104 protein-coding genes, 3 pseudogenes and 1 riboswitch are annotated in these 114,952 nt (G+C 70.8%); of the genes and pseudogenes, 40 read left to right on the top strand and 67 right to left on the bottom strand.

What is annotated here, in order from left to right:
* Positions 1 to 78 precede the first annotated feature (78 nt).
* A complete protein-coding gene (locus ACQVFL_RS02115; protein WP_431728470.1) occupies positions 79 to 750 on the top strand; it encodes a DUF6308 family protein in 672 nt (223 codons plus the stop codon).
* Positions 751 to 1,268: 518 nt separating this feature from the next.
* Here the strand turns inward: ACQVFL_RS02115 and ACQVFL_RS02110 are convergent.
* The 7 genes and pseudogenes from ACQVFL_RS02110 to ACQVFL_RS02080 all read right to left on the bottom strand — a co-directional run bounded on the left by ACQVFL_RS02110 (position 1,269) and on the right by ACQVFL_RS02080 (position 10,383).
* Positions 1,269 to 2,759, bottom strand: coding sequence for a 5-methylcytosine restriction system specificity protein McrC (locus ACQVFL_RS02110; protein WP_431728469.1), 1,491 nt, complete (start codon positions 2,757 to 2,759; stop codon positions 1,269 to 1,271).
* Positions 2,737 to 4,407: an McrB family protein gene (locus tag ACQVFL_RS02105; protein ID WP_431728468.1), complete on the bottom strand. Its 1,671-nt coding sequence runs from the start codon at positions 4,405 to 4,407 to the stop codon at positions 2,737 to 2,739. Before ACQVFL_RS02105 ends, ACQVFL_RS02110 begins: the two co-directional genes overlap by 23 nt.
* A 61-nt stretch (positions 4,408 to 4,468) precedes the next feature.
* Positions 4,469 to 6,364 (bottom strand): N-6 DNA methylase, encoded by a 1,896-nt coding sequence (locus tag ACQVFL_RS02100; RefSeq protein ID WP_431728467.1) that lies wholly within the window; start codon positions 6,362 to 6,364, stop codon positions 4,469 to 4,471.
* A complete protein-coding gene (locus ACQVFL_RS02095; protein ID WP_431728466.1) occupies positions 6,361 to 8,148 on the bottom strand; it encodes a DNA methyltransferase in 1,788 nt (595 codons plus the stop codon). Before ACQVFL_RS02095 ends, ACQVFL_RS02100 begins: the two co-directional genes overlap by 4 nt.
* On the bottom strand, positions 8,145 to 8,348 hold the full coding sequence (locus tag ACQVFL_RS02090; RefSeq protein WP_431728465.1) for a hypothetical protein: 204 nt from the start codon (positions 8,346 to 8,348) through the stop codon (positions 8,145 to 8,147). The genes ACQVFL_RS02095 and ACQVFL_RS02090 overlap by 4 nt, the downstream gene beginning before the upstream one ends.
* Positions 8,349 to 8,876: 528 nt before the next feature.
* A pseudogene (locus ACQVFL_RS02085) lies at positions 8,877 to 9,325 on the bottom strand (IS5 family transposase); the annotation flags it as partial.
* Positions 9,326 to 9,471: 146 nt separating this feature from the next.
* Positions 9,472 to 10,383: an NYN domain-containing protein gene (locus tag ACQVFL_RS02080; protein WP_431728464.1), complete on the bottom strand. Its 912-nt coding sequence runs from the start codon at positions 10,381 to 10,383 to the stop codon at positions 9,472 to 9,474.
* Positions 10,384 to 10,929: 546 nt separating this feature from the next.
* Between ACQVFL_RS02080 and ACQVFL_RS02075 the strand changes: the two genes are divergently transcribed.
* From ACQVFL_RS02075 to ACQVFL_RS02050, 6 genes are all read left to right on the top strand, one after another.
* Positions 10,930 to 11,181, top strand: a complete 252-nt coding sequence (locus ACQVFL_RS02075) for a hypothetical protein (protein WP_431728463.1) — start codon at positions 10,930 to 10,932, stop codon at positions 11,179 to 11,181.
* Between the two features lie 794 nt (positions 11,182 to 11,975).
* On the top strand, positions 11,976 to 13,445 hold the full coding sequence (locus ACQVFL_RS02070; RefSeq protein WP_431728462.1) for a PD-(D/E)XK nuclease family protein: 1,470 nt from the start codon (positions 11,976 to 11,978) through the stop codon (positions 13,443 to 13,445).
* The gene (locus ACQVFL_RS02065) at positions 13,417 to 14,574 is read left to right on the top strand and encodes a hypothetical protein (protein WP_431728461.1); all 1,158 of its coding nucleotides are present in this window, start codon (positions 13,417 to 13,419) and stop codon (positions 14,572 to 14,574) included. The genes ACQVFL_RS02070 and ACQVFL_RS02065 overlap by 29 nt, the downstream gene beginning before the upstream one ends.
* On the top strand, positions 14,567 to 18,082 hold the full coding sequence (locus ACQVFL_RS02060) for a signal recognition particle (protein ID WP_431728460.1): 3,516 nt from the start codon (positions 14,567 to 14,569) through the stop codon (positions 18,080 to 18,082). Before ACQVFL_RS02065 ends, ACQVFL_RS02060 begins: the two co-directional genes overlap by 8 nt.
* Before the next feature lie 35 nt (positions 18,083 to 18,117).
* Entirely contained in the window at positions 18,118 to 21,000 is a 2,883-nt protein-coding gene (locus ACQVFL_RS02055) for a pPIWI_RE module domain-containing protein (RefSeq protein WP_431728459.1), read from the top strand.
* Between the two features lie 230 nt (positions 21,001 to 21,230).
* Positions 21,231 to 22,283 (top strand): IS630 family transposase, encoded by a 1,053-nt coding sequence (locus ACQVFL_RS02050; RefSeq protein ID WP_431729762.1) that lies wholly within the window; start codon positions 21,231 to 21,233, stop codon positions 22,281 to 22,283.
* 61 nt (positions 22,284 to 22,344) lie between these two features.
* Here the strand turns inward: ACQVFL_RS02050 and ACQVFL_RS02045 are convergent, their stop codons facing one another.
* Both ACQVFL_RS02045 and ACQVFL_RS02040 read right to left on the bottom strand, forming a co-directional pair.
* A complete protein-coding gene (locus tag ACQVFL_RS02045; RefSeq protein ID WP_431729761.1) occupies positions 22,345 to 22,980 on the bottom strand; it encodes an HNH endonuclease signature motif containing protein in 636 nt (211 codons plus the stop codon).
* Positions 22,981 to 23,462: 482 nt separating this feature from the next.
* Positions 23,463 to 24,079 (bottom strand): annotated as a pseudogene (locus tag ACQVFL_RS02040) (transposase); the annotation flags it as partial.
* A 223-nt stretch (positions 24,080 to 24,302) separates the two neighbouring features.
* On the opposite strand from ACQVFL_RS02040, the gene ACQVFL_RS02035 reads away from it, so the two are divergent.
* Complete coding sequence (locus tag ACQVFL_RS02035; RefSeq protein ID WP_431729760.1) at positions 24,303 to 25,565, top strand: ATP-binding protein; 1,263 nt, start codon at positions 24,303 to 24,305, stop codon at positions 25,563 to 25,565.
* 285 nt (positions 25,566 to 25,850) lie between these two features.
* Here the strand turns inward: ACQVFL_RS02035 and ACQVFL_RS02030 are convergent, their stop codons facing one another.
* The 4 genes from ACQVFL_RS02030 to ACQVFL_RS02015 all read right to left on the bottom strand — a co-directional run bounded on the left by ACQVFL_RS02030 (position 25,851) and on the right by ACQVFL_RS02015 (position 29,168).
* Positions 25,851 to 26,387 carry a hypothetical protein gene (locus tag ACQVFL_RS02030; protein WP_431728458.1) on the bottom strand — a complete coding sequence of 179 codons (537 nt, stop codon included), beginning with the start codon at positions 26,385 to 26,387 and terminating at the stop codon, positions 25,851 to 25,853.
* Between the two features lie 104 nt (positions 26,388 to 26,491).
* Positions 26,492 to 27,070 (bottom strand): hypothetical protein, encoded by a 579-nt coding sequence (locus ACQVFL_RS02025; protein WP_396692257.1) that lies wholly within the window; start codon positions 27,068 to 27,070, stop codon positions 26,492 to 26,494.
* Positions 27,067 to 28,404: a hypothetical protein gene (locus ACQVFL_RS02020; RefSeq protein WP_431728457.1), complete on the bottom strand. Its 1,338-nt coding sequence runs from the start codon at positions 28,402 to 28,404 to the stop codon at positions 27,067 to 27,069. The genes ACQVFL_RS02025 and ACQVFL_RS02020 overlap by 4 nt, the downstream gene beginning before the upstream one ends.
* The gene (locus ACQVFL_RS02015) at positions 28,401 to 29,168 is read right to left on the bottom strand and encodes an ATP-binding cassette domain-containing protein (protein ID WP_396692255.1); all 768 of its coding nucleotides are present in this window, start codon (positions 29,166 to 29,168) and stop codon (positions 28,401 to 28,403) included. The genes ACQVFL_RS02020 and ACQVFL_RS02015 overlap by 4 nt, the downstream gene beginning before the upstream one ends.
* Before the next feature lie 146 nt (positions 29,169 to 29,314).
* On the opposite strand from ACQVFL_RS02015, the gene ACQVFL_RS02010 reads away from it, so the two are divergent.
* Together ACQVFL_RS02010 and ACQVFL_RS02005 are read left to right on the top strand one after the other, a co-directional pair.
* Complete coding sequence (locus tag ACQVFL_RS02010) at positions 29,315 to 30,565, top strand: sensor histidine kinase (protein ID WP_431728456.1); 1,251 nt, start codon at positions 29,315 to 29,317, stop codon at positions 30,563 to 30,565.
* Positions 30,562 to 31,230 (top strand): response regulator, encoded by a 669-nt coding sequence (locus tag ACQVFL_RS02005; protein WP_396692253.1) that lies wholly within the window; start codon positions 30,562 to 30,564, stop codon positions 31,228 to 31,230. The genes ACQVFL_RS02010 and ACQVFL_RS02005 overlap by 4 nt, the downstream gene beginning before the upstream one ends.
* A 67-nt stretch (positions 31,231 to 31,297) precedes the next feature.
* Here the strand turns inward: ACQVFL_RS02005 and ACQVFL_RS02000 are convergent, their stop codons facing one another.
* From ACQVFL_RS02000 to ACQVFL_RS01950, 11 genes are all read right to left on the bottom strand, one after another.
* On the bottom strand, positions 31,298 to 32,380 hold the full coding sequence (locus ACQVFL_RS02000; protein ID WP_431728455.1) for an alcohol dehydrogenase catalytic domain-containing protein: 1,083 nt from the start codon (positions 32,378 to 32,380) through the stop codon (positions 31,298 to 31,300).
* Positions 32,367 to 33,077, bottom strand: coding sequence for a GntR family transcriptional regulator (locus ACQVFL_RS01995; RefSeq protein ID WP_431728454.1), 711 nt, complete (start codon positions 33,075 to 33,077; stop codon positions 32,367 to 32,369). The genes ACQVFL_RS02000 and ACQVFL_RS01995 overlap by 14 nt, the downstream gene beginning before the upstream one ends.
* Complete coding sequence (locus tag ACQVFL_RS01990; protein WP_431728453.1) at positions 33,074 to 33,994, bottom strand: 2-deoxy-5-keto-D-gluconate 6-phosphate aldolase domain-containing protein; 921 nt, start codon at positions 33,992 to 33,994, stop codon at positions 33,074 to 33,076. Before ACQVFL_RS01990 ends, ACQVFL_RS01995 begins: the two co-directional genes overlap by 4 nt.
* Entirely contained in the window at positions 33,991 to 34,998 is a 1,008-nt protein-coding gene (locus ACQVFL_RS01985; RefSeq protein ID WP_431728452.1) for an alcohol dehydrogenase catalytic domain-containing protein, read from the bottom strand. Before ACQVFL_RS01985 ends, ACQVFL_RS01990 begins: the two co-directional genes overlap by 4 nt.
* Positions 34,995 to 35,846 (bottom strand): carbohydrate ABC transporter permease, encoded by an 852-nt coding sequence (locus ACQVFL_RS01980; protein ID WP_396692248.1) that lies wholly within the window; start codon positions 35,844 to 35,846, stop codon positions 34,995 to 34,997. The genes ACQVFL_RS01985 and ACQVFL_RS01980 overlap by 4 nt, the downstream gene beginning before the upstream one ends.
* Positions 35,843 to 36,799: a carbohydrate ABC transporter permease gene (locus ACQVFL_RS01975; protein ID WP_396692247.1), complete on the bottom strand. Its 957-nt coding sequence runs from the start codon at positions 36,797 to 36,799 to the stop codon at positions 35,843 to 35,845. The genes ACQVFL_RS01980 and ACQVFL_RS01975 overlap by 4 nt, the downstream gene beginning before the upstream one ends.
* 4 nt (positions 36,800 to 36,803) lie before the next feature.
* Positions 36,804 to 38,099 carry an ABC transporter substrate-binding protein gene (locus tag ACQVFL_RS01970; protein WP_396692246.1) on the bottom strand — a complete coding sequence of 432 codons (1,296 nt, stop codon included), beginning with the start codon at positions 38,097 to 38,099 and terminating at the stop codon, positions 36,804 to 36,806.
* A 24-nt stretch (positions 38,100 to 38,123) separates the two neighbouring features.
* Positions 38,124 to 39,230, bottom strand: a complete 1,107-nt coding sequence (locus tag ACQVFL_RS01965) for a 6-phosphofructokinase (protein ID WP_431728451.1) — start codon at positions 39,228 to 39,230, stop codon at positions 38,124 to 38,126.
* 2 nt (positions 39,231 to 39,232) lie between these two features.
* On the bottom strand, positions 39,233 to 40,690 hold the full coding sequence (locus tag ACQVFL_RS01960) for an aldehyde dehydrogenase family protein (protein WP_431728450.1): 1,458 nt from the start codon (positions 40,688 to 40,690) through the stop codon (positions 39,233 to 39,235).
* Entirely contained in the window at positions 40,687 to 41,889 is a 1,203-nt protein-coding gene (locus ACQVFL_RS01955) for a mandelate racemase/muconate lactonizing enzyme family protein (protein WP_396692243.1), read from the bottom strand. Before ACQVFL_RS01955 ends, ACQVFL_RS01960 begins: the two co-directional genes overlap by 4 nt.
* Before the next feature lie 372 nt (positions 41,890 to 42,261).
* The gene (locus ACQVFL_RS01950; RefSeq protein ID WP_396692242.1) at positions 42,262 to 43,044 is read right to left on the bottom strand and encodes a DeoR/GlpR family DNA-binding transcription regulator; all 783 of its coding nucleotides are present in this window, start codon (positions 43,042 to 43,044) and stop codon (positions 42,262 to 42,264) included.
* A 116-nt stretch (positions 43,045 to 43,160) separates the two neighbouring features.
* Here ACQVFL_RS01950 and ACQVFL_RS01945 point away from each other — a divergent pair, with 116 nt between their 5' ends.
* Genes ACQVFL_RS01945 through ACQVFL_RS01930 form a run of 4 tightly spaced genes read left to right on the top strand, consistent with a single transcriptional unit; the run spans position 43,161 to position 45,516 of the window.
* Positions 43,161 to 44,030 carry a hypothetical protein gene (locus tag ACQVFL_RS01945; protein WP_431728449.1) on the top strand — a complete coding sequence of 290 codons (870 nt, stop codon included), beginning with the start codon at positions 43,161 to 43,163 and terminating at the stop codon, positions 44,028 to 44,030.
* A 3-nt stretch (positions 44,031 to 44,033) separates the two neighbouring features.
* Entirely contained in the window at positions 44,034 to 44,756 is a 723-nt protein-coding gene (locus ACQVFL_RS01940; protein WP_431728448.1) for a TSUP family transporter, read from the top strand.
* Positions 44,753 to 45,178, top strand: coding sequence for a YidH family protein (locus tag ACQVFL_RS01935; RefSeq protein ID WP_396692239.1), 426 nt, complete (start codon positions 44,753 to 44,755; stop codon positions 45,176 to 45,178). The genes ACQVFL_RS01940 and ACQVFL_RS01935 overlap by 4 nt, the downstream gene beginning before the upstream one ends.
* Positions 45,175 to 45,516 carry a DUF202 domain-containing protein gene (locus ACQVFL_RS01930; RefSeq protein WP_431728447.1) on the top strand — a complete coding sequence of 114 codons (342 nt, stop codon included), beginning with the start codon at positions 45,175 to 45,177 and terminating at the stop codon, positions 45,514 to 45,516. Before ACQVFL_RS01935 ends, ACQVFL_RS01930 begins: the two co-directional genes overlap by 4 nt.
* Positions 45,517 to 45,605: 89 nt before the next feature.
* Here ACQVFL_RS01930 and ACQVFL_RS01925 read toward each other — a convergent pair whose 3' ends face one another.
* Positions 45,606 to 46,205: a TetR/AcrR family transcriptional regulator gene (locus ACQVFL_RS01925; protein WP_396692237.1), complete on the bottom strand. Its 600-nt coding sequence runs from the start codon at positions 46,203 to 46,205 to the stop codon at positions 45,606 to 45,608.
* Positions 46,206 to 46,293: 88 nt separating this feature from the next.
* On the opposite strand from ACQVFL_RS01925, the gene ACQVFL_RS01920 reads away from it, so the two are divergent.
* The gene (locus ACQVFL_RS01920; protein ID WP_396692236.1) at positions 46,294 to 47,316 is read left to right on the top strand and encodes an aldo/keto reductase; all 1,023 of its coding nucleotides are present in this window, start codon (positions 46,294 to 46,296) and stop codon (positions 47,314 to 47,316) included.
* Between the two features lie 25 nt (positions 47,317 to 47,341).
* On the opposite strand, the gene ACQVFL_RS01915 is transcribed toward ACQVFL_RS01920, so the two are convergent.
* The gene (locus tag ACQVFL_RS01915) at positions 47,342 to 47,992 is read right to left on the bottom strand and encodes a TetR/AcrR family transcriptional regulator (RefSeq protein WP_396692235.1); all 651 of its coding nucleotides are present in this window, start codon (positions 47,990 to 47,992) and stop codon (positions 47,342 to 47,344) included.
* 147 nt (positions 47,993 to 48,139) lie between these two features.
* Here ACQVFL_RS01915 and ACQVFL_RS01910 point away from each other — a divergent pair, with 147 nt between their 5' ends.
* From ACQVFL_RS01910 to ACQVFL_RS01895, 4 genes are all read left to right on the top strand, one after another.
* Entirely contained in the window at positions 48,140 to 48,841 is a 702-nt protein-coding gene (locus tag ACQVFL_RS01910) for a hypothetical protein (RefSeq protein ID WP_396692234.1), read from the top strand.
* Positions 48,842 to 49,028: 187 nt separating this feature from the next.
* Positions 49,029 to 49,151: a 50S ribosomal protein L36 gene (locus ACQVFL_RS01905; RefSeq protein ID WP_396692233.1), complete on the top strand. Its 123-nt coding sequence runs from the start codon at positions 49,029 to 49,031 to the stop codon at positions 49,149 to 49,151.
* Between the two features lie 54 nt (positions 49,152 to 49,205).
* On the top strand, positions 49,206 to 49,442 hold the full coding sequence (locus ACQVFL_RS01900; RefSeq protein WP_396692232.1) for a preprotein translocase YidC: 237 nt from the start codon (positions 49,206 to 49,208) through the stop codon (positions 49,440 to 49,442).
* Between the two features lie 2 nt (positions 49,443 to 49,444).
* Complete coding sequence (locus tag ACQVFL_RS01895) at positions 49,445 to 51,556, top strand: heavy metal translocating P-type ATPase (protein WP_431728446.1); 2,112 nt, start codon at positions 49,445 to 49,447, stop codon at positions 51,554 to 51,556.
* Here ACQVFL_RS01895 and ACQVFL_RS01890 read toward each other — a convergent pair.
* From ACQVFL_RS01890 to ACQVFL_RS01875, 4 genes are read right to left on the bottom strand one after another with little or no spacing between them, the layout of a single operon-like run.
* Positions 51,535 to 52,626 carry an ABC transporter ATP-binding protein gene (locus tag ACQVFL_RS01890; protein WP_396692230.1) on the bottom strand — a complete coding sequence of 364 codons (1,092 nt, stop codon included), beginning with the start codon at positions 52,624 to 52,626 and terminating at the stop codon, positions 51,535 to 51,537. The two genes, ACQVFL_RS01895 and ACQVFL_RS01890, sit on opposite strands and share 22 nt — an antisense overlap.
* Entirely contained in the window at positions 52,623 to 53,432 is an 810-nt protein-coding gene (locus ACQVFL_RS01885; RefSeq protein WP_396692229.1) for an ABC transporter permease, read from the bottom strand. Before ACQVFL_RS01885 ends, ACQVFL_RS01890 begins: the two co-directional genes overlap by 4 nt.
* Before the next feature lie 3 nt (positions 53,433 to 53,435).
* Positions 53,436 to 54,209 (bottom strand): molybdate ABC transporter substrate-binding protein, encoded by a 774-nt coding sequence (gene modA / locus ACQVFL_RS01880; RefSeq protein ID WP_396692228.1) that lies wholly within the window; start codon positions 54,207 to 54,209, stop codon positions 53,436 to 53,438.
* The gene (locus tag ACQVFL_RS01875; RefSeq protein WP_396692227.1) at positions 54,206 to 54,631 is read right to left on the bottom strand and encodes a molybdopterin-binding protein; all 426 of its coding nucleotides are present in this window, start codon (positions 54,629 to 54,631) and stop codon (positions 54,206 to 54,208) included. The genes modA and ACQVFL_RS01875 overlap by 4 nt, the downstream gene beginning before the upstream one ends.
* Positions 54,632 to 54,823: 192 nt before the next feature.
* On the opposite strand from ACQVFL_RS01875, the gene ACQVFL_RS01870 reads away from it, so the two are divergent.
* From ACQVFL_RS01870 to ACQVFL_RS01860, 3 genes are read left to right on the top strand one after another with little or no spacing between them, the layout of a single operon-like run.
* Positions 54,824 to 55,414: a copper chaperone PCu(A)C gene (locus ACQVFL_RS01870; RefSeq protein ID WP_431728445.1), complete on the top strand. Its 591-nt coding sequence runs from the start codon at positions 54,824 to 54,826 to the stop codon at positions 55,412 to 55,414.
* Positions 55,411 to 56,628 carry a Dyp-type peroxidase gene (locus ACQVFL_RS01865; protein ID WP_431728444.1) on the top strand — a complete coding sequence of 406 codons (1,218 nt, stop codon included), beginning with the start codon at positions 55,411 to 55,413 and terminating at the stop codon, positions 56,626 to 56,628. The genes ACQVFL_RS01870 and ACQVFL_RS01865 overlap by 4 nt, the downstream gene beginning before the upstream one ends.
* A 17-nt stretch (positions 56,629 to 56,645) precedes the next feature.
* On the top strand, positions 56,646 to 57,257 hold the full coding sequence (locus ACQVFL_RS01860; RefSeq protein WP_431728443.1) for a copper resistance CopC family protein: 612 nt from the start codon (positions 56,646 to 56,648) through the stop codon (positions 57,255 to 57,257).
* A gap of 11 nt (positions 57,258 to 57,268) precedes the next feature.
* On the opposite strand, the gene ACQVFL_RS01855 is transcribed toward ACQVFL_RS01860, so the two are convergent.
* The gene (locus ACQVFL_RS01855; protein ID WP_431728442.1) at positions 57,269 to 58,369 is read right to left on the bottom strand and encodes an L-dopachrome tautomerase-related protein; all 1,101 of its coding nucleotides are present in this window, start codon (positions 58,367 to 58,369) and stop codon (positions 57,269 to 57,271) included.
* Between the two features lie 183 nt (positions 58,370 to 58,552).
* Here ACQVFL_RS01855 and ACQVFL_RS01850 point away from each other — a divergent pair, with 183 nt between their 5' ends.
* From ACQVFL_RS01850 to ACQVFL_RS01840, 3 genes are all read left to right on the top strand, one after another.
* Complete coding sequence (locus tag ACQVFL_RS01850; protein WP_396692222.1) at positions 58,553 to 59,092, top strand: hypothetical protein; 540 nt, start codon at positions 58,553 to 58,555, stop codon at positions 59,090 to 59,092.
* Positions 59,093 to 59,108: 16 nt separating this feature from the next.
* Complete coding sequence (locus ACQVFL_RS01845; protein WP_396692221.1) at positions 59,109 to 60,140, top strand: hypothetical protein; 1,032 nt, start codon at positions 59,109 to 59,111, stop codon at positions 60,138 to 60,140.
* A 469-nt stretch (positions 60,141 to 60,609) separates the two neighbouring features.
* Positions 60,610 to 60,993 carry a hypothetical protein gene (locus tag ACQVFL_RS01840; RefSeq protein WP_431728441.1) on the top strand — a complete coding sequence of 128 codons (384 nt, stop codon included), beginning with the start codon at positions 60,610 to 60,612 and terminating at the stop codon, positions 60,991 to 60,993.
* Here ACQVFL_RS01840 and ACQVFL_RS01835 read toward each other — a convergent pair.
* The 6 genes from ACQVFL_RS01835 to ACQVFL_RS01810 form a co-directional block, all read right to left on the bottom strand.
* Complete coding sequence (locus ACQVFL_RS01835) at positions 60,986 to 63,988, bottom strand: fibronectin type III domain-containing protein (RefSeq protein WP_431728440.1); 3,003 nt, start codon at positions 63,986 to 63,988, stop codon at positions 60,986 to 60,988. The genes ACQVFL_RS01840 and ACQVFL_RS01835 overlap by 8 nt on opposite strands.
* 90 nt (positions 63,989 to 64,078) lie before the next feature.
* Positions 64,079 to 66,058: an ABC transporter ATP-binding protein gene (locus ACQVFL_RS01830; protein ID WP_396692218.1), complete on the bottom strand. Its 1,980-nt coding sequence runs from the start codon at positions 66,056 to 66,058 to the stop codon at positions 64,079 to 64,081.
* Positions 66,059 to 66,264: 206 nt separating this feature from the next.
* On the bottom strand, positions 66,265 to 67,269 hold the full coding sequence (locus ACQVFL_RS01825; RefSeq protein WP_431728439.1) for a glycosyltransferase: 1,005 nt from the start codon (positions 67,267 to 67,269) through the stop codon (positions 66,265 to 66,267).
* A gap of 16 nt (positions 67,270 to 67,285) precedes the next feature.
* Entirely contained in the window at positions 67,286 to 67,621 is a 336-nt protein-coding gene (locus ACQVFL_RS01820) for a YnfA family protein (RefSeq protein WP_350696092.1), read from the bottom strand.
* Positions 67,622 to 67,705: 84 nt separating this feature from the next.
* On the bottom strand, positions 67,706 to 68,083 hold the full coding sequence (locus tag ACQVFL_RS01815) for a sensory rhodopsin transducer (protein WP_396692216.1): 378 nt from the start codon (positions 68,081 to 68,083) through the stop codon (positions 67,706 to 67,708).
* Positions 68,083 to 69,300 (bottom strand): D-arabinono-1,4-lactone oxidase, encoded by a 1,218-nt coding sequence (locus tag ACQVFL_RS01810; RefSeq protein WP_431728438.1) that lies wholly within the window; start codon positions 69,298 to 69,300, stop codon positions 68,083 to 68,085. The genes ACQVFL_RS01815 and ACQVFL_RS01810 overlap by 1 nt, the downstream gene beginning before the upstream one ends.
* A gap of 115 nt (positions 69,301 to 69,415) precedes the next feature.
* Here ACQVFL_RS01810 and ACQVFL_RS01805 point away from each other — a divergent pair, with 115 nt between their 5' ends.
* The gene (locus tag ACQVFL_RS01805) at positions 69,416 to 71,215 is read left to right on the top strand and encodes a glycoside hydrolase family 15 protein (RefSeq protein WP_431728437.1); all 1,800 of its coding nucleotides are present in this window, start codon (positions 69,416 to 69,418) and stop codon (positions 71,213 to 71,215) included.
* Between the two features lie 153 nt (positions 71,216 to 71,368).
* The gene (locus tag ACQVFL_RS01800) at positions 71,369 to 72,166 is read left to right on the top strand and encodes a zf-HC2 domain-containing protein (protein ID WP_396692213.1); all 798 of its coding nucleotides are present in this window, start codon (positions 71,369 to 71,371) and stop codon (positions 72,164 to 72,166) included.
* Positions 72,167 to 72,202: 36 nt separating this feature from the next.
* Here ACQVFL_RS01800 and ACQVFL_RS01795 read toward each other — a convergent pair whose 3' ends face one another.
* The 5 genes from ACQVFL_RS01795 to ACQVFL_RS01775 all read right to left on the bottom strand — a co-directional run bounded on the left by ACQVFL_RS01795 (position 72,203) and on the right by ACQVFL_RS01775 (position 76,620).
* Entirely contained in the window at positions 72,203 to 72,784 is a 582-nt protein-coding gene (locus ACQVFL_RS01795) for a sigma-70 family RNA polymerase sigma factor (protein ID WP_431728436.1), read from the bottom strand.
* A 118-nt stretch (positions 72,785 to 72,902) separates the two neighbouring features.
* Positions 72,903 to 73,076 (bottom strand): CsbD family protein, encoded by a 174-nt coding sequence (locus ACQVFL_RS01790; RefSeq protein WP_396692211.1) that lies wholly within the window; start codon positions 73,074 to 73,076, stop codon positions 72,903 to 72,905.
* Between the two features lie 41 nt (positions 73,077 to 73,117).
* Positions 73,118 to 75,403, bottom strand: coding sequence for a heavy metal translocating P-type ATPase (locus ACQVFL_RS01785; protein ID WP_431728435.1), 2,286 nt, complete (start codon positions 75,401 to 75,403; stop codon positions 73,118 to 73,120).
* 10 nt (positions 75,404 to 75,413) lie between these two features.
* The gene (locus tag ACQVFL_RS01780) at positions 75,414 to 76,385 is read right to left on the bottom strand and encodes a hypothetical protein (protein ID WP_431728434.1); all 972 of its coding nucleotides are present in this window, start codon (positions 76,383 to 76,385) and stop codon (positions 75,414 to 75,416) included.
* Positions 76,386 to 76,410: 25 nt separating this feature from the next.
* Positions 76,411 to 76,620 carry a heavy-metal-associated domain-containing protein gene (locus ACQVFL_RS01775; protein ID WP_396692208.1) on the bottom strand — a complete coding sequence of 70 codons (210 nt, stop codon included), beginning with the start codon at positions 76,618 to 76,620 and terminating at the stop codon, positions 76,411 to 76,413.
* Between the two features lie 117 nt (positions 76,621 to 76,737).
* On the opposite strand from ACQVFL_RS01775, the gene ACQVFL_RS01770 reads away from it, so the two are divergent.
* From ACQVFL_RS01770 to ACQVFL_RS01760, 3 genes are all read left to right on the top strand, one after another.
* Complete coding sequence (locus tag ACQVFL_RS01770) at positions 76,738 to 77,034, top strand: metal-sensitive transcriptional regulator (RefSeq protein WP_431728433.1); 297 nt, start codon at positions 76,738 to 76,740, stop codon at positions 77,032 to 77,034.
* 253 nt (positions 77,035 to 77,287) lie between these two features.
* Positions 77,288 to 78,658, top strand: coding sequence for a YibE/F family protein (locus ACQVFL_RS01765; RefSeq protein WP_396692207.1), 1,371 nt, complete (start codon positions 77,288 to 77,290; stop codon positions 78,656 to 78,658).
* A 166-nt stretch (positions 78,659 to 78,824) separates the two neighbouring features.
* A riboswitch (cyclic di-AMP (ydaO/yuaA leader) is annotated at positions 78,825 to 78,956 on the top strand.
* A 3-nt stretch (positions 78,957 to 78,959) separates the two neighbouring features.
* A complete protein-coding gene (locus ACQVFL_RS01760) occupies positions 78,960 to 79,976 on the top strand; it encodes a coiled-coil domain-containing protein (RefSeq protein WP_396692206.1) in 1,017 nt (338 codons plus the stop codon).
* An 84-nt stretch (positions 79,977 to 80,060) separates the two neighbouring features.
* On the opposite strand, the gene ACQVFL_RS01755 is transcribed toward ACQVFL_RS01760, so the two are convergent.
* A complete protein-coding gene (locus ACQVFL_RS01755; protein ID WP_431728432.1) occupies positions 80,061 to 80,759 on the bottom strand; it encodes a carbonic anhydrase in 699 nt (232 codons plus the stop codon).
* 197 nt (positions 80,760 to 80,956) lie between these two features.
* Here ACQVFL_RS01755 and ACQVFL_RS01750 point away from each other — a divergent pair, with 197 nt between their 5' ends.
* The 4 genes from ACQVFL_RS01750 to ACQVFL_RS01735 all read left to right on the top strand — a co-directional run bounded on the left by ACQVFL_RS01750 (position 80,957) and on the right by ACQVFL_RS01735 (position 84,074).
* Positions 80,957 to 81,265 carry a helix-turn-helix transcriptional regulator gene (locus tag ACQVFL_RS01750; RefSeq protein WP_350696112.1) on the top strand — a complete coding sequence of 103 codons (309 nt, stop codon included), beginning with the start codon at positions 80,957 to 80,959 and terminating at the stop codon, positions 81,263 to 81,265.
* A gap of 98 nt (positions 81,266 to 81,363) precedes the next feature.
* On the top strand, positions 81,364 to 81,786 hold the full coding sequence (locus ACQVFL_RS01745; RefSeq protein ID WP_431728431.1) for a hypothetical protein: 423 nt from the start codon (positions 81,364 to 81,366) through the stop codon (positions 81,784 to 81,786).
* A 193-nt stretch (positions 81,787 to 81,979) separates the two neighbouring features.
* A complete protein-coding gene (locus tag ACQVFL_RS01740; protein ID WP_431728430.1) occupies positions 81,980 to 82,786 on the top strand; it encodes a hypothetical protein in 807 nt (268 codons plus the stop codon).
* Positions 82,787 to 82,895: 109 nt separating this feature from the next.
* The gene (locus ACQVFL_RS01735) at positions 82,896 to 84,074 is read left to right on the top strand and encodes an AI-2E family transporter (RefSeq protein WP_431728429.1); all 1,179 of its coding nucleotides are present in this window, start codon (positions 82,896 to 82,898) and stop codon (positions 84,072 to 84,074) included.
* A 2-nt stretch (positions 84,075 to 84,076) separates the two neighbouring features.
* Here ACQVFL_RS01735 and ACQVFL_RS01730 read toward each other — a convergent pair whose 3' ends face one another.
* The gene (locus tag ACQVFL_RS01730) at positions 84,077 to 84,748 is read right to left on the bottom strand and encodes a dienelactone hydrolase family protein (protein WP_431728428.1); all 672 of its coding nucleotides are present in this window, start codon (positions 84,746 to 84,748) and stop codon (positions 84,077 to 84,079) included.
* A 135-nt stretch (positions 84,749 to 84,883) separates the two neighbouring features.
* On the opposite strand from ACQVFL_RS01730, the gene ACQVFL_RS01725 reads away from it, so the two are divergent.
* Complete coding sequence (locus ACQVFL_RS01725) at positions 84,884 to 85,060, top strand: hypothetical protein (RefSeq protein WP_396692200.1); 177 nt, start codon at positions 84,884 to 84,886, stop codon at positions 85,058 to 85,060.
* A gap of 165 nt (positions 85,061 to 85,225) precedes the next feature.
* Here the strand turns inward: ACQVFL_RS01725 and ACQVFL_RS01720 are convergent, their stop codons facing one another.
* From ACQVFL_RS01720 to ACQVFL_RS01670, 11 genes and pseudogenes are all read right to left on the bottom strand, one after another.
* Entirely contained in the window at positions 85,226 to 87,601 is a 2,376-nt protein-coding gene (locus ACQVFL_RS01720) for a glycoside hydrolase family 65 protein (protein ID WP_396692199.1), read from the bottom strand.
* Entirely contained in the window at positions 87,598 to 88,347 is a 750-nt protein-coding gene (locus ACQVFL_RS01715) for a beta-phosphoglucomutase family hydrolase (RefSeq protein WP_431728427.1), read from the bottom strand. Before ACQVFL_RS01715 ends, ACQVFL_RS01720 begins: the two co-directional genes overlap by 4 nt.
* 138 nt (positions 88,348 to 88,485) lie before the next feature.
* Positions 88,486 to 88,950, bottom strand: a complete 465-nt coding sequence (locus tag ACQVFL_RS01710; protein WP_431728426.1) for a DUF4442 domain-containing protein — start codon at positions 88,948 to 88,950, stop codon at positions 88,486 to 88,488.
* A 55-nt stretch (positions 88,951 to 89,005) separates the two neighbouring features.
* A complete protein-coding gene (locus tag ACQVFL_RS01705; protein ID WP_431728425.1) occupies positions 89,006 to 89,194 on the bottom strand; it encodes a DUF397 domain-containing protein in 189 nt (62 codons plus the stop codon).
* Positions 89,185 to 89,649, bottom strand: a pseudogene (locus ACQVFL_RS01700) (DUF5753 domain-containing protein); the annotation flags it as partial. The gene ACQVFL_RS01705 and the pseudogene ACQVFL_RS01700, both read right to left, overlap by 10 nt.
* A gap of 163 nt (positions 89,650 to 89,812) precedes the next feature.
* On the bottom strand, positions 89,813 to 91,120 hold the full coding sequence (locus ACQVFL_RS01695) for an ABC transporter ATP-binding protein (protein WP_431728424.1): 1,308 nt from the start codon (positions 91,118 to 91,120) through the stop codon (positions 89,813 to 89,815).
* A 145-nt stretch (positions 91,121 to 91,265) separates the two neighbouring features.
* Positions 91,266 to 93,455, bottom strand: coding sequence for a bifunctional glycosyltransferase/CDP-glycerol:glycerophosphate glycerophosphotransferase (locus ACQVFL_RS01690; RefSeq protein WP_431728423.1), 2,190 nt, complete (start codon positions 93,453 to 93,455; stop codon positions 91,266 to 91,268).
* 15 nt (positions 93,456 to 93,470) lie between these two features.
* Positions 93,471 to 95,459, bottom strand: coding sequence for a DUF5941 domain-containing protein (locus ACQVFL_RS01685; RefSeq protein ID WP_431728422.1), 1,989 nt, complete (start codon positions 95,457 to 95,459; stop codon positions 93,471 to 93,473).
* Positions 95,456 to 96,202 (bottom strand): ABC transporter ATP-binding protein, encoded by a 747-nt coding sequence (locus ACQVFL_RS01680; RefSeq protein WP_396692192.1) that lies wholly within the window; start codon positions 96,200 to 96,202, stop codon positions 95,456 to 95,458. Before ACQVFL_RS01680 ends, ACQVFL_RS01685 begins: the two co-directional genes overlap by 4 nt.
* On the bottom strand, positions 96,202 to 97,029 hold the full coding sequence (locus ACQVFL_RS01675; RefSeq protein ID WP_396692191.1) for an ABC transporter permease: 828 nt from the start codon (positions 97,027 to 97,029) through the stop codon (positions 96,202 to 96,204). Before ACQVFL_RS01675 ends, ACQVFL_RS01680 begins: the two co-directional genes overlap by 1 nt.
* A 57-nt stretch (positions 97,030 to 97,086) precedes the next feature.
* Complete coding sequence (locus ACQVFL_RS01670) at positions 97,087 to 98,463, bottom strand: L-serine ammonia-lyase (RefSeq protein WP_431728421.1); 1,377 nt, start codon at positions 98,461 to 98,463, stop codon at positions 97,087 to 97,089.
* A 506-nt stretch (positions 98,464 to 98,969) separates the two neighbouring features.
* Here ACQVFL_RS01670 and ACQVFL_RS01665 point away from each other — a divergent pair.
* Positions 98,970 to 99,176: a PspC domain-containing protein gene (locus ACQVFL_RS01665; protein WP_396692189.1), complete on the top strand. Its 207-nt coding sequence runs from the start codon at positions 98,970 to 98,972 to the stop codon at positions 99,174 to 99,176.
* Positions 99,177 to 99,312: 136 nt separating this feature from the next.
* Here ACQVFL_RS01665 and ACQVFL_RS01660 read toward each other — a convergent pair whose 3' ends face one another.
* The 7 genes from ACQVFL_RS01660 to pdxH form a co-directional block, all read right to left on the bottom strand.
* Positions 99,313 to 100,068 carry a DUF4230 domain-containing protein gene (locus ACQVFL_RS01660; protein WP_396692188.1) on the bottom strand — a complete coding sequence of 252 codons (756 nt, stop codon included), beginning with the start codon at positions 100,066 to 100,068 and terminating at the stop codon, positions 99,313 to 99,315.
* A 115-nt stretch (positions 100,069 to 100,183) separates the two neighbouring features.
* On the bottom strand, positions 100,184 to 101,335 hold the full coding sequence (locus ACQVFL_RS01655; RefSeq protein ID WP_431728420.1) for an acyl-CoA dehydrogenase family protein: 1,152 nt from the start codon (positions 101,333 to 101,335) through the stop codon (positions 100,184 to 100,186).
* A gap of 38 nt (positions 101,336 to 101,373) precedes the next feature.
* Positions 101,374 to 101,679, bottom strand: coding sequence for a type II toxin-antitoxin system VapB family antitoxin (locus ACQVFL_RS01650; RefSeq protein WP_131055140.1), 306 nt, complete (start codon positions 101,677 to 101,679; stop codon positions 101,374 to 101,376).
* Positions 101,680 to 101,870: 191 nt separating this feature from the next.
* Positions 101,871 to 102,473: a nitroreductase family protein gene (locus tag ACQVFL_RS01645; protein ID WP_396692186.1), complete on the bottom strand. Its 603-nt coding sequence runs from the start codon at positions 102,471 to 102,473 to the stop codon at positions 101,871 to 101,873.
* Between the two features lie 19 nt (positions 102,474 to 102,492).
* Complete coding sequence (locus ACQVFL_RS01640; protein ID WP_431728419.1) at positions 102,493 to 103,422, bottom strand: aldose 1-epimerase family protein; 930 nt, start codon at positions 103,420 to 103,422, stop codon at positions 102,493 to 102,495.
* A gap of 11 nt (positions 103,423 to 103,433) precedes the next feature.
* On the bottom strand, positions 103,434 to 104,774 hold the full coding sequence (locus tag ACQVFL_RS01635) for an MFS transporter (protein ID WP_396692184.1): 1,341 nt from the start codon (positions 104,772 to 104,774) through the stop codon (positions 103,434 to 103,436).
* Positions 104,771 to 105,397 (bottom strand): pyridoxamine 5'-phosphate oxidase, encoded by a 627-nt coding sequence (gene pdxH / locus ACQVFL_RS01630; protein ID WP_431729931.1) that lies wholly within the window; start codon positions 105,395 to 105,397, stop codon positions 104,771 to 104,773. Before pdxH ends, ACQVFL_RS01635 begins: the two co-directional genes overlap by 4 nt.
* Positions 105,398 to 105,680: 283 nt before the next feature.
* Between pdxH and ACQVFL_RS01625 the strand changes: the two genes are divergently transcribed.
* The 3 genes from ACQVFL_RS01625 (at position 105,681) to sepH (ending at position 109,572) form a co-directional block, all read left to right on the top strand.
* Positions 105,681 to 106,787: a citrate synthase 2 gene (locus ACQVFL_RS01625; RefSeq protein ID WP_131052555.1), complete on the top strand. Its 1,107-nt coding sequence runs from the start codon at positions 105,681 to 105,683 to the stop codon at positions 106,785 to 106,787.
* A 317-nt stretch (positions 106,788 to 107,104) separates the two neighbouring features.
* Complete coding sequence (gene serC / locus ACQVFL_RS01620; RefSeq protein ID WP_396692182.1) at positions 107,105 to 108,232, top strand: phosphoserine transaminase; 1,128 nt, start codon at positions 107,105 to 107,107, stop codon at positions 108,230 to 108,232.
* 260 nt (positions 108,233 to 108,492) lie between these two features.
* Entirely contained in the window at positions 108,493 to 109,572 is a 1,080-nt protein-coding gene (gene sepH / locus ACQVFL_RS01615; RefSeq protein WP_431728418.1) for a septation protein SepH, read from the top strand.
* Positions 109,573 to 109,686: 114 nt separating this feature from the next.
* Here sepH and ACQVFL_RS01610 read toward each other — a convergent pair whose 3' ends face one another.
* The 4 genes from ACQVFL_RS01610 to ACQVFL_RS01595 form a co-directional block, all read right to left on the bottom strand.
* Complete coding sequence (locus ACQVFL_RS01610; protein ID WP_431728417.1) at positions 109,687 to 110,190, bottom strand: hypothetical protein; 504 nt, start codon at positions 110,188 to 110,190, stop codon at positions 109,687 to 109,689.
* Positions 110,191 to 110,286: 96 nt separating this feature from the next.
* Positions 110,287 to 111,564, bottom strand: coding sequence for an MFS transporter (locus ACQVFL_RS01605; protein ID WP_431728416.1), 1,278 nt, complete (start codon positions 111,562 to 111,564; stop codon positions 110,287 to 110,289).
* A 76-nt stretch (positions 111,565 to 111,640) separates the two neighbouring features.
* Positions 111,641 to 112,090, bottom strand: a complete 450-nt coding sequence (locus tag ACQVFL_RS01600; RefSeq protein WP_350700359.1) for a MarR family winged helix-turn-helix transcriptional regulator — start codon at positions 112,088 to 112,090, stop codon at positions 111,641 to 111,643.
* Positions 112,091 to 112,220: 130 nt separating this feature from the next.
* Positions 112,221 to 113,696: an NCS2 family permease gene (locus ACQVFL_RS01595; RefSeq protein ID WP_396692178.1), complete on the bottom strand. Its 1,476-nt coding sequence runs from the start codon at positions 113,694 to 113,696 to the stop codon at positions 112,221 to 112,223.
* Between the two features lie 128 nt (positions 113,697 to 113,824).
* Here ACQVFL_RS01595 and ACQVFL_RS01590 point away from each other — a divergent pair, with 128 nt between their 5' ends.
* The gene (locus ACQVFL_RS01590) at positions 113,825 to 114,025 is read left to right on the top strand and encodes a DUF2530 domain-containing protein (RefSeq protein WP_396692729.1); all 201 of its coding nucleotides are present in this window, start codon (positions 113,825 to 113,827) and stop codon (positions 114,023 to 114,025) included.
* A 28-nt stretch (positions 114,026 to 114,053) separates the two neighbouring features.
* Here ACQVFL_RS01590 and ACQVFL_RS01585 read toward each other — a convergent pair whose 3' ends face one another.
* Positions 114,054 to 114,890, bottom strand: coding sequence for a DUF3027 domain-containing protein (locus ACQVFL_RS01585; RefSeq protein ID WP_431728415.1), 837 nt, complete (start codon positions 114,888 to 114,890; stop codon positions 114,054 to 114,056).
* Between the last annotated feature and the right edge of the window lie 62 nt (positions 114,891 to 114,952).

Below are 114,952 nucleotides of genomic sequence, written 5' to 3'. Positions count from 1 at the left end.
CTCCCGACGAGGATCGGCCGGAGCAGGCCGAAACCGGGCCCAGGCACCCAACCGCCCACGACCAATACGATGCTCCACATGGCGGCAGACGTGCTCGACCTCATTCGCGCCAAGGCCGCGATCGACAACTTGCGCACCTACTTCGACGAAACCCTGCCACGTCCGTACAGCGGCCGCAGGTTCGAGGCCCTCGCCGGTGGCGTTGACCGCCCCACCACCCGCAACAAGATCACCGCCGACGACCTCGTGGCGGTACGGATGCTGTCAGTGACCGTACCGGCCGAGGCCGCCATCGGCCTGCTCGAGGGAGAACTCGGCGAACAGATCAGCGGCCTGCTCGCCCAGATCCCCACCGACATCGAGCTGGGCACCGACCGCGCAAAGGACCTGGTGGCCGACGGGCAAGCCGCCGACCAGGCATGGCACCTGCTGGACGACCAAACGGGAATCGACTACGTGATCGCCGGCAAGATCATGGCCCGCAAGCGCCCCCACCTCATCCCCGTCTACGACCAGGTCATCGGCTGCCTATACGGCAAGCCCGACAAGGTCTGGCTACGACTGCACCAGCGGCTCGCGGCGGACCGCGGCGAACTGCGCGACGAACTGGCTCTGCTACGCGCCCGCACGGGCATCCCTACCACCATCAGCCTGCTGCGGGTCCTGGACGTCGTGCTGTGGATGCACCACCAGCAGCCTCATCTACGGACCGGCTCCTGCCCCAGCTTCGGCAGCGTCGCCCTGGACTGATCACAGCAGCGGGGTGTCGCCTGTACCCCCAGGGGACGCGCAGGCTGCACCAGAATGACCATTATTGGTACACGACGGCCGTCGCCTAGCACCTCAGGTGGCCCGCGCCGCGGAGCGGCCGGGGCGCATGATCTGGTTGGCCCGCCGCAGCTCCCGAACCTCCCGCTCCGCTTGGCGATCCTGGCCGCGTCCGACGATGTCTTCCCCGGCCGAAGGTAATCATCGGTCTCGGCCTGCTTCACCCACATACGCTACGTCTACGGATGCACACCGAGCTGCCCCGCGATCCGCCTGATCGCCCCAACGCTTGTGGCCGGGTCCCGCCTCGCCCTGGCCGCCAACCGCGTGGTCCGCTCACGCAACTCGTCCGGGTACTAACGGTGTGCCGCCATGACAGTGAACCCTCCGGGTGTTCAATGTTTTCAAAACCCGGGGCGGAACAGGAATCCGCAGCGCCAAGCCGCTCCGCTACACGTTCGACTAGCGACCGCACCACCCTCGGAAGCCGATGCATGGTGCTACGTGGCCGAAGCGTCGCCGTCTCGCTCTACCCACTCAGTAGAGAAGTAGCGGATTGTCTGCGCGAGCTGTGCCAGAAAGGCGCTCCAACTCCCCTTCCTCTGGAGGTCGCCACGCGTTGGAAACGGCAACCGCACCAGCCAGAGTGGGTAGTCCCGATCGCGCAGACGCTCGAGTTTCAATTGCTGAGGATTCCCTCCGCCTCGGGTCGGGTAGAGCACCAGGGCGAGGTCGGAGGCCTGGCCACCTAAGGACGCGAGGTGGCTGTATGCAAAGAGCTGGTAGCCGTCGTCCGAGCTCAGCAAACCCCCTGCTTGCAGCTTGTACTTGGCGTCGGCCACGATCACGCGCCGGGATGATCTGAACATGAAGTCCGGGAAGGCGCCGGCCCCAAGCTCCGGCAGCGGGCTTGCGGCGGTTGCCCGAGGTGCCCATGGTGCAGGCACGCTCACGCCCTCGCCCGGCTGGGCATTGCGGCTGACCGCCAGGCTTGGAAACACACTCGCGAGAGCGAGCTCCAGGCACTGCTCCCAGAACTTCTCCGTCGAGATGTGGACTAGGAGTGACTCAGTGTCGTCCGACCCGTCCTCAGGAATCACGGCGTGATCGCGAAGCACCGGCATCGCCGCTTCCATGGCCGGTTCCCAGATCCGGTCAAGCGGGTTGAGCCAGAGGCGCTCCGCCGTGAGGAGGGCTCGCTCACGGCTAACCAAACTAACGCCGGACAGATAGCGCAGCAGGTGGACGGCGCGGGCCTGGAGGCCCGGACGGAGAGCGGCGATCTTTCGCGGCAGACGTTCGCTAGCGACGACCCGAAGAGCCGAGGCGACCACCTGCAGCAGCGGCGTATCCATCGTGAGTTCGTCGAAAGAAGACTCGACGCGGGGCGTGCCGGTCGCGATCGAGAACAGCAGACTGCGTTCACTCAGCCGACCGCGCGGCAGCTCCAGCGTCTCGGTCCGTTCGGCGTACCGGGGACGGGCACGGAAGATGAGGCTCCCGACCACCTGCAGTAGGCGTTCGTGGGTGATGAGCCGCAGCAGAGACGGCGCGAACGCACCCTCGAACTCGAGCGGGCTGGTCGTGAGCCGGCCGCGTTCGACCAGCAGCATCAGGTCGATGAGTTTGAGGAACGGATCATCCGAGGCAGCGGTCGCCAGAACCGGATCCTTCGGTGGAAATCCGAGTCCAAGCAGATCTGCCTGGCTGCGTCCGATGTCAGCCAGGCTCGTGGCCAGGGCACCCATCGCCGAAGCCGTGGTACTCAGCGCGGCAAACTCTGTCTCGTACATCACGACGTGCGTCGTTGACCCCGGGATGTGGTCACACTCGCGCACCGCCGCCGCCCGTGTCGACCAAGGCTTCGGTAGGACAGTGACGGTCACCCGTCCCCCGCTACCATCCGGGAGAACCGCGAAGCCTGAACGCTTGCCGCGCGGGCTGGCCTTGATCCAGAAGCGAGGCTTGCTACTGCTCGGCGTCGTCGTCACTGTCATCCTCGACGTCGTCTGGCTCATCCGGCGTCTCGGATGTGACGTACTCGGCCCCAGCGCCGACCGGGATGTCGACGACCGTCAGGCCCCGGGTGAGCCCGTAGCCCTCTTCGGTAATCGCGAGCGAGAGGCTGGCCAGGAACTGGTCGAATGTGGCCCAGCGGTCGGTCACGTCGCTGACGTTGGCAGCTTCGAGCCAAGCGTTCCTAGTCTCTGGCGCGAGCAGCTCGGTAGCACCGACCTGAGTAGCCGTGTCGATGAGCTGCGGCAGGATGGCGTAGCGCCAGATCATCCATTCGGCGTCTTCGTCGACGTCGTGCGAGGCGCCGGCGGTGCTGCCAAGTGCTCCCGGGTCGACGACTCCGTATGACCTGCCTTTGGCACCTGCCGTGCGCTCGTGCCATCCGGTCGGCGCAACGCTGACCGCTCGAAGCGCGGCCACCACGGCGTCAGTTCGATCGAGCAGCGTGAGTCCGAGCGTGTTGTCGGTCAGGCGAAGCCAGACATGGATCTTGTGGTCCAGGAGCTGCTTAGCCGCGACCGCGCTGAAGCGCTCGTCCTCTGCGGTCCGCCCCTGGTAGTAGAGCTTGTAGTTGGGCCCGCCCTCGTTGAAGCGAACGACGTTGTCGAGGTAGCGCTTGCCCTGGAAGTGGATTTCGACCCTGTCGTGGATACCTCGCGGCGAGCGCTGATGAGTTACGACCCCGTTGGAGGACATCGGGAAGAAGACGTCCACGATCCCGTGGCGCCCATTTGGATCGTCGACATCGGGCAGGTTGAGCTGGTTGTGGCTGCCACCGTCGAGGACACGAGCCTCGAGCCAGAAGACATCGGTCACGTTGCCCCGGGCCACAACCTCACGGATGGGCGCCAGCGGGTCGTTGGGATCGGCGACGGTGCCTTCGGTGGCGTGGACCCCGAAGAGGTAGCTGTGACCGAGCATGGCGTTCGGGCCGAGGCAGCGACGAAGCGCCTCGTTCAGGTTGGTTAGCTGGTCGATCGAACGCGCGACGCGCTCGGCGGCTTCGTCGCCGTCGGCCTTGATGATCTGGCTACGCAGCTCATCGCCGACGAGGGGCTCGACTCGGATGAAGCCGAAGCGGCGCCGCAGCGCCGAGTCCAGCGGAGCGATTGAGCGGTCTGAGGTGTTCATCGTGCCGAGCAGGTAGACGTTGCTCGGCACGGAGAACAGGGAGCCGGAGTACGGCAGCGTCACCTGCATGCCGCCGCTCCAGCCGGTACCGTCCCAGGTGGCGCGCTTGCTCGACTCCATGGTGAGCAGGAGGTCGCCGAAGACCTTCGGCACATTGGCGCGGTTGAGCTCGTCGATCAGGACGAGGTAGTCGGCCTCGGGGTGCTTCTCGGCTTCCTCGATGATCAGACGCAGGAAACCGTCACGACGGACGAACGAAGCACTCTCGTCGTCGTAGCGCAGACCCTCGACGAACTCTTCGTAGGTCGTGTTTGGGTGCAGGGTGATGGCGAACTTGCCCCGACCGTTGCCAGCGAGCGGGCGGCCTGTCTCGGCCTGCCACGCCGCAGCCATCGCCGCGATGACGTGGCTCTTCCCCGTTCCTGGGGGTCCTTCGAGCACCGCGTTCTTGAAGCGACGCAGCACCCGGATCGCCTCTATCGCCAGTTCCATTCAGCCCACCTCTCGATCCCTACACTTGACTCTATGGGAGGGCACTGACAGAGGCGGGTTGCTAGCGACGAGAACGGCGCTCCATCGCCTGCTCAGCGAACGCACGTAGCGTCGCCGACTGGCCGGTGCTGCTGACTGCAAGTGCGACAGCGTCATCAATCGCGAGCACGACCTCGCTGCGCCGATTTGTCAGCAGTTGACGCCCCAGCACTTGAAGCCGCTTGATATCTGCCGCGGCGAGATCCGGTAGAGCGAGTCGCCGGAGGTCAGTCGCCTCGACCTTGAGCGCACCGCCGCCGAGCACGGTGCAGGTCGCTTCGAGGTTGGCCCAGACCCAGCTAGAGTGCAGGAGGGCTAGCAGGGCGTCGGCCGGCAGAGCGCCCGACGCGGTCGGCCACAGTGTCGAGAAGTTCGCGTCGATGACCGCTCCCGCACTGTTGGCGTAGGTCGTTGGCTGTCCACCGCACACCCGGCCCAGGAACAGCTTTGGGCGGTGCCGCGGTGCCAGCTCCGGCAGCTGGTACCAGAAGGCGGTCGGGCGACCCGATTGGTCGGCCTTGCTGTTCGGTGCTACTGCTGCTAGATCCGGGAAGAGCTTGGTCGGATCCTTGTCGGAGAACGGAGTCTGACTAACTTCGGTGATCCACTGCGAGACGGCTGCGGGCAGGGCTCGAATGCCGCCCCCCGCAGCACCCATTCGGCGCTTGTCCTGTGCCGTAGCCCAATCGCGGAGGTAGAGGATGCGTGACGGCAGCGACTCACCTGTCGCGATGTCGAGGTCGTCGCCAAGATCGCTCTGTCGGCGAACGGCCGGTAGCAGGCACTCCGATGGGATCGGCAGGGACGTGGTACTCCAGCGGCTAGCGGGGCGCGCCAAGCCGCCGACGATGGTTACGTAGAAGAAGTCGTTGGCGCCGGTACGGAGCCCCTGCCCTACCCGCCATCCGTACGACTCAAGAGTTCGAGTCGCGATGTCCACCGTGCTGACGCCGAGCGCGGCCGCAACCGGCATCGGGACATTACCCGCCTGGCCCGCGGCAGCTACCAACAGGTCATGCTCGATGTGGGCAGTGAGACCTTGAGTGACATCGACCGAGTGGGTCGCGGTGACCCGACGAAGAGCCTCTGCAACTGCCGCCTCGGAGCGCAGAGAGCCCCGCAAATCGCCCTGGGTGTCGAGCTGCGCTGTGGCTCGAGCAAGGACGACCGAACTGGTGCCCGAGCGAGGACCGATCGCTCGCCGTCGCGCCACCACCAGGTGCGTTCGTACCTGGGCATCTGCGAACCAGGACGCATCACCGTCCTCGACGATGAACTCGACATCGAAGACGTCGTCCAAGAGCTCACGGACAGCCTGGGCGTAGTTGCGGCTCAGCCAGGCCTGCGGCGCGACAACCGCCAGTACACCGTCCTCCCGAACCAACGAAGCGCACAGAATCCAGGCCGGTACCGCGATATCCGCCGTGCCCGGGTAGGCGCGTGCGGCCTGAAGCAGCCGAGCCTGTATGTCCCCCGGAAGATCTCGCCTCGACCGGATCGCTCGCACCAGTCCGTCGCGGACGGCGATGCCCGACGGAATCCGGATGCCCTCGACCTCGCCCTTCGACTGGTAGCGGATGTAGGGCGGATTGGTGATGACGAGGTCGAACTGCTCCGGCGGGAGCGCCGCCGAGAACGCGTCACCTAGAACCAGTTCGGCGCTAGGGACATCCCCCAGGGCCGCCTTGGCTTCGACCAGCGCCAGAGGATCGAGTTCCAGACCGAACAGCCGCTTAGGAGTAGCGCTGACCTGAATGCACGAGACCAGCAGGTCTGCCGACCCGACCATGGGATCGATGATCGTGTTCGCCGAGTCGGCATCGGCGAGTGCGGCGAGCAGGCGCCCCACTCGTCGACCAGTGAAGTACTGACCCAGTTGCTTTTTGCGGGCCGCGTCCTGCAGTTCCAAGACGGTCAAGCCAACCCCTGGATCTGGTAGACGGCCCGAGCATCCATGGTGATGGGGACGCCATCGACGAGCGCCCTGCCGATGAGTTCCGAGTAGTTGTGATGCTGCTGCCGAGTCGTCGCCGGCGCCGCCGATGAGTGGCTACTGCGAGCCACCCGGACCAGCTCGTCCATGGTGGCCGCCGGCGGCGGAAGCTTCGCGGACGGCAGCCGCTTGGAGACTCGCAGCAGCGGGTCGCCACTCACCGCGACATGGCCGTTCACCTGCTTAAAGCTGGCCTGCGTCTTGTCTAGGATGCTGGCCGCCGTGACTGCCAAACCGGCGTCAGACAGACTGGCTTCGAGTGCCCGCCACACCGCCGCCTGCGACGAGTGAAACACCAGCGTGGCGTCAGCGGTCGGCTTCATGACGCGGGAGACTTCGTAGAACACCGAGGTCAGCAGAGCTTGGTACTCGCTAACCCCCTTGCCCTGTGCAGGCGAGACAATCGCCTCGTCCTCGGTCTGCGTCGTCTGACCAAGCCAGAGCTCGTTGAGCTGGTTGATCTCCGAATACGGGATGTAAGCACCGAAAGGCGGATCCGTAAAGACATAGTCCACCGATTCATCTGCCAGGTGCAGATTGGCGCTGCTCCCGGTCACGATCTCCGCTTGGCCCGACAGCCCGTGCAGGAGTTCGAAGGCTGCGGCGAAAGTGGTGATCTTGCGGCGTACGCCGACGAAGACATTCTTCTCGACCGGCAGCCCACTGACATACATGACACCGGACTGCGCGCCGGTGACGACGAAGTCCGACGAGTTCTTCTTGAGCACAACCCGCGTCATGAGCGTCGAGTGAGCGGCGTTGTACGACAGCACCAACAGGCGCAGTGCTTCACGCAGCTCTTCGGGCTCGTCCTCGATCAGCTGCCATAACGTCGCGAGTGCGCGGAAGTTGCGTGCTGTGTAAAGGTGATGCAGGTGCGTCATGCCTTGGTGGTAGCCGCTGCGATGCAGATCGCCCCACTTCAGCTCTCTGATCGGGGCGCAGCCGGGCAACGGACGTTCCAGCGATCCAGCCTCTGCCGCGCTGTCGACGGCTTCTGCTTCTCGGCTCCAGTTGCCCGTCGAGGACTTGCCGTAGACCTTCCAAGGCACCCGGCGGCGCCGTTTCGTCGTCTTGCCGGTCCACGGATCGCGCACCGATTCCAGCACGCGCACCCAGTCGTCCGGCGAACCCGTATGCCCGCAAACGCAGGTGAAGCGGTCATCGAAACGCAGTGGCTTGTAGCGAACGCGCGTAACGGCATAGGTCGTCTCGGCGCCGCACCTTGGGCAGGCGACGACATCGCTCCAAATGATCTGGCGCACCGTCCCCGCATCACCGCTCGGGCTCACGGCAGAGTACAGCGACGGCTCGAGCTTCTCCGCAGCATCCACCAGCCGCTTGGCAGCAGCCCTAAACGCCGCAGGCTCGGGGGCATGCGTCATGACCCGCGCCAGCAGGGTCCCAATCTCCGACAGCTCGTAAACGGTGGCGTTGCGCGCACCCCAGACAGGCTCGAGTCCGCGCTTAGCAGCGAGCTGCACCATCCGCTCCGTCGGCCGCTCGCAGAGCAGCGCCGCGATACCGGTTGTGCCGGAGCCGCCGAACACATCGAGGACGTGGTCGCCAGGGTTGGTGTGGCAGGCAACGAAGAGAGCCACGCTCTCGGCCGAGATCTTCGTTGGGTACGAGAAAGCGTTGTAGAGCGCACCGGTCCGGTCTGCTGGTAGCGGCTCCGCGTAGAGCGCTTCGAGTCGGTCAGCGCTCATGAGGCCTTCTTCTGCTCACGGTCCGCTCGGGAGCGCCCGGTCGGACGAATGCGAATCTCTGTGCGGTCGGCGGCAAGGGCGAACTGGAGCTCGCTACCCGCGTCAAGCTCCAGCGCGCGTAGCAACTCAACGGGGATGCAGACCTGGCGCACCTTCGTCAGGATGCGCGGCCCATACCAGACCACCTCGTCCGCAGCCATGCGGCACACCCTATCACAACTAATAGTTCCAATACTTCTATTAGTCTCCAGCGTCGCCTCGCCTGTCTCCACTGGCAGTGGGATCTTCGCGCTTCGGGCTTGAGACGTTGTTCGCCAGAGCGACCGGTCGATGCAATATGGCGACCGGACCTGGCCGAGCAATAGCCGCCATGGACCTGTCGCGGTGGCGATGGCCAGGTTGAGTGCGCCCCGCGGTGTCGGCGCCGCTGGGGGAAGCATGCTTCGGTGGCTGCGCGTTCCCGCCGGCGGGCGACCTCGTGTCCACCGTCGCAGCCGCCTCATCGGCTCACGCGCGCCAGGCGATCTGTAGGCCACAAAGTCGCAGGTCCAGCTGGATCTTGACGGTCCAAGCGACCGGCCCTCCGGCGGTACGGGACGGTCGGAGAAACCGATTGGGTGATCTCGTCATCACCCGATTGACTGGGCCGGTTTGACGCGGATGAAGAGGGTTGACGTGATCGGGGAGAACAGCACCAAGATCGTGTACGGGAGCACTGGCGGGCGGAGCTTCGTGGTCAGCTCACCCCGCGACCGGCCGAGCGCGTGGTCGGTCGGTTCGACCGTGACCCCGCCCGGCGGCTCGGCCTGCAGATCCCCCTTTTAGGCCCCGGCGGCGTGCTGATGAGCCCGGGCAACCGTCGAGTCCACCGACACGTCCCAGACGATGCGTCCCGCCACATCAGCCAGGGGCTGCAACGCGGTCAGAATCTTCGCCCAGGTCCCAACACGCTGCCAACGCCGGAATAACCCGTAAGCCGCAGCCCAGGATCCTTAGCACTCCGGGATGTCCCGCCACGGGGCACCGACCCGTGTCCGCCACCGGATCCCATCAATGAGCTGTCGTTCGTCCATGTCGACGGCCGACCTGCCCTACGCCCCGCAGGCAGCAACGGCTCCAGCGCCACCCACTGTGCGTCGGTCAGGTCGCGCCGCCTCGCCACCGCTAGGGTGTCCACGAGGTCTCCGGTGTTCGGGTTCTGCGTGGTCGCGGAACCAGATACCGGAGGCCTCGCTACATCTCGAACACCAACACGCGAAGATCCCCACCCAACAGCTCAAGCCGCTGGCAGCGACTTCGACACAGGCCCTAACTGAACATGCGTCACGTCGCCTCCTCGTACTTCTTCCAGAAGTGCGCCCGAAGCTTGTGCCGCGCCTGCTCACTCAGGTCGAGTTCGCCACGGCGGTCGGATAGGTCGGTCAGTAGTGCTTTGTCGATGTCGCGTGGGATCGATGGCTTGTTGTCATTGAGTTCCGCTAGCGCCTCCGCGGTGGCGGACTTGCGAAACGCCGTCAGGACGTTGCCGACCACCAAGTCGATCTGTTCGGCAAGCTCGGCGGGGTCCCGATACTCCGTGGTGACCTGTGGCGGGCGTCCGGTGGTCACGCTGTAGCCGGGTACAGGCGACGAGGGTCGGAGCGCACCTGGGCGTCCCAGTCCGACGAGGTCCTTGGGCGTAGCCGTGACCTGCGGATGCCCGGCTGGCGGCCCGACCATCACTGGCTGTGGTAGTGGCGTCGGCTGCGGCATCTCGAACTTTTCCACTGCCTCATCAACGACTTCCGGAGGCAGGACCTCAAGCCCGTCGGCCGCCCGGGTCAGGTGCAGGCTGATGCCGTGGGGCTTGTTCTCGGTGTTGGGGACGGCAAGCAGAATGACCTGCACTCCGTGAACTTGAGCCTCCTCGACAGCCTCGGTCAGATCGTCGTCGCCTGAGACGAGGATGAAGACATCCGCAGCTCCGTTGCGCGCGTGCGTCACGAGGTCGAGCCCGATACGCAGGTCGACACCCTTCTGCTGGCGGTCCATGCCGAACCGGCCGAGTCGCAACTTGACCTTGGGTAACTCGCCGATGCGCTGCTGCTGTGAATCGGGCACACCGTCCTTGGCCGAGTCGTACCAGTGCACCCGCAGCACTGACAACTCCGATATCCTCTCGGCCTGCCGGATAAGCGCCCCAATCAGCGGCGCGTAATCGACGTGAACACCGCTCCGCAGCGACGTACCGGTCACCCGGACAGCTGCGGAACTGAGCAGGTAACCAGCATCCACATAGATGGAGCACATAGACCTCACGGCTCCAGGATGCCACTAAGCCTGATCGGCCTGGGGCCTGCTCCAGCATTCACTTTGTTGATCATGAGTCGCCGCAGAACCCACCGGTGCCTTCTGCCTGCGCGGGTGCCCAACCGCACAGTCGGCGGGGTACGCCAAGGTCGCGAATGCGAAGGCCCGGACCGGCTGCCCGCGACCTACACGCGCACGCACGAAATCCGCTACGGCCACCTCGCGATATGGCCGGTCGCCAACCTGGGCAAGCGAAGGCCGGAACCCGGTCGACCTGGCGAGGCTGCGGACCGAGTTCCCGCAGGTGCTGCGCAGCCGGCTGCCGCCCCACCAGGCGCAGCGAGCCTGGTAGCCGCCCGGACTGGCCGGTGGTTGGGGCAGGGCCTCCAGCCGTCCATGTTCACCCAGCTTGGCGGGCCTGCTCGTCACCGCCGAGCCCCACGCGTGGGCCACCTCGCGCATACTTCAATCATGTCCTATTCGGAGCATGACGTGACCAGCTGGTCCGAGGCCGTAGCAAACCTGCACGCCAACACCGCACACGATCCAGGTGACATGCGGCGGGCATACGAGGCGATGGCCAACGTGTGGTCGGCTTACGGCTACCAGGACGCGCCAATCGAGGTCCTGAGAATGCTCGTCAACGCCACCGAGGTCGGTTACATGGCCGCCCTGAACGACCTACGCAGGGGCAACCTCGATGACGAGATCACGACGTGGCGACCGGACCTGGCCGACCAATAGTCCCACCGACAACCCTGCGGCGAGGGGCTACGGCGGTGATGGTCAGATTTCATGGGCGGTGGAGTACGCAGACGACTTCACCGAGGATCGCCGTCGGTCGCCAGGGATCATGAGGGACCGGGACTCGGCCACCCGGATCGCAGGGCTCCCACGTCTATTGCTGATCAAGCACGGCCCGGAACTGCCCGATGCTCCCGCCGCGCCGGACGATACAGAGCCGGTACGGCTGGAAGTGCGAGCGGCACACCGAATCAGGCGCACGTCGGCGCGTGAAGGCCTTGACGAGGAATTGCGCCCTCCGACCGGCTGCAACTCCACCGGTAGCTGAGTTGCGTGACGCGCTCGTAAGCCCAGCCGCGTCCTCGGCTTCCGGACATGCCGAGTTGTGCACCTGATCATGCCGATACGGACGCACTACGTCGGCGTTGCCGCGCAGTTAACCTGGTCTGCTAGCGTTCCAACGCGTCGTTATCAATAAGTCACGATTTGCGATCAAGCTTCAAGGTGCTGAGCTGTTCGGACACCCTCGTCCTGGGAGCGCGATGTCAGACAGGAAGCCGTTGCCCCTGGAACAACGCGGCACCCTTCCCCTCGTTCCCGGTCAGAGAACACCCGAGGACGCACCGCCTGCAGGAACCTGGACCGCGCCGCCTGAACTCGTCGGCAGCGCGTCGCCCATCCGTGTGGCATTGAGCGTCTTGGCTGGGGGAGACCATAGGTGCGCGATGCACCTTGCGGTGAAGTCGAGGCCAGGGCTTAAGCCCGCCGCTTGGCCGCGTCGAGACAAGCCGCCGGTGCCGGTGCGGCTGGTCATGGACGTGTTGGACGCTGTGGAGTTCGACCGCCGACCGGTTGACGAGGCGCTGAACTCGGTGCTGGCGAAGCAGCCGCTTCACGAAGGTCTCGCAGCCTTCATCAAGCATGCCGTGCGCAGCTACCTGTCGATCTGTGAGGCGGAAGCATCGATGTTGCCGGTCGCCCGCTGGTGGGTGGTCCAGCATGTCGATCAAGGTGTACGCGAGCTTTGGGCTTGGGGTCGGCGCTACCGCTCGGCCGATGGTGCGGTGCGTGAACTACGGCTGATTCGCCTCGCGAACATGCTAGAGCGACAGCGCAGCGAGGCCGAGGTGGCGGTCGCGGCCTACACGGCCGCATACGGCCGTCCCGCGCCGTGGCCGGATGACTGGGAGAAGAAGTTCTTTGTCCGGGCACGTGAAGAGGTGTCTCGCGTGGTGGTCGCCGACATCGACCTCACCGAAGGCTTGAGAAGAGTCCTGTTCGACGGAACCATCGAGGATGCCGCCGCTCTTTACGAGAAGCATGGACGCCGCGCTGCGGTTCAGGTCCTTCATGGCCAGACGCGCCGCCCAGGCGGCGATTGTCTCAAATGCCGTCTCGTGCTGGCCTGTGACGAGGTGATGCGAGCCCCGGGACTGCTGGGACTGCGGTCGGACCGGCGAGCGAAGCTGCGCCAGGTGTCGGTCACCGACTTACGCTATTACGACAATTGCCCGGCCCAGCATTACCTGCAGACGTTGCGTCTGCCGAAGGTCAACGAGTACACCACTCCGGCCCGGATCGGTCAGGCAGTTCATCGCTATTTGGAGACGCTGCACGCGAAAGCAAGCGGACCGTGCCAGCACGCGGACATGCCAGGTGACATCAGCTGGCCCGACCCGCGCTGGGAGCTCGACGCTGATGCAGCCGAGGCCGGCATGCGGATGCTCGCGCATCACCCGTCCGTGTGCCCTCTTGATGAGAGCACCTCAGACCTCAGGATCGAAGAGACCTTCGTCTTTCATGACACAGCTGCCCAGACGCTGGTGATCGCCAAGCCCGACCTCGTCTACCGCGACGACGGCGCCTGGGTGTGGCGCGAGACCAAGACCACCCGGCGCCGCCAGCGTGGTGGCGAGGATGTCGTCACAGAGTTCCCGCAGGTCGCACTCGCGACGGCCATCCTCGGGCGAGGCCTGCTCGGCGGACCCGTCGACGGTTCCCGAGTGGAGCTGGAGATTCTCCGGCCGGCCGGAGCGGATCTCATCATGGTCGACCCGTCAGATCCGCAGGAGCTCGATAAGGCGTACGCAGCCCTGCGGAAGATGGCGCAGCCGTGGCGCGAGGACAACACCTTCGCCGCGGCGCCAGGAGATAACTGTCGTACCTGTCCGGTAAGTAGGTGGTGTCCCAGCGCGGCGGAAACGGACCCGCCGCCGTTCTCTCAGGAGACCGCTCGTGGTGCTGACCGTGAACAGCCCGCCTGATCTGTCCACCTTTACCGGGGTGACGCTGCTGCGCATGGTCGCGACCGCTTTGGTCGACCTGTCGCGTCACGACAGGTCCCCGGACCCGATCTACTCGGACAAGGTGCAGAAGGCCTACAACCACCTGGTCCTGCAATGCCTGCTGCGCGAGATGGAGCCGCCGGCCAGCGTCGCAGGCATGGCGCGCTGGGCGGCGACCAGGCCGATCGGGCAATGGCCGTTTGACCTGCCGGCGGAAGCCGAGAACCTGGACGAGTTCCTGGTCGACGCGCAGACCGGGGTCCCCACCCAGCGATGCTACGAGTGGGAGGTCTCAGGTCCCGATGCCGCAGCCGAGCTCTTCGAAAACGAGATCATCCGTACGGTCTTCGCACAGTGCGAGACGGCACGATCGCCACAGTCCTACACCGCGTTCCGGCGTCTTTTGATCGACAAGCCGGTCCTGACCGGTATCGACAAGGCGACGCTGATCGGTGAGCATCCCGAGCTGGGCACCGTTTTGGAGACGGTGAACCGGTGCTACGAGCCGGCCCCGGCCGCCTACCGAGGCACCGACGGACGCTTCGCTACGTGCGCACGCTGCCACTGCCTGCTCAAACCCGATGGGCGGTCCTGGCGGTGCGAGCTGGACCGCTGCCGCCGCGAAGCCCACGCCACCCCGAAAGAGTTCATCGACGATCGCTCGACCGGCGGGTTGTATTTACTGCGAGCGCCGCTGCGTATGTTCATCACCGGCCCGGGGCTGGCCGAGGTCGAGCTGGAACAGAAGCTCATCGGCAAGGGCCTCGTCCCGGAGATGTGGCCGGGCTGCGACGCCTACGACCTGAGGATCACGCTACCGAACCGGCAGGTTTGGGCCATCGACGTGAAAGACCGCGCCAACCCGGCCCTGCTCGGGCACAGCGCCACCCGGTTCCGGCCGGAGCCGCCGTACAACCGGGCTTTCCTGGTGGTGCCGCAGTACCGGTTCGACGACCGCGAGGACTACAAGATCGTCTTCGAGCATTTCTGCCCGCCGGAGGTCAAGGAGCAGGTGACCCTGCTCAGCGACAAGGCGTTTCTCCGCATGTTGACAACCACCTTGACCCGGCTGCGTAAGAACGGCTCTGCGGGAGGCGACGATGCGTGATCGCAGTAGCTGGCACGGCGACCTCGCCGGCGAATTCCGTGGCGCGTGGAAGGCACCTGCCGGGTTCGGCATCGGTGACCTGCTCGACGTCGAGCTGGCAATCTACCTCGGCACGCGGGTCATGCCGACCCGGCCGGTGCGCGACATTTGGACCCTGCTCAGCGGCTACCCCTATGAGGAAGTGTTCGGCGACGTACGCACCAGCGAAGCGCGGCTGATGATCCGGCGGGCCCGGCATTTCCTGTGGGACCGCAGCCGCCGCTACACCTGGCACAACTCGCTGCACATGTATCTCGACGTCGACATCACGCTGCGCGGCTACACGTTCGCGACCATCGACGATCTACCCAAGGCGCTCGATCCCACGCGCGCGCACGACCGCAGGGAGATCTATGAACGGTTGCTGACCCAGCCGCCTCCTCTGGAGCGGCGCGAGCTGCCCATCGCCGGCGCCGGAGACCAGCTGTTCTACGTCCGCGACCAGCGCCACTCCGTGAACATCCCCGTCGAGCTGATCGGCCTCAAGCCCTGGAGCGGGCATGACATCGGGGCGGCGCCGGCAGGCAAAGGCGAGCCGATCACCGTCACCATGACCGAACTGGAAGCCGCAGCTGATGCTATGGACGGCCTGGAGGTCGCCGCCAACGCCGCGGATCTGGCGGAGAACCGCACGCCGCACAAGCCCAACGATTGGAAGAAGCGTCTACGGCGGGTCGAGTTGCTGCTGCGCGACGAAGCCGCCGGGGCGTTCCAGACCCATCCCCGGCTGCGCATCGACAGGCTGATGAACCTGGTTGGCATGGTCGGCGCCGGCAAGTCCACGATTCGCGACATTCTGGCCTTCCAGCTCGCCACCCGCGAGCGCCCGGCCGACCGACGCCGGACCACGATCGTCGTCGGTGACGTCGCCGAAGTGCTGACCATCACCGAGCAGTTTCGCCGCCTCGGTGTGCCCGCCGCGCCGATCCTGGGAAAGTCCACCCTCGAACGCAACATTCAGCGGTTGCACCGGCGCAGCGAGTCTGCCACACAAAGCATGCTGAATCATGACAACCCGGGTTTCGCGCACCTGTCGAGCGCCTGCCCGCTCGACGCCTTACGGGGGTTCGAGGCACGCCGGGCGCTGGCGATCACCGCTGCGCCATGCACCGGTTTGTACAACGCTGACGATGTCGAGAAGGCCGAAATCGAGCACGACGATCCCGACTCCGCCAGCACGGGGTTCCGGCGTCGCCGTAAGCCAGCCAGGCCGAAACGTCACGGATGCCCGTTGTGGACTGCGTGCCCGCGGCACAGCGCGGCCCGCGACCTGGTCGACGCGCAGATCTGGGTCGCCACGCCGGCATCGCTGGTGCACAGCCGTGTGCCCGACCATCTCAACGACGAGAATATGCGCTACCTGGAGCTGGCCTGCCGCCGCAGCGATCTGATCATCGTCGACGAGGCCGACCGGGTACAGATGCAGCTCGACACCGCGTTCGCGCCGGCGGCGACGCTGGTGGCCCGTGGTGCGGAGTCGTGGCTCGACGAGGTTGGCAAGCACAAGCTCACCGAGCTGGCCGCGCAGGGCCGGCTGCAGTTGTCGAGTGACGAGATCGACGATTGGAACAACGCGCTCAACACGGTCATCACGGCCACCGACCGGATCTACTCGATGCTGATCAACGACGAGCCGCTGCGGCGATGGATCACGCAGGACTACTTCAGCGCGATGACCTTGCACCAGTGGCTGATCAATGAGTGGTTTCCCGAGCTGCGCAGGCGCAACCGCGACGATGACGAGAATGCCGTGGCCCCCGACGAGGACAAACTTGCTTCCCAGCGGGCCGAGCTCCAGCGTGTCGACACCGTTCTCGGCAGTTTCCGCGACTCGCCGCTGACCCCGTTGCGCGGGCGTGGCCCCGAGGATACGACCACGGACCTGGTCAACGCGCTCGTGGCGATGGCGACGGAGTTGCTGCACGCCCCCCGTGGGGTATTCGTTCGCGAGTTCAGCCGTGAGCGGCTGAAGAAGTTGCTGCGCCAGTTGGTCCCGAACAACGCCTCCGTCGCCGGTGACCTTGACGCCAACCTGCACCGCTTCGAATTCACCCTCGTGCTGGCGGTCCTGCACGATCGTCTTGACCGCATGACCATTCTGTGGCCTCGCGTCGAAGCTGCGCTCAACCTGGACTCGACCTCCAACGTGCTGTCGCGCCGGCCGCCCAAGGACTACATGCCGGTGGTTCCCGAATCCCCCATGGGTAACGTGCTGGGCTTTCAGTTCCAGGCCGGCGACCGCAACGAGGACGGCGATCAGAGCGGTGAGCTGCGGTTCTTTCGCTGCAACGGTGTCGGCCGCGAGCTGCTGCTGGAGCTGGCCGACATCCCTGCCGTGGACAACCGGCCCGGCCCGCATGTGCTGTTGATGTCGGCCACCAGCTGGGCCGGCACCTCCAGCCGCTACCACCTGCACGCCCAGGTCGACGCCGTGCTGCGGCCCCACGAACACGAGGTCGTCGCCATCAAGAAGAGCACCTTTCGCAAGCTCTTCCTCTACCCACCCGGCGTCACCACCGCCCTGCGGCTGTCCGGCACTGACCCTCGGCAGCGTCCCGCTCAGCTCGAGCAGATGCTGCACCAACTGGCCGTACCTGACCGCAGCCTGACCGGCGCGACCTCGCTGCTGCAGCAGGAACTGGACGACATCGACGACCCACAACGCCGCCGGATTCTGTTGCTGGTCGGCAGCTACGCCGAGGCACACCGTGCCGGGCACTACCTCAACAACCTGCCGGAGTGGACCGGCAACGTCACGGTCCTGGTATCCGACGACACCGACCTCGACCACTCCTGGAGCAACCTGCCCGCCGACACCCGCCAGCTGCACCTTCGCCGCGGCGAGCTGGCCAAGTTCCCCGACATCGGCGGGCAGTTGCTGATCGCGCCGCTGCTGGCCGTCGAGCGCGGGCACAACATCGTGGTTCCCGGCGGTAAAGCTGCCATCGGCAGCGTGTACTTCCTCGCCCGCCCGCATCATCGCCCTGACGACATCTCCCTGGCCACCCAGGCGATCAACGACTGGGCGGTCCGCCAAGTCCGCGGCCCAGGCCGTCGCTTCACCCAGACCGCTCTGGCCGCCGGCAGCCCGGACGACGCCGGATTGCGCTTTCGGGCCGAAGCCGCCCGCAAATGGCACCGCTTCCTCACCCGCCGCCTGTCCTGGACCAGCCTGCCCCCCGATGAAAAGTCGGCCTTCACCTGGGACCAGCTCGTGGTCATCTGGCAGGTCATTGGACGACTCGTGCGCGGAGGTGTCGCCGCCCGCGTCTACTTCGTCGACGGAGCCTTCTCACCCCGCGAGGCCGGCTTCACCGGAGACGACACCCCAGCGACCAGCCTGCTCGCCAGCATGCTGCACGAACTCGCTCCCTATTTCGACCCCGAGTCCGCGCAGACGGCGATCGACCGATCGCTGGTTCAAGCCCTCTACGACCCGCTCTACCGCGCCCTGCGCGACATGAACTGACCGCCCACGCTCGGACCGGTTCAGAAAGGCCCTCGATGCGCTACGACCGCACCCAGACCGCAGCCTTCGTGGCAGCAGGCGATCTCAAAATCCCGCTGCACACGCTTACCTTCCCCGTCTCCTGGCGCCGCCCCATCCTCGACCTGTACACCGCCGGTTGGCGCGAGGAATCACGCGCGCGTGCCCAGCAGGTGCCGATCGGGCGCCTCAACGCGCTGATGCGCACCGTCGCCCCCGATCTGGTATCCACCGCGACCCGGGCCAACCTCGACGAGGGGAACCCCTGGTTATTCGCGGCGAAGCCGTTCCCGCCGGCGATCATGCGGACCTTCATCAACGCCTGGCTTTATGACCTGCCCACCACCGACGACGGCAAAGCGCTCGTCCTTCCGACAATCACGAAACTCGGCTCCGGCACCTTGCAATGGACGCAGAAGATCGTCGACCTGCTCGCCCACGAGCTCTCCGATGGCAACACCGCCGTGCCGCAGCCTCACCTGTTCAGCCTGCTGCCTGACTACGCCGCAGCTAAAATCGCCGGCCAGTCCTACCAGCACGGCAGCAAATCCATACGGTTCCGGCAGGTCGCGGCCAATCCTGCCAACGGCTACGCCGAACTCGTCTCCTGGCCGCCGCTGGAACACCACACCGGCAAAGGCAGCAACATCCGGACCTGGTACTACAGCGCCACGATCAAGATCGCGCTGCGTACAAAGGCGTTCGACCCCACCCTGCGACTACACGTCGACACCGGCATCCGCCGCTGGACCAGCGGCGAGCTACACACCAAGGGCCGCTGGGGAGCTTCTACCCTCCTACAGTCGACCAGCCCCTTCGTAGCCGACGCACCGACATCGCAGAAATTCGCGGTCGCCCACCTGATCTGGGACCGAGACACCCGGGAAATGGGCTGGCGCAACGGCGGCACCGAACAGATCCTCAACCGGATCGGCGCCGTGGAAAATCTCCCGGCTGCCGAGCAGCTCGCCGGTAAGTCAGACGCCTGGATCTTCGGCCGAGATGGCGTCACCGCCGCCGTCACCTACCACACCACCATGCGCGGCCCCGACCACCAGGTCGGCACCGGCATCATGCCAGCCGAACGCAGCCGCCTCATCCGCTGGATCGGCCAGTGCCTGCAGCCCGACTTCGACCTCGACCAGCCCCTGACCCGCGTCCTCATCGGCGGCAAGGCGAGCCGACGCCTCAGCAAGCTCGAAAGCGTCCCCAAGGGCAAGAAGGACCAGACCGACGCCGAGCGCACCCAGCTCGTCGAAAGGCAGGAAGCCGCCCACGCCGCAAACGCTGAAATCTCGAAGGCGAACGCGCTCATCCGGCGCCAGCAACTGGCCGCCGCGGTCGACGGCCGGCTCTCCGTGGTCTTGCTCTACCAGGGCGACGGCAAGGGAATGCGGGACCGCCTGCTCGCTACCGTCGAACGACTACTTGATCTGCCCCATCAGCAACCCGTCAGCAACGACACCTGGACATGGGACGTCGGAAACCTCACCCTCACGATCTACGCCCGCCCCCTCGGCAGGCTCGGCGCAGCGCTCGGGCAGGGTTCCGTTCCCAGGCGCGGCCGGAAGCACGACGAAGCCGTCGCCACACGCCGAAAGCTGGTCGCTTCCGCCATGGAAGATCTGGCCGAAGAAGTCGGTGACACCCTGCAACTCGCCCTCATCGAGCTCGACGGTGCGAAAGCCTTCAACGCACGCACCACCGACCCGAAATTTGCGATCCGCATGGGCTGCGCCGACGCTGGCATGGTCAGCCAGTTCATCCGCCCCGACGAGTTCCCCGGCAAGGACCTCGACAAGGAAGAGGCCAGCAACCAGCACCGGGCCGAAGCCGCCTGGGACGACTGCCTACGTCAGCTCGGCGTCCGTTTCGTCCCGCAACATCGCCTCAAGAGTGCCATCCCCGACGACCTCGAGCAGCTCGCATTCTGGGTCGTCAAAAGGCGCAACGACGACACCAACACTCACCAGATCTTCATCCCGATCGCCATCCTGATCCGGCCCGGCCAAAAGCACATCATGGGCAAAGCCGAAGGCATGGCCGACTGGGTACCCTACCCGACCCTGCTCAAGACCCTGGCCGGCACGAACTACCACGCCAGCCCCGCCAAGGAAGACGAACAGAAGGAGCGGCTCGCCGCCTTTATCCGAAGCACCCTAACCCGGTTCCGAAACACGCAGACCCTCCTCGTGACTGAAGCCCACAACATCCGGTATCGGCTCACCACGGTGCAGAACGCTCATATGCTGCCCGACCACCTCCAGCTCGGCGAATTGCGACCCCAGAAAATCAGCCTCTTCGGCAAGAAGATGAGGCTGGTACGGATCTGCGGCAACGAACGCCTCGAAACCCCCGAGTCATGGGCTTTCGAGGGCGACAGCATCGGCATCTCCGACGGGCTGTGGCGACACGACGACGGGACCGGAAACACCGAGAAGACGCGCGTCTACTACAGCACGGTCGACAAGCCGGCTACCCACAGCTCCATCGTCATCGACTTGGCTAAACTTACGCCTCATTACAAGAAGAACCCGGCAAAGGCCGATGCTGCCGATCCCTCAGAGGGCCGTTCCCCCGACGACGGAAAGCTAGAAGGCGCGAGGAACTATCTTGACCCTTCTAAGAACGCCTGGAACGCTGAACTACTCGAGTTCGTCGTCGGCGCTCACCCCGAGGGTGAAGACCCTGCAACCTGGGCCGGGTTTCTGCACCAGCAACGCCACTGCTTTGACGACTACCGGGCAGCCCTCAGCAGGCCCCTGATCATGCACGTCGCACGACTCACCAACCAATACGCACTACCCGCCGACGGCACCCTCGAAGACGACGGCGACAACATCGATGATCAACCCGAACCCGAAGGCGATATTCAACTAGCCTTCGACTTCGAGTTCTAAAGCCCTCGGGAACGAACGGGGACACGGGCTGGGCACCTCACTCCGCACGAGGTGCCCAGCCGGGCCCAGGTACCGACGGCAATGCCCGGGAACTAGTGCCTCGTCTTTGAACGTTGATCGTGTAATCCGCTGGTTCTGAGGATCTGTCGGGCAGGCTGTCTCCCAGCACTCGTGGTGGGAGGTGATGGCCGGTGGGTAGACGGCCGGAGGTGTTTGTCCGGCAGGTGTCGATGGCCGAGGGCCAGCGGTTGCAGAAGATCACTCGGACGGCGAAGGATCCGGTGAAGCTGCGCAGGGCGATCGTGGTGCTGATGTCCGCCCAGGGGCAGCCGGCTCCCGATATCGCTCACCTGCTCAAGGCCAGCGAGGACTACGTGCGGGACGTGATCCACGCGTTCAACGAGCGGGGGTTCGACGCCTTGTCCCCAAAATGGAGCGGGGGCGCACCGAGACGGATCGATGAACAGAGCAGAGACTGGATCTGCGTCATCGCCCGGTGCGACCCCCGCTTCCTCGGCCAGCCGTTCTCCTGCTGGTCCCTTGCAAAGCTGCGCGACTACCTCATTGCCGCTGGTCACGTCACGACGATCAGCGTCGAGACCGTCCGACGGATTCTGCACGAACGCGGGATTTCGTGGCAGGCCACCAAGACGTGGAAGGCCAGCACCGACCCCGACTTCACCACGAAGATGCGCCGCATCCTGGACCTCTACGACCACCCACCAACTGATGGGCGGGTGCTGTGCGTCGATGAGTTCGGACCGCTGAACCTGCAACCCCGCCCCGGCCGCGCCTGGCGACCCCAGGGTCAGCCGGTGCGACTACGGGCCACCTACAACCGCGACCAGGGCGTACGCCACATGATCGCCGCCCTGGACCTGACCACCGGCCGGCTGCACTACCGCATCCGCGACCGCAAACGCTGGCGAGAGTTCCTGGCCTTCCTCAAGGCCCTGCGCCGCCGCTGGCCCGACCAGCGTCTCTACCTGATCCTGGACAACTTCTCCCCGCACAAGCACCCCGAGGTCCGCACCTGGTGCGCCGACAACCGCGTCGACCTGGTGTTCCTGCCGACGTATGCGTCGTGGCTGAACTGGATAGAAGCCGAGTTCGCCGCCGTCAGGTACTTCGCCCTCAACGGCACCGACCACCGCACCCACGCCGAACAAGACACCGCGATCGGCGACTACATCCGCTGGCGCAACCAACGAGCCAGACCGAAAACCGCATTCGCCACCGGCTCCAAGATCCGCCACCCGGATTACCCGTTCAAGGCTGCATGACGAGGCACTAGCACTAATGAATTATCGAATGAGGCGCTTTTGGGCTGCCGCACGTCGCGGATCAGTAACGCTTCCCGGTGCCACCCAGCCTGATGCCGTATCCGTTTGCCAGGCCATCCAATTCGTCGGCCATCATTCCGATATCGTCGGCCAGGACAAGAAGGAGTTCCTCATCGGCTTCCGGCAGGTCCTCGGCGTGGCGATCAGCTCCTGGGTGCGTGCTTGGCCACAGGCCATCAACAACATCGTTCGCCCACACCAAGGCGGTGCCGTAAACCAACTCCGCTTTTCGCGCGGTTTCGCGTTTACATGTGACGACGAAACAAATGAGTGCCCGCTTTGCTTCGGCAGCTTCGGCCGTACATTCTTGTACGAGCGCCCGTCTCGTCTGCTCGTCACGCTCGCCGGCGACGTCGAAGAGTTCGACTCTGGTGATAAAACCGCACCAAGAGCTCAACTGCCGCCTAAAATCAAGATAGGCTGCGAGCCGATTTGCACCCAACAGAGTCGCTACATTCTCATCCCACTTCAACGACGCCTTATAGATCAGCATCGCCTTGCGGTCGATGTCTTCCCCGTCAAAGCGCCGGTGACAAGTCGGGCACAGGGCAATCAAGTTCTCGAAACGGTGTTCCCGAACGATGCTCCACGGGACGATATGCGCTAAGTCGACTGGCACGGAGCGGCATGTCGGAATTGCGCATTCGGTGGCCGGCTTCGACCAAGACGCTACGTTCGAGATCGTTCGGTATTGCAGGCCGGCCGTCGGGCATCGACCTACACTATCGCAGCGAGCTCACCTAGCCCGCTAACCGTGTCGCAGGTGTGACGGGATGGGCCGTGTGGCCAGCATGGCCCGCGCATACTTCTGGCGCGTGTTGCCGCCGGACGACCGTTAATCTGCCGCGAACCCCTCGCTACGGAGCGACGGTCCCCGCCTTACTGATCTTCAACAAGGGACCACAGCAGCATTCCCCTGCGACCGGCACGCAAGAGATTGAATAAAGAAATCGCAGGTGAGCACCCTGGAGGCACCAGGGGAGCAGGGTGTTAGGAAACCGATGCTCTATCCCCTGAGCTACGAGGGCCGGACGATCAACGCCGCTCGGCGGCGGCTGTCAGCGTACCGCAGGAAGCTCCCGGGGTGATCAGCGCTGGCACCGCCACCAGCGGGAGTCCCTACGCGAGTTCGCACGGCGCCACCTCTGCTGATCTTGACTGTTGGGCTGGTAGGGGTTCTCGTCGCGGATGCAGGCCCAGAGGATGTTGAGGCGTCGTCTGGACAGGGCTGCGGTGGCTTGACGGTGGGTTTTCCCTTCGGCTCGTTTCTTGTCGTAGTAGGCGCGTGATCGTGGGCAGTGGGTCAAGGCGGTGAAGCTGGACATGCGGAACACCCGGCGTAGACCTCGGTGGTATCGGTGCGGCCGGATCTGATGACCTTGCCGGCGTCCGGAGTCGCGGGAGATCGGGGCGAGCCCGGCGTGGGCGGCGAGCGCTGCGGCGCTGGGGTAGGTGGTGAGGGTGCCGGCGTGGGCGAGGAACTCGGCGGCGAGGGTGGTGCCGATGCCGGGCAGGCTGGTGACGATCTCTCCCAGTTCGTGCTCGGCGACCACCGCGGTGATGGTTTTCTCGATGGCGACGATGCTGTCGTTGACCGCTTCCAGATCGGTCGCCATCTGCGCCACGATCCCGGCCGCAGTGGCCTCCCCCGCGACGGCGACGGTCTGCGTCCGCGCGGCAGTGAGCACTTTGACGGTCAGCGCCTTGGCGGCCCGCACGCCGTGCTGGCGCAGGTACCTCTGGCTGCCGCCCCAGCCCGCCAGCGCTGGGAGGACGCCTTCCCCCGAACTCGCCGCCACCCGCAGCAACGCGGCATAGCGGTGGACCCCTTCCACGAACCGGCTCGCCCGCGTGGCCCGCAGATCGAACACCAAATGACCGCGTACCGAACACACATTGTGCCGCAGATCGAAAGCCAAGGTCCCCGCAGATCAAAAATGCGGGCGTTACGATGACGCCGTGCCCACACCGCACCTAATCCCCCGCCGCGCCGCCGCGCAGGTCAATGCTGCTCTGGCGGACACCCGCGTTGTCCTGATCAGCGGAGCACGCCAAGCAGGCAAGAGCACCCTGGTTCGCCTCGTTGCCGGCGATCGTCTAGCCGAGCGCCGCGATCTTGATCGGGCTCAGGACCGGGCGGCGGCGATCGCCGATCCGGTCGGGTTCGTGGACTCCTCCGAACTCCTGGTCGTCGACGAGATCCAGCGCGCTCCGGAACTACTACTGGCCATCAAGGCAGCAGTCGACGAGGACCCTCGTCCGGGCCGGTATCTGCTCACCGGATCGTCACGGTTGTTCGGCATGGTGGCCGCCCCGGACGCGTTGCCCGGCCGGATGGAGACCGTGGAACTCTGGCCGTTCTCCCAAGGAGAACTCGACGCTGAGCCGGACGGATTCATCGACGCCGTCTTCACCCTCGGTCCTGACCTGCGACACGAGTCGGAGGTGACCCGCGCCGACTATGCGGCCAGGATAGTGCGCGGCGGCCTACCCGAGGCCACCACCCGTACCGACCCGCGCCGCCGCCAACGGTTCCTCGACGCCTACGTCCAGGCGCTCATCGACCGCGATGTCCGACAGTTGTCCGACATCCAGCACAAGGGCGAGCTACGCAAACTGGTACGCCTGCTTGCGGCCAGGTCCGCGACCATCATCGCCGCCAATTCCCTCGAATCCTCCCTCGGGCTCAGTCGACCGACGATCGCCCGCTACCTCCAGGCCCTGGAAGAGATCTTCCTGATCAAGCGGATCCCGGGCTGGTCCCGCAATCTGGGCACCCGGACCACCGCCGCATCGAAACTGATCTTCGTCGACTCGGGCATCGCCGCCAACGAGATCGCGACTGACGCCCGGGCACTGCTCCGGCCGGGCGCACCGTTCGGCCCGTTGCTCGAATCATTTGTCCTGTCCGAGTTGTCCCGGCAGCTCACCTGGTCCGAGCAGTTCGTCGATCTGTCCCACTACCGGGACCAGAGCAGGTACGAAGTCGACGCGGTGCTCGAGAACCGAGCTGGTCAGGTGGTCGGGATCGAAGTCAAAGCAGCCACCACCGTCGGCCCCGACGACTTCCGCGGGCTACGCCGGCTCGCCGAGCGCCTCGGCAATGACTTCGTCGCCGGCATCGTCCTCTACACCGGAACCTCCACGCTGCCGTTCGGCGACAGACTCCGCGCCATGCCGGTCAGTGCCCTGTGGCAGGCTCCCGCCCCGACAGCAGACTGAACTCGCCCGCAGGTCGCTCCTCAGCCGGCCAGGGTCACAGAGGACCGAAAGGGCGTGGTCTGCTGATCTTCAGCAAGCGATCGCAACTGGACCGCGCAGCGACCGGCACACGAGGCCAAGAACCGCAGGTCATCGACCTACGGACAGCGGCGGAGCGTCGGGGTTAGGAAAACCGATGCTCTATCCCCTGAGCTACGAGGGCCGGACGATCGACGCCGCTCGGCGGCCGGTTGGCGTCGGGAAGTCGAGACGGGCCGACGGGGACCACCGCCGCAGGGTGCGTCCTCAATCAGTGCTGCCTCGATGGTGATGATGCGCGGTCGCCAGCCGCTGCCGGCTGCGGCGCAGGTCCTGGACGAGCCGTGGCGACCGTCCCCGAGTCACCTGTGAGAACCAGGTGCGCGGTGGGTAGCTCAGCCTCACCACGAAGTAGTTCACATACTCGAGCACGCCGAACAGCCAGATTCCGACCACCAGGGCGCTTGTGGCGAGGGAGTCCGGGAACCAGACGAGCACCCCGACCAGACCGCCCGCGAGGACGGCAACGTCGACCACGCGAAACACGTGGTACGACGCCGCCAGTCCGCGCGGCATGTGGCCCGTCCCGATCCAGCGACGCGCGAGCAGCCAGTACGCCCCGCCTTGCGTCAGGATCAGCAGGAGCGGAACGAGCGCGGACCACAGAGCGCGTACATCCGTCGGGTCTGCTAATCGTGGTGTGAACCGCCATGCCACCACGGCGAAGACCACGACGGAGAGGAGCTCACCGCTGCCGAGACTCACATACCGCTGCCGCATCTTCTGGTGGTGCTGGGAGGACACCCGCCGAGTATGCGCTGCATCGCGAGCCCCCCGGCGAACAGCCCATCGATCGGCGGACGACGGGCGACGAGGCGACGGGCGACGAGGCGACGGGCGGAACAGGATCAGCTGACCGGGCTGATCCGGCGGGGGCCACGGATCACGTAGCCGGCCGCACCGGTGACCGCGAGGACCCCGGCGGTCGTCAGGGCGGCCACGCTGTCCGCCGGCTGGCCCGCCCAGGTGAGCAGGTGCAGCGCCATCGGCTCCGGTACGGCGGGGATGCCCGCCGAGACGCAGCCCGCCACGACCGGCAGCGTCCAGGCCAGCCGCCGACCGAACACCACCGCCGCCAGCGCGGCGAGCCCGACGAAACCGGCCGCGTCCCTGAGCACGATGCCGACCGGCGCCGTCGTCACGGCCGTCACCACAGCGGATCCGACCACGAGGATCGCCGCCAGGTGCACCGCGCGGCGCGGTACCCACCGGATCGCCGCGGTCGCGTCCAGGGTGCCGTCCGGCCCGCCCAGGCCGTACCCGAGGACACCCACGCCCAGCGCCAGGGCCAGCGCGGCGGTCGTCACGGCATGTCGTCCGTCGGCCTGTGCGGCGCCGATCCAGGCCAGCAGGCCCATGGCCGGCACCGCGCACAGCAATCCTCCCGGCACCTCACGGGAACGGAGGAACAGCAGCGCCGAGGTCACCGGCCGCCTCCGATGCCGAGGGCGGCAGCCTGGTCACCGCAGGTCAGGCCGGCAGCGCGTACGGCGGCGACCCGGCGGACCTGCTCGTCGTCGGGCAGCGCGGTGAACGTCGTCCACATCTCGTCCCGGACGGCCTGCTCGTCCCCGAAGACGATCTGGCCGGGCGCCGGATGAGCGCCGTGCAGCCAGGCGGCCGTCACGGACCGGGCACGCAGCGCGTCGAGGTAGGAGTCGTCGTCGGCGCGGACGCAGAGCGGCGTACCGGCCCCGGCCAGGATGCGGGCGGTCAACTCGGCGGGATCGTCGGTCGCGGTGAGGTTGCCGGTGTCCAGCCACGCCTCGGCGGCCGGCTGTGGACGGCCGAGTCCGGGTGCCGCCTCGTGGACCGAGGTCGGCGCGTCCGGCAGCTCGGCGAGCAGACGCAACGCCTCCCGGGCCGGTGCGACGAGCGCGGGCAACTCCCGGCTGTGGGCCGCGCTGACGCAGACCTTCGGCCCGTCGTCGGTGGTGCACACCTCGGCGACTGCGGCCGGGTCGATCGGGAAAGCCTCCTCCAGCGGCACGGTCAGCATCGGCGCGGCGAGTGCCAGCCCGAGTGCCGGCGGGGCGACGGCGAGCAGTCGTAGCACCGGGTTCCGCGCGAGGAACAGCACCAGTCCCCCGGCGGCCAACCCCCCGAACCACCCCGCCTGCCCCGCGCTCACCGAACCGGCGACCATCTCGAACTCGGAGATCGTGGTGGTGAAGAAGGGCAGCAGCAGGGCCGCCCCGGGGTCGGTGGCCTCGCTGGGCCTGGTCAGCTCGATCGCCGCGAGAAGTGCGGCCAGGCCGCCCACACCCAGGACCGCAGGGGTGTACGCGTACGGCAGCAGCCGGCCCACGCCGAGGCCGAGCCAGCCGGCGGCGACCAGGGCCAGTACGCCGACCAGTGTCACCGCCGGCCAGCCGGTGCCCGGGTGGCCGGCGGCGGCGGCGACCTTCGGTGCCCCGGCGGCCAGCACGAGAAGGTAGCCGGCCGCCAGGCAGGCTGCGGTGACCAGGGCGAACGGTCCCGTCCGCCGCCATCGGGAGACCGGGGTGGTGCCCAGCAGTTCCTCGATCCGGTTGCGCCGGTCCCGGCCCGCCTGCCAGGCACCGGCCGCCAGCGCCAGCGGCCAGAGGATCACCAGCATGATGCGCTGGAAGACGGCGAGGATGGTCCACTGCTGGTCCCAGAGGGCGGTCTGCCCGGTGAGCGCGAGCACATAGAGTCCCGCCACACCGAGCGCGGCGGTCGCGGCCCCCGCGAGAAGCGCGTCGGAGCGGCGTAGTTCGATCCCGACGATCCGGTTCACGGCGCCACCACCAGTCCGGCGCGGTGCCGCGTGATCAGCGCCGAGTACCCGCGTTCGATCGGGCTGTCCCCGGCGTCGTCGGGACCGCCGGCCGCCGCGATGTCGTCCGGCGTGCCATGGAACACGATCCGGCCGGCGTCGGCCAGCACCACGCTGGTGCAGGCGGCGGCCACGTCCTCGACGAGGTGCGTCGAGACGACGACACAGGAGCGTTCGCCGAGGTCACGCAGCAGTGCCCGGAAGTCGAGCCGCTGCTGCGGGTCGAGGCCCACGGTCGGCTCGTCGAGCAGCAGCAGCTCCGGTTCGTTCACGATCGCCTGCGCGATCCCGGCCCGGCGCAGCATGCCGCCGGAGAGCGCCTTCAGCCGGGAGTCCGCCCGGTCGGCCAGACCCACCCGCTCGACCGCGTTCCGCACGGCCCGGCGTCGCCTGCCGCGCGGCACGTCCTTGATCCACGCCATGTACTCGACGAACTCGGCCACCGTGAAGCGCGGGTAGTAGCCGAACTCCTGGGGTAGGTAGCCCAGGGCTCGCCGTACTGCGCGCAGGTCGGGCCGCCCCTCCATCGGCTGTCCCAGCAGACGGAGTCGACCGTGGTGCGGGGGCAGTACGGTCGCCAGCGCCCGGATCAGGGTGGTCTTGCCGGCGCCGTTCGGGCCGAGCAGCCCGTGGACGCCGGCGCCCAGATCCAGGTCGACGCCGTCGACGGCCACGTACCGGCCGGTCCTCACTCGCAGACCCTCGGCCTGCACTGTCGTTGCCACGATTTCCTCCGCTCGTCGTTCGGTGCGGGTTCGATCGTGCGACGGCGGGGCGGGGACGCACCTCAACCGTGTTACCGACCGGCGCTGCGGGGAGTCGGCCGAAAGAACTACGCCGACCGGACGCCGGTGTCGTACCGTGGCCTTCCGTGCTGGTCATCTTTCCGGGTCCTCGCAGGTCACAGCGGGTGACGGCGGGTCTGCTCGCTGTCGTGGCGGCGGCCCTCGTCGTCCTCGAAGGGCTCGACGGCCCCACCCTGCCCGCCACGCTCGGCCTGATCGTCAGCGGGCTGCTCGCGGTCGCCGTGGTGCTGCTGGCCGAGGCCCGCCCGATCGCACTCGCCGTCGCGGCGGCGGTGTCGCTCGCGGTCTCGATCACGTTCGGGCTCATCCCGACGCTGCGCCCGGAGCACACGTTCGGCGTCGTGGAACTCGCCGTGCTCTCGGTGGCGGTGATCCGCCTGGTCATGCAGCATCCGATCCGGCACGCGGCAGGTCCGGCCGCCCTGGCGATCCTCGCCATCGCCGTGCTGCCGTCCCGGGTCCTGCTGCATCCGGTCAACGCGGGGACCATGGCGCAGTACGGCGACCTGGTCGTCGTCGCGCTGACCGCCTGGGTGCTGTTCCTGGCGCTGCTCGGCCTCTACCTGCGCCTGCTGGAGCGCCGCCGGGTCGACCTCGACCGGCTGGCCCGACAGGCGGAACGCATGGACCACGCCCGCGACCTGCACGACTACGTCGCACACCACGTGACCGCGATCGTGGCGCAGACGCGCGCCATCCGATTCGTCACGAGTTCTGGTGCGGCGCCGTCCGCCGAGGACCTGGACGAGTTGCTGGCCGGTGTCGAACAGGCCGGCGGTCAGGCGCTCACCTCGATGCGTACGCTCGTCGGCCTCCTGCGCGACGAGACGGCCACGCCCGCGCCCGCCCACGGCACACTGGACGAGATGCTCACCGCGGTCACCGGCACCCTGCCCCCCGGACATCCCACGCCGACCGTCTCCGTCGACGAGGCGCTGGCGCACCGGTCCCTGCCCGACGCCACCCTCGACGCGGCACATCACACCGTGCTGGAAGCGCTGACCAACGTGCTGCGCCACACCACCGAGGTGACGCGGATCGACATCCGGATCCGGGCCGATCGGCCCGATCTCGCCGAGGTGTCGATCCGCAACGACGGAAAGCCCTCCGGGTCGCCGCTGCCGGCCGGCGGCTTCGGCCTGACCGGCCTCGGCGAGCGGGTACGGGCTGCGGGAGGCGAACTCTCGGCCGGGCCCGACGAGTCAGGATGGCAGGTCACCGCGACCCTGCCGATCGACGACCGCCCTCCGGGTGGTCGACGCCGGTTCCGTCCGCTCGGGCGCGGGGCCGGGGCCGCACCGAAGGACGACGCATGACCATCCGGCTCCTGCTCGCCGACGACCAGGACATGATCCGTACGGCGTTCCGCATGATCCTGACCACCCAGCCGGACATCGAGGTGGTGGCCGAGGCGGCGGACGGCGAGGCCGCCGTGGACCAGGCCCGCCGACTCCGCCCCGACGTGTGCCTGCTCGACATCCGGATGCCGAAGCTCGACGGCCTCGAAGCGACCCGGCTGCTGGCCGGTCCGGCCGTCCGGGACCCGCTCAACGTCCTCATCGTCACCACCTTCGACCTCGACGAGTACGTCTACCGGGCGCTGCGCAACGGCGCGTGCGGCTTCCTGCTCAAGGACACCTCACCCAACCTGCTGGTGGAGGCGGTACGCGCCGCTGCCGCCGGGACCTCGCTGATCTCCCCGGCGGTGACCGTGCGGCTGCTGTCGCACCTGGCTCCCCGCCGGGTCGACGAACCCGGGACACCGGAGGCACCGCCCGTCGAGCCGCTCACCGAACGCGAACTCGCCGTGGTCCGGCTCGTGGCGCACGGGCACACCAACGACGAGATCGCCGGACGGCTCTTCGTGACGCTCTCGACGGTCAAGACACACCTGGCCAACGTGCAGCGCAAACTCGCCGCCCGCAACCGGGTCGAGATCGCCGCCTGGGCATGGCGCAACGGCGTCTGCTCCCCGCCCTGACCATGCCCACGTCCATCCCCTGACGTCGGTGCGGCGGATCGTCCGCACCGACCGGGCGAACGTCCGGTCAGCCGACCGCGCTGGTGGCGGCCTGCCGGCCGTACGGTGCGAGGAAGACCTTGTCGGCGGTGCCGGACCGCTGCTCGGCCAGGGCCGCCGGCAACTCGTCGAGCCCGAAGAAGGCCGGGGTCAGGCGCTCCAGCGGCAGTGCGGAGAGCAGCCCCACCGCCCGCTGGTGGGTGTACGGGTTGATCAACGCGCCGATGATCGTCAGCTCGCGGGAGAAGATCTCGTTCGGCCGGATGCCCGCCTCGTCCTCGGGGTGGGCGACTCCGAAGACCAGGATCCGCCCGCCCCGCGACGCCATCGCCATCGCGTCGCGCAGGATCCGCGACGACCCGACGGCGTCGACGACGTACGGGAATCCGAAGCCGCCGGTCAGCGCCCGGGCCGCCGCCTGCGTCCCCGGGTCGGTCGGGTCGAACGCCGCGTGCGCCCCCATCGCCAGGGCCAGCCTGCGCCGGTCCGCACGCGGGTCCATCGCCACCACCGGGGCGCAGCCGGCGGACCGGGCCAGCGCCACCATCATCGCCCCGGCCGGACCGGCGCCGTAGACCAGCGCCGGTAGGCCGGAGACCGGCGCCAGCCGGTCCATCCCGTGTACGCAGCAGGCCAGCGGCTCGGTCAGCGCCCCGATCCAGGGCAGCGTCCCCGCCGGCAGCCGGTAGGCGATGCGCGCCGGCACGATCTGCCGTCGGGTCATCCCGCCGTCCAGTCGTACCCCGTAGCCGCGCCGGTGGTCGCAGAGGTGCTCCTGGCCGAGTCGGCAGTACGCGCAGGCGGTGCAGTAGCGGTGCGGCTCGACGGTCACCAGGTCACCGACGTCGAGCCCGTCGACGTCGGCCCCGACCTCGGTGACCCGACCGCAGACCTCGTGCCCGAGCACGACCGGCCGGGCGGCGGGGAAGGAGCCCGCCACGATGTGACCGTCGGTGCCGCAGACCCCGACCGCCAGCGGGGCGAGCGCCACCTCGTCCGGCAGCAGGTCACGGGCGGGCACCCGATCCAGCCGGACGTCACCCGGACCGTGGAACCGCACCGCCGTCGTGCTGCCGCGACCGGTCGTCGACACGGTGTCAGAGACTGTCATGCAACAGCTCCTTGAGCCGGCGGATGTGCGCCAACGCGGCCTCGGCCGCGCCGTCCGCGTCACCGGCGCAGATCGCCTCGAAGATCGCCTGGTGCTCGTCGACGGCGAGCAGCATGCCGCCCTGGACGCTGGTGGACCGCATCGCCATCCGGACCCGGCCCTGCACCCCGTCGAGCATCTGGGCGAGCACCGGGCTCTGGGCCGCCAGCCGGATCTCCCGGTGGAACGCCGCGTCCAGTTCCAGGTGCTGGGCCAGGTCGCCGGCCTCGGCGGCAGCCCGGTGCGCGGTCAACAGACCGAGCAGCGTACGCCGCAGTGCCGGGGTGTACCGCTCGGCGGCGAGCCGGGCGGCTGCCCACTCCAGCGCCTCCCGCGCCTCGTAGAGGCTGACCAACTCGGCCCCGCCGATCCGGGCCACGACCGCGCCCCGGTTCATGGTCTCGCTGGCGAGGCCTTCCTGGACCAGCCGGACGACGGCATCGCGCACCGGGCTGCGGCTGACCGAGAACTCCTCGGCCAACGCCGGAACGCTGAGCCGGGTCCCGGGCCGCAGCTCACCGGAGATGATCCGGTCACGGACCGTCCGATAGATGACCTCCCCGGCCCGCACCGCCTCCTCGGCAGGCGGTCGGGCCGAGGTCTCGGCGGCGGTGCGCTGCTGCGGAGGGATCGACGTGGACGGCACAGGTGACCTCACTCGGTGAACGTCCCGGCCGACCCGGTGCCGGCCGCGGCGGTGGACGCGGCGGCCAGGAAACCCGTGGCGAACCGGTGGTATGTCGCCGCCACCGCGGCGACGGCGTCCGGGCGGGCGACCGCGCCGGAGAGCAGTCCGCGCAGCGCGTCCCACCAGATGCTACGGCCGATGGCGAAGCCGGTGAAGCCGCCGGCCGCCGCCTCGCGCAGCCACCCGTCCACCGTCTCCACCGGAGCGTTGGCGCCCAACAGGATGCACTCGCCGCGGGTGGCGGCGGCCAGGTCGGCGGCGGCCCGGTAGTGGCCGACCTCGGCGAGATGCTCCAACTTCCACACGTCGACCGGGAACGCCTGCGACAGTTCCGTCATCCCGCGCAGGATCAGCTCGGGGCGCAGCTTGCGGTCGAAGGCGGCGGTGTCGCCGTCGACTGCGGCGAGCTGTCCGGGCGTCGGCGGCACCAGGAGTTCGACCAGGAACCGGCCGCCCGCGTCGCGTACCGCCGTGGCCACCTCGGCCAGCCGGTCCCGCTGCACGGCGTTGCCCTCGCGGTCGCCGTCCACGTTGTAGCGGATCAGCACCTTCGGCAGCGTCGGCGTGTGGTGACGCAGGAACCCGGGCAGGTCCGCCGGCTCGGTCTCGTAGACGTCGAGGCCACCGCGCTCCAACGGCATGCTCAGTGCGACCCGGTGGGCGTGGGCCCGTTCCGGCACGCCCGGCCCGAGCAGGTCGTCGACCAGCACCGCAGCGTGTTCCCGCAGCTCGGGCGCAGCGGCCAGGGCGGCGAGCAGTCCGTCGAGGACCATGTGCTTGCCGTCGGCGATGGCGGCCCGCTCGGTGACGGCGGCCGTGCCGGTGTGCCCGTAGAGGGCCTTGGTCAACCAGGGGCGCTGGTCCATGGCGAGGATCAGCAGACTCATCGGGCTTCCTCCGTGACGATGCAGGGCTTGACGTAGTCACCGGCGACGAACCGGGCGAACGCTCCGGGCAGCTCGGCGAGGGGCAGCGGGTGGGTCAGGGTGTCGCGCAGGGTGCCGCCGACCGCCCGCAGCAGCGCCCAGTTCTCCTCGACCTCGCTGGTCGGGAAGTAGAACGAGCGCACCGTGAAGCAGTCCGTGCGCCGCCAGCGCGGTGTCGCCGGCATGGTGTACGGCTCGTTCGACTCGCCGAGCGCCACCACCGTCCCGCCGGGGGTGACCACCCGCTGGGCGGTCTCCCGGGCCGCAGCCGCCCCGGACACCTCGACCACCAGGTCGTACTGGTTCTCCCGGGTCAATGCCTCGGCGGTGGTGGGGACGGCACCGAGCCGCTCGGCGGTGGCCGACCGGCCGGGGTGCGGGTCGTACGCGTGCACCTCGCCGACGCCCAGCAGCGGTGCCACGGCCACCACACCCAGTCCCAGCGGACCGGCGCCCACCACCAGCGCCCGGTCGACGTCGCCGACCCGGGTACGCCGCGCCAACCGCAACGCGTGCGCGGCGGTGCCGACGGTGTCCAGACCGAGCACGGCGACGTCCAACGCGACGTCGTCGGGGACCGGCAGCACGCACCGGGCCGGCACGTCCACGTGCTCGGCGAACCCGCCGTCGCGTTGCCACCCGATCAGCTCCCCCAGGGCCAGGCACTGGTTGGTCATCCCGGCCCGGCAGCGGACGCACTCGCCGCAGTAGACGGGGATGTAGACGATGGCCCGGGTGCCGCTCGGCACGTCCACGCCCTCGCCCACCTCGACGACCGTGCCACCGATCTCGTGGCCGGGCACCACCGGCGAACCCGCGGCGAGCAGCCGCTTGTCCGACCCGCAGAGCGCGCAGACGTCGACCCGCAGCCGCACCTCGCCCGGTGCCACCGGGCCGAGCGACACCTGCTCGAAGTCGATCCGCCCGTCGCCGGTGAACCGGGCCCGGGAACTGGTCGTGCTCACTTGACCGCACCTCCGGTGATGCCCCGGACCAGCCAGCGCTGCGCGAAGATGGTGAGCAGCAGCGCGGGGGCCGAGATCAGTGTGCTGGCGGCCATCAGGCCACCGAAGTCGTTCGATCCCTGGCCGATGAAGTTGAACGCGATGACGGTCAGCGGCAGCGTCTCGTTGTTCGCCAGGGCGAGCGCGAACAGGAAGTAGTTCCAGGAGAAGACGAAGCTGAGCGTCAGTGCCACCGACAGCCCCGGCAGGGCCAGCGGCAGGGCGATCCGGGTGAACCGCTGCCAGGCGTTCGCGCCGTCGATCAGCGTCGACTCCTCGATGCTGATCGGGATCTCCTCGAAGAAGGGGATCAGCAGCCAGATGCAGAGCGGCATCGTGATGATCAGGTGCGCGACGATCAGCAGCCCGTAGTTCAGCATGGTGTTCGAGGGCGCGTCGATGCGTACCGACAGGACGAAGAGCGGCAACACGAACAGCACGCCGGGGGCCATCCGGGCCAGCAGGGTGAGGAATCCCAGACCGGGCAGGTTGCGGCGGACCACGACGTACGCCGCGGGCACCCCCAGCAGCAGGCCGAGCAGGGTCGAGCCACCGGCGACGATAAAGCTGTTGACGATGTAGCGACCGAAGTCGAACCGCTCGAACAGGGCGGTGTAGTTCTCCAGGGTCAGCGCCGACGTCACGGCGAAGATCGAGCCGGTGATGTCGACGTTGCGCCGCAGCGAGGACCAGAGCATGAACAGCACCGGGCCGAAGAAGATAACGGTGAAGACGGCGTACGCCGCATAGACGCCGAGGCGACGGCGGCGGGGCTGACGGGCGGTGTCGGCGCTGGTCACGGTGCTCACTTCGCCTCCCGGGAACGCAGCCAGGTGAAGAGGCCGGCGATGCCGATCACCAGGACGAGCAGCGTGATCTGCAACGCCGCCGCGTAGCTGGGGGCCTGGTCGATGAAGGCGGCCCGGTAGCCGTAGACGTTCAGGGTGTTCGTCGAATTCACCGGACCCCCCTGGGTCATGATGTAGACGGTGTCGAAGAACCGGACCAGGTCCACGGTGCGCAGCAGGATCGCCACGGTCAGCACCGGGCGCAGCAGCGGCAGGCCGATGTGCCAGGCGGTCCGCCACGCGCTCGCCCCGTCGATCGCGGCGGCCTCGAACGGCTCCTCGGGCAGCGCCCGGATACCCGCCGAGATGATCAGCGCCATGAACGGCGTCCACTGCCAGATGTCGACCAGCGCGATGGACCACGGCGCGATGCTCGGGTCGCCGAGCCAGATCACCGGGTCGATGCCGACCGCGCCGAGGATCTGGTTGGCCGCGCCGAGCGTGGGATCCATGATCAGCAGCCACAGCAGACCGACCGCCACGCTCGCGGTGATCGCCGGGATGAGCATCATCCCCTGGAAGATCCGCCGGCCGGGCACGTCGAGGCTCATCACGTACCCGAGCACCAGGCCGAGCAGCGTCTCGACGAGGAGACAGACGACGAAGAGGAAGATCGTCACCCGCAGCGAGTTCCAGAACTCGGGGGTGGCCAGCATCTCCCGGTAGTTGCCGAAGCCGAGCAGACCGGCGTTGGTGCCGTCGGGCCGCCGATCGGTGATCGACAACCACAGGGTGTAGACGATCGGCACCAGCACCAGGGCGCCGGTGGCGAGCAGCGCCGGCAGGACGAACGGCATGATGCCCCGCGCGGTCGGATCGACCCGCCGTCGGCGGCGCTGCCGTGGTGCGGGGGGCGACGCCCCCCGCTCCGGCTTACCGGAGCGGGAGACGTCCGACGGACTCGTGGTGACCACTACGTCATCCCTCGTTCTTGGCCAACTGCGGGGCGAGACCGTCCTGGATCTGCTTGGCCGCCTCGGCGGCCGAGGCCCGGCCCAGGATCGCCAGGCCGACCGCGTCGCCGATGATCTTGCGCATCTCCGGCGCCGCCACACCGACCGGACCGACCTCGGTGGAGCCGGTGGTCTGCGCCGAGGTCAGCACCTCGTTCCACTCCTTGAGCAGGTCGGTATCGAGCGAGGAGGTGTACGCCTCCGAACCGGCCACCGAGGTACGCGGCGGGGCGATGCCCGACTCGGTCAGCTTCTGCTGGACCTCGGCGCTGGTCGCCCACTCGACGAACTTCCAGGCAGCGTCCTTCTTCTGGGAGAACGACGAGACCGCCAGCCCCCAGGACAGGATCGTGGTGCGGGAACCGGCCTCTCCGGCGGGGAACGCCACCACGCCCAGGTCGTCGGCCACCTTCGAGCTACCCGGGTCGGTGATACTGCTGACCTCGTTGCTCGACTCCAGCATCATCGCCGCGTTGCCGGCGGCCATCAGCGCCGAGGACTGGGTGAAGGTGTTGTTGACCACGCCGTCCGGGCCGTACTCGCGGGCCAGGGTGGCGTACTGGTCGATCGCCTCGACCGCACGCGGGTCGTCGAAGTTGGGCGTGACCTTGTCCTCCTTCGTCCACTCCACCCCGCGCGCGTGCAGGAACGGACCGAAGGTGAACGGCAGCGCCGTCGACTGCCCCCGCAACGCGATCGGCGTGACCGCACCGTTCGAGCGGTCCTTGATCGCCGCCGCGGTACTGGTCAGCTCCGCCAACGTCGTCGGCGGAGTGAGGTTGTACTGCTGGAACAGGTCCTTGCGGTAGTAGAGGACCACGGCTTCGACGTTGATCGGCGCGGCGATCTGCTTGCCGTCGACGGTCATGCCGGCCCGTACCGCCTCGGGGAAGTCCTCGACGTTGTAGTCGGCGGCACCGGAGACGTACGAGTCCAGCGGCTCGTAGTAGTTCGACCGGGCGAACTGCGGCCCCTCGCGGGAGGGCAGCGCCATGAACACGTCCATGGCGGAGCTGCGCGACTGCAGGTTGAGTTGCACCTTGTCGCGCATCTGCTGCTCGGCGAAGGTCTGCACCCGCACCTTCAGCCCCGACTCGCGCTCGAAGTCGCCGATCAGCGGCTCGATCGCCCGCTGCCAGGGGTGGTTGGACATGATGAGGTTGATCTCGTCGGACGATCCGGCGGAGTCGCCTCCGCCGCAGCCGACGAGGAGCCCGCCGGTCATGGCCAGAGCGATCCCGGCGGTGAGATATCTGCGCATGTCTTGCCCTTCCGTGTTCTCGTGTCAGCCGAGCAGGGGTTCCAGCCAGCGGTGGAAGGAGTCGAGCTCGGTGGGGTGGGTGGTGCGCCACTGCTCGGGCACGGCCCGGGTCCGCCCGGCCACCTCGGCCAGCGGCACCGGGTCGTACCCGACGTCGTACGAATCGCCGGGCCGGCGGTGCAGCCCGACCATGACCCCGCCGACGCCCTCCACCAGCAGCCGGGCCGCGCGCCGCCCGACCTCGGCGGCCTCGCGTCGGTCGGTCTCGGAGGCGAGGGAGGCGGCACTGCGCTGCGCCATCCCGAGCACCTCGCCCCGAGCGGCGACGCCGAGCCGCGCGCCGACGGTGCGGGCGAGTACCCGACAGACGCCGCCGAGCAGGATGCGGGTGTGGTTGGCCGCCTCGAACGGCTCGTCGGTCAGTTCCGGCGCGGCGCCCTCGCTGACCACCACGAAGGCCCGACCGTGGGTGGCCAGGGCGTCGGCGACCCGGTCCAGGAAGACGGTCGTGTCGAACGGGACCTCCGGCAGCAGCACCAGGTGGGGTGCGTGCGCCGGGTCGTCGCCGTGCCAGGTCGCGGCCAGCGCCAGCCAGCCCACCGAGCGACCGAGGGTCTCCACGATCCGGACCGGTTCCACGCCGGCCATCGCCGCGTGGTCGCGGGCCAGGTCCGGGACGATGCGGGTCAGGTACCGGGCGGCCGAGGCGTACCCGGGACTGTGGTCGACGCCGACCAGGTCGTTGTCGACCGTCTTCGGGATGCCGACGGTGAGCAGCGGCCGTCCCCGCTCGGCGGCCCGCTCGCCGAGGGCGTGGAGCAGGGCCATGGTGCCGTTGCCGCCGATCAGCGACACGCCGTCGACCTGGTGCCGGTCGAGCGAGTCCAGTGCGGCGTCGAGGTCGGCGACGGTCACCGCCCGGCGGCCTGCGCCGAGCCAGGACCCACCCCGGCGGGTCACCGCCACCGGCACGTCAGCCCGGGTCACCTCGGTGAACGCCCCGCTCACCAGGGCGTCCGGCCCACCGCGCAGGGCCAGCACCGGGTGCCCGTCGGCGGCCTCCAGGAAGCCGTGGAGGCTGGCGTTGACCACGGCGGTCGGCGCTCCGGTCTGTCCGATCAGCAGGCGCATGGTCAGCCCTCGACCGGCCGGGTCGCCACGCTCTGGAAGCTCTGGAACGCCTCCAGACCGGGACGTCCGCCCTCGTAGCCGAGGCCGGAGTGGCCGAGCCCGCCGAAGGGCACCCACGGGGTGTTCGGCGTACCGGTGTTGACACCGACGATCCCGGCCCGCAACCGACCGGCCACCGCACGGGCGGCGTCGAGGTCGGTGCCGCAGACGTAGCCGGCCAGTCCGTACCCGGTGGCGTGGTGCAGACGCAGCACCTCGTCGAGATCCCGGTAGACACGCACCGGCGCGACCGGTCCGAAGATCTCCTCGGTCATCGCACGGCAGTCGTCCGGTGCGTCCAGCAGCACGGTCGGGGCGGCGAAGTGTCCCGTCGTGGGCAGACCGGCGTCGGTGGTCACCGCACGGGCGCCCCGGGCGACGGCGTCGGCGACGATCTCGGCCATTCGGGCGGGGTCGCCGGCCGGGGCGAGTGGCCCCAGGTCGGTGGCCGGATCGGTGGGGTCACCGACGCGCAGCGCCCGGGTGGCGGCGACGAACGCCCCGGTGAACTCCTCGGCCACCTCGGCGGCGACGAAGACCTGGTTGGCGGCGATGCAGGACTGGCCGTTGTTGCGGTACTTGGCCACCACCAGGGTCTCGGCCGCCGCCGCCGGATCGGCGTCGGGAAGCACCACGAACGGCGCGCATCCGCCCAGCTCCAGCACGGTACGCAGGAAGTGCGGGGCGGCCTGGGCGGCGACCAGCTTCCCGACCCGGGTGGAGCCGGTGAACGACACCACGCGCACCGCCGGGTCGGCGAGCCAGGGGTTCACCACGTCCTCCGGAGTGCCGAGGACGGTGGAGAGCCACCCCTCCGGCAGGTGCCGGGCACAGACCTCGGCCAGCACCAACGACGACAACGGGGCGATTTCGCTCGGCTTGAACAGCACCGGTGCTCCGGCCGCCACCGCCGGGGCGATCTTGCGGGCCGGAATGGAGACCGGGAAGTTCCACGGGGTGAGTACGGCGGCCACCCCGATCGGCCGCGTCCGCACCTCGTGCCGGATCCCCGGCACCACGTCGAACTGCTCGGTCGACTGCCTTTCCAGCAGCTCGGCGGTGATCCGGAAGTACGCCACCGTGAGCCCCAGCTCGGCCCGGCCCTCGGCGAGTCGTTTGCCGGTCTCCCGGGTGATCAGGGCCGGCCACTCGTCCTGGCCGGCGAGCTGCTCGACGGCGTCGGCGATGGACCGCAGCGCGGCGGTCCGCTCGGCGACCGGACTGTCCACCCAGCCGACCGACTTCTTCGCGGCATCGAGGGCGGCAGCGGCCTCGGCCGCCGCACCGAGGGTCACCTCGGCGAAGGCGACGCCGTTGGCCGGATCGTGTACGGCCAACCGCGCGCCACCGGCGTCGGGGTGGCCGGCGACCCGCACGGCGGTGTCGGCGGCGAGAACCTGCGAGACGATGCGGTCGGTCACGGTAGCTGCTCCTCGTAGCGGTCGAGCTGGTCAGGGTCGAGGTCGATGCCGAGGCCGGGCTGGTCCGGCACCCGGACGGTGCCGTGATCGGTGAGCAGCGCGTCGGCGGCAGCGCGCAGCGGGTTGGAGCGGATGTCCCACTCGACGAGTCGGGTGGCCCGGCTTGCGGCGGCGGCGCAGACCGTCGCCGCAGTGGCGACGGCGCCGTTGTACAGGTGCGGATTGACGGTGTGCCCGGTGGCGGCGGCGGCCGTACGGACGGCGAGGAACTCGGTGATTCCGCCGACCTTGCTCAGGTCGGGTTGGACGATGCGGACCGCGTCGGCACGCAGGTACGGCGTGAAGGCCGTCGCGCCGTAGAGGTTCTCCCCGGTGGCCAGGGGCATCCCGGTACGGCGGGCCAGCTCGGCCAACTGCTCCGGACGGTCACCGGCGAGCGGCTCCTCCAGCCAGGCCACTCCCAGCTCGGCCAGGGCGGGCGTGACGGCCAGCGCCTCGTCGAGCGACCACGCCTGGTTGGCGTCGGCGAAGAGCTGCGCGTCGTCGCCGAGGACCCGCCGGGCGGCGCGGACGTTGGCCAGGTCGGTCTCGGCACCGAAGCCGACCTTGATCTTCACGGCGGTCAGGCCGAGCGCGGCGCAGCGTTCGGCGGTCTCGGCGACCCCGGTCGGGCCGAGGCTGGAGCCGTAGACCGGCACCTCGGTGGGCGGCTCGGGGTGGTCGGCGAGCAGCCGGGTCAGACTCACCCCGGCATGCCGGGCGGCAAGATCCCACAGGGCCAGGTCGACACCGCTGACGGCCTGGTGGATCGGGCCCGGCGCGCCCCACTGCCGGCCCAGCGGTCGCAGCCGCCGCAGCAGCGTCCGGTGGGCCTCGGCGGTGTCGGTGAAGCGCCGGCCGACCAGGAGCGGGGCGACTCCTTCGCGGATCGTGGCGATCCGCTCCCGCCAGGCCCAGGAGGGATAGTTGGCCCAGGTCTCGCCCACGCCCACCGAACCGTCCGCGAGCTCGACCTCGACCAGGATCATCACCCGGTGGGTCAGCGGGGCGAACGACATGGCGATCTTCTCGTCGGGACGGGCCCGCAGCACCCGGCAGCGCACGGCGGCCACGGCGACGTCCGGCAGCGCCGCCGGTGAGGGCGCGGCGGCCGACGGTTCGGAGGTGGGCTGCCCCACGGCTGCGGACGTTCGGAGCATTGTTCCCTCTCTCACAACTCGCACCAAGGTGCATGCAATCTTGGGGGCACGTGAAGTCCACGTCAAGGGCCCGTAACAAATGTGTTGCCTGCTGAGCGGGCGGAGCCGGGATTCGGCGCACGCGACGACCCGGCGCGGCAGACGGCGGTCGAGTGCGGCCTGCGGTCACCAACCCGCCGGTCGGGTGCAGTCGGTGGTCACCGTCCGGGGCAGGTCACCGGCCGCGAGTCAACGCGGGACGGTGCGAAGCGGACCCGAGCGCGAGTCGGCGCGGCGCAGGCCGGAGCCGGGTCGGGGGCAGCGTGGGTCAGCGCGGGTCGGCGCAGGTCGGGGCGGCGCAGGTCGGGGCGGCGCGGGTCGGGGCGGTGGCGGTCAGGCGCGGACGAACCGGGTCCCGGCGCGCCGGGCGGCATCGGCCACGGCCGGCGGCAGGTCGACGTCGGTGACCAGGGTGTCGATCCGGTCGAAGGCGCAGACCCGGACCGGGGCGCTGGCGTCGAACTTGCTGCCGTCGGCGACCAGGACCACCTCGTCGGCGATCTCCATCACCGCGTGCTTCGCGGTCAGTTCCACCTCGGACCGCACGTAGACACCCCGGGCGTCCACCGCGCTGGCGCCCAGGAAGAGCATCCGTACCCGCATCCGCTGCAACAGGTCCAGGGCGGCGAAGCCGACCATCGCCTGGTTCTCGTGCAGCACCTCGCCGCCGAGGCCGATCACCCGGACCCGAGGTCGACCCAGCATCTGCGCCAGCACCGGAACCGAGTGGGTGACCAGGCAGCCGTCGAAGTCGTCGGGAAGGCAGTGCGCCACGGCGGCTGCGGTCGTACCGCTGTCCACGCCGATCGTGTCGCCGGGAGTGACCAGCGCCGCGGCGGCGCGGCCGACGACGAGCTTGGCCTCGGGGTTGACCTGCGCGCGGTGCAGGTAGCTGGGGCCGGCGGCACCACCGGGGGGCAGGCTGACCCCACCGTGGACCAGCACCGCCTCGCCCCGCTCGGCGAGCCGGCGCAGGTCACGACGGACGGTCATCGGGGAGACGCCGAGCTGCTCGGCGAGGTCGGTCACGGAGAGGAAGCCCGACCGGCGCAGCGCCGCCATGATCTGGGTCCGGCGCTGCGGCGCGCCGTCGTAGCGCAGGGACTCCAAGGTCACGCCGGGCGCCTTCCTCTCGGGATGGATGAAGTCTAGAGCACCAACCCATCTGGTTGATTTCTAACAACGGATGTTAGTTTTACCATCCGTTGTTCTGCCTTCCTGGAGGATGAGCTGTGACCGACTTCCCCGCCTCGAGCCTGGCCCGCCCCTCCGGTGGTTACGCGATGCTCGCCGTCGACCAGCGCGAGGCTCTGCGGGCCATGTTCGCCGCCCACCAGTCCGCCCCCGTCACCGACCGACAACTGACCGACTTCAAGGTGACCGTCGCCCGGGTGCTCAGCCCGTACGCCTCGGCCCTGCTTGTGGACAAGCAGTTCGGCTGGGACGCCGTGGTGGCCAGCGGCGCCGTCGCCCCCGACTGCGCCCTGATCGCCGCTGCGGACGCCTTCACCGGCAGCGCCACCGAGTTCGTCGCCGACGTGGCGATCGACCCCGCCGTCGTCCCGGCCACCGTCCGCGCCGAGGGCGCCAAGGCACTCAAGCTGCTCCTGCTCTGGCGTCCGGACGAGGACCCCGAGGGCCGGATCGCGCTCGCCACCGACTTCATCGAGCGGTGCCGCAAGCACGGTCTGGTCAGCATCATCGAGCCGGTCAGCCGAGGCCCGCGCGACGGCGGCGAGTACGACCACGAGGCCGGCATCCACGCCGCCGCCCGGGAACTCGGGGCTCTCGGGGCCGACCTGTACAAGGCCGAGGTCCCCACCCACGGCAAGGGCACCGAGGCGGAGATCCTCGCCGGCTCGCAACAGCTCACCGAGGTCATCGACAGCCCCTGGGTCGTCCTGTCGTCCGGCGTACCGGCGGAGCGCTTCGGCACGGCCGTCCGGACCGCCTGCCGGGGCGGAGCCTCCGGCTTCCTGGCCGGACGTGCCGTCTGGGCCTCGGTGATCGGCAGCCCCACCCTGGAGGCGGACCTCTCCACCGTCTCCGCCGACCGGCTGCGCCGACTCGCCGACCTCGTCGACGACGCCGTCACCCGCTGAGCCGTGCCGGTCGGCGATCTGCTCGCGGTGGCCGCCGTGGCGCTCGGCGCCACGGCGCAGCGCCTCACCGGTCTGGGATTCGCCCTGGTGGCGGCCCCGTTCCTGGTGGTGCTGCTCGGGCCCCGCACCGGCGTCACCCTCGCCAACGTCCTCTCCATCGCGATCTGCCTGATCGTGCTCGCCGGGACCTTCCGGCACCTGCAACGACGGCTCGCTGCGACCCTGGCCGTCGGCGCCGTCGTCGCCGTACCGCTGGGCGCGCTGGTGGTCCGCACCCTGCCCACCCCGGCGTTGCTGATCGGAGTGGGCACGCTGACCGCCGCCTCGGTGCTCTGGGTGGCCGCCGGGCGGGAACTGCGGCTGCTCCGCCGTCGGGGTGGAGCCGTCGTCGCCGGCCTGGCCTCGGGCTTCTGCAACACCACCGCCGCCACCGGCGGCCCGCCGTTGGCGGTCTACGCGGCCAGCACCAGTTGGTCGCAACGCGCCTTCGTGCCCAGCGTGCAGCTCGTCGGACTGGTGAGCAACGGACTCTCGGTGGCCGCGAAGGGACCTCCGGCGGTCTCCCTGCCCTTCGTCGCCTTCTGTGGGGTGGCGATGGCGGCCGGGCTACTCGGCGGGCAGTTCCTCACCCGGCGGGTCAGTGAGGCCCACGCACGCCGGGCGATGCTCCTGCTGGCCCTCGGCGGCAGTCTGCTCGCCGTCGGCAAGGGGGTGACCTCGCTGTGACCGGACGTCAGGGCTACGAATCCAACCCCGCACCCGCCGACCCGGACGACGTACCCCGTGCCGGCCCGGTCCGCCGACCCGGGCGACTCTTCGCCGTCGGCACCGACCCCGATCCCCGGTTCACGCTGGCCAACGAGCGCACCTTCCTCGCCTGGATCCGTACCTCACTGGCGCTCTTCGCGGCCGGCATCGCCCTGGAGGGCCTCAACCTGCCCATCCATCCGGGCTATCGGCTCGCCGCCGCCGTGCTCCTGATCGCACTCGGCACGCTCACCCCGGCCCACGCCTGGCTCGGCTGGCTGCGCACCGAGCGGGCGCTGCGACTGAGCCGGGGACTGCCGCCGCCGACCAGCATGGCGGTGCCGCTCGCCACCGGGCTGCTGACCGTCGGGATCCTGCTCACCCTCGGTCTGCTGCGGTGAGCACGGCGGGCCTGCACGTCGAGCGGACCAGACTGGCGTGGCGTCGCACCGCCGCCGCCTACGCGTTGGCCGCGCTCGTGATCGGTCGGATCCTGGCGTTCGACCTGGGGCACGCCGCGTTGGCGGTCGCGGCTCCGTTCGCCGCCGTGGCGCTGCTGGTGATGATCGGACCGCTGCCGCGCCGAGCCTCCGCAGCCCGGGTCACCCACCGAGCACCGGCCGCCCGCCCGGCCGGTGCCGCACCGCCGACCGCACCGGCACCCGTGCTGCTCGCCCTGGTGGCCGCGATGACCGCCCTCGCGGGGCTGGTCGGGGCGATCGTCGTGCTGTTGGCCTGACCGGGAACGTCGACCGTCGCCGGACGAGTCCGGGCCGGGTGGGACCGCTCCCTCCCCGCGCACTCGACGTGCGCCCGTTCCCGTGCCGGTCAGCGCGGGACGTCGCCGGACCGTACTCCGTTGACCAGGAGCGCGACCATGCGGCGCGCGTAGTCGGGCTCCTCGTCCGGCATGGGCGCGCACAGCTTCGCGACCGCGTAGAGCAGATCCTGTGGGCTGATCTCGGCTCGGATCTCGCCGGCCGCCGTCGCGCTGTCGAGCAGGGCTCCGAGGGGCGGCCCCAGCTTCTCCATCAGGTAGCCGGAGAGGCCGTCGTACGCGGGATTGCCGGAGTGCAGGGCCACGGCGAAGCCCCGTTTGGTCGCGACGAGTGCGGCGAACCGGTCGAGCCACCCGGCGAGTGCGGCCATCGGCTCGTGCGCGGCGGCCAGCACCGGAGCCGCCTCGGCGCAGGCGTCGATCTCTCGCTCGATCACCGCCTTGATCAGGTCTGAGCGCTGGGGAAAGTGCCGGTAGAGCGTGCCGACCCCGACACCGGCCAGGTCGGTGATCTGTTTGGCGGGCGCGTCCACACCCGAGGTGCCGAAGACCGTCTTCGCCGCGTCGAGCAGCGAGTCGACGTTGCGCTGCGCATCGGTGCGCTTCCGGCGCGGCACCCGCCCGACCGCCGGTGGACCGGTCTCCGACACGTCAACCCCCTTGCTGTTCCGGAAAGCCGTTCCGTATAGTTCCGGAAAGCCATTCCGCTTAACCTGACGATACCCCGAGGAGACGATCATGCAGTACCGCCCTCTGGGCCGGACCGGCATCAAGGTCAGCCCGTACGCGCTCGGCGCGCTGATGTTCGCCACGCAGGTGGGCAACCCCGACCCGCAGGACTCGGTCCGGGTGATCCACAAGGCGCTCGACGTCGGCATCAACCTCGTCGACACCTCCGACGCGTACGGCGACTCGGAGGAGGTCGTCGGCCGGGCACTCGTGGGTCGGCGGGACACCGTCGTCCTGGCCACCAAGTTCAGCCGCCCGACCGGCACCGACCCCAACCAGCAGGGCACCTCCCGACGCTGGATCACCACTGCGGTCGAGGACTCCCTGCGCCGCCTGCGCACCGACCACATCGACCTGTACCAGGTGCACCGGCTGGACCCGGACACCGACATCGAGGAGACGCTCTCCGCACTCACCGACCTGATCCGCACCGGGAAGGTACGGGCGATCGGGTCGTCCAACACCCCGGCCGGCGACATCGTCGAGGCGCAGTCGGTCGCCGAACGACGCGGGCTGGCACGTTTCCGCGCCGAACAGGCGCCCTACTCGATCCTCAACCGCGGCATCGAGAACGAGGTGCTGCCGACGGCGCAGCGCTACGGGATGGGCACGCTGGTCTGGGGCCCGCTCGGTCAGGGGATGCTCACCGGCCGGGTCCGCAAGGGCCGGCAGAACGACCTGCGACGGGCCCACATCTTCCGCCACCTCACCGACGAGCGCCGGATCGACGTCGTCGAGCGGCTCGCCCCGCTCGCCGAGGAGGCCGGTCTGCCGCTGACCCATCTCGCCATGGCCTTCGCCATCGCACACCCGGGCGTGACCAGCGCGCTGCTGGGTGCCCGCACCCTGGACCAGCTCGACGGCCTGCTCGACGGCCTCGACGTCGCGCTCTCCGACGACGTCCTCGACCGGATCGACGAGATCGTCCCGCCCGGCACCGACGTCACCCGGCTCGATCAGGCATACCTGCCGCCGGCCCTGACGGAGCCCGCGCTGCGCCGCCGACCGGTCGGCGAGCGCCGCGCCGCCTGAGTCGGGCGCGACGGCTCGGCGACGATCAACGCGCACCGTAGGCGCGGATGAAGACGCGCACGCCGTCGATCATGGTCTTCCTGACCCGGTCGGGATCGACGCCGGTCGGGTCGGGCTGCTGGTTGTAGGCCAGCAGGACGGTCAGGGCGAAGAGGTGCTCGGTGGCCAGGCGCGGATCGTCGGTCTCCAGCAGGCCGGCCTCGGCGAAGCCGGCGACGTACTCGGCCATCAACTCCTCGGCGCCGTCGGTGGACACGTCGTCGCCGGTGCTGGGGGTACGTAGGCGTTCCTGGGCGGCGAGCGCGAACGCCGCGGCGTAGTCGGCGGAGCCGACCATCGTCGTGCCGAAGTCGACGAGTAGTGCGGTCATGGCCTGTTCGAGGTGGGCGACCGTGGTGATCGGCACCTCGGCCGAGAGGTGCTCGTCGAAGGCGCGCCGCGCGGAGGCCAGCAGCGATTCGGAGGCGTCCGTGAGGATGGCGAGGAACAGCCGCCGCTTGTCGCCGAAGTAGTCGTAGACGGTGGCCTTGGAGACCTTCGCCTCGGCGGCGACGGCGTCCATGCTCACCCGGTCGACGCCCTGCCGGACGAACAGCTCACGCGCCGCCGCGAGGACCGCCTTCCGCTTCGCCGCCGACCTCTCCCGCACCGGCTTCGCCGCCTGGCCTGCACCCACTGACCGCGCTCCTCGTGATCGTCGTGCCCCGTCCGTCCCGCGCGCTGAACTATACCGTTCAGTCTTGCCAGGCCAGACTGAACCGTTTAGTTTAGTTGTGGCGCCGGCACGACGACGCCACTCCACCGAGAGGTTCAGGAGAGACCCGTGCCCAAAGCACCAGCGGTGCTGGGAACCATCGCCGAAGCTCTACTCGGGCGTACCGGACACGTCGAGGCCGTCACCGAGCCCTTCCCCGGCTTCCTCGACGTACGCCTGCGTGCCGACCCACCATCCGGTGGTTGGCACCCCACCCAGGAACTCCAGTTCCGCGTCACCCCCACCCGCAGCCGCCGGTACAACATCCGCACCGTCGACCCGGATCATGCCGACCGCATCGGTCTGCTCATCGCCACCCGCGCCACCGGACCGGGCACGACCTGGGCGAGACAACTGCGCGCCGGAGCCGAGACCACGATCCTGGCGGGTCGGCACATGCCCTTGCGGCTGGCCGGGACCCGACGGCTCCACCTCGGCGACAGCTCCGCCCTCGGCACGATCGACGCCCACACCCGCGACACCGCTCACCTCGTGGCCGTCGAGGTCCCGCCGGCCGCCGTCGCGGCACTCGCCCAGCGCTGGCCACGACACCACTTCGTCGCCGCCACCCCACTGCCGGGTGACGCACTCCAGCGCTGGCTGGAGAGCATGACCGACACCGGCGCCCTCGACGGCATCGACGGCGCCCTGCTGCTCGGACATGCCCAATCCCTGCAACGACAGCGCCGGCACCTCCACCAGCACCGGGTACTCCCACGGAAGGCCATCGTCACCAAGCCGTACTGGGCCACCGGCAAGGAGGGCCTGTGAACCGGTCACCGTGGGCGAGGATCGCGCGGCCCGCGCCGCCGTCGCGCCGTCCACCGGAGTCCGGCCGTACCGATGGGGGTCGCGCCCGCCGGGCTCACGTGCCGCGTGTGGCATGCGCCGGTACGGGTAGACGAGTCGTACGGCACGCGACACGGCGTGCGGACACCGACCGGCAACGGGAGGCGCGATGAAGGTCAGGAGTTCGTTGCGGGCGTTGACGCGGAAGATGAACTCGATCGTGGTCCGCCGTCGGGGCAAGGTCTTCGTGGTCAACAAGAAGGACCCGCGCCAGAAGGCCCGGCAGGGCTGACGGCCTCGCCACCCGGAAAGCGGCGTGGCGGTTCAAACAGGGCAGGAGGCGACCGTGAGCTTCAGAGCGCGGGACGGCGAGCAGCCGGTCGATCCGGACCACGCCGAGGACGAGGCCGGTCAGGTTCCGCTCGTCCAGGTCGAGGCGGACACCGACGTGCCCGCGCCGGACGACACCGACGTACGGCCGGACCTGGTGACCGAGGACGACGGGTCGGGGATGACCGGCGGCTCCTCGGGCAGCAGTGGCGGCGGCTCCAGCATGCCCGGACACCCCGACGCCTCCCACTGAGGATGTCTCCCGCCGGCCATCACCACGACAAGCACGCCGGGCACGACCCGGAGGTCTTCCGCCGCAAGTTCTGGCTGAGCCTGGCGCTGACCGTGCCCGTCGTGCTCACCAGCCACATGGTGATGGACTGGTTCGGCTACCGGCTGGACCTCTCCGGCGTCGACCTGGTGGGGCCGGTCCTCGGCACGGTGGTCTTCGGCTACGGCGGCTGGCCCTTCCTCCAGGGCGCGGTACGCGAGGTCCGCGACCGCGCCCCCGGGATGATGCTGCTGATCGCCACGGCGATCACGGTCGCGTACGTGGCGTCGCTGGCCACCGCGTTCGGCGCGTTCGACCTGGACTTCTGGTGGGAACTGGCCGCCCTGGTCACCATCATGCTGCTCGGGCACTGGCAGGAGATGAAGGCCATCGGCCAGGCCCGGGGCGCCCTCTCGGCGTTGGCCGCGTTGCTGCCCGACGACGCGGAACGCCTCGACCCGGACGGCCGACCGCAGGCGGTCACCGTGGCCGACCTGCGCGTCGGCGACCTGGTCCTGGTCCGGCCGGGCGGCCGGGTGCCGGCGGACGGGCAGATCGTCGACGGCACTGCCGAACTGGACGAGTCGATGATCACCGGGGAGTCGCGGCCGGTGTCCCGCTCGCCCGGCGACCGGGTGGTGGCCGGCACGGTCGCCACCGACGCGGCACTACGGGTACGGGTCGACGCGGTCGGCGACGACACCGCGCTGGCCGGCATCCAACGGCTGGTGGCGCAGGCACAGCAGTCCAGCGGACGGGCGCAGGTGCTGGCCGACCGGTTCGCCGCCTGGTTGTTCTACGTCGCCACCGCCACGGCCCTGGTCACCCTGCTGGTGTGGACGCTCCTCGGCAACCTCGACGAGGCGGTCGTCCGTACGGTGACGGTGCTGGTCATCGCCTGCCCGCACGCGCTCGGCCTGGCCATCCCGCTGGTGATCGCCCTCTCCACGGCGGTCGCCGCGAAGGGCGGCATCCTGGTCAAGGACCGGTTGGCGCTGGAACGGATGCGCACAGTGGACACCGTGTTGTTCGACAAGACCGGCACGTTGACCCGGGGCGAACACGTGGTCAGCGACGTCGCTGCCACGAGCGGGTACCGCGCGGCGGATGGCGGCCGGTCGGACGGGACCGGCGACGGTGAACGGGACGTACTCGCCATCGCGGCGGCGGTGGAGGCGGACAGCGAGCATCCCCTGGCCCGAGCCATCGTGGCCGCCGCCGACCGGCAGGCGGACCGGCGGACGGCGACCGGATTCCGGCCGCTGACCGGTCGGGGCGTCCGCGCCGAGGTCGACGGCGTGACCTACGCGGTCGGCGGACCGGCGCTGCTGCGGGAGTTCGGCGTCACCGTGCCCGACGACCTCGCCCGACGGCAGCGGGACTGGTCCGCGCGGGGCGCGGCGGTGCTGCACCTGCTGCGGATGTCGGACGACGGTGGGGCGACGGTGCTGGGCGCGCTGGCCCTGGAGGACGAGGTGCGCCCGGAGGCCCGGCAGGCGGTCGCCGACCTGCGCGCCCAGGGCATCCGGAAGATCGTGATGATCACGGGTGACGCCCGTCCGGTGGCCGAGGCGGTCGCCGCCGACCTCGGGTTCCGCCCCGGTGAGGACGAGGTCTTCGCCGAGGTGCTCCCGGCGGACAAGGACGACGCGGTGGCGGACCTGCACCGACGCGGACTGCGGGTGGCGATGGTCGGTGACGGGGTGAACGACGCCCCGGCGCTGGCCCGCGCGACCGTGGGCATCGCGATCGGCGCGGGTACCGACGTGGCGATCGAGTCCGCCGGGGTGGTGCTCGCCTCCTCCGACCCGCGCGGCGTGACCGGGGTGATCCGGCTGTCCCGCGCCGCGTACCGGAAGATGGTCCAGAACCTGGTCTGGGCCGCCGGCTACAACGTGGTCGCGCTGCCGCTCGCCGCCGGAGTGCTGGCCTGGGCCGGAGTGGCGCTGAGCCCGGCGGTCGCGGCGGTGCTGATGTCCGCCTCCACCATCGTGGTCGCGCTCAACGCCCAACTGCTGCGCCGGGTCCGGCTCCGGCCGCAGGACCAGACGGGTGCGCGGCTCCGGCCGCAGGATCAGACCGGCGCGGCGGGGTAGGCGCGGGTCTCGGCGGCCTTGACCGCGGCCCAGACCGGTTGGCCAGGGGTGAGCGCGAGCTGCGCGGCAGCGGCCGGCGTGACGTCGGCGGCGACCTCGATCGGGCCGCTGAGCTGGATGCGCAGGTTGTCGCCGTGCCGCTGGACCCCGGTGATGGTGGCCGGCCAGGTGTTGCGTGGACTGCCGTCGGGCTGTCGGGGGTGCAGCGCCACCGCCGACGGCGGGAACGCCACGAACACGTCGCCGTGCTGCGGATCCCCGGCGGTCAGCCGGAACCCGTCGGCGAGCCGGACGTGATGCCCGTCGGCCCACCCCCGGTACAGGTTGAGGCCGACCAGGCGGGCCACGTAGTCGGTGCGGGGCTGGGCGGTGATGGTGGCGGCGCTGCCCTCCTGGACGACCGCGCCGTGTTCGACGATGACCAGCCGGTCGGCGAGCACCAGGGCGTCGAGCGGGTCGTGCGTCACCAACAGGGTGGCACCGGTGTGCGCGGCGAGATGCCGCTGCAACTGGGCCCGGGTGTCGAGCCGGGTCCCCGCGTCGAGCGCGGCCAACGGCTCGTCGAGCAGCAGCAACGCCGGTTCGACGGCCAACGCGCGGGCGAGGGCGACCCGTTGGGCCTGCCCGCCGGAGAGTTGTCGGGGCTTGTGTCCGGCGTGTGCGCCCAGTCCCATCCGCGCCAACCAGTCGGCGGCCCGGCCTCGGGCCTGCCGGCGGTTCAGGCCCTGCCGGCGCGGGCCGAACGCGACGTTGTCCAACGCGGTGAGGTGCGGAAAGAGCAGGTAGTCCTGGAAGACCACACCGACGGACCGCCGCTCGGGCGGGGTCCAGATCCGCCGCTGCGGGTGGTCGAGGACACGGTCGTCCAGGGTGAGGTGCCCGGTCGAGAGCGGGAGCAGCCCCGCGAGCGTACGCAGGGCGGTGGTCTTGCCGGCCCCGTTGGGCCCGAGCAGTGCGACCACCTCGCCGGGCCCGATGGTCAGCGGCAGGTCCAGCCGGAACTCACCCCGCGTCACGCCCAGACGGGCGTCGAGCAGCGGCGACCCGGCGGTCGGTGGCGGGACGGTCATGACGAGGTGATCCACCGATCACGAAGGCAGGCGAGGATCACCACGGAGACGGTCAACAGGATGAGGCTCAGCACGATCGCGGCCTCCAGGTCGGTCTCCAGCGCGAGATAGACGGCCAGCGGCATGGTCTGTGTCCGGCCGGGATAGTTGCCGGCGAAGGTGATGGTGGCGCCGAACTCGCCGAGCGCACGGGCCCAGCAGAGCACCGCCCCGGCCGCGATGCCGGGCGCCACGAGCGGCAGCGTGACGTGGGTGAAGGTGGTCCACCGACCGGCACCGAGCGTGGCGGCTGCCTCCTCGTACCGGGTGTCCGCGCCACGCAGCGCCCCCTCCACCGCGATGATCAGGAAGGGCATCGCGACGAACGCCTCGGCGAGCACCACCGCCGTGGTGGTGAACGGCAGCGTGATGCCGAACGTACTGTCCAGCCAGGACCCGACCAGCCCCCGCCGCCCGAAGACCAGGAGCAGCGCCACGCCGCCGACCACCGGCGGCAGCACCAGCGGCACGGTGATCAGGGCACGCACCACCCGGCGGCCGGGGAACGACACCCGGGCCAGCAGCCAGGCCAACGGGATGCCGAGGACCAGGCAGAGCAGGGTGGCCAGCGAGGCGGTCTGCACCGACAGCCGCAACGCGGTCAGCACGCCCGGTTCGGTGAGTCGCTGCGGCAGCGTGCTCCACGGCGTTCGGACCAGCAGCCCGGCCAGCGGCAGCACCAGGAAGACCAGGCCGAGCGTCGCGGGCACCAGCAGGGCGATCGGGACCCGCCCGGTGCGCCGGGTACGGGTGGGGACGCGGATCACCGGCTACGGCGCCTGGAATCCGGCCTCGGTGAGCACGGCCTGCCCGGTGTCGGAGCGCACGTACTCCACGAAGGCCCGCGCGGTCGTCGCGTTGCGGGCGTCCTTGAGCACCAGGATCGGGTAGTCGTTGATCGCCCCGGCCGACTCGGGGAACTCGACGCCGTCGACGTCCGCGTCGGCGGCCCGCGCGTCGGTCCGGTACACCAGCGCGGCGTCCACCTCACCCAGGCGCACCTTGGACAGCGCGGCCTTCACGTCCTGCTCCAGAGTGACCGGGGTGAGCGCCACCCCGGCCGCGTCCAGCGCCGTCCGCGCCGCCGCCCCGCACGGCACCTGCTCGGCGCAGAGCGCCACCTTCGCGCCGGGCCGGGTCAGATCACTCAGCCCGGTCACCCGGTCGGGGTTGCCCTGGGGTACGGCGATGACGAGCTGGTTGCGCACGAAGGTGACGGGCTCACCGTCGCCGTTGCCCGCCTCGGTGACGGTGGCCATCGGGGCGGGAGCGGCGGAGGCGAACACGTCGGCGGGTGCGCCCTGGTTGATCTGGGTGGCCAGCGCGGAGCTGCCGGCGAAGCTGATCGTGACCCGCACGCCCGGGTGGGCCGCCTCGAAGTCCTTGCCGATGCGGCTGAACGACTCGGTCAGCGAGGCGGCGGCGAAGACGGTCAGTTCACCGCCGATCCCGTTCCCGCCGGTCGGCGGGTCGGCGGCGTCCTCGGCACATCCGCCGAGCAATGCGAGTGCGGCGACCGCGGCCAGGAGACGTACTGCCTTCACGAGTGGGCCCTTCCTCTGCTGCCGGCCGGCACGGCGGGTTTCTCCACCACGACGGTGGTCGACTTGATCACTGCTTCCGCCACCGACCCGACCTCAAGGCCGAGGTGGTCGACGGCTTCCCGGCTCATCAACGAGACCAGCCGGAACGGACCGGCCTGGATGTCGACCTGGGCCATCACCGCGTCCTTGACCACGGCGGTGACGATGCCGCGCAGCCGGTTGCGTGCCGAGGACTCGTCGGCCCGCCCACCGGGATCGGCGGCCTGGGCGCGGACGAACGCGGCCAACTCGACCCCGTCGATCACCCGGTGGCCGTGCTCGTCACGGTCGGCGGTGAGCCGACCGGCATCCACCCAGCGACGCATGGTGTCGACGCTGACCCCGAGCAACTCGGCCGCCTCACCCATCCGGAACATCGTCACGGACGGATCGTAACGGCCGCAGATGCGGCCTGGAAGACCGAGACATGGCCGCATCCACGATGACTGTCGCCCGTTCTTCGCCGAACCTGCCGGTCCTGTGGGGCGACGGTGATCCGGGTTACCTCGCGGGCCGGAACTTCCGACGCGTCGGAGCCGACCAAGCTCACGAGATCACTCATCGAGGGGAAGCCCATGCCCAGCACCGCCTCCCGCCGGCTCGTCCGCCCGGCACTCCTGCTCACCGGCGTCGTCCTGGCCGCCGCCGTCGCGGGCTGCGGCTCGTCCGACGGGACGTCGACCGCCGCTCCCGGCCCGTCGGCCACCCCGGCCGCCACCGCGTCGAGCGAGGCCGCCCGGGTGCTGGGCGTACGCGACCCGTGGGTGAAGGCCGCCGACGACGGCATGACCGCCGCGTTCGCCACGTTGGTCAACGACGGCACCACCGACGTCACGCTGACCGGCGCCAGCACCGAGGTCTCCCCGATGGAGGTGCACGAGATGGCCATGCGGGACGGCACGATGGTCATGCAGGCCAAGACCGGCGGTGTGGTGATCAGGGCCGGTGGCGAGCACAAGCTGGAGCCCGGCGGCGACCACCTGATGCTGATGAACCTGACCGCACCGGTCAAGGCCGGTGACGAGTTGGCGATCACGCTCACCTTCGCCGACGGCCGGACCCAGACGTTCACCGCCGTGGCCAAGCCGTTCACCGGCGCACAGGAGAGCTACGCCCCGGGCCACGGCGAGCCGATGCCGCACACCTCCCCCAGCCCGGCGTCGTGACCCCGACCCGTCGGCCGGTGAGCCGGCGCGGCCTGCTCACCGGTGGCGCGCTGGCCGCCGGGGGCACGCTGGCCGGTGCCGCCGCGGTCGCCGCCGGCCGGGACGACCCGGCACCGGTACGCCCCGAGCCGGTGGCGGTCACCGTCGGCGCGGCGGTCGAGCCCTTCCACGGCGTACACCAGTCCGGGATCACCACCGAGCCCCAGGCGCACGCGGCGTTCGTCGCCTTCACCCTGCGCCCCGGCACCGACCGGGCCGCCCTCGGCCGGATGCTGCGGCTGCTCTCCGACGACGCCGCCCGACTCACCCAGGGGCGACCGGCGTTGGCCGACACCGAGCCGGAACTGGGCCTGCTGCCCGCCCGGCTCACCGTCACCTTCGGCTTCGGCCCGGGTCTGTTCACCGCCGCCGGTCTCGACGACCGCCGCCCGTCCTCGGTGGCCGACCTGCCCGCGTTCCGGGTCGACCGGCTGCAACCCCGCTGGTCCGGCGGGGACCTGCTGATCCAGGTGTGCGCCGACGACCCGATCACGGTCGCGCACGCGCAGCGGGTGCTGGTCAAGGACAGCCGCCCGTTCGCCACCGTCCGGTGGGTCCAGCAGGGCTTCCGACGGGCCGCCGGTGCCGAGCCGGGCCGGACCCAACGCAACCTGTTCGGCCAGCTCGACGGCACCGCCAACCCGAAGCCGGGCGCCCCGGTGGAGACTGCGGTCTGGGTGCCGGACGGCCCGGACTGGCTGCGGCACGGCAGCACCCTGGTGGTGCGGCGGATCCGCATGGACCTGGAGACCTGGGACCTGCTCGGGCGAAACGACCGGGAACTGGCCGTCGGCCGGCGACTGGGCGACGGCGCCCCGCTGACCGGGGCGGACGAGCACGACGAGCCGGACTTCGCCGCCCTCGGCCCGGACGGGCTGACGGTGATGCCGGACTTCTCGCACGTCACCCGGGCCCACGTCACCGACGACCGGTTCCGGATCCTCCGCCGCCCCTACAACTACGATGGAACACCGGCCGCCGACGGCACCGCCGACAGCGGACTGATCTTCGCCTCCTACCAGGCCGACATCGACCGCCAGTTCCTGCCCATCCAGCGGCGGCTCGCCGAACGGGACCTGCTCAACGAGTGGGTCACCCCGATCGGTTCCGCCGTCTTCGCCGTCCCGCCCGGGTGCCCGGAGGGCGGCTGGATCGGCCGGCAACTGCTCGACTGACGAGGAGAATCACCCGCATGTCCACCCGCCTGCGCCACCGGGTCACCGCCGCACTGGCCGCCTCGTTGCTGGCCGCCACCACGCTGATGGCCACGCCCGCCTCACCCGCGTACGCGCACAACGTGCTGACCAAGGCCACCCCGGCGCAGGACGCCGAGGTCACCAAGGCGCCGACCAAGGTCACCCTCCAGTTCCTCCAGAGGCTGAACCCCGACTACACCACGATCACGCTCAGTGACGCGGACAAGAAGAAGGTGGCCACCAGCGAACCGGAGGTGGATGGCACCAAGGGCACGGTCACCATCGACGAGCCGCTGGTCAACGGCGTCTACACGGTGGCGTACCGGATCGTCTCCGCCGACGGGCACCCGGTGCAGGGGTCGTACGAGTTCACCGTGGCCGACCCGACCGCCACCGCCGAGCCGACCCCGAACCCGAGCCCCACTCCCAGCCCGGAGCCGACCGAGACGACGCCGTCGGCCGCACCGACCGTCTCCGCCAGCCCCGCCGCGAGCGGCACCGACGACGACTCGGCCCCGGTCGGGCTGCTGGTCGGCGCCGGGGTGCTGGCCCTCCTGGCCGTCGGTGCGGCGGTGTTCCTGCTGCGCCGTCGCCGCGCCGCCGGGTAGTTCGGTCCGGCTCAGCGCAACAGCACCGGTCCGGCGTCGATCCGGGTCCGGAACAGCGCGTACGGCTTGCGGCGCAGGTCCTCGCCGCGCTGGTAGGTGGCCTGCCGGTGGAGTTGGTTGGCGGTCACGTAGAGGTAGCCGTCCACGGCCACCGACAGGGTGTCGGGCCAGAGCAGGCGCGGATCGTGCACCACCGTCTCGTAGTCGCCGTCGGTCCGACGGCGCAGCACCGCGTTGTGCTCGTACGAGGTCAGGTAGAGCCGGCCGGCGTCGTCGCTCTCCAGGCCGTCCGACCCGGTGCCCTTGTCGCCCTCGTGCCGCACCGTGGCGGCCACCTCGTCCTCACCGAGGGAGACGTCCACCAGCGCGTCGGTGGCCACGCTGTACCACTGGCGTGAGGCGAGGGCGCAGTAGTGGAGCCGGGTCCCGTCGGCGGAGATGGCGATGCCGTCCGAGCCGACGGTGACCGGCTTCGGCGGCCCGTCCGCCGGCCGCTCCAGGAACGGCCGCCCCTCCACCACCGGCCGGAAGCGGGACAGCGGCTCCGGCTTGGTGGACGGGTGCTCGTGCAGCCGCCGCCACGAGGCCCCGGTGTCGAGGTCCACCACGATGATCCCGTTCGCCCCGGTCACCGCCGAGTCGGTGACGTACGCGATCCCGGCGGCCCCGCGCCGCAGGTCGAACCGTACGTCGTTGAGGTAGGTGGTGGGCAGTGCCACGTCCGGCGGAAACGTGATCACCTGGGCGACCGTGTCGGTGGCCAGGTCGACGCGGACGAGTTTGGGGCCGCCGGGCCGGGTGGGCTGGAACATCGGGCTGCCGGTGTCGAGCACCCAGAGCCGGTCGGCCGGATCGACCACGATGCTCTGCACCGAGACGAACGCCCCCGCGTCGTCGTCGGCACCCGGCTGGTTCCACTCCGGGTCCGGGTACGGCACCTCGGCACCGTCGCGCAACTCGACCACGGTGGCCGGGACCTCGTCGCCCCAGCGAGGGAAGTTCACGAAGATCCGACCGGTGTGCGAGACGCTCACCCCGGTCGGCATCGGCCCGGTGAAGGTGTGGACGAGTTCCAGTTCGCCGACGGGCTCGCCGCGCACCGGTTGACTCATGCCCTGCTCCTGACTGTCGGTACCGCTCCACGTTCCCGCGCCCGGAGCGGACAAACTCCGCCCGCTAACCGGACTTATAACCCATTAGGGTTCTGACTCCTCAACCTGCGCTTTACGGGATCATTCGCCTCATAGCCTTCACATGCCGCCTCCACCAGTCACCGCAGTACCGAAGGAGCCTTGATGCGAAAGAGATTCCTCGCCGCCGCCCTGGCGGGTGTGGCCGCGTCCACCGCGTTCGCCGCCCCCGCCCTCGCGGAGGACACCATCGTCACGCTGACCGTCGACGCCGCCGGCGGCCTGTCGATCACCGTCCCCGCGACGGCGAACATCGGCCACGGTGTCGAGGGCAGCTCGGTCTCCGGCCTGCTCGGTCCGGTCACGGTGCTCGACCAGCGCGGCTCGCTCACCCCGAACTGGACCGCCTCCGTCATCTCGACCGACTTCACCACCGGCGGCGGCAGCTCCGGCGAGACGATCCCGAACATCAACGTCAGCTACTGGTCGGGCCCGGCCACTGCCACGGCCGGCAGCGGCACCTTCACGCCCGGCCAGCCGAACGCGGGCGCCGCGCAGATCATCAACGTGCCGCGTGCCGCGTTCACCAAAACCGGCGGCACCGGCAACAACTTCGCCACCTGGAATCCCACCCTGGTGGTGAACATCCCGCCCGGCACGGTGCAGGGCAGCTACCGCGGGACGGTGACACATTCGGTGGCCTAGGCTCCTCGGCCGGCTGGTGCCGCTGGCCTCCGTCGCCCTCGTGGCGCTCGGAGTGCCGGCGGCTCCGGCCGTTGCCGCGCAGGAGCGCACGCAGGCCCTTCCCCTGCCGCAGCACGCGCAGGCCGCCTCGCGGGACGGCATCGGCATCCGCCTGATGGACATCCCGGTCAAACGGGCCGACGACCCCCGGGCCCGGGTCTACATCATCGACCACCTCAAGCCCGGAGCCACGATCACCCGCCGGGTCGAGGTCAGCAACGAATCGTCCGAGCGACAGCAGATCGAGCTGTACGCCGGGGCCGCCGCCATCGAGAACAACGCCTTCACCATCCCGGAGGGGCGCGAGAGCAACGAGCTGAGCGACTGGATCAGCCTCGGCGCAACCGTTCTCGACCTCGCTCCGGGCGAACGCGCGCCGGTCGAGGTCGACGTCGAGGTGCCCCGGACCGCGTCCGAGGGCGAGCGGTACGCGGCCATCTGGGCCCAGGTGTCCAGCGAACCGCGGCAGGGCGACAACGTCATCCAGGTGCACCGGGTGGGCATCCGGCTCTATCTCGACGTCGGCCCGGGCGGCGAACCGCCGACCGACTTCCGCATCGACGAGGTGGCCGCCGAGCCCGGCACCGGCGAGTTCCCGGTGGTGACCGCGCGGGTGACCAACACCGGCGGTCGAGCGTTGGACATGACCGGCACCCTGCGCCTGACCAAGGACTCGATCCGGGCGGGACCGTTCAAGGTGACCAACGGGGTGACCATCCTGCCCGGACAGAGCGGACAGGTCCGCATCGAGGTCAACGAGTCCCTACCGGCCGGCGTCTGGAACGCGCGGCTGGCACTGTCCAGCGGTGTGGTGGAACGGACCGCCGACGGGCGGATCTCGCTGCCGGTCGGCACCCGCGCCACGATGGACAGCTCGATGCCGGGCTGGCTGCCCTACACGCTCGGCACGCTGGTCGCGGTGGCCGCCGTCGGCACACTCGCCGCCCGGCACCTCGCCCGCCGCCGCGCCCTCGCGATCCCGACGCATCGGCGCGGCCCCTTCGGCTGAGCCCACCGGCGCAGGCCCCCACCGCCCCGCCCCGCACCGCACCCCCCGCCCACCGCGACGCCGTCATCCGCCGCGACACCACTGGCCCGACCCTCCGCATCCTCGGTTCTGACCTTCGATCATGGAGCTGTGGCACTCACATAAGTCGCGAAAGATGACAAGACAAGCGCCACAACTCCATGATCGACGCGACGCGACGGGCGGGGCGGGGCGGGGCGAGGGTGGGTGGGTGGGTGGAGTGCGGGGTTGGTGAGCGGCAACGAGGTCCGGCCGTCCGATCGGGCGGCCGGACCTCGTCGTGCCACCGTCAGGAAACCGAGAATACTCCATAAACAGTCATATAGGATCAGATTCACATTACCGACGATGTACGTATCCCGGCCTCTGCTCTCGGGGACCGGCGCGTACGCCGCAGGAGGTCGTGATGATGGTCCGGGGCCGCACTGCCCGCTCGACACGTTCCGGCCTGATGGTCGCCGCGGGCCTGGTCGCGATCGCCGTGGCCACGCTCGCACCGGCGGCCTCGGCCCAACCGACCGCGTCGACTGTCGCGGGACGAGCCGCGCTGGCCGCTGCGGCAGGGTCCTCGGCCGCCACCCCGCCCCCGGGCTCGACCGGCGTCTACTTCGAGGTGCTGCCCTCGCCGACCGGCAGCCCGACGCCCGACCCACAGCCGACACCGCACCCGACCGAGCCGCCGCACCCGACCTGGCAGCCGACGCCGCACCCGTCTCGGCAGCCACTACCGGTCACCGGGTCGGACTCCGGCCCGGGGCCGATGCTGGCGCTGGCCGCCCTGCTGATCGCCGTCGGCGGGATCCTCGGCGTCCTCGGGCGGCGGCGGGTCAGATGACCGAGTGGGTCACGGTGGCGCGGTAGCCGCCGGTCACCGCGCTCGTCGGCAGCGTCACCGACAGGGTGGGATTCCAGCTCGCCGAGTTGGCGCCGGTCAGGCCGGACCAGGCCGCGGCGGTACGCGGCACGTCCAGCACCGCACCGGGCTGCGGCAGGAAGACGCCGGAGCCGGTGGTGCTCACCGCCGTGCCCGACGCGTACCGGACGGCGGAGCGCGGGATGGTCTCACCGGGTGTGCCGGATCCGGTGGTGAAGGCCGTGACCGACACCGTCGCGGTCCAGGAGCCGGCGCTCGATCCCCGGTCGTCGACGACCGTGACCAGGCCGAGCCGGTTCGCGAGCGACGCGCCGGGTACGCCCCGACCGATCGACGCGGCGGACGGCACGCTGATCCGCAGCCCGGCCAGCGCGACGATGACCAGGCTCACCGGCCGGGTGGCGGACTGGTCGTACGAGTCGGTCACCCGGACCGTGAACGAGAACGTGCCCGCCTGGGTCGGCGTACCGGAGAGCAGCCCGGTGGCGGGGGCGAGGGTCAGTCCGGGCGGCAGCGAGCCGCTGCTCAGCGACCAGGTGAACGGCGCGGTCCCGCCGTTCACGGTCAACTGCTGCGAGTACGGCTCGGACACCTTGCCGCTCGGCGGGGCCGGAAAGGTCAGGGTCGGCGAGGCGTTGACCGTCACCGCTGCCGACTGCGCCGAGTCGGGGCCGGTGCCGGCGGCGTTGATCGCCGCGATCCGGAAGGTGTACGTGGTGCCGGCGGTCAGCCCGGTCACCGTCCGGGAGGTCGGCGACGCCGGCAGGGTGATCGGTGTCTGGGCCAGCCCGCCGACGTACGGGGTCAGCCGGTAGCCGGTGATCTCCGCACCGCCGTTGGCCGGCGCGGTCCAGGTGATCGCGGCGGCGTTGGTGCCGGCGGCGACCGAGGTGATGGTGGGCACGCCGGGCAGCGTGTACGGCACCACCGGCGCCGACGGTGCGCTGGCCGTACCGGTGCCGTAGGCGTTGATCGCCGCGACCCGGAAGGTGTACTGGGCCGAGGTGGTCAGCCCGGTCAGCGTACGGGTGGTGGTGGAGGCGTCGAAGGTGATCGTCGGCTGTGTCACGCCGTCCCGGGTCGGGGTGAGCACGTACCCGGTGATCGGGCTGCCGTTGTCGGCCGGGACGGTCCACGACACGGTGGCGCTGCTGATGCCGGCGACCGCCGTGGGGGTGGCCGGGGTGGCCGGCGCGGAGGCGTAGACGAAGGTGACCGCGCCAGCGACCCCTCGGGTGGCCACGGAGATGGTCACCGGTGCGGCGCTGCTGCGGGCGGGCAGCGAGGAGATGGCCAGGCTGCCGTCGCTGTTGGTGGTGAAGCAGCCGGCGGCCGGGCCGGAGGTGCAGGGCAGTAGCACCACCGAGGCACCGGTGCGCTGCTCGTCGGCGGTGCCGATGGTGATCGCGGTGGCACCGGCGAGGTTGCTGCCGCGTACGGTGACCGCGACGCCGCCCGCGATGGGGCTGATCGCCGGGCTGACGGTCAGGCCGGTCGGCGCGGTCAGCGGGGTGACCGCGGTGGTGGTCGAGGTGTAGCCGGGGCTCGCGTCGATCGACGACGCGGTGGCCACCGTGCCGGTCTGGATCAGCGCCGGTGTCACGGCGGTCCCGGTCACGGTGGCGACCACGGTGATCGGCGGGAGATTACTGCCGCCGGGGAACGGCACGTTGGAGTTCGTGCAGGTGACGCTCTGCCCGGAGGGTGTGGCACAGGACCATCCGGTGCCGTAGGCGCCGCGCGGCACCACGCCGGTCGGCGTGGTCTGGGTGACCAGGACGGGTGCCGGTTCGCTGGTGCCGCTCTGCACCTGCGGCGTGATCGTGTATGTCACCGGGTCACCGGGCTGCGGGTTGGCCCCGACCGAACTGGTCTGCGTGACGGTCAGGTCGGGCACCTGGTTGAGGCTGACCGCCCGGGCGTTGTCGATCTCGTGGAAGTCGGTGACCGAGCCGGTGGAGCCGACCCACCCGAAGGCGAGCTGCCGGGGGATGCCGTTGGCGTTCAGCCAGTTCGGCGACGGGTACAGGCTCGACGACACCGTCGGTAGCGCGCCGGACAGCGTCCGGGCCGTACCGCCGACCGGGGTGAACCGGACCGCGTACTGCCCGGCCGGCACGGTGATCCCGGTGCTGGTGGTGTACGCCGACCCGGTGGTGTTGGCGACCACCTCGACCGGCACCACCGAGGCCGTGCGGGTGCTCGCCCGCAGCGCGATGGCCGACGAGGAGGTGCTGGTGGCGGTGCTGTTGATCGCGCAGTAGCCGACGCCGTTGCGGCCCGGCCCACGGATCACCACCTGACCCGGCACCCGACCGCCGGTGGTGGAGATGTACGGCGGGTTGGTGCAACCGGTGCCCTGGTAGACGCTGTTGCTGTAGTTGCCGTAGACGTCGAAGCCGATGCCCAGGTAGCCGTTGGAGAGGCCGACCGAGCCGCCGTTGAAGGCGGCCGAGTAGCCCAGGGACCCGCCCGGCTGGCCGATGATCGACGGCGAGCGCGGGTCGGCCGGGTCCACGGCGGCGAGCACGAAGGCCAGTCCGTCGGCTCCCGGGCTGGTGCCGCCGTACTGGTAGGAGTTGAAGGTGACGTGCAGCCCCTGCGACGTGGGCACGCTCACCGCGCCGAACACGCCGCCCTGGCGGGTCAACGAGGCCGGTGTCAGCCGGAGCTTGCCGCTGCCCGGCGGGTCGGTGCTGGTCGGGCAGCTCAGCAGCGGACCGGTGGTGCTGTTGCCGGACGCGCTGAGGCAGGCGCTGTTGCTGCTGGTGCCCGAGGGCACCCCCGGCACCGCCACCGCGCCGACGCCGTTCGCCGTGTTGTTGCGGAAGGGCTGGTCGAACAGGACGGTGCCGTCCGCCGTCGCCGCGCCGGGCAGGGCGACCAGCAGCCCCACGGTCAGTACGACCGCCATCGCCGTGGCGGCGGTGGGGCGACCCCAGCGCGCGAACGACATGCACCCCTCCGGACTCATCCACCTCGCCAACCTCACAGGGACCCTACGGTGCCTAAAGGTGCAAAGATGGCTAAACCAGACATCCGAGGGTCAGGCACCGGCGTCGTTCGGAGTCGACGTACCGTGCTGGCGCGGGCCGGGCACCCGATCGGCCGGGGCGTACCCGGCGGCCTGGAGGGTGAACAGCTCGGCGTAGCGACCGGCGGCGGCCATCAGTTCGTCGTGGGTACCGGACTCGACCAGGCGACCGTGGTGCAGCACGAAGATCCGGTCGGCGTGCCGGACGTTGGCCAGCCGGTGCGTGATGAGGATCGTGGTCGCCCGCCCCTGCCGGTCGCGGATCGCCTGGAACAGCGCATCCTCCGCCCTCGGATCGAGCGCCGAGGAGGGCTCGTCCATCACCAGCAGTTCCGCGTCGCGGAGAAACCCCCGGGCGGCGGTGATCCGCTGCCACTGGCCGCCGGAGAGATCCTGCCCGTTGGCGAAGGTCCGGTCGAGCAGCGTCTCGTATCCGTACGGCAACTCGCGGATCATCTCGTCGGCCACCGCGCGGGCCGCCGCCGCCTCGATCCGGTCCTGCCGCACCTCGCCCTCGATGTCACCGATGGCGATGTTCGTGGCGGCGGTGAACGGCCACTTGTGGTACTCCTGCGTGACCACGGCGATGCGATCGCGCAGGCCGTCGCGGTCCCACTCGGTCAGGACCCGCCCGTTCCACCGGATCATCCCCTCGGTGGGGTTGCGCAGGGAGGCGATCAGCGCGGCGAGCGTGCTCTTGCCGGAACCGTTCTCGCCGACGAACGCCACGGTCTGCCCCGCCTGGACGGTCAGCGTCACGCGGTCGACGGCCAGGTCGTCCCGGTCCGGATAGCGCAGGCTCACCCCGTCGACGGTCAACTCCCGCAACCGCTCCGGCGGCACGGCGTCCACCGGCTCCGGCAGGTATCCGGCCGCCCGGGTCATGAAGCCGGTGTAGTCGCGGAAGTGCTGCCCCTCGGTGTAGACCCGGTCGATCTGGTAGGTGATCACCGAGAGCGAACGCTGGGCCGCCTGCACCGCGATCACGCAGGTCGCCGCGGCGGCGAGCGGGATCTGCCCGTCGATGAGCAGCAGGCCGAGCAGGACGTAGACCAGGCCGGTGGCGACACCGCCGATCACCGAGCCCACCGTGGTGGTCGTGGTGACCTGACGAGCCAACGCGAGCTGGATGTCGGTCTCCACCGCCATCACCCGGTCGTGCTGGTCGAGCAGGAACCGGCGCAGCCCGTACGAGCGCAGTTCCGGTGCCGAGTCCCGCTCGGCCATCAGCCGGTGCAACAACCACATCCGCCGTCGCCGCACCGACCCGGCGATGTAGGTCCGGTAGTGCAGGTGGCCGGCGCGCAGCGACGCCCAGGTGTTCGGCACCGTGGCGACCAGCAACGCCAGCAGCAACAACGGGTGGATCACCACCACGGCCACCGCCACCGCCGCCACCCCGACCAGCCCCGCGAGCAGGTTCATCGAGGCCGGCACCAGGCTGACCGCCGACTCGGTGCCCCGGGACGCGCGTTCCATGTCGTCGGCGAACGCGTCGGCGTCGAACGCCTCCAACCGCACCGCCGTGGTCACCTCGAACAGGCCCCGCTCCACCTCCCGGCTGACCCGGGGCGTCAGGCCGTTCACCGCGTACCCGGTGGCGATCGCCATGCCGGACCGCACCGCGGTCGCCGCCGCCAGCACCGCGAGCGCCGGCAGCGCCGCCACCACCTTGTCCCCGGTCGGCCCGCCGGCGAACAACTCGACCAGCACCCGCTGCGTCGCCAGCAGCCCGAACGCCGACATCACTCCCCCGCCGACCGTCGCCACGGCCACCACCGAGGTACGCAGCCGATCGGCCCGCCAACTGATCCGCAGCGCCGCCCAGACCAGCTTGGGGAGTTCGGCGAAGACGGCGAACAGACCGGCCTCCGTCCGGGCCCGCATCCCGGTCTCCCACCACATGGTCCGCAGCTCGGGCAGCACCGACTCGGTGACCGTCGGCTCCGAGCGTGGGGCGCGGACCCGACGTCGGGTCGGGGTGACAGCCATGGGCGTACCTCCTGGGGCGGGTGGACGGCGCGACGCCCGGTGTCAGACGCACCGGACGAGGGCCACCAGCTTCGTCGCTGAAGGCGTTCGGACCGCTACCTATGGTCACTGCGGAGGTGTCGCCGGTCCAGCCCCTGTCGGCGTACCGACCCAGCCGTGACCACGACGACCCGGCGTACGGCCGAGATCGGCGCGGCCCGATCGCGTCAGGAGCCGGCGTACTCCGACAGCCGACCCGCCACCTCGTCCGGCCCCGGCATCGCGGCGATCTCCCGCGCCAGCGCGGTGGCCGCGTCCCGATACGCCGTGTCGTGCGGCAGCAGGCGCGCGGCCTGCTCGGCGACCGCCTCGGCGGTCACCTCGTCGGGCCGCAACCGCAGCCCCGCCCCGGCAGCGGTCACGGCCTCGGCGTTGGCGAACTGGTCGGCGCCCTGCGGGAGGATCAGTTGCGGCACGCCGGCGGCGAGTGCGCCGAGCGTGGTGCCGCTGCCGCCGTGGTGCACCACCAGGTCCACCCGGGGCAGCACCTCCGCCTGCGGCACCCACTCCGACACCACCACGCCGGCCGGTACGACGCCGATCTCCTCCACCGGCACCCGTCCGGCGGCCACAACCACCCGGGTCCCCAGCCGGGCCAGTCCGGCCACGGCGGTGGTCACCAGGTCAGCGTTACCGAAGGCGGTCCCGAAGGTCAGATAGACCAGCGGCAGCGACCTGTCGTCCTCCCAGGTCGGCGTCGGCCCCGGCGCCGAGAACGGCACCGGCCGCAGCGCGATCCGCTCGGCCGTCGCGGCGAACGTCGCGTCCTGCAACGACGGTGGGCAGATGTCCAGGTGCGGCCGTCCGGGTGCGTCGGCGATCGCGGTCGGCGACTCCAGGCCGATGTGCGGCGGGAACATCCGGCCGAAGCCGTGCCAGAGCCCGGGAACGCCGGCCCGCGCGGCGGCGATGGCCGCCCCGGGTACGCCCCAGCCGTGCACCACCAGGTCCGGTGCCAGCCGCTCCAGGTCCGGCGCCAGGTCCTCGGCGTACATCTCGTAGAACGTGTCGGCGGGGCGGAACGGCCGCAGCCCGTTCGCGGCCAGCGGGCCGTGTACCGCCTCCCCGGCGGCGAAGTGCACCTCGTGCCCGGCCTCGCGGGCGGCGACGGCCAGCGGGATCATCGGATAGGCGTGACCGATCGAGGCCAGGCTGGCGAAGATCAGGCGCATCGAGGTCTCCTACCCGTCAGGCGCCGCGTGGCGCGTACATGATCACGGCCACGCCGAGCAGGCAGATCGCCGCGCCGGTGACGTCCCAGCGATCCGGCCGGAACCCATCGAAGATCATGCCCCAGGCCAGTGAACCGGCGACGAAGACCCCGCCGTACGCGGCCAGGATGCGCCCGAAGTTCGGGTCCGGTTGGAACGTGGCGACGAAGCCGTACGCCCCGAGAGCGAGTACTCCGGCGGCGACGAACCAGAGTCCGCGATGCTCCCGCCAGCCCTGCCACACCAACCAGGCCCCGCCGATCTCGGCGACGGCGGCGAGCACGAACAGCAGCACGGAACGCAGCACGGTCACGGCCCGCACCCTACCCGCGGTGAAAGGAAGGGTCCCCTGCTATCGCCTGGCGTATAGCAGGGGACCCTTCCTTTCACCGCCGGCCTACCCGGCCGGATGAGCCATGGTGCCGGTGAGCGTGACGGTGCCCGGGAGCCGGGAGTCCTGCCGCAGGAACTGCACCACCACCGGCTCCGAGGCGTGCACCACGCAGCCGTACGGGCGGTCCAGGCGCACGGCCTCCGGATCGATCAGGTCGTTGACGCGTACGTGCCGGATCCGCCGGGCGGCCACCACGAAGCGGTACGGGCCGACCGGCTCGGCGTCCTCGTAGTAGAAGGTGAGCGTGAGCCGGGCCTCGGCGTCGCCGGTGTTGAGCACACAGATCTTGTCGTAGCTGGTGAACTCCGGCTCCGGTCCGTTGCTGTCGAGCGGGATGTGCCCGCCCGGCACCACCCAGACGCGCCCGCCGAGCTGTCCCATCACGTCTCCTCCAGCAGTCGGGCCAGATCGGGGGTGAGGAACACCCCGTCCGGGTCGAGTCGACGCCGCGCCTGCCGGAAGTCGTCCCAGTGCGGGAAGATCGGACGCAGTTCCCGCGCGGTCAGCCAGTGCTTCTTGCCCCAGTGCGGTCGACCGCCGTACTGCCGGAAGATCGCCTCCATGTCGCGGAAGTACTCCTCGTACGGCAGCGAGGTGTTCTGGAGGCAGGCGATGGTGGTGGTGGGTCGGTCGTACGCGTTGCTGAGCCAGATGTCGTCGGCGGCGATGGTGCGGACCAGCACCCGCCAGCCCACGACGCGCCGGTGCCGGCCCAGGATCCGCTTGCGGACCTCGGCGAAGCAGGCCGCGAACGCCTCGGCCGGCAGCATGTACTCGATCTCCTCGAAGCGCAGGTCCCGGTCCTGCGGGATGGTCCGGTGGGTCGGGCCGATCTCCAGCTCGCGGGGTTCGGTCCACGGGGTCGACTCCAGCGCCTGGCGGGCCACCCACATCTGCCCCTCGGGCAGGTCGTCGGCGCGGTTCATGGTGCGTACCTGGGTCAGGTCGCTGCGCGGATACCAGTAGAAGTCCATGTTGCGGTTGGTGTGCTGTAACTCGGCCAGGTGGTCCAGGGTCCAGTCGACCGGCGCGCACCAGGCCCGTCGGCGCAGTTCGTAGCGGGGCTGCGCGTCGATGGTGATCCTGGTGACCACGCCCAGGGCACCGAGCGAGAGCCGCGCGGCGGGCAGCAGGTCGGCGTTGCTGGTCGGCGAGATGTCCAGGATCTCCCCGGTGCCGGTCACCAGCCGCACCCCGGCGACCTGGGTGGAGAGGTTGCCGAACCGGACGCCGGTGCCGTGGGTACCGGTGGCGGTGGCACCCGCGATCGACTGGTAGTCGACGTCGCCGAGGTTCTCCATCGCCAGGCCGGCGTCGTAGAGGCTCTCGCCGAGCGCCTTGAGCCGCGTGCCGCCCCAGACCGTGAACTGGTCACCGTCCTGGTGCACGACCCCGGCGAGCCGGTCCAGGCTGACCAGCGTCCCGTCGGTGCGGACCAGCGGGCTCGACGAGTGCCCCGAGCCGACCGGCCGCAGGTGGGTGCCGGACTCACGGGCCCGCAGCACCAGGTCGCGTACCTCGTCCTCGTCGGCCGGCTCGGCGTTGTCGCCCGGGGTGAAGGAGAGGCTGCCGGACCAGTTCACGAACGAACGGGGCATCACGTCCTCTTCTCGGTGGCGAAGACGGGCGCTTACCCCCGCCGCGAGCTGGGTATTCATGGCACCGGACCGGTCTTTTCCGACCATTCGACAACCACGTCCTGCGGAGCTGCCGATGACCTATCCCCCGATCGACTCGTACGCCTTCCTCTCCGACACCCACACCGCCGCGCTGGTCGCCGCCGACGGCGCGGTCGAGTGGTTCTGCGTGCCGCACTTCGCCGGTGACGCCGTCTTCGCCCGCCTGCTGGATCGTGAAGTCGGCGGCGCGCTCGACCTCACCGTGGCCGGCTGCGACACCCCGACCCGGCGGTATCTGCCCGACACGCTGGTGCTGGAGAGCCGGTGGTCGACGCCCGACGGGGTCGCGGTCGTCAAGGACTTCCTCGCGGTGGCGCCGGGGGACGCCGCCCAACCGCTGCGCGCCGACAAGGTGCTGGTACGCCGGGTGACGGTGGAGGAGGGCACGGTCCGGCTGGCCCTGCGGATCCGGCCCCGACCCGACCACGGCGCCCGGGACACCACCTGGGAACAGGTCGACGGGCGTTGGCGGGCCGCCGACACCCCGCTCTGGGTGCACACCGACCTGCCCACCGAGAGCGGCGGCGGGGTGCTGCGGATCGAGGCGGAACTCTCCGCCGGTCAGCAGACGGCCGTGCTGGTCGGCTACGACGAGGACGCCACCTGGGACGTCGACGCCGACGAGCTGCTGGCGCGTACCTGCCGGACCTGGCAGGACTGGTCCACCCGCAGCGACTACGCGGGCTTCGGCGCGGACCAGGTCCGGCACAGCGCGCTGGTGCTGCGCGGGCTCGCGTTCGACGAGACCGGCGCGTTGATCGCCGCGCCGACCACCAGCCTGCCCGAGCACATCGGCGGGGTCCGCAACTGGGACTACCGGTACGCCTGGCACCGGGACTCGGCGTTGCTGCTGCTCGCGTTGTTCCGCCTCGGGCACGCCGAGGAGGGTCGGCGCTACCTGCACTTCCTGATCTCCGTCTGCACCGGCGACCTGCTCACCCCGCTGATCGGCATCCACGGCCACATCGACGAGGAACGCGAGCTGGAGCATCTGGAGGGGTACGCCGGCTCCCGGCCGGTCCGGGTCGGCAACGAGGCCGTCGAGCAGGTGCAGTTCGACACGTACGGGCACATCCTGGACGCCGCGCTGGTGTACCACGAGCTGACCGGCGAGCTGACCCGGGAGCAGTGGGCGTTGCTGCGCAAGCACGTCGAGGTGATGGCCGACCGGTGGCACGAGCCGGACCACGGCATCTGGGAGATCCGGGGGCCGCGCCAGCGCTACGTCAACGCGAAGGTGATGACCTGGGTCTGCCTGGACCGGGGCATCCGGCTGGCCGAGCTGCTCGACGACGAGGCGGCGGACGTCGAACACTGGCGTACGGCTCGCGACGCGGTCCACGCCGAGGTGCTCGAACGCGGGTACGACCCGGAGGTCGGCAGCTTCGTGATGGCGTACGGCTCCACCGAGCTGGACGCCTCCCTGCTGCGTATCCCGCTGGTCGGTTTCCTGCCCGGCGACGACCCCCGGATGCAGTCCACCATCGACCGGATCCGGCAGGAGTTGGAGATCGGCCCCGCCCTGGTGCGCCGCTACCGGGCCGACGACGGGCTGCCCGGCGAGGAGGGCGCGTTCCTGCTCTGCTCGTTCGAGCTGGTCTCGGCGCTGGTGCTGGCCGGTCGACGGGACGAGGCCCGCAAGGCGTTCGACCAGCTCCTCAGCTATGCGGGCCCGCTCGGTCTGTACGCCGAACAGCTCGACGCCGACGGGACCGCGCTGGGCAACTATCCGCAGGCGTTCACCCACCTGGCTCTGATCGAGGCGGCGATCAACCTCGACGAGGCCGGTGACCGGGACGCCCTGCACGCCTGGGCCGCCCGGGGCGGCTCCTGATCCGGATGTTCCGTATGTAAGGAGGGGTCCCCTGCTATGCACGAGGCGTTAGCAGGGGACCCCTCCTTACATCCGCACCCCCGACGAAGTCCTGACCTCGGCTCTTTCGGTTCCGGCGGGAACCATGCCGGGCCCTGGAGCGACTACGGATACATGGGGTGTGAACAGTGGCGGGAGATTCTCTCGGCGCAGTTGGACGGCGAGGCGACGGCAGACGAGCAGCGCAGGGTGGATCTGCACCTGAGCAGGTGCGCCGGCTGCCAGACGTGGCTGGACACGGCGGCGACGGTGACCCGGCGGGCGCGTACCCAGGTGGTGTCCGCGCTGCCGGACCTGACCGCGACGATCCTGGCCGCCGCACCGCCGCCGCGTCCGGGTTGGCGCGTCCGGCTCGCCGCCGTCACGGCACGTGGTGCCCTGTTCACGTCGCTGGCCGGACGCGCTCGGACGATCACCGGGCTGCGCGTGTCACTGGGCCTGCTGGGCGCCGTGCAACTGGTGCTGGGGCTGGCGCAGGTCGGCCGGGCCGAGGTGGCTGAGCACGTGCACGCCACCGGCCAGCACCTGTGGCACGAGTCCGCCGCCTGGAACGTGGCGGTCGGGGCCGGTTTCCTCTTCGTCGCGTTGCGCCGGACCGCACCGTCGGGGCTGCTGCCGATGCTCAGCGCCTTCGTGGCCACCCTGGTCCTGCTCTCGGTCAACGATCTGGTCGCCTCGCAGGTCGCCGTGGAACGGCTGGTCAGCCACGGATTCCTGGTGGTCGGCTATCTGATCACCGTGTTGCTGGCCCGCAGTATGCGCCGCCCCGGTGATCCGACCGACCGGCAGCGGCCCGAGCGCTCCCGCTGGCGGCTGCGCCTCGACGAGGTCGACGAGCCCGCCCCGCTGCGGCTGCTCCCGCCGCACTCGGCCCAGGCCCGGCACGGCCGCGACCACCGCCGCGCTGCCTGACGGCGCGGCCCCTGCGGGGGCCGGGACGGCACCGCGTCAGCCGGCGGTGCCGTCCCGGCCCCGACGTCGCATCGGGGTCGCGGTGTCCATCGCCGCGACGAGGTCCTCACGGGCGCGGGCCACCCGGGACCGGATCGTGCCGACCGGTACGTCACACACCTGGGCCGCCTCGGCGTAGGAGAGCCCCAGCAGTTGGGTGGCGACGAACGCCTCCCGCCGCTCGTGCACGAGCCCGTCCAGCAGGCCGCGCAGCACCACCTGCTCGTCCACGGCGGCCTCGACGCCGGCCGAGGTCGCCTCGGCGGCGGACTGCCAGTCGGCGAGGTTGGCGGTGCGGGGCCGGGACACGGCCGCCCGCACCTGGTCGACGGCGACCCGTCGGGCGATGGAGAGCAGCCAGGTCCGGGCACTGGAGCGGCCGGCGAAGGAGGGCAACGCCCGCCAGGCCCGCAGGTACGTCTCCTGGACCAGGTCGTCGACCTCGCGCACCCCGGGTAGGTGCGCCAGGAACCGCCGTACGTCGTGCTGCGTGGCGCACACGAACGCGGCGGCGGCGGCCTGGTCGCCCCGCCCCGCGGCGAACGCGTACCCGCTGATCTCGTCGGTCACGGCAGTCATCGCCGAATTGGTCGCTCGGGTGCCCGGGTTGGTTCCCGGCGACATCCGGAAAATCATCGACGCGCACGACACCGCCGGGCCGACATACGGCCCGGCGGTGTCGTGTGGCGCGGTCCGGTCAGCTCCGGAAGGCGTCCTTGATCTTCTCGCCCGCCTGCTTGATGTTGGCGCGCATCTGGTCGCCGCGGCCCTCGGCCTCCAACTGCTCGTTGTCCGTGGCCCGGCCGACGCCTTCCTTCACCTTGCCGGTGGTGTTCTCGGTGGTGTTGTTGAACTTGTCCTCGAAGCCCATGTCAGCCTCCCGGGGTATCGGCTCAGCTCTTGCTACACGGGTCAGGTACCCAGCCGAACCGCACCGGAACCATCCCGGTTCGAAGAAATCGGTCGGAAGCGGCGTAGCCGCAGACTGTTGGCCACCACGAAGACCGAGGAGAAGGCCATCGCCGCACCGGCGATCATCGGGTTCAGCAGCCCGGCGGCGGCCAGCGGCAGGGCCGCCACGTTGTAGGCGAACGCCCAGAACAGGTTCCCCTTGATCGTGCCGAGGGTGCCGCGGGCGAGCCGGATGGCGTCCACCGCCGCCAGCAGGTCGTCACGGACCAGGGTCAGGTCGGAGGCCTCGATCGCCACGTCCGTACCGCTGCCCATGGCCAACCCCAGGTCGGCCTGGGCGAGCGCGGCGGCGTCGTTGACCCCGTCGCCGACCATCGCCACCGCCCGGCCGTCGGCCTGCAACCGCGCGACCACCTCGACCTTCTCGGTCGGCAGCACCTCGGCGATCACCTCGTCGATGCCGACCTCGGCGGCGACCGCCCGCGCGACGGTGGTGTTGTCGCCGGTGAGCAGCACCGGGGTCAGGCCGAGGGCGCGGAGCCGACGGACCGCCTCCCGGCTGGTGGGCTTGACCTGGTCGGCCACCGCGAGCATGCCGCGCGCCCGTCCCGCCCAGCCGACCAGCACGGCGGTACGTCCGGCCGCCTCCGCCTCGGTCGCCGCCCGCACCAGGTCCTCGGGTACGTCCATCCCCCGCTCGCGCAGCAGTCGGGAGCGGCCGAGCAGCACCGCACGGCCGTCCACCGTGCCGGTCACGCCCAGTCCCTCGGCGTTGGCGAACCCGGTGACCGGAGGCAGTTCGCCCGACTCGGCGGCGCCGGCCACGATCGCCCGGGCGATCGGGTGCTCGGAGCCGGACTCCAGCGCGGCGGCCAGCCGCAGCACCTCGGCCCGCTGCTCACCCTCGCCCGGGTGGACGTCGAGCAGGGTCATCCGGCCGGTGGTGACGGTGCCGGTCTTGTCCAGCACCACGGTCTCCACCCGCCGGGTGGACTCCAGCGCCTCCGGTCCCTTGATCAGTACGCCGAACTGCGCGCCCCGCCCGGTGCCGACCAGCAGCGCGGTCGGCGTGGCCAGGCCCAGGGCGCACGGGCAGGCGATGATCAGCACCGCCACGGCGGCGGTGAAGGCCGCCGTCGGTCCGGCACCGGACCCCAGCCACCAGCCCAGCGTGCCGACGGCCAGGGCGATCACGATCGGGACGAAGATCCCGGAGATGCGGTCGGCGAGCCGCTGCGCGGCGGCCTTGCCGGTCTGTGCCTGCTCGACCAGCCGGGCCATCTGGGCGAGTTGGGTGTCGGCACCGACCCGGGTGGCGGTGACCACCAGGCGGCCACCGGCGTTGACGCAGCCGCCGACCACGGTGTCGCCGACCCCCACCTCGACCGGTACCGACTCACCGGTGACCATGCTGGCGTCGACCGCCGAGGTGCCCTCGTGCACCGTGCCGTCGGTGGCGATCTTCTCGCCGGGCCGCACCACGAACCGGTCCCCCACCGCGAGTTCGTCGACCGGGATCCGGATCTCCATCCCGTCGCGCAGCACGGCGACGTCCTTGGCGCCCAGCTCCAGCAACGCCCGCAGCGCCGCGCCCGCGGTGCGCTTCGCGCGAGCCTCGAAGTACCGACCGGCGAGGATGAACGCGGTGACTCCGGCCGCCGCCTCCAGATAGATGTGGCCGGTGCCGTCGGTCCGGCTGATCGCGAAGCTGAACGGGTGGGTCATGCCGGGCGTGCCGGCGGTCCCCAGGAACAGCGCCCAGACCGACCAGCCGAACGCGGCGAGCGTGCCCACCGAGACCAGCGTGTCCATGGTCGCCGCGCCGTGCCGCAGGTTGACCAGGGCGGCCCGGTGGAACGGCAGACCGCCGTAGACCACCACCGGGGCGGCCAGCGTCAGCGACAGCCACTGCCAGTAGGTGAACTGCCAGGCCGGCACCATGGCCAACGCGATCACCGGCACGGTCAACACCACCGACACCCAGAGCCGGGTACGCAGTACCCGCAGCTCGTCCACCGGCTCGGCGGCCGGCGGCGGATCCTGTCGGGGCGGCGGCACCGCCGCCGTGTAGCCGGTCTTCTCGACCGTGGCGATCAACTCCTGCGGGGTGACCGGGTCGGCGTAGGAGACGGTGGCCTTCTCGGTGGCGTAGTTGACGCTGGCCTGCACGCCGTCCAGGCGATTCAGCTTCTTCTCGATGCGGGCGGCGCAGGACGCGCAGGTCATGCCGCCGATGGACAACTCGATCAGGTTCGCTGCGGTGGGCAGGGGTCGACTCGTGGTCATGGCTGGTCCCTCAGTCGTGCCCGTGTCCGGGCGTACCGTGCCCGTCGTGCGGTGCGGCGGTGGGGCCGACCGGGACGTGCACCGGATCGCCGACGTGCACGGTGAACTCGGCGGTGCGTACCACCCCGCCGTGGCGGAAGTCGAGATAGAGCCGGTAGGCACCGGCGGACGGGAACTCGGTGGCGAAGCTCACCCGTGGCCCGGGTGGGGTGTGCCCGTCGCCCGGCACCCCCTCCGGGTGCACGTGCAGGTACGCCAGGTCACCCTGCCGCAGCGCGACCAGGTGCCCGTACGCCCCGAGGTACGGCTCCAGGTCGGTGACGGGTACGCCGTCGCGCGCGACGGTCAGCGTCAGCGTGGACGGGTGGCCCGGCTGCGGCGTGCCGTCCAGGGTCACCGTGTAGCCGTCGACCGTGGCGGTGCGGGCCGGGGCGGGCAACGGCTGCTCGGTCAGCGCGCCGGGGACGGTCACGTCGACACCGAGCGTCAGCGGCTCGTCGCCGGTCGGGGTGAAGTCGGCGAACGCCCGCCACACCCCGGGCCCGGTCAGCGGCGTGGCGACCCGCCAGGTGCCGTCCGGCGTCAGCTCGGGGTGCACGTGGCGGAAGCCGGAGAGGTCACGCCGGGCGACGATCAGGTGCATCGGCTTGTCGTGCACCACGTCGTACCCGGTCACCGGCCGGTTGTCCGGCCCGGTGATCCGGAAGGCGAACTCCCCGGCCGGGGCGTCGACCGGCACGAGGGTGTGGCCGCGCTCGGAGACGAGCAGCCCGCCGGGCAGGTGCCCGGCCGCGCCCGCGTCGTGTCCGGCGTCCTCGTCGTGTCCGCCCTGGTCCGGCCCGTCGCCGTGACCGGCCGCGCCCACGTGGCCGGGCACGGCGATCGGGTCCGTCGGGCCGGTCACCTGACCCACCCCGTACGCGGCGGCGAACACCGCCGCGAGGCCGAGCGCGAAGCCGCTCACCTTCGTCGCCATGTTCATCGGGTCACCTCGGTCTCCGGTCGCCTCAGGCGGCGACCAACTCGTAGCCGGCCTCGTCGACGGCGGCCCGGACGGCGGCCGGGTCCAGGGGCTGCTCGCTGGTGACGGTGACCTGGCCGCTGGCCAGGTCGACCCGGACGTCGGCGACGCCGGGGAGCGCGCCGACCTCGGCGCTGACCGCGCTGACGCAGTGGCCGCAGGTCATGCCCTGCACCTGGTACGTCGTGGTGACCATGGCAACTCTCCTCTCCGGGCCCGTCCAGCCGGGCCGGGCACCCCGTCGAATACCCTCGGGGGGTATCCACGACGGTGACCGTACCATACCCCCAGGGGGTACGTTATCCTCGTGTTCATGAGCACACCCGCGCAGATCCGTGGCTACACCGCCAGCAAGGACCAACTGCTCGCCCGGCTGCGTCGTGTCGAGGGTCAGGTACGCGGCGTGGAGAAGATGGTCGACGAGGACCGCTACTGCATCGACGTGCTCACCCAGATCTCCGCGATCCAGGCCGCGCTGGACAAGGTCGCGCTCGGCCTGCTCGACGGGCACGCCCGGCACTGCATGCACGAGGGCGCCGCCGAGGGCCGCGCCGACGAGATGGCCTCCGAGATGATGGCCGCCGTCGGTCGCCTGATGAAGCGCGGCTGACCCGCCCCACCCGTACGCCCGGCCGGGTGTCGTCTCCCCGGCACCCGGCTTGCGACACACGCTCGCGACCTGCGTTCCGATGCCGATCTGGCTACCATTCGCCACGATGGCCAGCCGGACCCGCCCGCACGGTACGCAGCCATCCTGCCACGCTCGGGCCATTCCGGATGCCCGCCGCGGCGGCCTGTCGGCGTCGCTGAACCATCTCGACCGCCGGTACGTAGTTCGCCTTGGAATCGTTGGGAGACAATGAATGGGCGCCGACCACACCCGTTCCGCTCCGCCCACCCCACCCCGGGTGCGGCGGATCCTCATCGTGACGGTGGTCCCCCTCTTCCTCGTCACCCTGGTCGCCGCGCTCGTGCTCTGGCCCTCGGACCCACCCCGACCCGAGGCCGCCGACGACCTGCCCCGCTACCACGGCACGGTCACCCGGGTGGTGAACGAGCCCTGCCCACCGAACCCGGTCGTGCCCGAGGGCACCCCGACCACGGCCGGGCGGCAGTGCGGCACGGTGACCGTCCGGGTCGACAGCGGCCCGGACGAAGGTCAGGACGTGCAGACGCCGCTGCCGGACGGGCCGGGAGCGCCCTCGGTCAGCGTCGGCGACGCGATCATCCTGGTCTCCCTGATCGATCCCGAGGACCCCTCGATCAGCTCCTACAACATCGCCGAGCACCAGCGGGGCAAGCCGCTGATCTGGCTCGCGGTGCTGTTCGCCGCCGCCATCGTGGCCTTCGGACGGCTACGCGGCCTGGCCGCGCTGGGCGGCCTGGCGGCCAGTTTCGCCATCCTGATCACCTTCGTGCTGCCCGGCATCAGCGCCGGTCAGCCGCCGCTGGTGGTGGCCATCGTCGGCGCGGCACTGATCATGTTCGTGGTGCTGTACCTGACGCACGGCATCTCGGCACAGACCTCGGTGGCCGTCCTCGGCACCCTCGGCAGCCTGGTGCTCACCGGCCTGCTCGGGCTGGCTGCCACCCGGGCCACCCACCTGACCGGCTTCGGCAGCGAGGACGCCACCACGCTGTCCATGTTCCGGGGCGACGTCGACCTGCACGGCCTGCTGCTCGCCGGCATCATCATCGGCTCGCTCGGCGTGCTCGACGACGTCACGGTGACCCAGGCCGCCGCGGTGACCGAGCTGCGGCACGCCAATCCGGGTTTCACCCGCCGGGAGCTGTACCGGTCGGCGACCCGGGTCGGCCGGGCCCACATCGCCTCGGTGGTGAACACCATCGTGCTGGCGTACGCGGGCGCGTCGCTGCCGCTGCTGCTCCTGCTCACCGCCGACAGCCGCGCGCTCGGCCAGATCATCACCAGCGAGTTCCTCACCCAGGAGATCGTCCGCAGCGTGGTGGCCACGCTGGGGCTGGTCGCCGCCGTACCGCTGACGACCGCACTGGCCGCGCTGGTGGTCACCGCCGGGCGGCGGGACACGCCGGAACCCGGCGGCCCCGACGACGGGCCGGACGGCGACGGTCCCACTCCCCCGACTCCCCGGCCCGGCATCGACCGGACCGAGGCCCTGCACGCGCTGAGCACCGCGCGTGTGCGTGACACACCCCCCGCCACCGGATCGCGGTGGCCCGACCCGGACAGGAGCACGGACACCACATGGTGACACCCCGCAGCGTGACCGCCCCTGCCGACACGGTTCGTGCCCGTGTCGTTGGTCACTCATCGCGATTACGAAATGACGCATCTGGCCGGGTTCGGGGCGTAGAGACTGACATCGACCGTCGGGTAACCTCACTGCCGGTCACCGCCGAAGGCGCGCACCGGCGCCTGCGGTGCCACCGCCCAATCGCCGCGAGGCGAGCCGGGGACCCAGGTAGGTGGGGTGAATCCGCGTCAGCGGTAGGGGCCACTTCCGTTCCGAACCCGTCAGCTAACCCGGTCGGCGGTCGATGGAAGGGAAAGAAGTGACGGCACCCCTACGCCGCTGGATGACACCCGTGGTGGCCGTGTTCGCCGCGTTCGCCGTGTTCGCCGGCCCCCTGCCGGCCATGGCCGCGCCGAACCCACCCGCTCCGGCCGAGCACGACGACGACCCGCCGATGCTCAACGACCTGATCGAGTCGGCGAACCGCGACTTCTCCAAGGCCAAGAACCAACTGGACAAGTCCAAGAAGCGACAGCTCAAGCTCGACCTCGAACTGCGCCGCGCAGAGGCCGACCTGGAAGCGCTCAGGCCACAGGTCGCCGAGATCGCGACGCAGTCGTACCGGACCGGCCGGGTGGGCGCGATAGCGATGTTGTTGCAGAGCAACGCTCCGGACTCGTTCATGGACCGGGCCTCCGCCCTCGACGAGTTGAACCTGTTCAACGACAAGAAGTTGGGCGAGGTCAACACGGTCCGGGAGCGCGCCGACCGGGCCAAGCTCGCGTCCGACGCCGAGGTGCGCGAACAGCAGAAGCTGACCAACGACATGGCGCGCAAGAAGACCGAGGCGGAGAAGTCGCTCCGCCTGGTCGGTGGCGAGAGCCTGACCGGCGGCCTGGTGGCCGCGACCTCGCCGGTCGCCCGGGTGGCCCCGAACCGTGCCTCGGACGGGAGCTGGAAGCCGGAGTCGTGCAGCCAGAACGACCCGACCACGTCGGGCTGCATCACGCCGCGCACGCTGCACATGTACAAGGAGGTCAAGCGCGCCGGCTTCAACCGCTTCGTCGGCTGCTGGCGGCCCGGTGACAAGTTCGAGCACCCCAAGGGCCGGGCGTGTGACTGGTCGTTGCAGAACAGCGGGTTCAGCCCCTGGCACAACAACGACACCCGGATCTACGGCAACAACCTGGCGGCCTTCCTGGTCCGCAACGCCGACCGGCTCGGCATCTACTACGTGATCTGGAACCGGCAGATCTGGTTCCCGACCGAGAACCGGTGGCGGTCCTACAGCGGCCCGTCCAACCACACGGACCACGTGCACGTGTCGCTGCTCTGAGCAGCGTCCCGGTGACCCGCGAGGGCCGCTCCGCCGTCCGGCGGAGCGGCCCTCGTCGTACGTGTCGGTGCGTGGCCCGGCGGGTCAGCCCACGGGCGTGACCACACCCGCCATCTCGGCGGGCTCCGCCGCGACGGTCCGCACCTCACCGGCGGCCAGCCGGTACGACATGCCCACCACCGCGCACCCGCCCGCGGCCACCTCGGCGGCCAGCGCCTCGGACGACTCCAGCATCGCCTCGACGGTCTGCGCGATGTGGATGTCGACGATCGCGTCCAGGTCGTCGATCCCCGCCTGCTCGGCCCGGCGCAGGCTGGGCACCACCGCGTCCACCACGGCACGCAGGTGCCCCGACGGCGCGGTGCCGGTGGCCGCCGCAGCCCGGGCCGCCTGGACGGCACCGCACGAGTCGTGCCCGAGCACCACCACCAGCGGCGTACGCAGCACGCTCACCGCGTACTCGACGCTGCCCAGCACCTCGGGGCCGATGGTGTGTCCGGCGGTCCGGATCACGAAGAGATCACCCAGCCCACGGTCGAAGATGATCTCCGCAGCGAGCCGGGAGTCGGAGCAGCCCACGATCACCGCGAAGGGGTGCTGCTCGGCGGCGACCGCGGCCCGGTGGCTGGCGTTCTGGTTGGGGTGCCGCAGCGTGTCGGTGACGAACCGACGGTTACCGGCGATCAACTCGGCGAGGGCCCGCTCCCGCGAGCCGGGAAGGTCTGCGGTCAGGTACTCGCGTTCGGGACCGGGCTGGGCCCCGATCGTTCCGGGTCGACTCATCCGGCGTCACCTCGTCTCTCGGTGGAATGCCTGGTCATCCCGGCCGGCGCTGGCCACGGACCGCCACCAACCGTCACACGCAGCGCAAGGCACGTCAAGCTATGCGTGATCTGCATTTCATGTATTCCAGAACGCTTGCCAATCGCAGCGTACGGGCGCGAGCGCAGCCCCGGAGCGTGACGGGGGCAGGCCATACGATGGCGGGCATGGCGACCTCAGACGAGCGAGAAAGCACCCGAAACTGGACTTTCTTGACAAACCATGCACACGTGCTGCTCGCCATCGCCCGCAACCCGACCGCCCGGCTGCGCGACGTCGCCAGCGAGGTGGGCGTCACCGAACGCGCCGCCCAGGCCATCGTCGCCGACCTGGAGGCGGGCGGCTATCTGCACCGCACCCGGGTGGGTCGCCGCAACGAGTACACCCTCAACCCGGCCGGCCGGTTCCGCCACCCGGCCGAGGCCGACCGCCAGGTCGGCGACCTGCTGGCCCTGTTCACCGACTGACCCGACCTGCCATCCACAGTGGACTACGTGGCGTGGTTCACCGACCGGATTCCGCTCGGGCCCATGCGTTCTGGGCACGGGGACGATAGGTTGGACTCGTGTCGTCCGTCGCGCTCGCCCGTCCCCTGTGGCCGGCGACGCTGCGCACGTTGCGGGAGCTGACCCGACTCGCGCTGGCCGCCCTCGTGCTGGCGGTCGGCCTCGGCACCGCCGCCGACCTGCCGCTGCGCCCGGCCGGCGACCAGACGGCCCACGCCGTCGCCGGTCATCACGCCTGGTCCGTCACCGCCGACCTGCCGACCTGGCCGGGCACCGTCGCACCGGTCACCGAGCAGGTGCGGGCCTCCGGCACGCTGTCGACGTCACCGACGCAGCACACGGCCCCGACCGCGCCGCCGACCCGGCCCGCGCCCTCCGCCGGGGCCGGCTCGGCCGCCACCACCACGGTCCACCGGCTCGCCGCGCCACGCCCCGCCGTCGGCCACGGCGAGCCGACCCGGCGCGGCCCACCGGCCGCCTGACCGACGGCCCGCCTCAGGACGCCCCACCGGCCCACGCGACCGTCCGCCGACCCGGCCCGAACGCCGGACCCGGCCGACGCACCGGCGCCGACCGCCCCGGGCACTCGCGGACCCGCGCACCGTCCTGTCGCCGCCTCGGCGACCACAGACCTTCCCCCAGTCGACGACCCTCATCCGACCGCGAGAGGTGTTGATGATGCGAACCGCTCTCTCCCACGTCCTGCCCGACGTCCCCCTGGCCGCCGTGATCTGGCTGAGCCTGCTCGGCGTGGTGATCCTCGCCATCGCCGCCCTGCTGCTGCGCCCCCGCCACCTCCTGCGGTTCGACGCGGGCGCCCGGATCCGCGAGGCGGCGCTGCCGAGTCGCACCGAGCACACCGAGGAACAGCGGGACCAGGATCGCTGGGCGGAGGAGGTGGCCGTCGCCGCCGACCGGGCCGACGCGACGGCCCGTCGCCGCCGCGAGGAGTGGCTCACCGCGCAGGACGAGGCCGAACGAGCGTGGCAGACGTACGAGAAGGCGGAGGCGGACGTCCGCCGGCTCACCGCGGCGACCGGGATGCCGCTGCCGCAGACCCCGCGCACCCCCGCCGAGTACGCCGACCGGGAGCGCTGGCTGCACCGGGCGGCCATGGAGGCGTACTGGCGGCGGGAGCTGTCGGTGGAACAGCTCAGCGACGTCTTCGCCCACCGGGGCTGGGACCCGCGACTGCACCCGGTCGAGCAGGAGCTGGCGCTGCGCCGGGCGGTACGCGACCACCTCTTCGCGCGCCAGCAGGCGGCCCACGAGCAGGCGCAGGAGCGCTGGCGAGCCGCCGAGCTGGCCGCCGCAGCGGCACGCAGCCTGCGCGACGAGGCCCTCTCCGCACTGCTGCCGCAGGTCGATGAGCGCGAGTCGGTGCTGCCGTTGACCGCGCTCGGCGGCGTCGAGCAGACCCGCGAGATGCCCATCGTGGTCGGTGGGCGGGCGGCACCCGCGTACCGACCGGTTCTGCCGTGACAGGCAGATAGCGCGAACCTCCTCCGGCGCGTCGAGCGGGAACCTAGCGTGGACCGGTGTCGGACGGGCACCGTCCGGGTACCGACCTCGCCGGGAAGAGGAGGCCGACGTGGTCGCACGGGGTGACGGGCTCAGGCCCGAGGAGTCGACGCGGCGCAGTGCCGGGCCGAGACAGACCTGGGCGGCCCTGCCCTGGCTGGTGCGTACGGCGGTGGTCTGGAGCGCCTGCCTGGTGGTCATCGCCGCCGGCCTCTACCTGCTGGCCCGGATCACCATGCTCGTCACGCCGCTGGCCATCGCGCTGGCCGCCACCTTCTTCCTGGCCGCGCTGCTCGATCCGGTCCAACTCGCGTTGCGCCGCCTGCGACTGCCCGCCGCGCTGGCCGCCCTGCTCACCGTCCTGCTCCTGCTCGGCGTCCTGTTCGGCGTGGGCGTGCTGGTCTGGAACATGACCGCCGGCCAGTTCAGCGAGCTGGGCGACGAACTGCGGGAGGGCCTGGAACGCAGCCGCGACTTCGTCACCTCCACCCTGCCGGTCACCGACGAGCAGCTCGACGGCCTCGTCGACCAGCTCCGCCAGGCGCTCAGCCAGCAGGAGGTCGACCCGGTCGCCAGCGCGCAGACGGTGGCCGAGGTCTTCGGCTCCATCCTGCTCGCCCTGGTGCTGCTCTTCTTCCTGCTCAAGGACGGCCGGTCGATGTGGCACTGGACGCTGCGCCGGGCGGGTGGACCCAACCGGGAGATCGCCGCCGAGGCGGGCCGCGTCGGCTGGCGCACGCTCGGCTCGTACAGCCGGGGCACGATGCTGATCGCGGCGATCGACGCCATCGGTATCGGTCTGGCGCTGGTGCTGCTCGGGGTGCCGTTGGCCTTCCCGCTGGCGTTGATCACCTTCTTCGGCGGCTTCGTGCCGATCATCGGCGCCACCGTGGCCGGTGCGGTCGCGGTGCTGGTGGCGCTGGCCGCCAACGGCCCCACCACCGCACTGCTCACCCTGGCCGCAGTGATCGCCGTGCAACAGATCGAGGGCAACCTGCTCGAACCACTGATCATGAAGCGGCAGGTCCGGTTGCACCCGGTGGTGATCCTGCTCGCGGTCACCGCCGGCACGCTCATCGCCGGCATCGCCGGTGCCTTCGTCGCGGTCCCGATCGCCGCCGTCGTCTGGCGGGTCGTCGACAGCGTGCAACAGCAGCGCCAGACCGCTGCGGCGAAGCAACGGTGGTCGAGGATCATCCGGGGGCGCACGGCTCGGTCCCGGGCCCGCCGGACGGTCCGCAAGGTCTGACCTCAGCTTCGCGCATAGACCCGAGGATTCAGGTGGTCGCGGAACCAGCCGGCCGCCGCGTCGGCCACCTGTTCCAGCGTCCCGGGTTCGGCGAAGAGATGCGTCGCACCGGGCACCACCCGCAGCTCGGTCGGCGCGGTCATCCGGTCCCGGGCCTGCTCGTTGAGCGTGATCACCTGCTCGTCCCGGCCGCCGACGAGCAGCAGGGTGGGGGCGTGCACCTCGCCCAGGGCGGCTCCGGCCAGATCGGGCCGACCGCCTCGGGACACCACGGCACGGACCACGTCGGGCCGCCGCGTCGCCGCGATCAGGGCGGCGGCGGCACCCGTGCTGGCGCCGAAGAGGCCGATCGGCACCGCGCCGAAGGGCCGCTCGGCGACCAGCCAGTCCAGGGTCGTGGCCAGCCGGTCGGCCAACAGTCCGATGTCGAAGCGCAGCTCGGCGGTGACCGCGTCCACCTCGTCCTCGTCGGAGGTGAGCAGGTCGACCAGCACGGTGCGGAGCCCGTCCGAGGTGAGCCGGTGGGCCACCGAGACGTTGCGGGGACTGTGCCGGGAACTGCCGCTGCCGTGCGCGAACAACACCGCGCCGGTCGCCCCGGTCGGCACCAGCAGGTCGGCTGTCAGGTCCACCGCACCCGCCGGGATCGTCACCTCGCCACCGCGTACGTCCATCTCGCCTCCCGGCCCCTCGCATACCCCGGTCGGCGCACCGCACGCGCGTTTGTGGCTCGGGACGGCGGGTAGCCGACGGGAGACCGCAGACGGACCGACGCCTGTGGCGTCGGCGAGCAGATCGCGAGGACCGTCATGCCGCATCACCGTGAGCCCGTGCAGAAGGCCGCCGATCGCGAGCGGCGCGAACAGGACACCCGACGCGGACGGGACTGGGCGGACGAGGCGGCCCAGGCACGTGACGCCGACGATCCCCGGGCGAGGACGCCGCACGACGCCACCGGCCGCCCGTCCCAGGGCGAGCCGATCTGAGCGGCGTCGACCGACGGTCCGCCGGTCGAGCAGACCGGCGGACCGCTGATCGAGCAGACCGGCGGACCGCTGATCGAGCAGGTCGACGGGTCGACGGGTCGAGCAGGTCGACGGCCCCTGTCGAGCTGACCGCGTCGACGGATCGGCGGGCCGCCGCGACGCGACTCAGGTGGGCGGCTCCGGGAGCCGGAGCAGCGGTGCCCGACCCGGGGCCTGCTCAGGCGTCGGCAGGTCCTCGGCAGCCGGCGGGATCGGTACGGTGACCGCCTCGTCGCAGGTGACGCGGATCGACTTGCCGTAGTGGCGGACCTCCATCACCGCGTCGTGGGCGGCGTGGTGCAGCGAGTACGTCGTCTCGTGCGGATGCACGTCGACGCGGAGCCGCATGCCGCACCACTGGAGCGAGAACGACAACCGGCTCAACCCGCTGGACAGGCGTGGCGCGAACGACGGCACTCCGTCATGGTCCCGCAGGCCCCCGAAGCCGGCCACGAGTGCGATCCACGCCCCGGCGAGCGAGGCCATGTGCACCCCGTCGCGGGTGTTCTCGTTCAGGTCGTGCAGGTCCATCAGCGCGGCCTCGCGCAGATAGCTGTGCGCCAACTCGGGATAGCCGACGTCGGCCGCCAGCACCGCCTGGGTGCAGGCGGAGAGCGAGGAGTCCCGGACGGTACGCCGCTCGTAGTAGAGGAAGTTGCGCAACTTCTCCTCGGGCGTGAACGCGTCCCCGCGCCAGTGCATCGCCAGCACCAGGTCGGCCTGCTTGACCACCTGCTTGCGGTACAGGTCGAAGTACGGGTAGTGCAGCAGCAGCGGGTACTTGTCCGACGGGGTGTCGACGAAGTCCCACTCCTGGAGCCGGGTGAAGCCCTCCACCTGCTGGTGCACGTCGATCTCGTCGTCGTACGGGATGTGCATGGCCGACGCGGCGTCGCGCCAGGCGGCGGCCTCCTCGTCGGTGACGCCGAGATGGAACGCGTCGTCGCGGTAGCGCATCGCCACCTCGGCGGCGGTCTGTAGGTTCCGCTGGGCCATCAGGTTCGTGTAGATGTTGTCGTTCTTCACCGCGGTGTACTCGTCCGGGCCGGTCACCCCGTCGATGTGGAACTGGCCGTTGCGGTCGTGGTGCCCGAGCGAACGCCACAGCCGGGCGGTCTCCACCAGCAGGGTCAGCCCGATCTCCCGCTCCAGTTGCCGGTCGCCGCTGACCAGCACGTACCGCCGCAGCGCGTCGGCGATACCCGCGGCGACGTGGAACGCGGCGGTGCCCGCCGGCCAGTAGCCGGACGACTCCGACCCGCCGATGGTGCGCCAGGGGAAGGCCGCACCCTGGAGGTTGAGCGTCCGGGCCCGCTCGTGTGCCTGCTCCAGTGTGGAGAACCGCCAGTACAGCGCGTCCCGCACCGCTGCCGGATGGGTGTACGTGAGCACCGGCAGCACGAACATCTCGGTGTCCCAGAACGCGTGCCCGTCGTACCCGGGACCGGTGAGCCCCTTGGCGCTGATCGGCCGCCGTTCCGCGCGGGCACCGGCCTGGAGCACGTGGAACAGCCCGAACCGGACCGCCTGCTGCACCTCCGGATCGCCCTCGACCTCCACGTCGGCGGCGTCCCAGAACTCGTCCAGGTATTCCCGCTGCTCCCGGACCAGACCGTCCCAGCCGTCCAGTCGCGCGGCGGCGAGCGCGGCACCGACCTGGTCCCGCAGGGCGGGCAACGACCGGCGGCTGGACCAGCCGTAGGTCAGGTACTTCACCACGCGGAGCGTCTGGCCCGGCTCCAGCACGCAACCGACGGTGGTCCGCACCCAGTCCTCGTACCCCTCGGACTCCACCGTGGTCCGTGCGGGCGAGTCGACCTCGTGCTCCATCGCGGCGGCGACCCGCAGGCCGGACACCTTGGTCCGGTGGATCAGCAGTCCACCGTCCTCGGTGGTCAACTCCTCCTCGGCCTCCAGCGGCGACTCCAGCACCGCGGCCACCCGGGGGTCGCGGCTCTGCGGCGGCAGCGTCTCGTTGGCCACCAGTTCCGACTGGACGATCAGCCGCAACGGCTTGCCGTCGGCCACTTCCACCTCGTAGCGGATGGCGGCGACCGAACGCTGCCGGAACGAGACCAGCCGGGTGGTGTTCACCCGCACCTCGCGTCCGGCGGGCGAGCGCCAGTGCAGCGAGCGGTGCAGCGTCCCGGCCCGCAGGTCGAGCACCCGCTCGTGGGCGAGCACCTCGCCGTACCGCACGTCGAGCGGCTCGTCGTCGACCAGCAGCCGGATCAGCTTGCCGTTGGTGACGTTGACGATCGTCTGACCGGACTCCGGAAAACCGAAACCCGCCTCCGCGTACGGCAGCGGGCGCAACTCGTAGAACGAGTTCAGGTACGTGCCGGGCAACCCGTGCGGCTCACCCTCGTCCAGGTTGCCGCGCAACCCGACGTGCCCGTTGGAGAGGGCGAACACCGACTCGGACTGGGCGAGCACGTCCATGTCGAGCCGGGTCTCCCGCACGTGCCACGGCTCGACCGGGTACGCGCGCTCCCGGATCATTCGTGCCGTCCGGCGAGCAGGTCGGCGAGGTCGGCGACCACCACGTCTGCGCCGTGCTTCCGCAACTCGTCGGCCTGACCGGCCCGGTCCACCCCCACCACGTACCCGAACCCGCCGGCCCTCCCGGCGGCGACACCGGCCAGCGCGTCCTCGAACACCACCGCGTGCGCGGGTTCGACGCCGAGCAGCTTCGCCCCGGCGAGGAAGGTGTCCGGCGCAGGCTTGCCGCGCAGCCCTTCGGCCCGTGCGGTCAGCCCGTCCACCCGGGCCTCCAGCAACGGCTCCAGCCCGGCGACGGCCAGTACGTCCCGGCCGTTGGCGCTGGCGGTGACCACCGCCCGACGCAGCCCCGCGTCCCGCACCGCCCTGAGGTACGCCACCGAGCCGGGGTAGACGTCCACTCCGGCGGTGCGCATCCGTTCCAGCACCAGCGTGTTCTTGCGGTTTCCCAGGCCGTACACGGTCTGCGCGCCCGGCGGGTCCTCCGGCGTACCCTCCGGCAGCGTGATGCCCCGCGAGGCGAGGAAGGTGCGGACGCCGTCCAGGCGGGGCCGCCCGTCGACGTACCGGTGGTAGTCCGGACCCGGGTCGAACGGACGGTAGGGCTCACCGGTGGTGGCCGCGTGCCGCCGCAGGAAGTCGTCGAAGGTCTCGGTCCAGGCGGCGTTGTGCAGCCGGGCGGTCTGCGTCAGCACACCGTCCAGGTCGAAGAGACAAGCGGTCACATGATCAGGCAGGCCGAGCACCGTACCAATCTATCCACGGTCACCAGCCCGCAAACGCACTTCGACCGACCTGGGCGCGGCGCGCAGTCGCTTCGACATCACGCCGGTGGGCGACGGCGGGCGGCTGCGCTTTTCCCACGTGGGCCGGCACGGGCCTCGTCAGTTCGGGCGCAGCGTCCAGATGACGGTCATCTCCGAGGTCGGCTTGCCCTCTGCGGTGGCGATCTCCACGCGTACCGGGAACTCCGGCCGCTCACCGGCCTCCAGCTCCGCGATCACCTCGGCCGGCGGGCGACCGAGCCGCGCCGTCGCCAGCACCGGGCCCAGGGCGAGCTTGCGGTACGCGATCTCGGCGCGCACCGCCAGCGGCGTGGCCCGGTCGAGCAGGTGGCCGAACGCGGCCATCACCACCGCGCCGGAGGCGGTCTCGCCGAGCGTGAACACGGCCCCGGCGTGCGGACCGCCGACGTGGTTGTGAGTGGCCGGCGAGTCGGGCAAGCGCACCACGGCCCGGACCGAGCCTTGCGCCTCCGGTGCCACCTCGACGAATTCGAAGCCGAGCGTACGGGCGAAGGGCACCGCCTGGAGCATGCCGGCGGCCACCTGCCGCGAGTCGATGGTCATGCCCGCACGCTACCGGCAGGTAACTTGACCGGCAAGGCCACGCGACGGGGCGGGGTCAGTGGCTCTTGGTGGACTGCACGAAGGCTCGCCAGGTGTCGGGCGTGAAGGTGAGCACCGGCCCCTGCCGGTCCTTGCTGTCGCGCACGCCGACGACCTGCGCCAGGTTGTCGGCCACCTCCACGCAGTCGCCCTGGTTGCCGCTGCCGCGGGTGCTCTTGCGCCAGATCGCACCGGTCAGGTCCATGCTTCCGCCGCCTCCGAGATCATCTTTAGAGGGGCCCCCTGAGGCAACGCCTCGGCCCGAACGGCCTCCCAGTGTTGCCGAAGCGAGTTTACGTCCACAGTGCGCTCCACGATGGTGCCGCGCATCTGGTTGTCGAGGTAGGCGATGTCGTCGCCCTCCGGCGGGGTGGCGATCACGAAGGCACCGTTCAGCCCCGGATACGCGCCCACCCCCTTCGGCACGATGTGCAGGTGCACCTTGATCCGACGCCCCACCTCCACCAGGTGCAGCAACTGCTCCCGCATCACCTTCGGCCCGCCGACCGGGCGCTCCAGCACCGTGTGGTCGAGCACCGCCACCAGCAGCGGCGGATTGGGCCGGGCGAGCACCTTCTGCCGGGCGAGCCGGGCGGCCAGCGGTGCCTCGACCTGGTCGCCGACGAGCTGACTCGCGCCCTCGTCGAGCGCGCGGGCGTACCCCTCGGTCTGACGGCATCAGGCTCTCCTTGAGGATCGCCTCCCGATCATCCGCGAGCCGCTCCTGGAGGCGCGCGTTAGCAGGGGACCCGTGCTATACCGCAGGCGCTAATAAGGTGCCCTTCCTTGCATCAGCGCCAGACGGCGCGGCGGGTTCCTCGCATCAGCGCCAGCCGACGTCGATGCGGTCGCCCCGGTCGTCGAAGAAGTGCAGGGCGTCCATCCGGACCTTGACGCTGAGCCGATGACCGGCGGAGACCGCCGGGTACGGCGCCAGTCGGACGGCCAACTCGGCCGGGCGGCGGTGGTGACGGCCCGGATCGTTCAGGACGCTGGTGTTGGTGCCGCCGGTCGGCGCGTGCCCGCCCTGCTCGACGGCGACCCGACCGGTGAACCGCTGCATCATCTGGCCGAACCGGCGCAGGCCACGCTGACCGAGCGGGGCGTCACCGTCGATCGGACCGCCGACCTCGTCGACCACGATCGCGGAGGCCCCGATGTCGAGGAAGGCCAGGGACTCGTGACCGTGGTGTTCGAGATAGCGGATCCGGCCCTGGAGGACGTCTCCGGAGGTGTCCGGAGCGACCGGGGTGAGCGCCTCCGCGCGCATGCCGACCACGATCCGCTCACCGTGGTAGTGCGCCACGGCCCGACTGCGGATGTCGTTCCAGGGCAGATAGAGCGCCTGCTCGCCGAGGGTCAGGGTGACGTACCGGTCGAGGTGGACGTAGACCGACGCCTCCAGCAGGTTCATCCGGGGGCTGCCGAGGAACGCGGCGACGTAGAGGGTGGCCGGGCGGCCGTACACCTGGGTGGGGGTGCCGACGTCCTGGAGGACGCCCTTGCGCATGATGGCGACCCGGTCCGCCATGGTCAGCGCCTCGGCCTGGTCGTGAGTGACGTAGACGGTGGTGACGCCCAGTTCCCGGGTCAGGCCGGAGATCTCGGCGCGCAGTTCCGCGCGCAGCCCACTGTCCAGGTTGGACAGCGGTTCGTCCATCAGGAACAGACCGGGGCGACGGACGATCGCCCGACCCATCGCGACGCGCTGTCGCTGCCCGCCGGAGAGCTGGCCGGGACGTCGGGCCAGCACGTCGCCGATGCCGAGGGCGCTGGCCACGTCGCCGACCCGCTCGCCGCGCGGGGTCGCTTCGACGCCGGCCAGCTTGAGCGGGAAGGCGATGTTGTCGTTGACGCTCATGTGCGGATAGAGGGCGAAGTCCTGGAAGACCATCGCGATCCGCCGTTCCCGGGGCGGTAGGTCGTTCGCCAGCTCGCCGTCGAGCAGCACCGCACCCGAGGACGGTTCCTCCAGCCCGGCGATCATCCGCAACACCGTGGACTTCCCACAGCCGGACGGCCCGAGCAGCACCATGAACTCGCCGTCGTTGACGTCGAGATTGATGGTGTCGACAGCGACGGTGCCGTCCCGGAAGACCTTTGTCACATCCTTGAGCGCGACGGTTGTCACCGTCTCCTCCCCCAGCTCGTCGGCGAACCCGAAATGACTGTGGCCAGGATCATGCGGCGAGCACATCGGGTAAACGTGCGATGTTCGAATCGTGACAGACCTATTACGGTCCATCGAATGACGGCGATTGCCCGGAAAGAGGGACTCAGGCGGCCGTCTCGCCCAGGAAGACCCGCCGGGCCACCCGCTCGGCCGCGTGCCCGTCCTCCAGCGCGCAGAAGCGTTCCCGGAACGCCGCCCGCGCCCCGTCGGCCTCCGGCGTCTCCAGCGCGCCGGACCGGAACACGTCGAGCAGGTCGGGGAAGGTACGCGCCACCGCGCCGGGCGCCTCGGCGGTGACGTCGAGGTAGACCCCCCGGGTCAGCCGGTACGCGTCCCAGTCCGGCGCGTAGACGACGATCGGCCGGTCCAGGACGGCGTAGTCGAACATCGCGGACGAGTAGTCGGTGACCAGCACGTCCGCTGCGAGATAGAGGTCCTCGACCCGGGGGTGGTCGCTGACGTCGAGGACCCGGGTCCGGCTGCTCGGGCCCGACGTCCGGCGCTCCCGGTCGTGGAAGTAGTGACTGCGCATCAGCAGCAGGCCGGACGGGCCGAGCGCGTCGAGGAACCGCTCCGGATCGAACGGTGGGCGGTAGCCGGGCAGGTGTTCCCGGTGCGTCGGGGCGTACAGGACCACCCGCTCGCCGAGGCCGACGCCCAACTCCGCGCGCAGCCGCAGGACCTCCTCGGCGCTCGCGGTCACCAACCGGTCGTTGCGGGGATAACCCACCTCCAGGGTCGTGTACGCGGCCGGATAGGCCCGCTCCCACATCTGCGTGGAGAAGCTGTTCGCGCTGACCGAGAAGTCCCACCTGTCCACCCGACGCAGCAGCCCGGCGAAGTCCACGCCGGTCGCGCCCAGCGGATACCGCTGCTGGTCCAGCCCCATCACCTTGACCGGGGTGCCGTGGTGGGTCTGCACGTGCACGGTGCCCGGGCGCTTGCGGACCGAGTCCGGGAAGTTGACGTTGTTGATCAGCCACCGGGCACGGGCCAGCACCCGGTGGTACGCGGGCGTACCGGCGACCACGTACTCGACCCCGTCGGGCAGCGTGTGCACCCGGTCCCGCCGGACGATCCAGACGCCCCGTACGTGCGGCGCCAGCCGCCGCGCCGCCTCGTACACGGCGGCCGGGTTGCAGGCGTACCCGCGATACCAGTACGCCGCGTACACGGCCAGGTTCTCGTCCACCGGGCGGCGGCGCTCGACCCACTGGTACTCGCGCAGCACGACGTCACGGGCCAGGCGTACGCCCCGACGGGCCGGTGGGCCCACCCGTCGTCGGGCCCGGCGGGCGATCCGGCGGGCCGCCTCCCCCGCGTGGCCGGTCGCCCGTAGTGCGCTGAACGTCCGCCACCGACCGGCCGCGACCAGCCGGTGCTTGAGCCCTTCGATCCCGTCCGGGATCCGATGGCCGCCGGGCGGACGGAAGCGGGCGTGGTCGATGGTGATCCGGGCGAAGAAGGTCGGCCGCAGGTCCGCCGGGATCCGCTCGTCGGTGCCGAGCACGGTCAGGTAGTGCCACATCATCCGGGCGAAGACCGCCGGTCGGAGTTCCTCGGCGCCGAGCCGGTCCAGGTCCCGGAACACGCGTCGCCACTGGCGGAACACCTCGAAGTGCCGCTCACCCTGGGTCTTCGTGATCGCCCCGGCCCGCCGCTGCCGGTAGTTGACGCAGACCACGTCGAGCACGCCGATCCGGTCCGCAGCCAGCAGCGCCGGATAGCTGAACGACACGTCCTCGTACCAGCCGGGGGCGAAACGCAGCCCGGCGTCGACGAGGAACCGCCGACGCAGCAGCCGGTTCCAGGCGGTGTGCAGCAGTTCCAGCGTCTCCGGTCGCTCGGCCAGCCGGAACGTCTCCGACCCCGGTGGCTCCGGGAAGACCTCCGCCATCGCGCTGGCGCTGACCCGGTCGTCCCAGTACGTGCGGACGTGGTCGACCAGCAGCACGTCGGGGCGGGTCTCGCGCAGGCGGGCGGCCACCTCGACCAGGCAACCGGGCGCGAGCCAGTCGTCACCGTCGACGAACCAGACGTACTCTCCGACGGCCAGGTCCAGCCCGACGTTGCGGGCCGGGCCGAGCCCGACGTTCTGGTCCAGCCGGACCGCCCGGACCCGGTCGTCGCGGGCGGCGTACTCGTCGAGGATCTCCCCGACCGCGTCCGGCGAGCAGTCGTCGATCCCGATCACCTCGATGTCGGCGATCGGCTGACCGAGGATCGAGTCCAGGCACTCCCGCAGGTAGCCCTGCACCCGGAAGGCCGGGACGACGAAGCTGATCAGCGTCATCGTCCCGGCCTCCCGTCAGAGCGTCGCGCCTTGTCGCGTACCCGCCGGTGCCCGGGTGGGACGGCTCGGCCGGACGAACCAGGCCAGCACCACACTTGCCACGAAGAGCACGAGAAGGTAGATACCGAGTGTAGCCAGACCAATACTCACGATTCCGGCGATCGCCGTCAGCGCCAGCAGCACCGACCGCCCCTCCCAGCCCAGCGTGGCCGAGTGCAGCGGCGGCGCGGGTTGCCGCTTCTCCAGCCGGGCGACCAGGTCGTAGTGGTGCAGGGTGAGCACGAAGAGGTACCCGAAGATCAGCCACGCGGGCGCGCCGCCGATCACCCCGACCGCGACGGCGAAGAGGAACTCGGCGGCCCGCAGCGCGGCCGGCACCAGCCAGTCCAGCGGCCCGTTGTGCGCCGCCCCGGTCCCCGCCGCAGCGGCCAGCAGCACCAGCAGCACCACCGGCACCGCCGCCCAGCGGAGCCAGGCAGCCGGATCGCCGCCGTCACCCACGCCGCCCAGCAGCGTCACCAGCACCAACCCTGCCGCGGCCAGCGCCGCGACCACCGCGAGGACCAGCGGCCCCGGCCGCCGCAGCACCGGCAGTCGGGTGGCCAGCGGACCGTCGTCGCGGTGCAGGGTCGCGTCGACCGTGTCCAGCACCGGCACCCACATCCAGCGGGCCCGCAGGGTACGCAGCGCGCCGGTGTACCCGAACGCCAACACCCCCCAGGTCAGCACCGCGAACAGGGCGATCCGCTGGTCGAACAGCGCGGCGGCCAGCGCGATCAGCGCCCACCGTTCCCCGATCGGGAAGACCACCGTGCGCTTGAGCCAGTACGAGAGCGACCCCGAGTCGGCCTGCACCCGGTTCGAGGCGGCGTTCAGCCGGTCACCGATGCCACCGCCGCCGCTGCCCGCCGCCTTCGGTCGACGGGCCGCCTCGTCGTGCAACACGCCGTACCAGGCGTCGGTCATGTGCCGCACCGTCTGGAGGGTCATCGCGGCGATGGCCAACGCCCATCCGTACCGGAACCCGGCCGCCGTGGCACCCCACCCGAGACCCGCGTAGACCAGGTACTCCTTGGCCCGGTCGGCCATCGTGTCCAGCCAGCCGCCCCAGGCGCTGAAGTTGCGCGTGTAGCGGGCGAGCTGACCGTCCACACAGTCGAGCACGAAGCCGAGATAGAGCAGGACCGCACCGCCGACCAGCGCCGGTCGGCCACCGGCGGCGAACAATGCGGCGGCGGCGACCGCGAAGGCCACCGAGATCATGGTGACCGCCGTCGGGCTCAGCCCCAACCGGGCGCAGACCTTGGTGACCTGCGGCGACCAGGTGCTGACGAAGTACGTGGTGAAGAAGTCGTCCTTCTCCTTCACCGAGAGCCGCAACTCGGCCCGGTCCTCGTCGACGGCGGCCACCGCCGCCTCGGCGGCGGCCAGCCCGCTCGCGTCGTCGACCCGGTGCGCGACCAGCAGGCGTACCCGGTGGGCGAAGACCAGCGTCCCCTGCCCGGCGAGGCCCGCCAAGACCCGGTCCACCGCCGGGCCCGGGGCCTGCGCGTCGGTGCCGGCCGCGCGGGCGGCGGCCACGAGCGCCGGTACGTCGTCCCGACCGACCCGCACCGCACCTCCGAAGACGCCGGTGGCCTCACCGTCGAGCCGCTCGACCGGACCGGCGTCGACCACCTGTCCGCGCTCCTCGCGCACCACGGTCCGGCCACCGCCGGGCGGGTCGGTGAGCACCAACGCCACGGTCGGACCGACCGGGCTGGTCACCAGATGCCGCAGCACGGCGGTGTGCGCCACCAGGTCCGCACCGCTGAGCACCACCGGGCCGCCCGCCGTCGCGGCCAGGTCCGCGACCTCGTCCAGGGTCGCGGCGAACCGCACGTCGGCCACCCCGGCCCGCCGCCACTGCTCGGCCAGCCGGTCCGCCGTGGAGCCGCCCGGCACCGCACCCGTGGGCAGGCTCGCGGCCGGCGACCCGGCGGCGAGCACGATCGCGAGCGTCACCGGGGAACCGCGTCGTGGTACGCGGCCAGCGCCTCGGCGATGGTGCCGTCGACGCTCAACCGGCCGCCGTCGAGGAAGAGTCCTCGACGGCAGAACCGGGTCAGGTCCTTTTCGTTGTGTGAGACCAGCACCAGAGTGCGCCCCTCCCCGAGCAGACGATCGATGGTCGTGTAGCACTTCTTGCGGAACTCGGCGTCACCCACCGCCGTCACCTCGTCCATCAGCAGGATGGGGTGCGGCAGGTGAGAGATGATCGCGAACCCGAGCCGGACCTTCATCCCGGACGAGTAGTGCCGTACCGAGGTGTCGATGGCCCGTTCCACCTGCTCACCGGCGAACGAGACGATGTCGTCGAAGTGCCGCTTCAGGTATCCCGACGACAACCCGTGCAACCCGCCCACCAGGTACAGGTTCTCCCGCCCGGTCAGGTCGTTGGAGAAGCCGGCGGAGAGTTCCAGCAGCGGCGCGACGTCGCCCCGGACCCGGATCCGCCCCTCGTCCGGAATCAGCACCCCGGCGATCAGGCGCAACAGGGTGCTCTTGCCGGTGCCGTTACGGCCGATCACGCCGAGCGTCTCGCCCGGCGCGACCGAGAAGGAGACGTCCCGCAGCGGCCAGAACCGGCCGTCGGAGGCGCCGCGCGTACCCCGGTGGATGAACAGCTCGCGCAGCCGCAACTGGCGACGGCGGTTGCGGACGAACCGGATGCCGATCCCCTCCGCCTCGATGATCGCGTCGGTCATCAGAGTTCCTTGAGCACGGCGGGTTCGAGCCGACGGAACGTCCACCAGCCGACCACCAGGACCAGCAGGCTGATGCCGACGGTGGTGGCGAGCATCCGGGCGTCCGGGAACTCGTCCGGATACCAGACCGCGTGGTGGAGCTGGAAGATCCCGACCAGCGGGTTGAGTTCGTAGCCCAGCTTGAGCCACCCGGGCAGGCCGGAGTCCCGGACCAGGCTCAGTGGATAGATGATCGGCGTGGCGTAGAACAACACCCGGATGACCAGACGCATGAACCGCTCCACGTCGCGCATCAGCACGTTCGCCGCCGACAGCAGCAGCGCCAACCCGACCAGCAGAGTGGCCTGCACCAGCACCGCCAGCGGCAGGGCGAGCAGCGACCAACCCGGGTCGATCCGGCCGTCGGCGGCGTACCAGATCGCGATGGCCGCCAGGATCGGCAGGCCGGCGGCGTACTCGGCGAAGCGCCCGGTGACCCGGCCGATTGGGAAGACCTGCCGGGGTACGTTCATCGTGGTGATCAACCGGGACTGGCCGGTCAGCGCGTTGGTCGCCTCGCTCAACGCCGAACTGGTCCACATCCAGGCGAAGATCCCGGTGATCAGGAACAGCGGGTACGACCCGGCGGCCTCGCCGAGGTGCCGGTTGGTGTCCCGGGAGTACAGGACGCCGAAGACGAACCAGTAGATCGCCCCCATGCCCAGCGGCTCGATCAACGACCAGAGGTACCCCAGCACGGACTGCTGGTACTTGACCGCGAGATCACGTCGGACCAGGATGCGCAGCGAATTGCGGTGCGACCACAACGCCCCCACGCCAGAGGTCACCGCCGTCTCCCGCCTGCTGAACGGACGACAGGTTAGCAGCCGGTGAACGTCCTCCGCTCAGCACTCGATCACGTTGACCGCGAGGCCGCCGCGCGCCGTCTCCTTGTACTTGACCTTCATGTCGGCACCGGTCTCGCGCATGGTCTTGATGACCTTGTCGAGCGACACGGCGTGCACCCCGTCGCCGCGCAACGCGAGCCGGGCGGCGGTGATCGCCTTGATGCTAGCCACCGCATTGCGCTCGATGCACGGTATCTGCACCAGGCCCCCGACCGGGTCACAGGTCAACCCGAGGTTGTGCTCCATGCCGATCTCCGCGGCGTTCTCCACCTGGGCCGGCGTGCCGCCCAGCGCCTCGGCCAGCCCAGCGGCGGCCATCGAGCACGCCGAGCCGACCTCGCCCTGGCAGCCCACCTCGGCCCCGGAGATCGACGCGTTCTCCTTGAACAGCACCCCGATCGCCCCGGCCGCCAGCAGGAACCGCAGCACCCCCTCGTCGGAGGCCCCCGGCACGAACCGCGTGTAGTAGTGCAACACCGCCGGGATGATCCCCGCCGCGCCGTTGGTCGGCGCGGTCACCACCCGGCCGCCAGCCGCGTTCTCCTCGTTGACCGCCAGGGCGAACAGCGTCACCCAGTCCATCACGTGCAGCGGATCCCCGTCCGGGACCACCGTGTCGGTCTCCAGGCTGCGGCGCAGCTCGGCCGCGCGGCGGCGCACCTGCAATCCGCCCGGCAGCGTGCCGTCCCGGGAACAGCCGCGCTCCACGCACTCGCGCATCACCCGCCAGATGTCCAGCAGCCCGGCCCGTACGTCCGCCTCGGACCGCCAGGACACCTCGTTGGCGAGCATCACCCCGCTGATCGACAGGCCCGTCGCGGCGGTCACGTCGAGCAGTTGCGCGCCGGTCAGGAAGGGATACCGCACCGGCGTGACGTCGGGCTTGATCCGATCCGCCCCGGCCGCCGCCTCGTCCACCACGAACCCGCCGCCGACCGAGTAGTAGGTCCGCGTCCGGATCTCGGCACCACCGTCGTCGAAGGCCGCGAAGACCATGCCGTTCGGGTGGTACGGCAACGACCGCCGCCGGTGCAACGTGAGATCCCGGTCCGGCTCGAAGTCGATCTCGTGCGTGTCGAGCAGCGCCAGCCGACCCTGTTCCCGGATCCGGGCCACCCGCGCGTCCACACCGTCGGTGTCGACCGACTCCGGTGCCGCGCCGGCCAGCCCGAGCAGCACCGCCCGATCACTGCCGTGCCCGTGCCCCGTGGCACCGAGCGATCCGAACAGCTCCGCGCGCATCCGGACCACGTCCGTGAGCAACCCGTCGGCCTTGAGCCCCGCGACGAACGTACGCGCCGCCCGCATCGGTCCCACCGTGTGCGAGCTGGACGGCCCGATGCCCACGCTGAAGAGGTCGAACACACTGATCATGACTGCACTTCCTCGCCCTGCCCCGGGATCACCGGTCAGCGGCCCGCCGAAAGAGGTCGGCCGCCCCCGATCCGGACGCGGCCCGCCGTACGCCCCGGTGAGGGCACCCAGCCCACCGACCCTACCCCGCACCCCCGCCCACCCCGCCCACCCCGCCCACCCACCTCCGGCCGCCTCCGGCCACCTCCGGCCGCGCGATCATGGACTTGTGGTCGAGGTTTCGGCCGAGTATGAACCTTTTGCGCCTACCACGACTCCATGATCGGCGGGTCCTCACCACGGCGGCGGCTCCGACCACGGTCCATGATCGGCCAGCCCCAGCCACGACTCCTCGATCGACGCGTGGGGTCGGGGTTGCTCGGGGATGGGTGTCTCGGTGGGGACACGGGTAAGTACCTACGGGTACGCGCGGTGCGGTTCGTTCTCGCGGGCGAGGGCGCAGGGGCCATCCGCTCCTAGCGTTGACGACATGGAGCGGCGGATCGCCGCAGAGGGGAAGTACCACCATGAGTCGCAAACTGGTCCGGCCCCGACAGGGGCGCATGTTCGCCGGAGTCTGCGCCGGCCTGGCCCAGCGCTTCGGCACCTCGGCCGGGCTCATCCGGCTGCTGTTCCTGCTGTCGCTGCTGCTGCCCGGCACTCAGGTCGTCATCTACCTGGCACTCTGGATCATCATGCCCAACGAGGACCGCTACCTCGTCGCGGGCCGCTGACCGGTCCGTCCTCCGCACGCGAGGCCACCCCGGTCACCGGAGAGGCGACGCGAATCTCGGCCCCCGCCGGGTTGCACGACCGACCGCCCCGCCAGCAGGTCGAACGACAGCCGGCGGGGCGGGGCAGGTGCGGGTGTCAGGGAGCGGTGTACGTGATGGTGACCTGCTCGAAGCCGAGCGACCCGAGCAGGCCGGTCAGCATCTTGCGGGTGTTCTCCTCGGCGCGGGCGATCAGGCCGCTGTCCCGGGCGGCGGCGGTGATCCGGTCCTCGGCGAGCCGGTAGACCTGCTGCTGCCGGTTCGGGTCGCCGCCGATCAGGTCGCCCACCCGGTTGAGCAGCCCTCGCTCCTCCGCGAAGACGTAACTCTTGTCGAGGTCGAGGTTGGTCTCGGCGAGCTGCGGTGCGGGCAGCTTGACCTCGACGGACTTGCCGTCGCCGGACTGCACGACCGCGCCTTCGCCGAGGGCACCGAAGTCCACGTACGCCTCGACGCTGCCGGACCCGACGAACAGCGTGCGCTGGTTGAGCAGCCAGTCCGGCACGTTGCGCCGGTCGTTCTCCAGGTCGACCACGACCTGGAAGTTGCCCTCGGCGGCCACGTAGCGGCTGAGGTCCTGCATCGACTCCAGCAGCGCGGGCTGGGTGCGGTCGGTCTGCTCCTTGCTGAACGGGTTACGGAACTCCGGCAGTATGCCGGTGGTCTGCACGCCGAGCAGCACCACCACCCCCATCGCCGCAGCGCCGAGCACCCAGAGCAGGGCCCTCGCCGCACCACCACCGCCGCCACCCGGTGGCACCGGCGGGGCGTCCGGCCGGTCCGTGCTCTCCTCCCCGGCCTGGTAGTCGGCAAACGTGCTGGTGGGCTCGTTGATGTCGCTGTCGCGTGCCATCGCCCTCACCGTCCTCGTCAGACGCATTGTCTGTTGATGACGGTAAGCCCCCGGTACGACAGCCGCTCGCCGAGTCGCCCGAACGTGCATCTCCGCAGGTCAGAGGCGTGAAAAATCAGGTGAACGCGGAGACGCCGGTGAGCCGCTGCCCGATCACCAACTGATGGATCTCGGAGGTGCCCTCGTACGTCAGGACGCTCTCCAGGTTGTTGGCGTGCCGCATCACGGGGTAGTCGCCGGAGACGCCGTTGGCGCCGAGGATCGTGCGGCACTGCCGGGCGATCGTCAGCGCCTCGCGGACGTTGTTGAGCTTGCCGACGCTGACCTGCTCGGGGCGCAACCGGCCCGCGTCGGCGAGTCGGCCGAGGTGCAGCGCCAGCAGGTAGCCCTTGTGCCACTCGACCGCCATGTCGGCGAGCTTGGCCTGGGTGAGCTGGAAGCCGGCCAGCGGGCGACCGAACTGGGTGCGGGTCGTCGCGTACGTCAGGGCGGTCTCCAGGCAGTCCCGGGCCGCGCCCAGCGCACCCCAGACGATGCCGTGCCGGGCCTCGGTCAGACAGCTCAGCGGCGCCTTGAGCCCGACCGCCTCGGGCAGCCGGGCGTCCGCCGGCAGCCGGACGTCGTCGAGCGCGACCTCCCCGGTCACCGAGGCGCGCAGGGACATCTTCCGGCCGATCTCGCGCGCCGTCACCCCCGGCGTGTCCATGGGTACGGCGAAACCGCGCACGCCGTCGTCGGTGCGCGCCCAGATCACCGCGACGTCGGCGATCGGAGCATTGGTGATCCACATCTTGGTGCCGTGGAGGATCCAGTCGTCGCCGTCGCGGCGAGCCCGGGTGGCCATCGACCCCGGATCCGAGCCGTGGTCCGGCTCGGTCAGCCCGAAACAGCCGATCGCCTCGCCGGTCGCCATCGCCGGCAGCCAGCGCTGCTTCTGCTCCTCGCTGCCGTAGCGCCAGATGGCGTACATGGCCAGCGAACCCTGCACCGAGACCAGGGACCGGACGCCGGAGTCGCCCGCCTCCAACTCCAGGCAGGCCAACCCGTACGCGACGGCCGTCGAGCCGGCGCAGCCGTACCCGGTCAGGTGCATGCCGAGCAGACCGAGGGCGCCGAACTCACGGGCCAGTTCCCGGGCGGGCACCTCACCGGCCTCGTACCAGCCGGCGACGTGCGGGCGTACCCGCTCGTCGACCACCCGGCGCACGACGGCGCGGATCTGCCGCTCCTCCTCGGTCAGCGACGAATCCAGGTCGAGCAGGTCCACGCGCACCCCCTAACGACGGTTCAGTAGGAGGTGTCGGGTCACTCGATCGCTTCGGCGAGCACGAACACCCGGGCGTGGATCTGGTTGCGCTGTTGCAGGGCGGCGCGCAGCGCGCGGTGCAGGCCGTCCTCCAGGTAGAGGCCGCCGTTCCACTGCACCACGTGCGGGAACAGGTCACCGTAGAAGGTGGAGTCCTCGGCGAGCAGCTTGTCCAACGCCAGCTCCCGCTTGGTGGTGATGAGCTGATCCAGCCGCAGCGGCCGGGGCGGGATCTCCGCCCACTGCTTGAGGGTCAGATTGTGTTGCGGGTAGGGACACCCGTCCCGGACCGCTCTGAAGATCACGACGGCACGCTCCTCCCCCTGGTCGGGCCGAACCACGACGCCGAGCCGGGCCGGGTCGCGGCGGGACGCCGCGACCCGCGGCGCCCGTGACCGTGCCAGCGTAGCCGCAGCACGCACCCCACGTTCTGCTCCTTGTTGCCAGTTTCGCCACCGGTCGTCCGGTTCTGCACCGGACGAACCTCTGGTTTCGGTCAGCTCCACCGGCCCCGGCGGACGACCTCGTCGACCGGACGACGCCCTCGACGCAGTGACGGTGACCGGTGGTCGGGGGCACGGTAACCGATCGTGAGCGCCCCGATCGGGTGGTACGCCTCAGGCACGCCGAACGCCTCCCGGTAGGACGCCAACCGCTGCGGCGGGATGCCGAAGAAGCACGAACCGAGCCCCTCGTCCACGGCGGTCAGCATCATCAGCAACGCGGCGAACCCGGTGTCGACGTACCAGTACGGCACCGGCCACCGGTCCGTCGACCGGTCCGCCCAGCCCTTGTCCGACTCGGCGTACCGTTCGAGGTAGACGGAGCGGTTCGCGTGCGGCACCACGATCAGCGGAGCCCGCCGCATACCGGTCAGCCAGCGTCCCGTACCGCCGTCCTCCGGGGTGCTGGCCGCCCAGAACCGTTCCCGGTCCGCCGACTCCTCCAGCACCAGGAAACCCCAGCCCTGCGAGAAGCCGGCCGACGGCGCGCGGACCGCGTGGTCCAGCAGCCGGTCCACGACCTCCGGCGGGACCGGACGGTCCGGATCGTAGTTGCGCACCATGCGGCGTCGCCGGACGACCTCTGCGAACTCCACGACGTACCTCCTCGCCGGCTCAGTTGCCCGGCCGGATGCCCCAGCCGCCACGCCAGGTATCACCCGGCGCCAGCGTGATCAGATCCCGACCGGAACGGAAGGCGTCCGGCGGGCAGGTCATCGGCTCCACCGCCACCGACCGGCGGAAACGCTCCCCGGTCAGGGTGTCACCGGTGTAGACCTGCCACCAACCGAACTGGGCGTCGGCCCAGATCTCGATGCCGTGCGACCGGTCGGGTGCGCTCAGCGTCACCGCCGAACCGCCGTCGGCGTTGCGGATCACCTGCCCGAAGGCCAGGTCCAGCACCGCGTCGCCGATCCGGCGCGGCTCGGTGTAGTCGTACTCGGTGCCGGCGACCTTGGCCACGCCCACCGGCAGCAGCCGCCCGTCCAGCAGCAGCCGGGTCTCCCCCGGCACCCGCATCACCACGTCGTCCACCGCCACCCCGGGCAGTCGCAGGTACGGGTGCACGGAGAAGCCGAACGGCACCGACTCCCCGCCGACGTTGGTCACCTCGTGCGCGGCCCGCAGCCCGTCGGCCCCCACGCTCCACCGGGTACGCAGCCGCAGCGGCCACGGGTAGCCCGGCTGCGCCGGCATGTCGAGCCCGACGACGACCTCGTCCGGCCGCTGCTCGACCAGCTCCCAGCGGGCCCAGTTGACCAGGCCGTGGATCGCGTTGTGCCGCTCCGGCTCGGTGAGGTGGAGCTGGTACGACTGCCCGTCGAAGGGGTACACGCCGTCGCGGATCCGGTTCGGCCAGGGAGCCAACACCTGACCGGCCGAGCCGGGGCACAACTCGTCGGCGGCGTACCCGTCGAGGTGCTCCACCCCGTCCTGCCGGTAGGTGCGGACCCCGCCGCCCACCTCGACGATGACCGCCTCGTGACCGTCGGCGGAAATGGTCCACTGTGCCCCGGACAGGGGACGCGGCTCGCTGCTGCTCATGTCGCCAGACCCTAGCCCCCGGAACCGCTGTCCGCTCGCCGTGCCGGGTGATCTTCGGAAGCCCCCTCGGCGGTCGGCGTGACCGGGGGTCGATAGCGGGCCAACGCCGGGAACGCCACCGCCAGGACGACCGCCAGCCCGGCCGCCACGAGACCGCCGCCGACCCAGGCCACGCCGCTGCCGAAGCCGGTCGCCATGGCACCCGCCCGCAGGTCGCCCAGGCGCGGCCCACCGGCCACCACCACGGTGTTGACGCCCTGGAGCCGACCGCGCATCCGGTCCGGCGCATAGATCAGCAGGATCGACTGCCGCACCACCGAGCTGATCAGGTCGGCCGCCCCGGCCAGCACCAGCAGGGCGATGACCAGCCAGAGCTGCCGGGACAGTCCGGCCAGCGCCACCGCCAGGCCCCAGCCCACGACGGCGAGCACCAGCACCAGCCCCTGCCGGCGTACCCGGCCGATCCAGCCGGAGACGAGCCCGGCGAGTAACGAGCCGATCGCGATCGAGCTGTACAGCCAGCCCACCGCCGCGCCCCCGCCGAACCGCTCGGCGGCGACCTCGGGGAAGAGCGCCCGGGGGAAGGCGAACACCATCGCGATCAGGTCGATGGCGAAGGAGAGCAGCAGCACCGGGCTGGCGGCCAGATACCGGAACCCGTCGACGACACTGCGCAGCCCGGCCTGCCGGGGCGTACCGTCCGGGTCCGGCTCGGGCGGCATCGCGGGCAGCCGCAGCGCCGCCCAGACCAGGGCGACCAGCAGCACCGCGTCCACCGCGTACGCGATCGGCAGCGCCACGTCGAGGTGCCAGGTGGCCAGGATCAGGCCGGCGGCCAACGGCCCGAGCACCGAGGTGGCCATCGCGGTGGTGAAGTTCAGCGTGGTCGCGGCGGGCACCAGCTCGGCCGGGACCAGCCGGGCCACCAGCGCGCTGCGCGCCGGCCCACTGATCGCATACGCGACCGAACTGAGCGCCACCAGCCCGAGCAGCAGCAGCGGGCTGCCCACCCCCAGCAGCGCCTGCGCCAGCAGGCCCACCACCGAGACCCAGAGCAGCACCGAGCCGGCGGTCAACACCAGCCGACGGTCGATGGCGTCGGCCACCGCTCCGCCCCAGAGCCCGAACACCAGCAGCGGTACGAAGGCGGCGATGCCCAGCAGCCCGACCCAGAGCGAGTCCTGGGTGAGGGCGTACATCTCCACCGGTACGGCGACCGCGGTGAACTGGAAGCCGAACATGGCGATGCCGTTGCCGAGCCAGAGCCGCCGGTACGCGGTCACCCGCAGCGGACGCAGGTCGATGGCCCAGCGCCGCCGTTCGCGGGGCCGGTCGGTCTCGGTCGAGGTCACGGGGCCAGCCGCTCCACGACCCAGTCGTCGGCGTCGCGGCGGAACCGCAGCCGGTCGTGCAGCCGACTGGCCCGGCCCTGCCAGAACTCCACCGAATCGGGCCGGACCCGCAGCCCGCCCCAGTGCGGCGGGGCGGGGATCGGGTCCACGTCGGCGAACCGCTCCGCCACGGCCCGGTACGCCTCGTCCAGCGCCGCCCGGTCCGGCAGGACCGACGACTGGGCACTGGCCCAGGCACCCAGTCGGGAGCCGCGCGGCCGGCTGGCGAAGTACGCCTCGGTCTCCGCCCGGTCGATCCGTTCCACCCGGCCGGCGACGATCACCTGCCGCTGCATCGGGAACCACGGGAAGACCAGGCTGGCGTACGGGTTGACGTCCGCCTCGACACCCTTGCGCGAGCGGTGGTTGGTGAAGAAGACGAAGCCCGCCGGGTCGTAGCCCTTGAGCAGCACCGTCCGCGCGCTCGGCCGCCCCTCGGCGTCGGCGGTGCCGACCACCATGGCGTTGGGCTCGGGCAGCCCGGCGGCGACCGCGTCGGCGAACCACCTGCCGAACTGCGTGTGCCACTGCGCCGCCAGGTCGGCCTCGAGCAGGCCGGTGTCTGCGGCGTACTCGTGACGCATCCCCGCGGGTGGCGGTGTGTCGCCCGTCACGTTTCCTCCCTCTGGATCAGGCTGCCCGCCCCCGCGACCAGCCCGTCGGGGCCAGTCTTACCGAGGGCCCCACGGCACCTGCCGTCGGGGATGTCGTCAGCAGCACATCCGCGATGGGTCGCATACCCGATCACCAGCAGGCAAGATGTCACGAACACACATCCGGAGAGGGTCGCCTGAAGGCGCTCACCCGGCCGGGGCCGGGACACCGAGCCGGGCGGGCGCGCACCGACCACACACCAGGAGTAGTGAGATGGCCGACTTCAAACCCGGGCTCGAAGGCGTCGTAGCGTTCGAGACCAAGATCGCCGAACCGGACCGCGAGGGTGGCGCCCTGCGCTACCGCGGGGTCGACATCGAGGATCTGATCGGCCAGGTCTCCTTCGGCAACGTCTGGGCGCTGCTGGTCGACGGCCGGTTCGGCCCCGGCCTGCCGCCGGCCGAGCCGTTCCCGGTGCCGGTGCACTCCGGCGACATCCGGGTCGACGTGCAGTCCGCGGTGGCGATGCTCGCACCGTACTGGGGCCTGGACCAGATGCTGGACATCTCCGACGAGCAGGCACGGGAGGACCTCGCCCGGGTGTCGGTGACCGCGCTCTCCTTCGTCGCCCAGTCCGCCCGTGGCCTCGGGCTGCCGGCGGTGCCGCAGAAGGAGATCGACAAGGCCGAGACGATCGTCGAGCGCTTCATGAAGCGGTGGCGCGGCGAGCCCGACCCCCGGCACGTCAAGGCCGTCGACGCGTACTTCATCTCGGCCGCCGAGCACGGCCTGAACGCCTCCACCTTCACCGCCCGGATCGTCGCCTCCACCGGCGCGGACGCCGCCGCCTGCATCTCCTCGGGCATCGGTGCGCTCTCCGGCCCGCTGCACGGCGGCGCACCGTCCCGGGTGCTCAGCATGCTGGAGGCGGTCGAGCGCAGCGGCGACGCGGAGAGCTACGTCAAGGGTGTGCTCGACCGGGGTGAGCGGCTGATGGGCTTCGGCCACCGCGTCTACCGGGCCGAGGACCCGCGCGCCCGGGTGCTGCGTCGCACCGCCAAGGAGCTGGGCGCGCCGCGCTTCGAGGTCGCCGAGGCGCTGGAGCGGGCCGCGCTGGCCGAGTTGCAGGCCCGCCGCCCGGACCGGGTGCTCGCCACCAACGTCGAGTTCTGGTCCGCCGTGGTGCTCGACTTCGCCGAGGTGCCGGCGCACATGTTCACCTCGATGTTCACCTGCGCCCGGATGGGTGGGTGGAGCGCGCACATCCTGGAGCAGAAGCGGCTCCAGCGGCTGGTCCGCCCCTCCGCCCGGTACGTGGGCCACGGCCCGCGCAAGCCCAACGAGGTCGAGGGCTGGGACGCCGTCCCGCACGACGTCTGAGGCGTCCCGCCCGACGCCTGCGATGTAAGGAAGGGACCCCTTCTACCGTCTCCGGTAGAGCAGGGGTCCCTTCCTTACGTCCGGGCTCGCCCGGCGACGGCGGGTGGTGTGGGCGACGCCACGGGCTGTGGCGGACGACTCACGGTTGGGGCTGGGACCAGCACGCGGCGGGGCGTCGACGGGTGCAAGGATGAATTCCGGCAGCGCCGCCCGATGGGCTCGACCCCGGCTTCGACCGTGCACCCGCACGCGCCCGCCGTCGGTCCGCCCCACCTGCTCACCCGGGCCCCGACCCATGCGGAAGGATCTTTACGACCGTGGCTGACGCACCGACCATCCGGATTCCCGACGAGATCAAGCCCGCCGACGGCCGCTTCGGCTGCGGGCCGTCCAAGGTCCGTCCGGCGGCGGTCTCCGCGCTCGCCGAGGTGGCGACCAGCTACCTGGGCACCTCGCACCGGCAGAAGACCGTCCGTGACCAGGTGGCCCGGCTCCGCTCCGGCATCGCCGAGTTCTTCTCGCTGCCCGAGGGCTACGAGGTGGTGATCGGCAACGGCGGCACCACCGCGTTCTGGGAGGTCGCCGCGTTCGGGCTGGTCCGCGACCGGGCCCAGTTCGCCAGCTTCGGCGAGTTCGGCGCCAAGTTCGCCAAGTCCGTCAAGGACGCGCCGTTCCTGGGCGAGCCGACGATCCGCAAGTCGGACGCGGGCAGTGCACCGACCCTCACCGCCGAGGCCGGCGTGGACGTCTACGCCACCCCGCACAACGAGACCTCGACCGGCGTGGCGGTGCCGATCAGTCGGGTGGCGGGTGCCGACCCGGGCTCGCTGCTGCTGGTCGACGCCACCTCCGGCGCCGGTGGCCTGGAGGTCAACGTCGGTGAGACCGACGTCTACTACTTCGCCCCGCAGAAGTGCTTCGGCTCCGACGGCGGACTCTGGCTGGCCCTGATGTCGCCGGCCGCGTTGGAGCGGGCCGCCGAGATCAAGGCGTCCGGCCGGTACATCCCGGCCTTCCTCGACCTGGTCACCGCGATCGACAACTCGCGGCTGGAGCAGACCTACAACACCCCGGCGCTGGCGACGATCTTCCTCGCCGCCGAGCAGACCGACTGGATGAACTCCCAGGGTGGGCTGGCCTGGGCGGCCAAGCGCACGGCCGAGAGCGCCGCGACGGTGTACGGCTGGGCCGAGCGCTCGACCGTCGCCACCCCGTTCGTGACCGACCCGGCGCTGCGCTCCAACGTGGTCGCCACCATCGACTTCGCCGACGGGGTGGACGCCACCGCGATCGCCAAGGCGCTGCGCGCCAACGGCATCGTGGACACCGAGCCGTACCGGAAGCTGGGCCGCAACCAGCTCCGGGTGGCGCTCTTCCCGGCCGTCGAGCCGGCCGACGTGGAGGCGCTGACCGCCTCGATCGACTACGTGGTCGAGCGACTCTGAGTGAACCCACGGTGACCCTGCGGGCCCGGTCGACCCACTGTGGTCGCCGGGCCCGCGTCGTACTGCGACAAACGCCACTGTCGCGCTCACCGCACTGACCCGCCGCACAGCGCTGGACAGCGGGGAATTAGGCTGCTCAGCTCGACTTGCCCGGGCGTGGCGTCTCCCACCAGGCTCCGGATGGGCGTACCGTGGAGCGCAACGCCCCGGGTGGCCGGCTCGTGGCGTAACGGCCAGCGAAGCGGGACGGAGGCAACGCGATGCGCCCAGTACGCTTCGTCGCCCTCTCCGAGGACGGCCAGGCCCTGGTGCTCGCCGACGAGGTCGGGCGCCTGCTCGCCCTGCCGATCGACGAGCGTATCGCCGGAGCACTGCACGCCGAACCGGGCGCGCCCACGCTCGCGGTGGCACCGACCACCGTCGACCCGGTGCCGTCGCTGTCCCCTCGGGACATCCAGGCCCGGATCCGCTCCGGCGAGTCCGCCGAGGACGTCGCCCGGATCGCCGGCGTACCGGTCGACCGGGTGCTCCGCTACGCCGGGCCGGTGCTCCAGGAGCGGGCAATGCTCGCCCAGCACGCCCGCCGTACCCGACTCAAGGGCGCCGAGAAGCCCACGCCCCTCGCCGAGGTGGTCAACGGTCGGCTCGCCCAGCACGGGATCGACACCGAGAAGATCTCCTGGGACGCGTGGCGCCGCGACGACGGCACCTGGCGGATCGTCGCGACCTGGCCGTCCGGCAAGGCCACCGCGCAGGCCGTCTGGGATCTGGACAAGACCCGGCAGTCGGTGGCCCCACACGACGACATGGCGCAATACCTCTGCGCCGAGCGGCCCGCGCCGCTCCTCGGTCAGGAGCCGGCACCGGAGCGGGGCGGTCACGCCCTGCCCGGTCCGTCGCGCGGCGAGCCGAGCCGGGGCGGGCACGGGCTGCCCGCGCCGAGCGACCCCACCCGCTCCGGTCGGGACCCGATCCGGGCCGGTCGGGACGCACTGCTCGCCTCGCTGGACCGTCCGCTCGGCGCCACCTCGGGCCGGGGCCTCGAACCCCGCTCGCCGGCCGCGCTCGCCGGTGGCCAGGACACGCCGCGCCGGGCGGTCGGTGGCGGCGCAGCCGCCCTGCTGGGCGGCGGTCAGGGTTCCGCCTTCGACGACGACGCCGACGCGCCCAAGGAGGTCCCGGCGGTGCCGTCGCTGGCGGTGCTGCGACCTCGCCGCACGGGTGCCCCGGCCGCCGCGACCAACGAGTCGACCGAGCCCGGCGCCAAGCCGCGCAAGCGACTGCCGAGTTGGGACGACGTCCTCTTCGGCAGCGGTCCCGCAGCCCGCGAGTCCTCCTGACCGGGCACCGGCCACGCGCCGGTGCCCGCCGAGGGCGCTGAGCTAGGACAGCACCAGCCGCCTCGGTCGACGGATGGATCGCGGTGAGGAGTCGCACCCGGTGAAGGATCGCAGCTACCGGTGCCGTTCGTGCTGCCCGGGGCGGGTCGCCGGCAGGCGCAGCCCGGCGGCGTCCAGTTCGCCCTCCACCCGGACCCGTTCGAGCTGCCGGTCGACACCGGTCAGCTCGGCCAGGTGCTCGACGATCCCGAGTGCCCGGCAGGCCAGCCGGAGGCGGTCGTCGTACGCGTCGAGGACGGCGCTGTGCCACACCACCGCCGCCCCGCCGACCCGTTTCCGCCGCAGGCACCTCAGGTCGGCCGCGATCTGCTCCAGCGGACGTCGGTCGTGCCGGTCGAGGGCGGCGAGATCGGCCCGGACGGCGAGCCCGTCGGCCGCCAGCGTCCGGTGCAGCCGGGCGATCACTCGTCGTTCCCGACGCCGGGCACGCCACTGCGAGTATCCGTAGGTGACCCGGCCGACCATGTCGTCGGCACCGACCACCAGGACGATCAGCACCGGCAGGAGGATCACGCCGGCCAACGACAGTGCGAGCAGCAGCGAACGCAGAACCTCCACGCAACGAAGCTATGCCGATGCCCAGCGTGACGTAACCGATTTTCCGGTATCCGCGCCGGGCGCCCCGATCTCGTCGGGACACCCGGCACCGGGGTCTCAGACCTCGGTGACGTAGAAGCGCGGCATCGGCAGGACCCGGAACCGCAGCCGTGCGCCGTCGCGGCGGAGCTGCCAGGCCAGCGCGAGCAGGGCGGTGGCCAGGGAGATCAGCCCGCCGGCCCAGATGCTGACCCCGGCGCCGAAGGTCTCGGCGATCCAACCGATCAGCGGTGCGCCGACCGGGTTGGTCCCCAGGAACACCAGCACCCACAGGGCCATCACCCGGCCCCGGAAGGCCGCGTCGGTGCCGAGCTGGACCCGCTGGTTGGCCGCCTGGGCGAAATAGACCATGAAGAAGCCGGTCGGCAGCAGCAGCACCACGACCATCCAGTACGTGGGCGCGAGTCCGACGAGCGTCCCGAAGGCGGCACAGGCGATCGCGGCACCGAGCACCAACCAGACCGAGGGACGGCTGCGCCGCCCGGTACCGGCCAGCGCGCCCACCAGCGCACCCACCGCGAGCGTGGTGCTGAACAGGCCGAACGAGGCGGCCCCGGTCTGGAACACGGTCTTGGCCAGCGCCGCGAGGGTGAGCTGGAAGTTGAACAGCGACATGCCGATCACGGACATCACGACCATCGGCAACACCAGGTCGGCACGCCGGCTGACGTACCGCAACCCGTCCAGCACGGTCGCCGCGGCCCGCTCGTTGCGCGGCGGCAACGGCTCCCGGTGCAGCTCGGCGGTCCGCATCTGGATCACTGTGATCAGCGGGCCGATCGAGCTGAGCGCGGTGAACAGGAAGACCGGACCGACACCGAGGAGGGCGATGGCGACACCGGCCACGGCCGGGCCGACGATCCGGGCCGAGTTGAACACGGCCGCGTTGAGCGAGAGCGCGTTCGGCAGCAGCGGAGTGCCGACCAGCTCGGAGACGAACGCCTGGCGCACCGGGGTCTCCACCGCGTTGGCCACGCCCAGCAGGGCGGCGAAGACGAAGACATGCCAGAGCTGGACCAGGCCGGTGAGCACCAGCAGCGCCATCGCCAGCGACAACACCGTCCAGAAGGCGTTGGCGGCGAAGAGGAGCATCCGCTTGTCGTACCGGTCGGCCAACCGCCCGGAGATCAGCGTGAGCAGGAGCACCGGGGTGAACTGAAGGGCGACGACCACGCCGAGCGCGGTGGCCGAGTCGCCGGACAGTTCGAGGACCAACCAGTCCTGGGCGATGAACATCATCCAGACACCGATCAGTTTGACCAGTTGCCCGGAGGCGAAGAGCCGGTAGTTGCGGACCTGTAGGGACTGGAACATCGTGCTGAGCCTCGCCTGCACTCTTGGTGCGCCTCCTCGCGTCGTACGCGTCATCAACGACGGACGTCACGGCACGGCGCACACTCGGTGTGCGGTGTCAGGCTCGGGAGACTCGCTGCAGAATCTCCGCTGCGTGGTGCAGGGTCTCCCGGTCGGCATCGCTCAGCTCGGCCAGCCGGTGGGCCAGCCATTCGTCCCGTACCCGCTCGAACTGGTCGAGCACGGCCCGGCCTCCCTCGGTCGTCGCGAGGATGACCTGCCGGCCGTCGGTCGGGTGGGGCGTGCGCTGCACGAGCCCGCGCTCCTCCAGCTTCGCGACGATCTTGGTCATCGTCGGTGGCTGCACCCGTTCGACGTCGGCGAGTTCCCGCGGCGTGAGCGCGCCCGCCAGCTTGAGGCTGGTGAGCGCGGACAACTGGGTGACCGTCAGGTCACCGACCGGCCGGGCCTGGCGGACCCGCCGGTTGAGCCGGGTGATCGCATCTCGCAGCTGATGGGCCAGCTGCGCCGGTGGCATGCTCTGAGCCGTCACCGTCCGCTCCGTCACGTTAGTTAGCCTAGCTAATGAGACCCGGAGTCGGCAGCGAATATGACCACACTCACCCGGGGTGATCACCGGCCCCGGGCCGGGCTGCGCTCGCGTTGTGCGCGGCACGCACGCCCGGCCCGGACCGGCGTCAGAACAGCGACTCGATCGGGCCGCGCAGGAAGTACACCACGAACAGCACCGCCACCCCGTAGAGCAGCGGGTGGATCTCCCGGGCCTTGCCCTTGGCCAGCTTCATCACCACGTACGCGATGAGTCCGGCACCGATGCCGTTGGAGATCGAGTACGTGAACGGCATCAGCACGATGGTGAGGAACGCCGGGATGGCGATCTCGTGGTCGGACCAGTCGATGGTGCGTACCGCGGTCATCATCAGGAAGCCGACCACCACCAGCGCGACCGACGCCGCCTCGAACGGCACCACCACGACCAGCGGCGCGAGGAACATCGCCAACAGGAACAGCACGCCGGTGACCAGGTTGGCCACACCGGTACGCGCGCCCTCCGCGACCCCGGCGGCACTCTCGACGAACGACGTGTTGCTGGAGACGCTGGCCGCGCCACCACTGGCCGCCGCGATCGAGTCGACCAGCAGGATCTCCTTCGTCCGAGGCGGGGTGCCCTGGTCGTCGAGCATGCCGCCCTCCTGACCGACGGCCACCATCGTGCCCATCGTGTCGAAGAAGTCGGTGATCAACAGTGTGAAGATGAACATCAGCACGACCAGCCAACCGGCCCGCTCCCACGACCCGAGCACGTTGAACTTGCCGAGCAGCGACAGGTCCGGCACGTCGAACGGGTTGCTGGGCAGCGTCGGGACGTTCAGTGACCAGCCCTTCGGGTTCGGCACCCCGTTGACCATGGACGGTCCGATGTTGCCGAGCGCCTCGACCACCATCGCCAGCAGCGTCGAGGCGAAGATGCCGATCAGGATGGCTCCGCGTACCCGACGCACCACCAGCACCAGGGTCAGCAGCAGGCCCACCACGAACACCAGCATCGGCCAACTGACCAGTTTGCCGCCGATGCCCAGCCCGACCGGCACGGTGGTGTTCGCCTCGTCGGGGATGCGCCGGACGAAACCGGAGTCGACCAGCCCGATGATGGTCAGGAACAGCCCGATGCCGACGCCGATCGCCGTCTTCATCTGGGTCGGCACCGAGCGGAACACCGCGGTCCGCAGCCCGGTCAGCACCAGCACCGCGATGATCACACCCTCGATCACCACCAGGCCCATCGCGTCGGCCCAGGTCATCTCCGGCGCGATCTCGTACGCCACCAGCGCGTTGACGCCGAGACCGGCCGCCACCGCCAGCGGGAAGCGACCGACCACTCCCATCAGGATGGTCAGCAGACCGGCGAGCAGGGCGGTGGCCGCCGCGATCGCCGGGATCGGCAGCGTGTTGCCGTCGCCGTCGGCAGCGCTGCCAAGGATGAGCGGGTTGAGCACCACGATGTACGCCATCGTGAAGAAGGTCGCCAGGCCACCGCGTACCTCGCGGCTCATCGTCGAGCCACGGGCCGAGATCTCGAAGTACCGGTCGAAGCCGTTGCGGGGACGGCTGGAATCAGGTGGGGTGCCGTTGTCGGGCGGCGCTACTGCCATCAGGAACCTCACAGCAGATCATCGGGTTGTCGCGCGCATCGTCGCAGAACCCGAGGCGGCGGGAAAGCGTCACGTACCCTGACCAGGTGCCGAATCAGCAGCCCCGCCCCGAGCCGGTCGACCCGCCGATGGTGCCCTTCGCGCTGGCCGGGATCGCGGCCTGGGCGGTCGCCGGGCTGGTGCTGCTGCTGTTCCGGGATCGGCTGGTCGAAAGCGGCCACGAGAACTGGCTCTGGATCTGTCTGGCCGGTTTTCTGTGGGGCTTCCCCGGTCTCGCGGTGATGATGCGTCACGACGCCCACCGACGGCGTCGGCGCGCCGCCGGTTGAGCGACCCGCCGAGGCGGGCCTGCTGTGGTCAGGAGTGCCCGTACGGCTCCGCCGGCTCACCGGACTCCACCGAACCGGGCGCGCGGCTGACCGACATCGGCTCCATCGCGCTGTCGTCGTAGACCGTCGGCATCTCGTCCACCGCGGTCTCGGCGTCGACCAGGGTCTCCGAGTGGGCACCGCACCCGTGATCGGCGCTGACCACCCGGCCGTCGTCCGGCGCGTAGAAGTTGCCGCACACCCCGAAGCAGAGCCGCAGGTTGCCGGCGAGCGGCAGGTAGAAGCCACAGGTGCCGCAGCGGGCGGCGGCGGGCGCGGCCGTCGAGATGGGGGCGGTCGGGCCGTGGTCGCCGTCGTACCAGCGCTGTGCCGCCTCGGCCCGGCCCTCGCGCGACAACACCCGGGGCCGACCGAGCCCCAACTCCCACGCGGTCTCCTCGACCGCCGGGTCGTCGGAGAGCAGGTAGCCGGGCTGGAGCCGCTCGTCGTCCGGCGGCGTCGGCAGCAGGTCACCGGGGCCCAGGTCGCCCGGCTGGAGCCGCTCCTGCCAGGGCAGCCAGCCGGGCGCGAGCAGCGCGTCCGGCCCGGGCAGCAGCACCGTCTCGCAGATCGTCACGTTCCGGCTGCGCGGCACCCGGGTGACGGTCACCGCCCACCGCCAACCGCGATATCCGGCCTGACGGCACTCGAAGTAGTGGGTGACGAGTCGGTCACCCTCGGCCACGACTTGCAGGTGGTCACCGACGTCGTCGGGATCCACCTCGGTGATGCCGGCGCGGGCCACCTCGACGGCGGCGGCGCAGACCTGGTCGAGACGAGCGGCGCGGGCGGAGGCGGGCCTGGTCACCCAACCATTGTCACCCATGCGCGGTGCCGACTGCGAGGCACTCCCCAGAGGTGTTCTGCGGCGGTGACGCGCCAAGTGTC

It is taken from the genome of Verrucosispora sp. TAA-831, assembly GCF_050780145.1.
Lineage (GTDB): Bacteria > Actinomycetota > Actinomycetes > Mycobacteriales > Micromonosporaceae > Micromonospora.
The sequence above is the reverse complement of the archived record's forward strand: the minus strand, read 5'-3'. Positions and strand labels throughout refer to the sequence as shown.

Coding starts and splice junctions, on each gene's coding strand:
- ACQVFL_RS01970 (WP_396692246.1), bottom strand. CDS start 38,099: ATGCGCAGATATCTCACCGCCGGGATCGCTCTGGCCATGACCGGCGGG.
- ACQVFL_RS02095 (WP_431728466.1), bottom strand. CDS start 8,148: ATGAGCGCTGACCGACTCGAAGCGCTCTACGCGGAGCCGCTACCAGCA.
- ACQVFL_RS01665 (WP_396692189.1), top strand. CDS start 98,970: ATGAGTCGCAAACTGGTCCGGCCCCGACAGGGGCGCATGTTCGCCGGA.
- ACQVFL_RS01905 (WP_396692233.1), top strand. CDS start 49,029: ATGAAGGTCAGGAGTTCGTTGCGGGCGTTGACGCGGAAGATGAACTCG.
- ACQVFL_RS01720 (WP_396692199.1), bottom strand. CDS start 87,601: ATGATCCGGGAGCGCGCGTACCCGGTCGAGCCGTGGCACGTGCGGGAG.
- ACQVFL_RS02090 (WP_431728465.1), bottom strand. CDS start 8,348: ATGGCTGCGGACGAGGTGGTCTGGTATGGGCCGCGCATCCTGACGAAG.
- ACQVFL_RS01835 (WP_431728440.1), bottom strand. CDS start 63,988: ATGTCGTTCGCGCGCTGGGGTCGCCCCACCGCCGCCACGGCGATGGCG.
- ACQVFL_RS01825 (WP_431728439.1), bottom strand. CDS start 67,269: ATGCGCCTGATCTTCGCCAGCCTGGCCTCGATCGGTCACGCCTATCCG.
- ACQVFL_RS01725 (WP_396692200.1), top strand. CDS start 84,884: ATGCCGCATCACCGTGAGCCCGTGCAGAAGGCCGCCGATCGCGAGCGG.
- sepH (WP_431728418.1), top strand. CDS start 108,493: ATGCGCCCAGTACGCTTCGTCGCCCTCTCCGAGGACGGCCAGGCCCTG.
- ACQVFL_RS01785 (WP_431728435.1), bottom strand. CDS start 75,403: ATGACCACGAGTCGACCCCTGCCCACCGCAGCGAACCTGATCGAGTTG.
- ACQVFL_RS01585 (WP_431728415.1), bottom strand. CDS start 114,890: ATGGGTGACAATGGTTGGGTGACCAGGCCCGCCTCCGCCCGCGCCGCT.
- ACQVFL_RS02115 (WP_431728470.1), top strand. CDS start 79: ATGGCGGCAGACGTGCTCGACCTCATTCGCGCCAAGGCCGCGATCGAC.
- ACQVFL_RS01730 (WP_431728428.1), bottom strand. CDS start 84,748: ATGGACGTACGCGGTGGCGAGGTGACGATCCCGGCGGGTGCGGTGGAC.
- ACQVFL_RS01670 (WP_431728421.1), bottom strand. CDS start 98,463: ATGATCAGTGTGTTCGACCTCTTCAGCGTGGGCATCGGGCCGTCCAGC.
- ACQVFL_RS01850 (WP_396692222.1), top strand. CDS start 58,553: ATGCGAAAGAGATTCCTCGCCGCCGCCCTGGCGGGTGTGGCCGCGTCC.
- ACQVFL_RS01810 (WP_431728438.1), bottom strand. CDS start 69,300: ATGCCCCGTTCGTTCGTGAACTGGTCCGGCAGCCTCTCCTTCACCCCG.
- ACQVFL_RS01690 (WP_431728423.1), bottom strand. CDS start 93,455: ATGACGCTGATCAGCTTCGTCGTCCCGGCCTTCCGGGTGCAGGGCTAC.
- ACQVFL_RS01815 (WP_396692216.1), bottom strand. CDS start 68,083: ATGGGACAGCTCGGCGGGCGCGTCTGGGTGGTGCCGGGCGGGCACATC.
- ACQVFL_RS01625 (WP_131052555.1), top strand. CDS start 105,681: ATGGCCGACTTCAAACCCGGGCTCGAAGGCGTCGTAGCGTTCGAGACC.
- ACQVFL_RS02050 (WP_431729762.1), top strand. CDS start 21,231: ATGGCCGAGGGCCAGCGGTTGCAGAAGATCACTCGGACGGCGAAGGAT.
- ACQVFL_RS01870 (WP_431728445.1), top strand. CDS start 54,824: ATGCCCAGCACCGCCTCCCGCCGGCTCGTCCGCCCGGCACTCCTGCTC.
- ACQVFL_RS01780 (WP_431728434.1), bottom strand. CDS start 76,385: ATGAACATGGCGACGAAGGTGAGCGGCTTCGCGCTCGGCCTCGCGGCG.
- ACQVFL_RS02060 (WP_431728460.1), top strand. CDS start 14,567: ATGCGTGATCGCAGTAGCTGGCACGGCGACCTCGCCGGCGAATTCCGT.
- ACQVFL_RS01855 (WP_431728442.1), bottom strand. CDS start 58,369: ATGAGTCAACCGGTGCGCGGCGAGCCCGTCGGCGAACTGGAACTCGTC.
- ACQVFL_RS01750 (WP_350696112.1), top strand. CDS start 80,957: ATGGCGGGCATGGCGACCTCAGACGAGCGAGAAAGCACCCGAAACTGG.
- ACQVFL_RS01890 (WP_396692230.1), bottom strand. CDS start 52,626: ATGACCGTCCCGCCACCGACCGCCGGGTCGCCGCTGCTCGACGCCCGT.
- ACQVFL_RS01955 (WP_396692243.1), bottom strand. CDS start 41,889: ATGCTCCGAACGTCCGCAGCCGTGGGGCAGCCCACCTCCGAACCGTCG.
- ACQVFL_RS01660 (WP_396692188.1), bottom strand. CDS start 100,068: ATGGCACGCGACAGCGACATCAACGAGCCCACCAGCACGTTTGCCGAC.
- ACQVFL_RS01830 (WP_396692218.1), bottom strand. CDS start 66,058: ATGGCTGTCACCCCGACCCGACGTCGGGTCCGCGCCCCACGCTCGGAG.
- ACQVFL_RS01765 (WP_396692207.1), top strand. CDS start 77,288: ATGGGCGCCGACCACACCCGTTCCGCTCCGCCCACCCCACCCCGGGTG.
- ACQVFL_RS01920 (WP_396692236.1), top strand. CDS start 46,294: ATGCAGTACCGCCCTCTGGGCCGGACCGGCATCAAGGTCAGCCCGTAC.
- ACQVFL_RS01680 (WP_396692192.1), bottom strand. CDS start 96,202: ATGACCGACGCGATCATCGAGGCGGAGGGGATCGGCATCCGGTTCGTC.
- ACQVFL_RS01990 (WP_431728453.1), bottom strand. CDS start 33,994: ATGAGTCTGCTGATCCTCGCCATGGACCAGCGCCCCTGGTTGACCAAG.
- ACQVFL_RS01595 (WP_396692178.1), bottom strand. CDS start 113,696: ATGGCAGTAGCGCCGCCCGACAACGGCACCCCACCTGATTCCAGCCGT.
- ACQVFL_RS01640 (WP_431728419.1), bottom strand. CDS start 103,422: ATGAGCAGCAGCGAGCCGCGTCCCCTGTCCGGGGCACAGTGGACCATT.
- ACQVFL_RS01800 (WP_396692213.1), top strand. CDS start 71,369: ATGGGGTGTGAACAGTGGCGGGAGATTCTCTCGGCGCAGTTGGACGGC.
- ACQVFL_RS01840 (WP_431728441.1), top strand. CDS start 60,610: ATGGTCGCCGCGGGCCTGGTCGCGATCGCCGTGGCCACGCTCGCACCG.
- ACQVFL_RS01590 (WP_396692729.1), top strand. CDS start 113,825: ATGGTGCCCTTCGCGCTGGCCGGGATCGCGGCCTGGGCGGTCGCCGGG.
- ACQVFL_RS02055 (WP_431728459.1), top strand. CDS start 18,118: ATGCGCTACGACCGCACCCAGACCGCAGCCTTCGTGGCAGCAGGCGAT.
- pdxH (WP_431729931.1), bottom strand. CDS start 105,397: ATGCGTCACGAGTACGCCGCAGACACCGGCCTGCTCGAGGCCGACCTG.
- ACQVFL_RS01965 (WP_431728451.1), bottom strand. CDS start 39,230: ATGCGCCTGCTGATCGGACAGACCGGAGCGCCGACCGCCGTGGTCAAC.
- ACQVFL_RS01755 (WP_431728432.1), bottom strand. CDS start 80,759: ATGAGTCGACCCGGAACGATCGGGGCCCAGCCCGGTCCCGAACGCGAG.
- ACQVFL_RS02000 (WP_431728455.1), bottom strand. CDS start 32,380: ATGACAGTCTCTGACACCGTGTCGACGACCGGTCGCGGCAGCACGACG.
- ACQVFL_RS01710 (WP_431728426.1), bottom strand. CDS start 88,950: ATGACCATCGACTCGCGGCAGGTGGCCGCCGGCATGCTCCAGGCGGTG.
- ACQVFL_RS01770 (WP_431728433.1), top strand. CDS start 76,738: ATGAGCACACCCGCGCAGATCCGTGGCTACACCGCCAGCAAGGACCAA.
- ACQVFL_RS01860 (WP_431728443.1), top strand. CDS start 56,646: ATGTCCACCCGCCTGCGCCACCGGGTCACCGCCGCACTGGCCGCCTCG.
- ACQVFL_RS01775 (WP_396692208.1), bottom strand. CDS start 76,620: ATGGTCACCACGACGTACCAGGTGCAGGGCATGACCTGCGGCCACTGC.
- ACQVFL_RS01795 (WP_431728436.1), bottom strand. CDS start 72,784: ATGACTGCCGTGACCGACGAGATCAGCGGGTACGCGTTCGCCGCGGGG.
- ACQVFL_RS01740 (WP_431728430.1), top strand. CDS start 81,980: ATGATGCGAACCGCTCTCTCCCACGTCCTGCCCGACGTCCCCCTGGCC.
- ACQVFL_RS02105 (WP_431728468.1), bottom strand. CDS start 4,407: ATGGAACTGGCGATAGAGGCGATCCGGGTGCTGCGTCGCTTCAAGAAC.
- ACQVFL_RS01895 (WP_431728446.1), top strand. CDS start 49,445: ATGTCTCCCGCCGGCCATCACCACGACAAGCACGCCGGGCACGACCCG.
- ACQVFL_RS01805 (WP_431728437.1), top strand. CDS start 69,416: ATGACCTATCCCCCGATCGACTCGTACGCCTTCCTCTCCGACACCCAC.
- ACQVFL_RS01790 (WP_396692211.1), bottom strand. CDS start 73,076: ATGGGCTTCGAGGACAAGTTCAACAACACCACCGAGAACACCACCGGC.
- ACQVFL_RS02005 (WP_396692253.1), top strand. CDS start 30,562: ATGACCATCCGGCTCCTGCTCGCCGACGACCAGGACATGATCCGTACG.
- ACQVFL_RS01705 (WP_431728425.1), bottom strand. CDS start 89,194: ATGGACCTGACCGGTGCGATCTGGCGCAAGAGCACCCGCGGCAGCGGC.